102 protein-coding genes and 1 pseudogene (2 of these 103 cut by a window edge) are annotated in these 114,901 nt (G+C 70.8%); 54 read left to right on the top strand and 49 right to left on the bottom strand.

From position 1 onward, the window contains the following. Together fdhD and ACFO6S_RS05895 are read right to left on the bottom strand one after the other, a co-directional pair. Positions 1-332: the 5' end (the start) of a formate dehydrogenase accessory sulfurtransferase FdhD gene (gene fdhD, locus ACFO6S_RS05900; RefSeq protein ID WP_378414990.1), read on the bottom strand. Its footprint begins 493 nt before the window's first position; 332 of the gene's 825 nt are visible here — the first part of the coding sequence; it begins with the start codon at positions 330-332; the stop codon falls past the left edge of the window. After that, complete coding sequence (locus tag ACFO6S_RS05895; RefSeq protein WP_378414988.1) at positions 332-2,644, bottom strand: FdhF/YdeP family oxidoreductase; 2,313 nt, start codon at positions 2,642-2,644, stop codon at positions 332-334. The genes fdhD and ACFO6S_RS05895 overlap by 1 nt, the downstream gene beginning before the upstream one ends. A gap of 170 nt (positions 2,645-2,814) precedes the next feature. On the opposite strand from ACFO6S_RS05895, the gene ACFO6S_RS05890 reads away from it, so the two are divergent. After that, complete coding sequence (locus ACFO6S_RS05890) at positions 2,815-3,822, top strand: iron-siderophore ABC transporter substrate-binding protein (protein ID WP_378414986.1); 1,008 nt, start codon at positions 2,815-2,817, stop codon at positions 3,820-3,822. Positions 3,823-3,867: 45 nt separating this feature from the next. Here ACFO6S_RS05890 and ACFO6S_RS05885 read toward each other — a convergent pair whose 3' ends face one another. From ACFO6S_RS05885 to ACFO6S_RS05870, 4 genes are read right to left on the bottom strand one after another with little or no spacing between them, the layout of a single operon-like run. Beyond that, a complete protein-coding gene (locus ACFO6S_RS05885) occupies positions 3,868-4,623 on the bottom strand; it encodes a methyltransferase domain-containing protein (RefSeq protein ID WP_378414984.1) in 756 nt (251 codons plus the stop codon). Next, positions 4,620-5,621: a synaptic vesicle VAT-1 family membrane protein gene (locus ACFO6S_RS05880; RefSeq protein ID WP_378414983.1), complete on the bottom strand. Its 1,002-nt coding sequence runs from the start codon at positions 5,619-5,621 to the stop codon at positions 4,620-4,622. The genes ACFO6S_RS05885 and ACFO6S_RS05880 overlap by 4 nt, the downstream gene beginning before the upstream one ends. 25 nt (positions 5,622-5,646) lie before the next feature. Further along, positions 5,647-6,585, bottom strand: a complete 939-nt coding sequence (locus ACFO6S_RS05875; protein WP_378414982.1) for an amidase — start codon at positions 6,583-6,585, stop codon at positions 5,647-5,649. Next, on the bottom strand, positions 6,510-7,061 hold the full coding sequence (locus ACFO6S_RS05870) for an amidase family protein (RefSeq protein WP_378414980.1): 552 nt from the start codon (positions 7,059-7,061) through the stop codon (positions 6,510-6,512). Before ACFO6S_RS05870 ends, ACFO6S_RS05875 begins: the two co-directional genes overlap by 76 nt. 304 nt (positions 7,062-7,365) lie before the next feature. Here ACFO6S_RS05870 and ACFO6S_RS05865 point away from each other — a divergent pair, with 304 nt between their 5' ends. The 9 genes from ACFO6S_RS05865 to proB all read left to right on the top strand — a co-directional run bounded on the left by ACFO6S_RS05865 (position 7,366) and on the right by proB (position 19,570). Beyond that, on the top strand, positions 7,366-10,041 hold the full coding sequence (locus tag ACFO6S_RS05865) for a valine--tRNA ligase (protein ID WP_378414978.1): 2,676 nt from the start codon (positions 7,366-7,368) through the stop codon (positions 10,039-10,041). Beyond that, a complete protein-coding gene (folC, locus tag ACFO6S_RS05860; protein WP_378414976.1) occupies positions 10,038-11,459 on the top strand; it encodes a bifunctional tetrahydrofolate synthase/dihydrofolate synthase in 1,422 nt (473 codons plus the stop codon). Before ACFO6S_RS05865 ends, folC begins: the two co-directional genes overlap by 4 nt. After that, the gene (locus ACFO6S_RS05855) at positions 11,456-11,884 is read left to right on the top strand and encodes a DUF4233 domain-containing protein (RefSeq protein WP_378414974.1); all 429 of its coding nucleotides are present in this window, start codon (positions 11,456-11,458) and stop codon (positions 11,882-11,884) included. The genes folC and ACFO6S_RS05855 overlap by 4 nt, the downstream gene beginning before the upstream one ends. 18 nt (positions 11,885-11,902) lie before the next feature. Further along, entirely contained in the window at positions 11,903-12,322 is a 420-nt protein-coding gene (gene ndk, locus ACFO6S_RS05850; RefSeq protein WP_378414973.1) for a nucleoside-diphosphate kinase, read from the top strand. Between the two features lie 453 nt (positions 12,323-12,775). Further along, on the top strand, positions 12,776-16,027 hold the full coding sequence (locus ACFO6S_RS05845) for a translation initiation factor IF-2 N-terminal domain-containing protein (protein WP_378414971.1): 3,252 nt from the start codon (positions 12,776-12,778) through the stop codon (positions 16,025-16,027). Between the two features lie 200 nt (positions 16,028-16,227). After that, complete coding sequence (rplU, locus tag ACFO6S_RS05840) at positions 16,228-16,542, top strand: 50S ribosomal protein L21 (protein WP_378414970.1); 315 nt, start codon at positions 16,228-16,230, stop codon at positions 16,540-16,542. Between the two features lie 40 nt (positions 16,543-16,582). Further along, positions 16,583-16,846, top strand: a complete 264-nt coding sequence (rpmA, locus tag ACFO6S_RS05835; RefSeq protein WP_378414968.1) for a 50S ribosomal protein L27 — start codon at positions 16,583-16,585, stop codon at positions 16,844-16,846. 148 nt (positions 16,847-16,994) lie between these two features. After that, entirely contained in the window at positions 16,995-18,455 is a 1,461-nt protein-coding gene (gene obgE, locus ACFO6S_RS05830; protein ID WP_378414967.1) for a GTPase ObgE, read from the top strand. Next, positions 18,452-19,570: a glutamate 5-kinase gene (gene proB / locus ACFO6S_RS05825; protein WP_378414965.1), complete on the top strand. Its 1,119-nt coding sequence runs from the start codon at positions 18,452-18,454 to the stop codon at positions 19,568-19,570. Before obgE ends, proB begins: the two co-directional genes overlap by 4 nt. Before the next feature lie 4 nt (positions 19,571-19,574). Here the strand turns inward: proB and ACFO6S_RS05820 are convergent, their stop codons facing one another. Continuing rightward, on the bottom strand, positions 19,575-19,742 hold the full coding sequence (locus ACFO6S_RS05820; protein ID WP_378414964.1) for a hypothetical protein: 168 nt from the start codon (positions 19,740-19,742) through the stop codon (positions 19,575-19,577). An 86-nt stretch (positions 19,743-19,828) separates the two neighbouring features. Here ACFO6S_RS05820 and ACFO6S_RS05815 point away from each other — a divergent pair, with 86 nt between their 5' ends. Next, positions 19,829-19,999, top strand: coding sequence for a hypothetical protein (locus ACFO6S_RS05815; protein ID WP_378414962.1), 171 nt, complete (start codon positions 19,829-19,831; stop codon positions 19,997-19,999). 36 nt (positions 20,000-20,035) lie between these two features. Here ACFO6S_RS05815 and ACFO6S_RS05810 read toward each other — a convergent pair whose 3' ends face one another. From ACFO6S_RS05810 to ACFO6S_RS05790, 5 genes are all read right to left on the bottom strand, one after another. After that, complete coding sequence (locus tag ACFO6S_RS05810) at positions 20,036-20,881, bottom strand: NAD-dependent protein deacetylase (protein ID WP_378414960.1); 846 nt, start codon at positions 20,879-20,881, stop codon at positions 20,036-20,038. A 61-nt stretch (positions 20,882-20,942) separates the two neighbouring features. Next, positions 20,943-21,347, bottom strand: coding sequence for an ectoine synthase (locus ACFO6S_RS05805; RefSeq protein ID WP_378414958.1), 405 nt, complete (start codon positions 21,345-21,347; stop codon positions 20,943-20,945). Between the two features lie 18 nt (positions 21,348-21,365). Next, positions 21,366-22,628, bottom strand: a complete 1,263-nt coding sequence (gene ectB / locus ACFO6S_RS05800; RefSeq protein WP_378414956.1) for a diaminobutyrate--2-oxoglutarate transaminase — start codon at positions 22,626-22,628, stop codon at positions 21,366-21,368. Then, positions 22,625-23,116 carry a diaminobutyrate acetyltransferase gene (gene ectA / locus ACFO6S_RS05795; protein WP_378415250.1) on the bottom strand — a complete coding sequence of 164 codons (492 nt, stop codon included), beginning with the start codon at positions 23,114-23,116 and terminating at the stop codon, positions 22,625-22,627. The genes ectB and ectA overlap by 4 nt, the downstream gene beginning before the upstream one ends. Positions 23,117-23,441: 325 nt before the next feature. Next, on the bottom strand, positions 23,442-25,562 hold the full coding sequence (locus ACFO6S_RS05790; protein WP_378414954.1) for a RecQ family ATP-dependent DNA helicase: 2,121 nt from the start codon (positions 25,560-25,562) through the stop codon (positions 23,442-23,444). 100 nt (positions 25,563-25,662) lie between these two features. Between ACFO6S_RS05790 and ACFO6S_RS05785 the strand changes: the two genes are divergently transcribed. After that, on the top strand, positions 25,663-26,916 hold the full coding sequence (locus tag ACFO6S_RS05785; protein WP_378414952.1) for an amidohydrolase: 1,254 nt from the start codon (positions 25,663-25,665) through the stop codon (positions 26,914-26,916). Between the two features lie 213 nt (positions 26,917-27,129). On the opposite strand, the pseudogene ACFO6S_RS05780 reads toward ACFO6S_RS05785, so the two are convergent. The 5 genes and pseudogenes from ACFO6S_RS05780 to ACFO6S_RS05760 all read right to left on the bottom strand — a co-directional run. Then, a pseudogene (locus ACFO6S_RS05780) lies at positions 27,130-28,194 on the bottom strand (HNH endonuclease signature motif containing protein); the annotation flags it as partial. After that, entirely contained in the window at positions 28,083-28,514 is a 432-nt protein-coding gene (locus ACFO6S_RS05775; RefSeq protein ID WP_378415249.1) for a DUF222 domain-containing protein, read from the bottom strand. The pseudogene ACFO6S_RS05780 and the gene ACFO6S_RS05775, both read right to left, overlap by 112 nt. A 554-nt stretch (positions 28,515-29,068) precedes the next feature. Beyond that, positions 29,069-30,862: an AMP-dependent synthetase/ligase gene (locus tag ACFO6S_RS05770; RefSeq protein WP_378414949.1), complete on the bottom strand. Its 1,794-nt coding sequence runs from the start codon at positions 30,860-30,862 to the stop codon at positions 29,069-29,071. A gap of 113 nt (positions 30,863-30,975) precedes the next feature. Next, the gene (locus ACFO6S_RS05765; RefSeq protein ID WP_378414947.1) at positions 30,976-31,884 is read right to left on the bottom strand and encodes a ribokinase; all 909 of its coding nucleotides are present in this window, start codon (positions 31,882-31,884) and stop codon (positions 30,976-30,978) included. Positions 31,885-31,956: 72 nt separating this feature from the next. Next, positions 31,957-33,357 carry an amino acid permease gene (locus tag ACFO6S_RS05760; protein ID WP_378414945.1) on the bottom strand — a complete coding sequence of 467 codons (1,401 nt, stop codon included), beginning with the start codon at positions 33,355-33,357 and terminating at the stop codon, positions 31,957-31,959. Between the two features lie 218 nt (positions 33,358-33,575). Between ACFO6S_RS05760 and ACFO6S_RS05755 the strand changes: the two genes are divergently transcribed. From ACFO6S_RS05755 to ACFO6S_RS05700, 12 genes are all read left to right on the top strand, one after another. Next, entirely contained in the window at positions 33,576-34,868 is a 1,293-nt protein-coding gene (locus tag ACFO6S_RS05755; protein WP_378414943.1) for a glutamate-5-semialdehyde dehydrogenase, read from the top strand. Between the two features lie 45 nt (positions 34,869-34,913). Further along, entirely contained in the window at positions 34,914-35,798 is an 885-nt protein-coding gene (locus tag ACFO6S_RS05750) for an AAA family ATPase (RefSeq protein ID WP_378414941.1), read from the top strand. Positions 35,799-35,813: 15 nt separating this feature from the next. Beyond that, positions 35,814-37,253 (top strand): vWA domain-containing protein, encoded by a 1,440-nt coding sequence (locus tag ACFO6S_RS05745; protein ID WP_378414939.1) that lies wholly within the window; start codon positions 35,814-35,816, stop codon positions 37,251-37,253. Positions 37,254-37,381: 128 nt separating this feature from the next. Then, the gene (nadD, locus tag ACFO6S_RS05740) at positions 37,382-38,056 is read left to right on the top strand and encodes a nicotinate-nucleotide adenylyltransferase (protein WP_378414938.1); all 675 of its coding nucleotides are present in this window, start codon (positions 37,382-37,384) and stop codon (positions 38,054-38,056) included. 2 nt (positions 38,057-38,058) lie between these two features. Beyond that, positions 38,059-38,502, top strand: coding sequence for a ribosome silencing factor (gene rsfS / locus ACFO6S_RS05735; protein ID WP_378414936.1), 444 nt, complete (start codon positions 38,059-38,061; stop codon positions 38,500-38,502). Next, a complete protein-coding gene (locus tag ACFO6S_RS05730) occupies positions 38,499-39,167 on the top strand; it encodes a histidine phosphatase family protein (RefSeq protein WP_378414934.1) in 669 nt (222 codons plus the stop codon). The genes rsfS and ACFO6S_RS05730 overlap by 4 nt, the downstream gene beginning before the upstream one ends. After that, positions 39,157-39,978: a diglucosylglycerate octanoyltransferase gene (octT, locus tag ACFO6S_RS05725; RefSeq protein WP_378414932.1), complete on the top strand. Its 822-nt coding sequence runs from the start codon at positions 39,157-39,159 to the stop codon at positions 39,976-39,978. The genes ACFO6S_RS05730 and octT overlap by 11 nt, the downstream gene beginning before the upstream one ends. A 5-nt stretch (positions 39,979-39,983) precedes the next feature. Beyond that, positions 39,984-40,862: a DegV family protein gene (locus ACFO6S_RS05720; RefSeq protein ID WP_378414931.1), complete on the top strand. Its 879-nt coding sequence runs from the start codon at positions 39,984-39,986 to the stop codon at positions 40,860-40,862. 147 nt (positions 40,863-41,009) lie between these two features. Next, positions 41,010-41,969 (top strand): ComEA family DNA-binding protein, encoded by a 960-nt coding sequence (locus ACFO6S_RS05715; protein WP_378414929.1) that lies wholly within the window; start codon positions 41,010-41,012, stop codon positions 41,967-41,969. A gap of 2 nt (positions 41,970-41,971) precedes the next feature. After that, positions 41,972-44,335 (top strand): ComEC/Rec2 family competence protein, encoded by a 2,364-nt coding sequence (locus tag ACFO6S_RS05710; RefSeq protein ID WP_378414928.1) that lies wholly within the window; start codon positions 41,972-41,974, stop codon positions 44,333-44,335. After that, a complete protein-coding gene (gene holA / locus ACFO6S_RS05705; RefSeq protein ID WP_378414926.1) occupies positions 44,332-45,315 on the top strand; it encodes a DNA polymerase III subunit delta in 984 nt (327 codons plus the stop codon). The genes ACFO6S_RS05710 and holA overlap by 4 nt, the downstream gene beginning before the upstream one ends. Positions 45,316-45,363: 48 nt before the next feature. Next, positions 45,364-46,149, top strand: a complete 786-nt coding sequence (locus ACFO6S_RS05700) for a class I SAM-dependent methyltransferase (RefSeq protein ID WP_378414925.1) — start codon at positions 45,364-45,366, stop codon at positions 46,147-46,149. Between the two features lie 102 nt (positions 46,150-46,251). Here the strand turns inward: ACFO6S_RS05700 and rpsT are convergent, their stop codons facing one another. Next, a complete protein-coding gene (gene rpsT, locus ACFO6S_RS05695) occupies positions 46,252-46,512 on the bottom strand; it encodes a 30S ribosomal protein S20 (RefSeq protein ID WP_378414924.1) in 261 nt (86 codons plus the stop codon). A 386-nt stretch (positions 46,513-46,898) separates the two neighbouring features. Here rpsT and ACFO6S_RS05690 point away from each other — a divergent pair, with 386 nt between their 5' ends. Further along, positions 46,899-47,672, top strand: coding sequence for an aquaporin (locus tag ACFO6S_RS05690; RefSeq protein ID WP_378414923.1), 774 nt, complete (start codon positions 46,899-46,901; stop codon positions 47,670-47,672). A gap of 87 nt (positions 47,673-47,759) precedes the next feature. On the opposite strand, the gene ACFO6S_RS05685 is transcribed toward ACFO6S_RS05690, so the two are convergent. Next, positions 47,760-48,326: a type II toxin-antitoxin system PemK/MazF family toxin gene (locus tag ACFO6S_RS05685; protein ID WP_378414921.1), complete on the bottom strand. Its 567-nt coding sequence runs from the start codon at positions 48,324-48,326 to the stop codon at positions 47,760-47,762. A gap of 246 nt (positions 48,327-48,572) precedes the next feature. On the opposite strand from ACFO6S_RS05685, the gene ACFO6S_RS05680 reads away from it, so the two are divergent. The 3 genes from ACFO6S_RS05680 (at position 48,573) to ACFO6S_RS05670 (ending at position 52,290) form a co-directional block, all read left to right on the top strand. After that, positions 48,573-49,103 carry a DUF1269 domain-containing protein gene (locus ACFO6S_RS05680; protein WP_378414919.1) on the top strand — a complete coding sequence of 177 codons (531 nt, stop codon included), beginning with the start codon at positions 48,573-48,575 and terminating at the stop codon, positions 49,101-49,103. A 366-nt stretch (positions 49,104-49,469) separates the two neighbouring features. Beyond that, the gene (gene lepA / locus ACFO6S_RS05675; protein WP_378415247.1) at positions 49,470-51,311 is read left to right on the top strand and encodes a translation elongation factor 4; all 1,842 of its coding nucleotides are present in this window, start codon (positions 49,470-49,472) and stop codon (positions 51,309-51,311) included. Between the two features lie 46 nt (positions 51,312-51,357). Then, positions 51,358-52,290, top strand: coding sequence for an NAD(P)H-dependent flavin oxidoreductase (locus ACFO6S_RS05670; RefSeq protein WP_378414918.1), 933 nt, complete (start codon positions 51,358-51,360; stop codon positions 52,288-52,290). Positions 52,291-52,355: 65 nt separating this feature from the next. On the opposite strand, the gene ACFO6S_RS05665 is transcribed toward ACFO6S_RS05670, so the two are convergent. Beyond that, positions 52,356-54,287 carry a glycoside hydrolase family 15 protein gene (locus ACFO6S_RS05665; protein ID WP_378415246.1) on the bottom strand — a complete coding sequence of 644 codons (1,932 nt, stop codon included), beginning with the start codon at positions 54,285-54,287 and terminating at the stop codon, positions 52,356-52,358. A 100-nt stretch (positions 54,288-54,387) separates the two neighbouring features. On the opposite strand from ACFO6S_RS05665, the gene ACFO6S_RS05660 reads away from it, so the two are divergent. The 6 genes from ACFO6S_RS05660 (at position 54,388) to ACFO6S_RS05635 (ending at position 58,768) form a co-directional block, all read left to right on the top strand. Then, a complete protein-coding gene (locus ACFO6S_RS05660; RefSeq protein WP_378414916.1) occupies positions 54,388-54,603 on the top strand; it encodes a hypothetical protein in 216 nt (71 codons plus the stop codon). Between the two features lie 134 nt (positions 54,604-54,737). Further along, the gene (locus tag ACFO6S_RS05655; protein WP_378414915.1) at positions 54,738-54,827 is read left to right on the top strand and encodes an Ms4533A family Cys-rich leader peptide; all 90 of its coding nucleotides are present in this window, start codon (positions 54,738-54,740) and stop codon (positions 54,825-54,827) included. A 171-nt stretch (positions 54,828-54,998) separates the two neighbouring features. Continuing rightward, positions 54,999-56,045: a sulfate ABC transporter substrate-binding protein gene (locus ACFO6S_RS05650; RefSeq protein ID WP_378414913.1), complete on the top strand. Its 1,047-nt coding sequence runs from the start codon at positions 54,999-55,001 to the stop codon at positions 56,043-56,045. A 7-nt stretch (positions 56,046-56,052) separates the two neighbouring features. After that, entirely contained in the window at positions 56,053-56,976 is a 924-nt protein-coding gene (gene cysT / locus ACFO6S_RS05645) for a sulfate ABC transporter permease subunit CysT (protein ID WP_378414911.1), read from the top strand. A gap of 26 nt (positions 56,977-57,002) precedes the next feature. Then, positions 57,003-57,779: a sulfate ABC transporter permease subunit CysW gene (gene cysW, locus ACFO6S_RS05640; protein ID WP_378415244.1), complete on the top strand. Its 777-nt coding sequence runs from the start codon at positions 57,003-57,005 to the stop codon at positions 57,777-57,779. Further along, a complete protein-coding gene (locus ACFO6S_RS05635; RefSeq protein WP_378414909.1) occupies positions 57,776-58,768 on the top strand; it encodes a sulfate/molybdate ABC transporter ATP-binding protein in 993 nt (330 codons plus the stop codon). Before cysW ends, ACFO6S_RS05635 begins: the two co-directional genes overlap by 4 nt. A gap of 167 nt (positions 58,769-58,935) precedes the next feature. Here the strand turns inward: ACFO6S_RS05635 and ACFO6S_RS05630 are convergent, their stop codons facing one another. The 7 genes from ACFO6S_RS05630 to ACFO6S_RS05600 all read right to left on the bottom strand — a co-directional run bounded on the left by ACFO6S_RS05630 (position 58,936) and on the right by ACFO6S_RS05600 (position 65,632). After that, the gene (locus ACFO6S_RS05630) at positions 58,936-59,817 is read right to left on the bottom strand and encodes an esterase/lipase family protein (RefSeq protein WP_378414907.1); all 882 of its coding nucleotides are present in this window, start codon (positions 59,815-59,817) and stop codon (positions 58,936-58,938) included. Between the two features lie 154 nt (positions 59,818-59,971). Further along, positions 59,972-60,742, bottom strand: coding sequence for a sirohydrochlorin chelatase (locus ACFO6S_RS05625; RefSeq protein ID WP_378414906.1), 771 nt, complete (start codon positions 60,740-60,742; stop codon positions 59,972-59,974). Positions 60,743-60,744: 2 nt separating this feature from the next. After that, positions 60,745-62,031, bottom strand: coding sequence for a sulfate adenylyltransferase subunit 1 (locus ACFO6S_RS05620; RefSeq protein WP_378414905.1), 1,287 nt, complete (start codon positions 62,029-62,031; stop codon positions 60,745-60,747). After that, on the bottom strand, positions 62,031-62,966 hold the full coding sequence (gene cysD / locus ACFO6S_RS05615) for a sulfate adenylyltransferase subunit CysD (RefSeq protein WP_378414903.1): 936 nt from the start codon (positions 62,964-62,966) through the stop codon (positions 62,031-62,033). Before cysD ends, ACFO6S_RS05620 begins: the two co-directional genes overlap by 1 nt. Then, entirely contained in the window at positions 62,963-63,697 is a 735-nt protein-coding gene (locus ACFO6S_RS05610; protein WP_378414902.1) for a phosphoadenylyl-sulfate reductase, read from the bottom strand. Before ACFO6S_RS05610 ends, cysD begins: the two co-directional genes overlap by 4 nt. Next, the gene (locus ACFO6S_RS05605; protein WP_378414900.1) at positions 63,694-65,421 is read right to left on the bottom strand and encodes a nitrite/sulfite reductase; all 1,728 of its coding nucleotides are present in this window, start codon (positions 65,419-65,421) and stop codon (positions 63,694-63,696) included. Before ACFO6S_RS05605 ends, ACFO6S_RS05610 begins: the two co-directional genes overlap by 4 nt. Before the next feature lie 115 nt (positions 65,422-65,536). After that, positions 65,537-65,632 (bottom strand): putative leader peptide, encoded by a 96-nt coding sequence (locus ACFO6S_RS05600; RefSeq protein WP_378414898.1) that lies wholly within the window; start codon positions 65,630-65,632, stop codon positions 65,537-65,539. Positions 65,633-65,840: 208 nt separating this feature from the next. Here ACFO6S_RS05600 and hemW point away from each other — a divergent pair, with 208 nt between their 5' ends. Next, the gene (gene hemW / locus ACFO6S_RS05595) at positions 65,841-67,076 is read left to right on the top strand and encodes a radical SAM family heme chaperone HemW (protein ID WP_378414896.1); all 1,236 of its coding nucleotides are present in this window, start codon (positions 65,841-65,843) and stop codon (positions 67,074-67,076) included. 85 nt (positions 67,077-67,161) lie between these two features. On the opposite strand, the gene ACFO6S_RS05590 is transcribed toward hemW, so the two are convergent. Continuing rightward, complete coding sequence (locus ACFO6S_RS05590; RefSeq protein ID WP_378414895.1) at positions 67,162-67,464, bottom strand: type II toxin-antitoxin system VapB family antitoxin; 303 nt, start codon at positions 67,462-67,464, stop codon at positions 67,162-67,164. Positions 67,465-67,671: 207 nt separating this feature from the next. On the opposite strand from ACFO6S_RS05590, the gene hrcA reads away from it, so the two are divergent. From hrcA to ACFO6S_RS05570, 4 genes are all read left to right on the top strand, one after another. Further along, on the top strand, positions 67,672-68,706 hold the full coding sequence (gene hrcA, locus ACFO6S_RS05585; protein WP_378414893.1) for a heat-inducible transcriptional repressor HrcA: 1,035 nt from the start codon (positions 67,672-67,674) through the stop codon (positions 68,704-68,706). 96 nt (positions 68,707-68,802) lie between these two features. Beyond that, positions 68,803-69,957, top strand: coding sequence for a molecular chaperone DnaJ (gene dnaJ / locus ACFO6S_RS05580; protein WP_378414891.1), 1,155 nt, complete (start codon positions 68,803-68,805; stop codon positions 69,955-69,957). 19 nt (positions 69,958-69,976) lie between these two features. Then, on the top strand, positions 69,977-70,738 hold the full coding sequence (locus ACFO6S_RS05575) for a 16S rRNA (uracil(1498)-N(3))-methyltransferase (protein ID WP_378414889.1): 762 nt from the start codon (positions 69,977-69,979) through the stop codon (positions 70,736-70,738). A 5-nt stretch (positions 70,739-70,743) separates the two neighbouring features. After that, a complete protein-coding gene (locus ACFO6S_RS05570; RefSeq protein ID WP_378414887.1) occupies positions 70,744-71,508 on the top strand; it encodes an alpha/beta hydrolase family protein in 765 nt (254 codons plus the stop codon). Here the strand turns inward: ACFO6S_RS05570 and ACFO6S_RS05565 are convergent. Genes ACFO6S_RS05565 through ACFO6S_RS05555 form a run of 3 tightly spaced genes read right to left on the bottom strand, consistent with a single transcriptional unit; the run spans position 71,505 to position 73,541 of the window. After that, positions 71,505-72,131: a DUF2510 domain-containing protein gene (locus ACFO6S_RS05565; protein ID WP_378414885.1), complete on the bottom strand. Its 627-nt coding sequence runs from the start codon at positions 72,129-72,131 to the stop codon at positions 71,505-71,507. The genes ACFO6S_RS05570 and ACFO6S_RS05565 overlap by 4 nt on opposite strands. 26 nt (positions 72,132-72,157) lie before the next feature. Further along, positions 72,158-72,640, bottom strand: coding sequence for a hypothetical protein (locus ACFO6S_RS05560; protein ID WP_378414883.1), 483 nt, complete (start codon positions 72,638-72,640; stop codon positions 72,158-72,160). A 55-nt stretch (positions 72,641-72,695) separates the two neighbouring features. Continuing rightward, positions 72,696-73,541, bottom strand: a complete 846-nt coding sequence (locus ACFO6S_RS05555; RefSeq protein WP_378414881.1) for a ribonuclease H family protein — start codon at positions 73,539-73,541, stop codon at positions 72,696-72,698. A 183-nt stretch (positions 73,542-73,724) separates the two neighbouring features. Here ACFO6S_RS05555 and ACFO6S_RS05550 point away from each other — a divergent pair, with 183 nt between their 5' ends. From ACFO6S_RS05550 to ACFO6S_RS05540, 3 genes are read left to right on the top strand one after another with little or no spacing between them, the layout of a single operon-like run. Then, complete coding sequence (locus tag ACFO6S_RS05550; protein ID WP_378414879.1) at positions 73,725-75,809, top strand: hypothetical protein; 2,085 nt, start codon at positions 73,725-73,727, stop codon at positions 75,807-75,809. A 2-nt stretch (positions 75,810-75,811) separates the two neighbouring features. Next, positions 75,812-77,428 carry a class I SAM-dependent DNA methyltransferase gene (locus tag ACFO6S_RS05545; protein WP_378414877.1) on the top strand — a complete coding sequence of 539 codons (1,617 nt, stop codon included), beginning with the start codon at positions 75,812-75,814 and terminating at the stop codon, positions 77,426-77,428. Next, the gene (locus tag ACFO6S_RS05540; RefSeq protein WP_378414875.1) at positions 77,358-78,686 is read left to right on the top strand and encodes a restriction endonuclease subunit S; all 1,329 of its coding nucleotides are present in this window, start codon (positions 77,358-77,360) and stop codon (positions 78,684-78,686) included. The genes ACFO6S_RS05545 and ACFO6S_RS05540 overlap by 71 nt, the downstream gene beginning before the upstream one ends. Before the next feature lie 510 nt (positions 78,687-79,196). Here the strand turns inward: ACFO6S_RS05540 and ACFO6S_RS05535 are convergent. From ACFO6S_RS05535 to ACFO6S_RS05520, 4 genes are all read right to left on the bottom strand, one after another. Continuing rightward, positions 79,197-79,409 carry a hypothetical protein gene (locus ACFO6S_RS05535; RefSeq protein ID WP_378414873.1) on the bottom strand — a complete coding sequence of 71 codons (213 nt, stop codon included), beginning with the start codon at positions 79,407-79,409 and terminating at the stop codon, positions 79,197-79,199. Positions 79,410-79,573: 164 nt separating this feature from the next. Beyond that, positions 79,574-80,767 carry a TRAFAC clade GTPase domain-containing protein gene (locus ACFO6S_RS05530; RefSeq protein ID WP_378414871.1) on the bottom strand — a complete coding sequence of 398 codons (1,194 nt, stop codon included), beginning with the start codon at positions 80,765-80,767 and terminating at the stop codon, positions 79,574-79,576. A gap of 364 nt (positions 80,768-81,131) precedes the next feature. Continuing rightward, entirely contained in the window at positions 81,132-81,803 is a 672-nt protein-coding gene (locus tag ACFO6S_RS05525) for a DUF4352 domain-containing protein (protein WP_378414869.1), read from the bottom strand. A gap of 43 nt (positions 81,804-81,846) precedes the next feature. Then, the gene (locus tag ACFO6S_RS05520; RefSeq protein ID WP_378414867.1) at positions 81,847-82,320 is read right to left on the bottom strand and encodes a hypothetical protein; all 474 of its coding nucleotides are present in this window, start codon (positions 82,318-82,320) and stop codon (positions 81,847-81,849) included. 212 nt (positions 82,321-82,532) lie between these two features. Between ACFO6S_RS05520 and ACFO6S_RS05515 the strand changes: the two genes are divergently transcribed. Both ACFO6S_RS05515 and ACFO6S_RS05510 read left to right on the top strand, forming a co-directional pair. After that, positions 82,533-85,709 (top strand): type I restriction endonuclease subunit R, encoded by a 3,177-nt coding sequence (locus ACFO6S_RS05515; protein ID WP_417714999.1) that lies wholly within the window; start codon positions 82,533-82,535, stop codon positions 85,707-85,709. A gap of 68 nt (positions 85,710-85,777) precedes the next feature. Next, on the top strand, positions 85,778-87,289 hold the full coding sequence (locus ACFO6S_RS05510; RefSeq protein WP_378414863.1) for a flavin-containing monooxygenase: 1,512 nt from the start codon (positions 85,778-85,780) through the stop codon (positions 87,287-87,289). Positions 87,290-87,316: 27 nt separating this feature from the next. On the opposite strand, the gene ACFO6S_RS05505 is transcribed toward ACFO6S_RS05510, so the two are convergent. Then, positions 87,317-87,592 carry a putative quinol monooxygenase gene (locus ACFO6S_RS05505; protein WP_378415243.1) on the bottom strand — a complete coding sequence of 92 codons (276 nt, stop codon included), beginning with the start codon at positions 87,590-87,592 and terminating at the stop codon, positions 87,317-87,319. Positions 87,593-87,661: 69 nt separating this feature from the next. Continuing rightward, entirely contained in the window at positions 87,662-89,242 is a 1,581-nt protein-coding gene (locus tag ACFO6S_RS05500) for an MFS transporter (RefSeq protein ID WP_378414861.1), read from the bottom strand. A gap of 138 nt (positions 89,243-89,380) precedes the next feature. Here ACFO6S_RS05500 and ACFO6S_RS05495 point away from each other — a divergent pair, with 138 nt between their 5' ends. From ACFO6S_RS05495 to ACFO6S_RS05470, 6 genes are all read left to right on the top strand, one after another. Next, a complete protein-coding gene (locus tag ACFO6S_RS05495) occupies positions 89,381-90,067 on the top strand; it encodes a TetR/AcrR family transcriptional regulator (RefSeq protein ID WP_378414859.1) in 687 nt (228 codons plus the stop codon). 204 nt (positions 90,068-90,271) lie between these two features. After that, on the top strand, positions 90,272-91,273 hold the full coding sequence (locus ACFO6S_RS05490) for a PhoH family protein (protein ID WP_378414857.1): 1,002 nt from the start codon (positions 90,272-90,274) through the stop codon (positions 91,271-91,273). An 82-nt stretch (positions 91,274-91,355) separates the two neighbouring features. Further along, complete coding sequence (gene ybeY / locus ACFO6S_RS05485; protein ID WP_378414855.1) at positions 91,356-91,898, top strand: rRNA maturation RNase YbeY; 543 nt, start codon at positions 91,356-91,358, stop codon at positions 91,896-91,898. A 13-nt stretch (positions 91,899-91,911) separates the two neighbouring features. Continuing rightward, positions 91,912-93,231 (top strand): hemolysin family protein, encoded by a 1,320-nt coding sequence (locus ACFO6S_RS05480; RefSeq protein ID WP_378414853.1) that lies wholly within the window; start codon positions 91,912-91,914, stop codon positions 93,229-93,231. Positions 93,232-93,324: 93 nt separating this feature from the next. Continuing rightward, the gene (gene era, locus ACFO6S_RS05475; RefSeq protein WP_378414851.1) at positions 93,325-94,245 is read left to right on the top strand and encodes a GTPase Era; all 921 of its coding nucleotides are present in this window, start codon (positions 93,325-93,327) and stop codon (positions 94,243-94,245) included. A 278-nt stretch (positions 94,246-94,523) separates the two neighbouring features. Further along, a complete protein-coding gene (locus ACFO6S_RS05470) occupies positions 94,524-96,110 on the top strand; it encodes an alpha/beta hydrolase (RefSeq protein WP_378415241.1) in 1,587 nt (528 codons plus the stop codon). Between the two features lie 47 nt (positions 96,111-96,157). Here ACFO6S_RS05470 and ACFO6S_RS05465 read toward each other — a convergent pair whose 3' ends face one another. The 4 genes from ACFO6S_RS05465 to ACFO6S_RS05450 form a co-directional block, all read right to left on the bottom strand. After that, the gene (locus ACFO6S_RS05465) at positions 96,158-96,805 is read right to left on the bottom strand and encodes a CatB-related O-acetyltransferase (RefSeq protein WP_378414849.1); all 648 of its coding nucleotides are present in this window, start codon (positions 96,803-96,805) and stop codon (positions 96,158-96,160) included. Beyond that, complete coding sequence (locus ACFO6S_RS05460) at positions 96,802-97,359, bottom strand: TetR/AcrR family transcriptional regulator (protein ID WP_378414847.1); 558 nt, start codon at positions 97,357-97,359, stop codon at positions 96,802-96,804. The genes ACFO6S_RS05465 and ACFO6S_RS05460 overlap by 4 nt, the downstream gene beginning before the upstream one ends. A gap of 1 nt (position 97,360) precedes the next feature. Continuing rightward, on the bottom strand, positions 97,361-98,776 hold the full coding sequence (locus ACFO6S_RS05455; protein ID WP_378414846.1) for an amidase: 1,416 nt from the start codon (positions 98,774-98,776) through the stop codon (positions 97,361-97,363). A 121-nt stretch (positions 98,777-98,897) separates the two neighbouring features. Further along, a complete protein-coding gene (locus ACFO6S_RS05450) occupies positions 98,898-100,157 on the bottom strand; it encodes a serine hydrolase domain-containing protein (RefSeq protein WP_378414844.1) in 1,260 nt (419 codons plus the stop codon). Positions 100,158-100,336: 179 nt separating this feature from the next. Between ACFO6S_RS05450 and recO the strand changes: the two genes are divergently transcribed. From recO to ACFO6S_RS05435, 3 genes are read left to right on the top strand one after another with little or no spacing between them, the layout of a single operon-like run. Then, positions 100,337-101,224, top strand: a complete 888-nt coding sequence (gene recO, locus ACFO6S_RS05445) for a DNA repair protein RecO (protein WP_378415239.1) — start codon at positions 100,337-100,339, stop codon at positions 101,222-101,224. After that, the gene (locus ACFO6S_RS05440; protein WP_378414842.1) at positions 101,175-101,981 is read left to right on the top strand and encodes an isoprenyl transferase; all 807 of its coding nucleotides are present in this window, start codon (positions 101,175-101,177) and stop codon (positions 101,979-101,981) included. The genes recO and ACFO6S_RS05440 overlap by 50 nt, the downstream gene beginning before the upstream one ends. Further along, on the top strand, positions 101,978-102,370 hold the full coding sequence (locus ACFO6S_RS05435; RefSeq protein WP_378414840.1) for a hypothetical protein: 393 nt from the start codon (positions 101,978-101,980) through the stop codon (positions 102,368-102,370). Before ACFO6S_RS05440 ends, ACFO6S_RS05435 begins: the two co-directional genes overlap by 4 nt. 16 nt (positions 102,371-102,386) lie before the next feature. On the opposite strand, the gene ACFO6S_RS05430 is transcribed toward ACFO6S_RS05435, so the two are convergent. The 3 genes from ACFO6S_RS05430 to ACFO6S_RS05420 all read right to left on the bottom strand — a co-directional run bounded on the left by ACFO6S_RS05430 (position 102,387) and on the right by ACFO6S_RS05420 (position 105,978). Continuing rightward, positions 102,387-104,999 (bottom strand): hypothetical protein, encoded by a 2,613-nt coding sequence (locus tag ACFO6S_RS05430; protein WP_378414839.1) that lies wholly within the window; start codon positions 104,997-104,999, stop codon positions 102,387-102,389. A 188-nt stretch (positions 105,000-105,187) separates the two neighbouring features. Then, positions 105,188-105,607: a Fur family transcriptional regulator gene (locus ACFO6S_RS05425; protein ID WP_378414837.1), complete on the bottom strand. Its 420-nt coding sequence runs from the start codon at positions 105,605-105,607 to the stop codon at positions 105,188-105,190. Further along, positions 105,604-105,978: an ArsR/SmtB family transcription factor gene (locus tag ACFO6S_RS05420; protein ID WP_465269188.1), complete on the bottom strand. Its 375-nt coding sequence runs from the start codon at positions 105,976-105,978 to the stop codon at positions 105,604-105,606. Before ACFO6S_RS05420 ends, ACFO6S_RS05425 begins: the two co-directional genes overlap by 4 nt. 190 nt (positions 105,979-106,168) lie before the next feature. On the opposite strand from ACFO6S_RS05420, the gene ACFO6S_RS05415 reads away from it, so the two are divergent. Beyond that, entirely contained in the window at positions 106,169-107,560 is a 1,392-nt protein-coding gene (locus ACFO6S_RS05415) for a glycine--tRNA ligase (protein ID WP_378414836.1), read from the top strand. A gap of 88 nt (positions 107,561-107,648) precedes the next feature. Here the strand turns inward: ACFO6S_RS05415 and ACFO6S_RS05410 are convergent, their stop codons facing one another. The 5 genes from ACFO6S_RS05410 to ACFO6S_RS05390 form a co-directional block, all read right to left on the bottom strand. Continuing rightward, positions 107,649-109,061, bottom strand: coding sequence for an FAD-binding oxidoreductase (locus tag ACFO6S_RS05410; protein ID WP_378414834.1), 1,413 nt, complete (start codon positions 109,059-109,061; stop codon positions 107,649-107,651). Between the two features lie 100 nt (positions 109,062-109,161). Next, positions 109,162-112,287 (bottom strand): ATP-binding protein, encoded by a 3,126-nt coding sequence (locus tag ACFO6S_RS05405; protein ID WP_378414832.1) that lies wholly within the window; start codon positions 112,285-112,287, stop codon positions 109,162-109,164. Between the two features lie 74 nt (positions 112,288-112,361). Next, positions 112,362-112,808 (bottom strand): DUF1579 family protein, encoded by a 447-nt coding sequence (locus ACFO6S_RS05400; protein ID WP_378414830.1) that lies wholly within the window; start codon positions 112,806-112,808, stop codon positions 112,362-112,364. Positions 112,809-112,954: 146 nt separating this feature from the next. Then, positions 112,955-113,704, bottom strand: coding sequence for an ABC transporter permease (locus ACFO6S_RS05395; RefSeq protein WP_378414829.1), 750 nt, complete (start codon positions 113,702-113,704; stop codon positions 112,955-112,957). An 86-nt stretch (positions 113,705-113,790) separates the two neighbouring features. Next, a protein-coding gene (locus tag ACFO6S_RS05390; protein ID WP_378414827.1) for a TPM domain-containing protein crosses the window boundary here: on the bottom strand, positions 113,791-114,901 show its 3' portion. The gene runs 920 nt beyond the window's last position; the window shows 1,111 of its 2,031 coding nt (coding positions 921-2,031); the start codon falls outside the window, past its right edge; the stop codon is at positions 113,791-113,793.

Here is a 114,901-nt window from a genome sequence, read left to right as displayed (position 1 = left end):
GTGGTCAGGAAGTTCCGCTCCGCGACAACGGGTTCCGGCGTTCCCGGGGCGAGCGCCACGTCGAGCACGTTGTAGGTGTTGGCGCCGTCGGCGTCCGCCCCGTCGCAGTACCGGATCACCGAGACGTCCTGCGCCGTGGCGATGATGCCCTCGCCGAGCAGGAAACCGTGGACCAGGTCGACGTCGTGGCCCGGGGTGCGCATGGTGACGGCCAGCGACCGACCACCGAGCCGGATCTCCAGCGGTTCCTCGACGGCGAGGCTGTCCGGACGCCGGACGGCTCCGGACTCGGTCACCCGCAGCACCGAACGCCGGGCGGTGACCCGACCCATCATCGACCCCCGGCCGGTTCGAGGCGCACCAGGACGGCCTTGGACACTGGGGTGTTCGACTTGGCCGCAACGTGATCGAGCGGGATCAGCGGATTGGTCTCCGGGTAGTAGGCGGCCGCGTTGCCCTTGGGGGTGCTGTACTGCACCGCCCGGAAGTCGGTGACCCGGCGCTCCTCGAGGCTGCCGTCGGCCGCCGTCCACTCGGAGACGATGTCCACCGCCGCGCCGTCCGCCAGGCCCAGCTCGGCGAGGTCGGCGGCGGACACGAAGACCACCCGGCGGCCGCCCTTGACGCCGCGGTAGCGGTCGTCGAGGCCGTAGATGGTGGTGTTGTACTGGTCGTGGCTGCGCAGGGTCTGCAGGATCAGCTTGCCGGGGGGAGTGGGCACCCACTTCAGCTCGCTGGCGGTGAAGTTGGCCTTGCCGGTGCGGGTGGGGAACTCGCGCCGGTCCCGCGGCGGGTGCGGCAGCTGGAAGCCGTCGGGCAGGCGGACCCGCTCGTTGTAGTTCTCGCAGCCCGGCACCACCCGCGAGATCGAGTCGCGGATCAGGTCGTAGTCGGCGGTGAACGCGGCCCAGGGCGCCGGGTGGCCGGGGCCGAGCAGTTCCTGGGCGAGTCCGCAGACGATCGCGACCTCGCTGCGCAGGTGCTCGCTGACCGGGGTGAGGTTGCCGCGGGAGAGGTGCACCATCGACATCGAGTCCTCGACGGAGACCACCTGCTTCCCGCCGGACTGGATGTCCTTGTCGGTGCGCCCCAGGGTCGGCAGGATCAGCGCGGTGCGTCCGGTGACGACGTGCGAGCGGTTCAGCTTGGTGGAGACCTGGACGGTCAGCGCGCACCGACGCAGCGCGTCCTCGGTGGCCTCGGTGTCCGGCGTCGCGCGCAGGAAGTTGCCGCCCATCGCCATGAACACGCCGGCCTTGCCGTCGCGCATGCCGCGGATGGCCTCGACGGTGTCCCAGCCGTGCGCCCGGGGGCTGGTGATGGCGAACTCGCGGTCGAGGGCGTCGAGGAAGGCGTCGGGCATCCGCTCCCAGATGCCCATGGTGCGGTCGCCCTGGACGTTCGAGTGCCCGCGCACCGGGCAGACCCCGGCTCCCGGCTTGCCTATCATGCCGCGCATCAGCAGCACGTTGGTGATCTCCTGGATGGTCGCCACGCCGTGGGTCTGCTGGGTCAGGCCCATCGCCCAGCACGCGATGGTCCGCTCGGAGCGGGCCAGCGCCGCCGCGGTCTCCCGCAGCTGGGCGAGGGTCAGCCCGGTGGCCTCGAGCACGACGTCGAGATCGACTGCGCGGACCTGCTTCTCGTACTCGTCGAACCCGGCGCAGTGCTCCTCGACGAACTCGCGGTCGACCACGGTGCCGGGTGCGGCGTCGTCCGCCTCGAGCAGCAGCCGGCCCAGTCCCTGGAACAGCGCCATGTCGCCGCCGAGCCGGATCTGCAGGAACTCGTCGGCGATGTCGACGCCGCGGCCGACCACGCCGCCGACCCGCTGCGGGTCCTTGAACCGGATCAGTCCGGCCTCGGGCAGCGGGTTGATCGCAATGATCTTGGCGCCGTTGCGTTTCGCCGCCTCCAGGGTGGAGAGCATCCGCGGGTGGTTGGTGCCCGGGTTCTGCCCGGCGATGACGATCAGGTCGGCGTGCTCGAGGTCCGCAATGGTGACCGAGCCCTTGCCGATCCCGATGGACTCGGTCAGGGCGCTGCCCGAGGACTCGTGGCACATGTTCGAGCAGTCCGGCATGTTGTTGGTGCCGAAGCTGCGGATCATCAACTGGTACAGGAAGGCTGCCTCGTTGCTGGTGCGCCCGGAGGTGTAGAACACCGCCCCGTCGGGGGTGGGCAGCGCGCGCAGCTCGTCCGCGATCATCCGGAACGCGGAGTCCCAGCCGATCGGGGTGTAGTGCGTCGCGCCCTCGCGCAGCACCATCGGTTCGGCCAGCCGGCCCTGCTGGCCGAGCCAGTAGTCGGTCTTGGCGGCGAGCTCGGCGACGGAGTGCTCGGCGAAGAACTCGGGCCCGACGCGGCGCAGGGTGGCCTCCTCGGCGACGGCCTTGGCGCCGTTCTCGCAGAACTCGGCGGGCCTGCGGTGCCCCGGCGTCTCGGGCCACGCGCAGCCGGGGCAGTCGAATCCGTGCCGCTGGTTGAGCCGGGCGAGCGACCTGGCGGTGCGCGTCACGCCCATCTGCTCGACGGCGCGCTGCAGCGAGATGAGCACCGCGGGTACCCCGGCGGCGTGGTCCTTGCGCGGGGTGATCTCCAGGCTGGCTTCGTCGATGTCGCGGTCCGGTCCCGTGCGAGTCATGTGTCCATAGTGGACTCGCGCGCGGCGGGTCGGAAGTCGGCCGGTGCCGATGGCCTATTGTTTCGGCTAGCCTTACCTAGCTTTTGCGCCGGGGAGTCCGGTGCGGCGCGCACGGTGTGCCGAATGACCGGTCGCGGAATGACGGGTGTGGAATGACTGGAGGAGAGTCGATGGCAGACATGGGTCGGTTGACGCGGCGGGGATTTCTGATCGGCACGTCGGGCGCACTGCTCGCGTTCGCGACCGCATGCAGCACCGGTGGGGACGGCGACGGCGGGTCGGCGGCGGCGTCCGGTGCCACCCTGACCGACAAGTACGGCCAGACGCAGGTGCCGGTGGATCCGCAGCGGGTGGTCAGCGTCGGCTACAACGACCAGGACGCCATCCTCGCGCTCGGCACGGTTCCGGTCGGTGTCTTCGACTGGTACGGCAACCAGCCCGACGCGGTGTGGCCGTGGGCCCACGACCTGCTCGCCGGCGCCACCCCCGCGATCATCGGCACCGCCAGCACCGGCATCAACGTCGAGAAGGTCGCGGGCACCAACCCGGACCTGATCCTGGGCACCTACTCGGGCATTACCCAGAGCCAGTACGACAAGCTCAGCGCCCTCGCGCCGACGGTCACCCAGCCCGCGGAGTTCGCCGACTACGGCGTGCCGTGGCAGGACCAGACCCGGATCATCGGCGAGGCGCTGGGCCGCTCCGACAAGGCCGAGGAACTGGTCGCCGGGGTGCAGGACAAGTTCGCCTCGGTCGCCGCCGCGAACCCGGCGTTCAAGGGCAAGACCGTGATCGTCGGCGCGCTCAAGGGGCCCGGACAGTTCGGCGTCTACGGCCCGGAGGATCCGAAGGTCCGCTTCTTCACCGAGCTCGGCTTCGTGAACCCGCCGGTCACCGAGCAGATCACCACCACCAACTTCGCGCCGATCAGCACCGAGCAGCTCACGCTCGCCGACGCCGACCTGCTGGTCTGGTACGCCGGCGGCGGGTTCGGTGACAAGCTGCGTGCCGAGCTGGCGGCGACGCCCGTCTACCAGGAACTGGAGGTCGTCAAGAACGGCCGTGCCATCATCCTCGAGGACGAGGCCGCCGAGGCGATGACGTGGAGCACGGTGCTCTCGCTGCCGTACGCGCTGGACCAGATCCCGCCGCGGATCGCGCCGCTGCTCGCCACGTAGCGATCACCCGGCCACCTGGCGATCGCTTCGCCCGTGCCGCCGCCGTCACCGGCGGCGGCACACCAGCATCTCGGTGCCGCCGCGCTGGAACTCGTAGTCGACCTCGGTGACGGTGGTGTCGACGCCGCGCGCGCCGAGCAGCTCGCGCAGCTCGCCGAGCTGCGGGTAGCGCGCGGAGCTGCCCGTCGGCACCAGCGGGAAGATCCGGATCTGGTCCCGGGCGACCCGGAGCAGTTCGGTCAGGTACACCAGGTGGGTCTCGACGTCGAGGCGGTCCGCGTAGCTGAAGAGCAGGTGCGAGGACAGCACCAGGTCGAACGACCGGTCGTCGAAGGGCAGTTCGGGCAGTGCGGCGTGGACGTACGACTCGGGCCGGGCGAGGAAGTCGTGGGTGAACAGCTCGGCCGCTGCCAACCGGTGGGCGAGGTGCTCCGCCGGTCCGCCGAAGAACCGGTCGGAGTAGCCGTCGGGATGCGCCGCGATGTACCGGTTTCCCCGCTCGACCTCGGGTCGCAGCGAGTCCAGCACGGCCCGTGGGTTCCCGTAGGCGATGTCGCAGGCGGTCGCGCGCGTGCCCACCCGGTGGGCGCCGGCGGTGAACGACGAGGCTCCGGCGGGACAGTCGAGCACCGTGCCGGACAGGTCGGCGGTGCCCAGCGCGAACATCGCCACGTACTCCTCGAACGAGCGGGACGTGACCAGCATGGCGCCGATGCCCGCAGCGCTGTCGGCGCGTGTGCCCGCAGTGCCGTCGGCGCCGGTGCCTGCCGCGCTGTCGGCGCCGATACGCACGGCGCTCACGGCACCAGCACCACCTTCCCGACGTTGCGGCGCTCGGTGAGGATGCGGTGCGCCTCGGCCGCCCGGTCGAAGGGCACCACGTCGGAGACCACCGGCGCGACGGTGCCGTCGTCGATCAGGGCCCGCAGCGGGGTGATCCACGGTTCGAGGGTGCCGCGGTCGTCCCACAGTCGCAGCATGTTCAGCCCGATCACCGCCTTGGACTCGGTCATCTGGTCCATGGCGTTGAACCCGCGGATCATGCTCAGCGCCTGGGGCAGGGCCTTGAACAGGTTGCGCTTGTCGCCGGAGACCACCGAACTGGCGCCGAACGCGACCAGCCGCCCGCCCGGCCGCAGCAGCGAGTAGCTGCGCCGCAGCGACGCCCCGCCGAGGGCGTCCATCACGATGTCCATCGGCGGAAGATTCCTGGCCCAGCCGCGCTTGCGGTAGTCGAGGGCCACCTCGACGCCGAAACCCCGGATGGCGTCGTGCTTTCCGGGTGATGCGGTGCCGTAGACCTGCGCGCCGTACCGGGCGGCGATCTGCGTGGACGCGATGCCGACGCCGCCCGCCGCCGCATGGATCAGCACCCGTTCGCCGGCCCGCAGGTTTCCGTAGCCGACCAGGCCCGCCCAGGCGGTCGCGTAGTTGACGGGGATCGCCGCGCCCTGCTCGAAGCTCAGCGAGGCAGGCAGCGGCACCGCGTCCTGCTGCCGAACGCAGACCTCCTCGGCGTAGCCGCCGAACCGGGTACCTGCGAAGACGCGGTCGCCGACGGCGAAAGCGGTGACGTCCGAGGCGATCTCGGTGACCACTCCCGACACCTCGTAGCCGACCACGCTGGGCAGGGGAGGGGCGTCGGCGTACAGCCCGAGCCGCGCCATCACGTCGGCGAAGTTGACCCCGGCCGCGCGGACCGCGATGCGCAGGCCACCGGGGGACAGTGTCGGGGAAGGCCTCTCGCGGACCTGCAGGACGTCGGCCTCGCCGTGCCGGGTGATCACCACTGCGCGCATGGCTGGAGGGTAGTCGGATTTCTCTTCAGGCATGGATCGACGGCTGTCGCCCGGACCACGGCACGGCCTGCTCGAACTGGGCCGCCACCTGAAGCAGCAGGTCCTCCCGGCCGTGCGCGGCCACCAGTTGCACACCGATCGGCAGGCCCTCACGGCTCTGCCCGAGCGGCAGGCTGACCGCCGGGTTCCCGGACACGTTGAACGGCGCGGTGAACGGACCCACCTCGAAGATCCGCCGGAGCCACGAGCGCGCCGACTGCCCCGGGGTGTCGTCGTCGTAGTCGAGCGTGCCGTGCGGCGGCGGCAGTTGCCCGATGGTCGGCGTCACCAGCAGGTCGTAGCCGGTGAGGAACAGGCCGACGGCCCGGGTCACCCGGTGCTGGGCGTCGAGTGCGGCCGCCACGTCGAGCGCGGTGAAACCCTGTGTCTCCGACAGCACCCGCCGGGAGGTGGCCTCGATCAGCGTCGGGTCCGGCCGGCGCGGCGCCCGCAGGATCGCGGCCCCGGTCGAGACCACCACCAGCATCCCCGCCTCCACCACGTCCTCGGCGGCCAGGTCCGGGCTCGCCGACGTCACGGTGTGCCCGATCCACTCCAGCACCTGCGCCGCGGCGACGGTGGCGCCCTGCACCTGCGGGTCCACCGGCACCCCGGACCAGGCGTCGGTGGTCACGGCCACCCGCAGCCGGCCCGGGTCCGCGGTGATCGACTCCGCGTACGGACGGTCGGGCGGGGCGGCCGCGTACTTCTCGCCGACGATCGGCCCCGCGACGGCGTCGAGCAGGTGGGCGGCGTCCCGGACCGTCCGGGTGAGCGCGAACTCGGCGATCATCCCGAACCCGGCCTCCCCGACGAGCGGACCGGACGGGGTGCGCCCGCGCCCCGGCTTCAGGCCGACCAGCCCGCAGCACGACGCCGGCACCCGGATCGAGCCGCCCGCGTCGTTCGCGTGCGCGAGCGGCACCGCCCCGGCCGCGACCAGCGCGGCCGCCCGCCGCTGGACCCGCCCACCCCGCGGCGCAGGTCCCACGGGTTGCGGGTCGGCCCGTACCGCCGGGACTCGGTCGCGAAGTTCAGCCCGAACTCCGGGGCGGTGCTCTGGCCCAGCGTCACCAGTCCCGGGGCCCGGAACCGGGCCGTCAACTCGTGGTCGACGCCCGCGACCGCGCCGCGCAGGGCCCGGCTGCCGAGGGTGAACGGCACCCCGCGGGCCATCGGTCCGCTGTCCTTGACCACCGTCGGCACGCCCGCCAACGGGCCGTCGGGGTCGGCGGTCAGGGCCGGCTCGAACGGTGGCAGCGTCAGCGCGTTCAGGTCGGGGTTCACCGACTCCAGCGCCCGCCGGGCCGCCGACTCCACCTCGGCGACGCTCACCTCGCCGGCGACGATGAGGGCGCGCAGCCCGACTGCGTCGTACTCCGCGTACTCGGCAGGCTCCATGGCCGGTCAGTCTGGCCGCCGCGGCCCGTCGACGCCACCGGTTTTCTCCCGGGGGGGCACCTGTCTTCGCGGGGCGCCCCGACGCTTCGGGGGCGACGGCCGCGCGGTGCGCCGGTGATCTGCGCCGTCCGGGCGCTGTGACCGCGAGCACGTCCACGCCCGGAGTCGGGCAAACCGGAGAATGTGCCCCGTCACCAGCGCTTCGGCCCCGCGGTGGCCGACGAGATCGGGCCCCCGACCGGCGGTCCGCGGCTGTGGACCATGTGGCGGGCGGCGCGGTAGCCGCGTTCTCTAGAATCACTGGGTGACCAGTGCCGCGCCGCAAGACCCCAAGACCGCCGCCGACGCCCTCCCCAAGAGCTGGGACCCCAGCACCGTGGAGCAGGAGCTGTACGAGGGCTGGGTGGCCGCCGGCTACTTCACGCCGGACCCGGCCAGTGACAAGCCCGGCTACTCCATCGTGCTGCCGCCGCCGAACGTCACCGGCAGCCTGCACATGGGGCACGCGCTCGACCACACCCTGATGGACGTCCTGTCCCGCCGCAAGCGGATGCAGGGCTTCGAGGTGCTGTGGCTGCCGGGCATGGACCACGCGGGCATCGCCACCCAGAACCTGGTGGAGAAGCAGCTCGCGGCGTCCGGCCAGAAGAAGGAGGACCTCGGTCGCGAGGCCTTCATCGAGAAGGTCTGGGAGTGGAAGCGCGAGTCGGGCGGCACCATCGGCACCCAGATGCGCAGCCTCGGCGACGGCGTCGACTGGTCCCGTGACCGGTTCACCATGGACGAGGGCCTCTCCCGTGCGGTGCAGACCATCTTCAAGCGGATGTACGACGAGGGCCTGATCTACCGCGCCGAGCGGCTGGTCAACTGGTCGCCGGTGCTGCAGACCGCCATCTCCGACATCGAGGTCAAGTTCGAGGACGTCGAGGGCGAGCTGGTCTCGCTGCGCTACGGCTCCTTGAAGGACGACGAGCCGCACGTCATCGTCGCCACCACCCGCGTCGAGACCATGCTCGGCGACACCGCCGTGGCCGTGCACCCCGAGGACGAGCGGTACAAGCACCTGCTCGGCACCACCCTCGAGCACCCGATCACCGGCCGGCAGATCCCGATCATCGCCGACGACTACGTCGACCCCGAGTTCGGCACCGGCGCCGTGAAGATCACCCCCGCACACGATCCCAACGACTTCGAGATGGGCATGCGGCACAACCTGCCGATGCCGACCATCATGGACAAGACCGGCAAGATCGCCGACACCGGAACGCAGTTCGACGGCATGGACCGGTTCGAGGCGCGGGTCAAGGTCCGCGAGGCGCTCGCCGAGCAGGGTCGCGTCGTCGCCGAGAAGCGTCCGTACCTGCACAGCGTCGGGCACTCCGAGCGCAGCGGCGAGTCCATCGAGCCGCGCCTGTCGCTGCAGTGGTGGGTCAAGGTCGACACCCTCGCCAAGGCCGCCGGTGACGCGGTTCGCAACGGCGACACCAAGATCCACCCCGCCAGCCTGGAGCCGCGCTGGTTCGGCTGGGTCGACAACATGCACGACTGGTGCATCTCGCGTCAGCTGTGGTGGGGGCACCGGATCCCGATCTGGTACGGCCCGGACGGCGAGGTCACCTGCCTCGGACCGGACGAGACCGCGCCCGAGGGCTGGACCCAGGACCCCGACGTCCTGGACACCTGGTTCTCCTCCGGCCTGTGGCCGTTCTCCACGATGGGCTGGCCGGACAAGACCGCCGAGCTCGACAAGTTCTATCCCACCTCCGTTCTCGTCACCGGCTACGACATCCTGTTCTTCTGGGTGGCGCGGATGATGATGTTCGGCACCTTCGTCTCGCAGGACGAGGCGATCACCGCCGGCGAGGGCAAGTCCGGACCGCAGATGCCGTTCAAGGACGTCTTCCTGCACGGCCTGGTTCGTGACGAGTTCGGCAAGAAGATGTCGAAGTCCAAGGGCAACGGCATCGACCCGCTGGACTGGGTGCGCGAGTTCGGCGCCGACGCACTGCGATTCACGCTGGCCCGCGGCGCCAACCCGGGCAGCGACCTGTCCGTCGGCGAGGACCACGCGAAGTCCTCGCGCAGCTTCGCCACCAAGCTGTTCAATGCCACCAAGTTCGCGCTGATGAATGGCGCCGCACCGGCCCCGATGCCGGCCCGCGACGCGCTCACCGACGCGGACCGCTGGATCCTGGACCGGCTGGACCAGGTTCGCGCCGAGGTCGACGGCGCCTTCGACCGGTACGAGTTCGGCAAGGCCTGCGAGGCGCTGTACCACTTCGCCTGGGACGAGGTCTGCGACTGGTACCTCGAGCTGGCCAAGGTGCAGTTCGCGGGGGAGCAGGCCGAGGCCACCCGCGCGGTGCTCGGCAACGTGCTCGACGCGCTGCTGCGGATGCTGCACCCGGTCATGCCGTTCGTCACCGAGACGCTGTGGAAGGTGCTCGCCGGCGGCGAGTCCGTCGTCGTCGCGAGCTGGCCGGAGGCGTCCGGTGAGCCCGTGGACGTCGTTGCCGCGCAGCGGATCGCGGACGTGCAGCGACTCGTCACCGAGATCCGGCGCTTCCGCAGCGACCAGGGTCTGAATCCGGGCCAGAAGGTCGCGGCCCGGCTGACCGGCATCGCCGAGGCGGACCTGGACGGGCAGCAGCCGTCGGTGGCGTCGCTGGGCAAGCTCACCGAGCCCGGCGACGACTTCGCCGCGACCGCCTCCGTCGAGGTCCGGCTGAGCGCGGGCACCGTCACCGTCGAGCTCGACACCTCCGGCACCGTCGACCTGGTCGCCGAGCGCAAGCGGCTCGAGAAGGACCTGGCCGCCGCGGAGAAGGAGCTGGCCGGCACCGCCGCGAAGCTCGGCAACGAGGCGTTCCTGGCGAAGGCGCCGGACGCCGTCGTCGACAAGATCCGGGGCCGCCAGAGCTTCGCCACCGAGGAAGTCGCGCGGATCACCGCGCGGCTCGCGGATCTGGGGCAGGCATGACCTTCCCCGGATCGAACTCCGAGTCGGCCGCCGTCGACCTCGCCGAGCTCGCACTCGTCGAGGCCGAACTCGACAAGCGCTGGCCCGAGACGAAGATCGAGCCGTCGCTGACCCGGATCGCCGCACTGATGGACCTGCTGGGGTCCCCGCAGCACGGCTACCCGGCCATCCACGTCGCCGGCACCAACGGCAAGACGTCGGTGACCCGGATGATCGACGCGCTGCTCACCCGGATGCACCGCCGGGTGGGCCGGACCACCAGCCCGCACCTGCAGATCGCCACCGAGCGGATCAGCATCGACGGCAAGCCGATCTCGCCGCGGCTCTACGTGGACACCTACCGCGAGCTCGAGCCGTACATCGGCATGATCGACGCCCAGTCGGAGGCGGCGGGCGGGCCGGCGATGAGCAAGTTCGAGGTGCTCACCGCGATGGCCTTCGCCGCCTTCGCCGAGGCGCCGGTCGACGTCGCCGTCATCGAGGTCGGGCTCGGCGGGAAGTGGGACGCCACCAACGTGATCGACGGGCAGGTCGCGGTGATCACGCCGATCAGCCTCGACCACGTCGAGTTCCTGGGCAGCGACCTCGCCGGCATCGCCGCCGAGAAGGCCGGGATCATCAAGAAGGCGCCGGAGTCGCTGGTGCCCCGCGACACCGTCGCGATCCTCGCGGAGCAGACCCCCGAGGTTGCGGAGGTGCTGCTGCGGCGCGCGGTCGAGGCGGACGCCGCAGTGGCGCGGGAGAACTCGGAGTTCCGGGTGCTCGCCCGCCGGATCGCGGTCGGGGGACAGCAGCTCGAACTGCAGGGCCTCGGCGGCGTCTACACCGACATCTTCCTGCCCATGCACGGCGAACACCAGGCCCGCAACGCCGCGCTGGCGCTGGCCGCGGTGGAGGCGTTCCTCGGCGCAGGCGCGGACCGTCAGCTCGACGTCGACGCGGTCCGGGAAGGCTTTGCCTCCCTGACCAATCCGGGCCGACTGGAGCGGGTCCGCAACGCGCCGACGGTGTTCCTCGACGCCGCGCACAACCCCGACGGCGCCCGCGCGCTGGCCTCCGCGCTGGCCGACGAGTTCGACTTCCGCAAGCTGGTCGGCGTGGTCGCAGTGATGGGCGACAAGGACGCCGAGGGCCTCCTCACCGCCCTCGAGCCGGTCTTCGACGAGATCGTGGTCACCCACAACGGCTCTCCGCGCGGCATGGACATCGAGGAACTGGCGAACCTCGCCGTGGCCCGGTTCGGTGACGAACGAGTCGTGGTGGCGCAGACGCTGCCCGATGCGATCGAGACCGCCATCGGGATCGCCGAGGACGTCGCCGAGCCCGGCGAGGCCGTCTCCGGCGCCGGCGTCGTGATCACCGGATCCGTCGTTACCGCGGGCATGGCCCGCACCCTGTTCGGAAAGGACCCGGCGTGAGCAACGACTCGACCGCAGACGAGGGCACCGCAGACGAGAGACCGGGCGGCTTCAAGCCGCCGACGAAGGACCCGTGGAAGAGCTTCCGCGGGGTCTGCGCGGGACTGCTGATCCTCGAGGCCATCGTGGTGCTGCTGGCACTGCCGGGCATCGGGGCGCTCAGCGTCGGCCTGAGCGCGGCCGGCGTGACCTACCTGGTGGTGTTGGCGCTCCTGATGATCCTCGGCGCAGGCGTGCAGGGCCGGTCCTGGGCGATGGGATACAACCTCGCGCTGCAGGTGGCCCTGATCGCCGGCTTTGCCGTGCACATCGCGATCGGGGCGCTCGGGCTGCTGTTCGCCGCGCTCTGGGTGTACCTGCTGTACCTGCGTCGGGACATCCTGGACCGGATGGAACAGGGTCTGCTTCCGGGGCAACGGGACTGACGTTCTAGGCTGAGTGCCGTGACTGAGCGGACGCTGGTACTGATCAAGCCCGATGGCGTGGCCCGACGACTCGTCGGCGAGATTCTCGGCCGTGTTGAGCGCAAGGGGCTGTCCATCACCGCCCTCGAACTCAAGACCGCGGACCGGGAACTGGCCGGCAAGCACTACGCCGAACACGAGGGCCGCCCGTTCTACCCGGGGTTGCTCGAGTTCATCACCTCCGGTCCGCTGGTCGCGGCGGTGCTCGAGGGCCCCCGCGCGATCGCGGCGTTCCGCCAGATCGCCGGCGGCACGGACCCGGTGGAGAAGGCGGTGCCCGGCACCGTTCGCGGCGACCTGGCGCTCGACGGCCAGCAGAATCTCGTGCACGGTTCCGACTCGGTCGAGTCCGCCGAGCGTGAGATCGCGCTGTGGTTCCCGCACCTGGCCCGTAGCTGAACTACTTGCAGGATCGCTCGCCCCGTCGGTGAATGCCGGCGGGGCGAAGCGCTGTCTGCACCCCGGTCGGGGGTGGGACAGTCCCGATGGGTGCGCCGTTGGCGCGGCCCGTCGCAACTGTGTGGGATACTGGCATCGGTCGGGCTCACACTTTTGTTTCACGCGGGTCCGACCGGATGACACCACGGTTCGATGCCCTCATCGCTGCCACGATGCGCGGACACCCCGCGCCTCACGGCATGCTGGATGATCGGGCGCACGGATCACGGAGCACCGCCATCCAGCCAGGCGTCGCACAAGCTGGCAGTGATTAACGGATCACTGCCAACCGCGCGGGGCGAGACCAGACAATCCCACGGCTACCGTCGTGGGTACACACAGCAGCGCCCTCGCGTGGCCGCGTCACACCCGGAAAGTCAAGGTGGACGCGCCCGGGGGCTCGAGGAGACTTACGTGGCCGACAAAGCGCCGCTCGATTCGCAGACTTCCGCCGCAGCCGCGGTGGCACCGACTTTCCCGGACAAGATCCGGGTACACGCACTGGCAAAGCTGCTGGGCGTGACCAGCAAGCAGGTACTCGCGCAGGTAGCCGAGCTCGGCTCCGAGCTGCGCAGCGCGCAGTCGAGCGTCGACCGTGAGCTCGCCGAGCGGGTGCACGCGGCGTTCGCCCCCGCCGAGGCCGCCCCGGTCGAGGTTCCGGTCGCCGAGGAGCCCGCGGTCGAGGCCCCGGCCGCCGACGAGGCCCCGGTGAAGGCGCCCAGGAGCCGGTCGCGGTCCAGGTCGAAGGCCAAGGCGCCGAAGACCGAGGAGCCGGCCGTCGAGGTGCCGAAGACCGAGGAGCCGGTCGCCGAGGCCCCCGTGGTCGAGGCCCAGCAGGGCCTGTTCACCAACGTGGACGCCCCGCACGCACACGTTCCCGCCGCCGGTGACGCCGCCCCCGTGTTCCAGGCCCCGCTGTTCATCCAGCCCGACGCCGAGCCCGCGCCGCGTCGTCGTCGCGCACGTCGCGAGGCCGCGGCACCGGACGAGAACGCACCCATCGAGGTGACCACCGGGTTCACCGCGCCTGCGGTCGCCGAGGTCGAGCACGTGCAGACGCCCGACGTCGCCCCGGAGGTCGAGACCTCCGACGCCGGCAGCCAGGCCGTCGTCGAGTCCGCCGAGTCCGACGAGGACGACGCGCAGAGTCGTCGTCGCCGCCGTGGCCGTCGGGGTCGCGGACGCGGCCGCGGCGAGCAGTCCGGTGACGAGCAGTCGACGACCACCGAGCCCGACGAGACGGCGGTTGCCGAGGACGCTCACCCCGAGGCCGGCGAGTCCGAGTCCGAGCGCACCGACCACGAGCCCGCCGAGTCCGGCGACGAGACGGCCGAGGGCGCCGACGACTCCGAGTCCGACGAGTCCGACGAGGCCGGGGCCGACGGCGCGAGCCGTCGCCGTCGCCGTCGTCGTCGTCGCAAGGGCAGTGGCGACGCCGCCGAGGCCGGCTCCGAGGACGACGGTGTCGCCACGGTCGTGCACGAGCGCGAGCCGCGCGCCAAGGCCCGCGTCAAGGACGAGGTCCAGGGCATCTCCGGTTCCACCCGTCTCGAGGCGAAGCGTCAGCGTCGCCGCGACGGGCGCGACGCCGGTCGCCGTCGTCCGCCGATCCTGACCGAGTCGGAGTTCCTCGCCCGCCGCGAGGCCGTGGACCGGGTGATGGTGGTCCGGGAGAAGACGGCCGGACCGAACCAGGGCCTGACCCAGGTCGCGGTGCTCGAGGACGGTGTCCTCGTGGAGCACTTCGTCACCAGCTCGGCGTCCGCGTCGATGGTCGGCAACGTCTACCTCGGGCGCGTCCAGAACGTGCTGCCGTCGATGGAGGCGGCCTTCATCGACATTGGCCGCGGCCGCAACGGCGTGCTCTACGCCGGTGAGGTCAACTGGGAGGCCGCCGGTCTCGGTGGCAACAGCCGCAAGATCGAGCAGGCCCTGCGGCCCGGCGACCAGGTGCTCGTCCAGGTCAGCAAGGACCCGGTCGGACACAAGGGTGCCCGACTGACCACCCAGATCTCGCTGGCCGGCCGGTTCCTGGTCTACGTGCCCGGTGGCAGCTCCACCGGGATCAGCCGCAAGCTGCCCGACACCGAGCGCAAGCGGCTCAAGGAGATCCTGCGGGAGATCGTGCCGCCCGAGGCCGGCGTCATCATCCGCACCGCGTCCGAGGGCGTCAGCGCCGAGGAGCTCGCGCGCGACGTCACCCGGCTGCAGAGCCAGTGGGCGGAGATCGAGAAGCAGGCCGCCGAGGCGGACAAGGGCAAGGGCAGCGGCCCGAAGGCCCTGTACGAGGAGCCCGACATGTTGGTCAAGGTCGTCCGCGACCTGTTCAACGAGGACTTCGCCAAGATCGTCATCGAGGGCGAGAAGTCCTGGTCGACGGTGGAGAACTACATCAAGACCGTCGCACCCGACCTGCTGCCGCGGGTCGAGAAGTACGAGGGCAACGGCGGCCCCGACGTGTTCGAGGCCAAGCGGATCGACGAGCAGCTGGCCAAGGCGCTCGACCGCAAGGTGTGGCTGCCCTCGGGCGGCACCCTGGTGATCGACCGTACCGAGGCGATGACCGTCGTCGACGTCAACACCGGCAAGTTCACCGGTGCCGGCGGAAACCTCGAGGAGACCGTCACCCGGAACAACCTCGAGGCGGCCGAGGAGGTCGTGCGGCAGATGCGCCTGCGCGACATCGGCGGCATGATCGTCGTCGACTTCATCGACATGGTGCTCGAGTCCAACCGGGACCTGGTGCTGCGCCGTCTCACCGAGGCGCTCGGCCGGGACCGCACCCGGCACCAGGTCTCCGAGGTCACCTCGCTGGGCCTGGTCCAGATGACCCGCAAGAAGCTCGGCACGGGCCTGGTCGAGGCGTTCTCCACCACCTGTGAGCACTGCCACGGTCGCGGCATCATCGTGCACGCCGACCCGGTCGAGGAGAAGTCGTCGGGCGACGACGGCTCGCGGTCCGGTGCGGCCAAGTCCGGCGAGTCCGGCGGCCGCAAGCGTCGTGGACGTGGCGACAAGGCGACGCAGTCCGACGCGCCGGCGGCCAGGAACGGCCAGGACGCGCACGACGGCACGGAGTCGCACGACGCGCACGACGTGGATGCCACGGTCAAGCGGGCGCATCCCGTCGCGCTCGCGATGGCCGCGCACCACGACGACCACACGCACGAGCAGGACCAGGCAGCCGCCCAGGCCGTCGAGGCCGAGGTCGTCGTGGCCGACGCCCCCGTCGTCGAGGTCGAGACCGTCGAGGTCGCGGCTCCCGAGGTCGAGACCCCTGCGGTCGAGGCTCCCGTGGTCGAGGTCCCTGCCGTCGAGGTTGTGGTCGAGACCGCCGAGGCGGACAAGGCCGAGGCCGCCGAGGCACCCACCCGGGGCCGGCGTCGTTCGCGGCGTTCCTCCCGGTCGGCTGCGGGACGGTCGGCGGAGTCGACGCCCGAGGCCGAGGCGGCCCCCGTCGAGCGGGCTCCCGAGCCCGTCGTCGAGCCGGTGGTCGTCGAGCAGATCGTCGTCGAGCCGGTGGTGACCGCACCGGTGGTCGTCGAGCCCGTGGCAGAGCCCGTGGCCGCTGCTCCGGTGGCGTCCGAGGCCGACGCCAAGGCGCCCACGCGTCGTCCGCGTCGTCGGGCATCGGCCCGTCCGGCGGGCCCGCCGACGGACGCCTAGGCCGGACAAGTTCGGGGTGGCGGAGCCGGTTTGACCCTGGCCACCGCCATCCCGTAATCTTGACCGGTCGCTACTCGGCGATACCGCTCGGCTGCGCCCACTAGGCAGCAGCGGGCGCGCCTGAGGTAGCAAGTACACCAGACCAGTCGCTCGGCTCAAGCCGCGCGAGCACGTTCGAAGAAGCAAGGGGTAGCCCTCCGATGGCAACGTACGCGATCGTCAAGACCGGCGGAAAGCAGTACAAGGTCGCTGTTGGTGACCTCGTCAAGGTCGAGAAGATCGAGGGTGAGCCCGGCACTTCTGTCTCGCTGGCCCCGGTCCTCGTCGTCGACGGATCCGAGCTGACCACCGACGCCGCCAAGCTGGCCAAGGTCGAGGTCACCGGCGAGGTCGTCGAGCACACCAAGGGCCCGAAGATCCGCATCCACAAGTTCAAGAACAAGACCGGATACCACAAGCGCCAGGGCCACCGTCAGAAGCTGACGGTCCTCAAGGTCACCGGTATCAACAACTAGTTCTTTTCTAGACTGAGTTTGCCCGAGGAGGGTCAACAACATGGCACATAAGAAGGGTGCATCCAGCTCCCGTAACGGCCGCGATTCAAACGCTCAGCGCCTCGGCGTGAAGCGCTTCGGCGGCCAGTCGGTCAGCGCCGGCGAGATCCTGGTTCGCCAGCGCGGAACCCACTTCCACCCCGGCGTGAACGTCGGACGTGGCGGCGACGACACGCTGTTCGCGCTCTCCGCGGGTGCGGTCGAGTTCGGCACCAAGCGTGGCCGCAAGACCGTCAACATCGTTCCGGCGCTGGCAGAGGCCTGATTCTGCCGCGACTTTCGCCCCGTGACTGACGTCCTCGTGACAGATGCCGCGGAGCGACGCGTTACAAGCTCCCAGTAGGGGCGGGCCAGGGTGTCACACCCAGCCCGCCCCTATTGCTATTTACAGACTGAGGAAGGATCCGGCAGTCATGTCCCGATTCATTGACCGCGTAGTGCTGCACGTCAGCGCCGGAAATGGCGGCAATGGCTGCGCCTCCGTTCACCGCGAGAAGTTCAAGCCGCTCGGCGGACCCGACGGCGGCAACGGTGGCCGTGGTGGAGCGGTGGTGCTCGAGGTCGATCCCAACGTGCACACGCTGCTGGACTTCCACTTCCACCCGCACGCCAAGGCAGGCAACGGCAAGCAGGGTGCAGGCAGCAACCGTGAGGGCGCCAACGGCGAGGACCTGATCCTGCGGGTGCCCGAGGGCACCGTCGTGCTCGACGGTGACGGCCAGGTGCTCGCCGACATGATGGGCGCTGGCACCCGCTTCGACGCCGCCCCCGGCGGCCGCGGCGGACTCGGCAACGCGGCCCTGTCCTCGAAGGCGCGCAAGGCCCCCGGCTTCGCGCTGCTCGGCGAGGACGGCGTGCAACGCGACCTCGTGCTGGAGCTGAAGTCGGTGGCCGACGTCGGCCTGGTCGGCTTCCCCTCCGCGGGCAAGTCGTCGCTGGTGTCCGTGCTCTCGGCGGCCAAGCCGAAGATCGCCGACTACCCGTTCACCACGCTGCGACCGAACCTGGGCGTGGTGTCCAGCGGCGACACCACCCTCACCGTCGCGGACGTGCCCGGTCTGATCCCCGGCGCCAGCCAGGGCCGCGGCCTGGGGCTGGACTTCCTCCGTCACATCGAACGCTGCGCGGTGCTCGCCCACGTCGTGGACTGCGCGACCATGGATCCCGGCCGCGACCCGGTCTCCGACGTCGACGCGCTCGAGGCGGAGCTCGCCGCGTACACGCCGGCCCTGTCGGCGGACGTGAGCCTCGGTGACCTGGCCGACCGACCCCGCATCGTGATCCTCAACAAGGCCGACGTGCCCGAGGCCGCGGAGCTGGCCGAGATGGTCACCCCGGACTTCGAGAAGCGCGGCTGGCCCGTCTTCACCATCTCGGCGGTGACCAGGGATGGGCTGCGTCCGTTGACCTTCGCCCTGGCGAAGATGGTCGCGGACTACCGCGAGGCCAACCCGAAGCCGGAGCCGGCGCGTCCGGTGCTGCGCCCGGTGGCGTCGAACCAGCCCGACTTCCGCGTGATCCCCGACCCGGACACCCGCGGCGGGTTCATCGTCCGCGGCGAGCGCCCCGAGCGGTGGATCAAGCAGACCGCGTTCGACAACGACGAGGCGGTCGGCTACCTCGGAGACCGGCTGGCCCGGCTCGGCGTGGAGGCGGCACTGGTCAAGGCGGGTGCGCAGCCCGGTTGCTCGGTGACCATCGGCGACGTCAGCTTCGACTGGGAGCCGCAGACCCCGGCGGGAATCGACATGATGCGCACCGGTCGCGGCACCGACATGCGGCTGGACCAGGACGAGCGCATCGGTGCGGCGGAGCGCAAGCACGCGCACCGGATCCGTCGCGGGCTCGAGGGCCTGGACCCCGAAGAACAGTGACGGCGACCGCGGCCGCCTCGGACACCCGGACCACGATCACCGCGGCGCGCAGCGTCGTGGTGAAGATCGGTTCCTCGGCGCTGACCAGCCTCGAGGAGGGTCTCGACCGGGCGGCACTCGACACCCTCGTCGACGCGATCGAGGCTCGGATGCGGGCCGGCTCCGACGTCGTGGTCGTCTCCTCCGGGGCGGTCGGCGCGGGCATCGCGCCGCTCGGCCTGTCCAAGCGGCCGCGGGACCTGGCGACCAAGCAGGCGGCCGCGAGCGTCGGTCAGCTGGCGCTCGCGCACGCCTGGGGCACCTCGTTCGCGAGGTACGGGCGCACCGTCGGTCAGGTCCTGCTCACCGCGGACGACCTGGCCCGCCGGACGCAGCACCGCAACGCCCAGCGGACCCTGGACCGGCTGCGGGCGCTGCACGCGGTGGCGATCGTCAACGAGAACGACACCGTCGCCACCGCCGAGCTGCGGTTCGGCGACAACGACCGGCTGGCCGCGATGGTCTCGCACCTGGTGCAGGCCGACGCGCTGGTGCTGCTCTCGGACGTCGACGGCCTCTACGACGGCGACCCCCGTCGCGGCGGCGCCACGCTGATCCCGGAGGTGACCAGCCCCGAGGACCTCGACGGGGTGGTCGCCGGGTCCGGGGGAGCGCTCGGGACCGGCGGCATGGCGTCGAAGCTGTCGGCAGCCCGGCTGGCTGCGGATTCGGGGGTGCCGGTGCTGCTGGCCGCCGCCGCCGACGCGGCCGAGGCGCTGAGCACCGCAGGTGTCGGCACGGCCTTCGCCGCGCGGCCGACGCGGATGTCGGCCCGCAAGTTCTGGGTGCGGCACGCGGCGGACACCCAGGGCGTCCTGCACGTGGACGCGGGGGCGGTCCGGGCGGTGGTGGACCAGCGACGGTCGCTGCTGCCCGCCGGCATCACCGCCGTCGACGGACGGTTCTACGGCGGCGACGTGGTCTCGCTTGCCGGTCCGGACGGTGCGCCGGTGGCGCGCGGGGTGGTGGCCTACGACGCCGCCGAACTCCACGAGATGCTCGGCCGCTCCACCCTCGAGTTGCCGTCGGAGTTGCAGCGCCCGGTGGTGCACGCCGACGACCTGGTCCGGCTGTAGGAGGTCAGGGGGCCGTCGGCTTGTCCTTCGGGTCGCCGATGACCTTGGGTGGTCCGTCGGGATGCAGTGCGCCGCCCTCGCTGACCCAGTCGGAGATCTCGGCGGCGTCCTCGGGAGTGACGGGCTTGCGCCTGCTGAAGAGCGATTTCACCTTGTCGCTGAATTTCGCCATGCCCGCAGCCTACCGAGGTATCCCCAGGGCGGCGAGCAGCCGGCGTCGAATGCGAGCGTGGTCGGATCGCGGGTACGGTCGATCCCATGGGTGTTTTCGGTCAGTTGTTCCCGGGGAAGGAACTCGAGGACGGCGGTGGCGAGGACGGCGACGGGCAGACGCATCGGCCGCGCGTCGCCGTCGACCTGGACGCGGGCGTGATCCGGCTGTCGCCGGCCAGGCCCGCCGTCACTGCGCAGGAGCCGCCGGATCAGTGATCGGTGCCGGCTTCGATCGACCGGGTGCGGGCTCGCTCAGCGGCACCCGTCGGCGAGAGTCGTCAGTACCTGCGAGCATCCGGCGTCGAGCTTGAGCGTGGCGTATTCGTCGCCTCGGGTGGTGCCCCGGTTCACGATGGCGACCGGGGTGCCGTGCTTGGCCGCATGCCGGACGAAGCGCAACCCGGACATCACGGTCAGCGAGGAGCCGAGTACCAGCACCAGGTCGGCGGCGTCGACCATCGCGTAGGCCGCCGCCACCCGCGGCTTGGGCACGCTCTCGCCGAAGTACACGATGTCGGGCTTGAGGATGCCGCCGCAGCGGTCGCAGTCCACCACCCGGAAGTGCGCGGTCTCATCGATCACCGCGTCCGCGTCCGGGGCGATCTCGACTCCTGTTGCCGCGGAGACGGATTCGGCGAAGCCGGGGTTCGCGGCGGCGAGCCGCTCGGCGAGCGAGATGCGCGAGAGCCGGTGCCCGCAGCCCATGCAGCGGACCTGGGCGTAGCTGCCGTGCAGGTCGATGACCGCGCGGCTGCCTGCCTTGGTGTGCAGCAGGTCGACGTTCTGGGTGAGCACGCCGGTCACGGTGCCGGACCGTTCGAGGGCGGCCAGTGTCCGGTGTCCCGCGTTGGGCACGGTGGCGTCCATGTACCGCCAACCCAGGTGGTTGCGCGCCCAGTAGTGGCGCCGGAACGCGGCGTCGCCCATGAACTGCTGGTACGTCATCGGGTTACGCGGCGGCGAGTCCGGGCCGCGGTAGTCCGGGATCCCGGAATCCGTGGACATCCCGGCGCCGGTCAACGCCAGCACCCGCCTGCCGTTCACGAGTGCGGCGAGCCGGGCAGCCCCGGCTTCGGGTTCGAGGACCGGCACGGACATGCCCACCAGGTTAGTCGCGTACCCCGGTGGGCAGGTCCGTGCGGTGGTCCGGCTCCCGGGGTCAGCCCCGGGTCGGCGCCGCGACCAGGGGGTAGACCCCGTTCACGTCGTGCACCTCGCGGCCGGTGACCGGAGGGTTGAACACGCACAGCATCCGCATCTCGGTGACCGGTTCGACGCGGTGCCGCTCGTGGCCGTCGAGCAGGTACATGGTGCCCGGCCGCAGCTGGTGGACCTCGCCGTTGTCGAGGTCGGTGAGGATGCCGTCGCCGTCGATCAGCCAGACCGCCTCGACGTGATGGGCGTAGTGGAACTCGTTGACGGTTCCGGCGGCGATGGTGGTCTCGTGGAAGGAGAAGCCGACGGCGTCGCCCGCGAGGACGATGCGCTTGGAACGCCAGTTGCCGTCGGCGCTGGTGACGTCACGGTCGGTGTCGGTGATCTCGTCGGTGGTGCGCACGATCATGGAGCGGTTCCTTCCTGTTCAGGCGCAGACCTTCGCGGTGGCCTCGGCCAGGATGCTCAGCCCGTGGTCGAGCTCGGCGTCGGTGACGGTCAGCGGCGGCAGCAACTTGACCACCTCGTCGGACGGCCCGGAGGTCTCGGCGAGCAGGCCCTCGTCGTAGGCGAGCCCGCAGACCTTGAGCGCGCGACCGGGGTCGTCGAAGACCAGGCCCTGCACCATGCCACGGCCGCGGGCGGAGACCCCGGCGAAGCGGTCGGACAGGTTCGCAAAGATCTCCTCGATGCGCCTGCCCTTGGCCGCGGTCGAGCGGCTGAGCGCGTCGTCGGACCAGTAGTGGTCGAGCGCGGCGGTGGCGGTGACGAATGCCGGGTTGTTGCCGCGGAAGGTGCCGTTGTGCTCGCCGGGGGCCCACACGTCGAGTTCGGGCCGCATCAGGGTCAGGGCCATCGGCAGGCCGTAGCCGCCGATCGACTTGGACAGGGTGACGATGTCGGGGGTGATGCCGGCAACCTCGAACGAGAAGAACGGGCCGGTGCGGCCGCAGCCCATCTGCACGTCGTCGACGATCAGCAGGATCCCGCGGCTCGAGCAGAGGTCGGCGAGGGCTCGCAGCCACTCGGGCCGGGCGACGTTGACGCCGCCCTCGCCCTGGACGGTCTCGACGATCACGGCGGCGGGACGGTTGAGTCCGCTGCCGGTGTCGTCGAGGACGCGTTCGAACCAGTGGAAGTCGGGCATCTCGCCGTCGAAGTAGCCGTCGAACGGCATCGGGGTGGCGTGCACGAGCGGCACGCCGGCACCGGCACGCTTCATCGAGTTTCCGGTGACCGAGAGTGAGCCGAGGGTCATTCCGTGAAAAGCGTTGGTGAAGTTGACGATCGAGGAGCGGCCGGTCACCTTGCGGGCGAGTTTGAGTGCGGCCTCCACGGCATTGGTGCCGGTGGGTCCGGGGAACTGGACCTTGTAGTCCAGGCCACGGGGCGCGAGGATGTTGCGCTGGAAGGTCTCGAGGAACCGGCGCTTGGCGACGGTGTTCATGTCGAGTCCGTGGGTGATGCCGTCGCGGGTCAGGTAGTCGAGCAGGGCCTCCTTCAGCACCGGGTTGTTGTGCCCGTAGTTCAGGGCCCCGGCGCCGGCGAAGAAGTCCAGGTAGTCGCGGCCGTCCTCGGAACGGATCCAGGATCCGGAGGCGGAGCCGAAGACTGCCGGCCACGACCGGCTGTAGCTGCGGACCTCGGACTCGAGGCTGGTGAAGATGTCGGTCTCTACGAGGGTGTTCACTGCTCTCCTCTGCTGCTGTCGTCGCCGATGACGTAAAGGTCCTCGGGTTCGTGCTGGTCGGGAAAGTTGTTGGAGCCGAACAATTTACGGGTTGAGATGCTGGTGTACCGACTCCGCGCGACCGAGGCGAAGAGTGCCTGCGATCCGGTGTTGTCGGGACTGATCGTCGTCTCCAGCATTGAGACACCTTGATGCGCAAGGTGATCGAGAAGGAAGTTCAACATCGCGGAGGCGACGCCGCGGCCGCGCAGGGCGTCGTCGACGGCAACCTGCCACACGAAGACGGTCGTCGGGTCCGTCGGCCGGACGAATCCGGTGACGTAGCCCCCGACCCGTCCGTCGTGCTCGGCCACTACGGAGGTCTCCGCGAAGTCCCTGCACCACAGCAGGTACGAGTAGCTCGAGTTCAGGTCGAGAACGGCGGTGTCGCGGGCGATCTCCCACAGCCGGGCCGCGTCGGCCAGGGTGGGCTGACGAAGGGTCGGCATGTCGTTCGGGTGCAGCGCGCTGTGGTGCTCGCCGGGGGTGGTTCCGGGTCGGTCGGGCCGTGCGCCGGCTTGGTCGGGATGCGCCGCGCCGGGTGGGGCGGAGCGCTCCGCGCCGGGTGGTTCCGGCTGCATCGCGCCGGGTCGTGGTCGGGTCCCCTTGCGGGGAAATAAAATTGGGGTCGCACTTTCTGTAACGGGAGTCATTGGTCAAACGAACGTAACAATGGGCCCAAAGGATTTCAGCAACTTCCCGCCTGGTCCAGCCCGAGAAGCCGGCGTCGGCACTGGTGAGCGCACCAGTGTGATACCGGTCACATCGTCGTGCTCAGCTGACGCTTGCCAGGGCAAACGGCAGGACGGCCGGTGCGCCCGCCGCACGCAGTTCACGGGCCGCCATCGTCAGCGTCCAGCCGGTGTCGGTGAGGTCGTCGAGCAGCAGGACCGGGCCGTCCAGGTGGCTCAGATCCGGCGCCGTCCACGCGCCCACCAGCCCGGCGACGCGGTAGGCGGAATTGGCCGCCGAGACCGGGGGATGGCCGGGGGTCCGGGCCAGCGTGCCCAGGTCGGTGAGCCGGCCGACCTCGGCCAGCCGGCGTGCCAGGGAACCCACCAGTTGCGGCCGGGTCTGCGACTCCATCGCCAGCAGCGAGGTGGGTCGGGTGTCCCAGTCCCAGGCCGCCAGGACCTTGATGCAGGCGTCGACGACCGCCTCGGGCACCGGGCCGTCGGGCCCGTCGAACAGGGTGCGCAGTCGCTGACCCCAGCCCAGGTCGGTGAGCCGGCCGAGCACCCGGCCAGGCTGATGGTTGTCGGTGATCTTGCCGGACAACGACACTCCGAGCTTGGCGAGTCCGGTCGGCCACTGCTTGCGGGGCAGCAGGTCGACGCCCGGGCGGTCCAGCCGGGTGCGGGCCTGGGCGAGGGCCTGTTCGTCGACGTCCGCGGTGAGGGTGGGGCCGGCGCAGTTGTCGCAGCGGCCGCACGGCTGCGGATCGGCGGTCAGGCCCGGATCGTCGAGCTGTCGGCGCAGGAACTCCATCCGGCACATGGTGGTGCGCTGGTAGTCGACCATGGCCTGCTGCTCGGACTCGCGGGCCTGGGCGAGCCGCTCGTACCGCGGCGCGTCGTACTCCCACGGCTCTCCGGTGCCGACCCAGCCGCCGCGGACCCGGCGCACGGCACCGTCGACGTCGAGGACCTTGAGCACCATCTCGAGCCGGGACCGGTTGAGTTCGACCTGCGGCTCGAGCGCCTGGGTGGACTGGGGTCGCTCGGTGTCGAGGACCTCGATGACCCGGCGCACGATGTGCTCGCGCGGGAACGCGACGGAGGCGAAGTAGCTCCAGATCTGCCGGTCCTCGTGGCCGGGCAGCAGCACCACCTCCGCGCGGTCGGTGGAGCGGCCGGCGCGGCCCACCTGCTGGTAGTAGGAGATGGGCGAGGACGGTGCGCCGAGGTGCACCACGAACCCCAGGTCCGGCTTGTCGAACCCCATCCCGAGCGCGGACGTCGCGACGAGGGCCTTGACCCGGTTGCCGAGCAGGTCGGCCTCGAGCTGCTCGCGCTCGGCCGGATCGGTTTGCCCGGTGTACGCGGCGACCGTGTGGCCCTGCTCGGACAGCAGCCCGGCGAGGTCGCGGGCCGCGGACACGGTGAGGGTGTAGATGATGCCGGAGCCGGGCAGCTTCTCGAGTTGCTGGCCGAGCCAGGCGGCGCGCTTGGTGGCCTCGTCGATGTGCACGACCGACAGGCGCAGCGACTCCCGTTCCAGGCCGCCGCGCAGCACCAGGGTCTCGCCGCCGCCGACCCCGAGCTGGGTCGAGACGTCCTCGACCACCCGGTCGTTGGCCGTCGCGGTGGTGGCCAGCACCGGGATGCCATCGCCGAGCTCGGCGATCAGGGTGCGGATCCGGCGGTAGTCCGGACGGAAGTCGTGGCCCCAGTCGGAGACACAGTGCGCCTCGTCGACCACCACGAGGCCGGCGTCGGCGGCGAGCGAGGGCAGCACCTGGTCACGGAAGTCGGGATTGTTCAGCCGCTCGGGACTGACCAGCAGCACGTCCACGTCGCCGTCGGCGATCTGGCGGTGAATCTCGTCCCACTCGGTGACGTTGCCGGAGTTGATGGTCGCCGCGCGCACGCCTGCCCGCTCGGCCGAGGCCACCTGGTTGCGCATCAGCGCGAGCAGCGGCGAGACGATGACCGTCGGCCCGTGCCCGCGGGCCCGCAGCAGCTTGGCGGAGATGAAGTAGACAGCGGACTTGCCCCAGCCGGTGCGCTGGACCACCAGCGCGCGCCGGCGGTGCACGACCAGCGCCTCGATCGCCGTCCACTGGTCCTCGCGCAGGCGGGCGTCCGGTCCGGCGAGTTCGCGCAGCAGCCCCTCGGCCTCGGCGCGCAGGTCCGCACCGGTGGTGGGGTCGGCGGTCGTGGTGTTCGCGCTCATGGCAGCCATCATGCCCGTACCCACCGACAATGGGCTCGTCACGAGCCTCGGCTGTGGTAGGCCTGACAGCAGTCGCCGTCGCCGTCGAGAGGACCGAGCAATGACCACCGAACCCGATTCCGTCTCCCAGGTGCTCGCCGCGTTCGAGGCCGGCGCCGCGGACCTGGAGCGGCTGTACCGGCACCTGCACTCGCACCCCGAACTCTCCTACGAGGAGTACGAGACCGCGGCGATCGTGGCCGAGCGGCTGGCGGACGCCGGGTACGAGGTGACCGAGGGGATCGGCGGCACCGGGGTGGTGGGGGTGCTGACCAACGGCGACGGCCCCGTGGTGCTGCTGCGCGCGGACATGGACGCGTTGCCGGTGCGCGAGGACACCGGGTTGGACTACGCCTCGACCGCCATCGGGACGACTCCCGACGGCGCGCAGGTGCCGGTGATGCATGCCTGCGGGCACGACATGCACGTCACCTGCCTGCTCGGCGCCGCGGACCTGCTGGCCCGGGGGCGTGGGCACTGGTCGGGAACCCTGGTCGCGTTGTTCCAGCCCGCGGAGGAGGTCGGCAGTGGAGCCCGCGCGATGCTCGAGGACGGCCTGTACGAGAAGGTGCCGGCGCCGGACGTGGTGCTCGGTCAGCATGTGATGCCCGGTCCGGCGGGCACCGCCTTCCTCAGCCCGGGGACCGCGATGGCGGCGGCGCAGAGCCTGCAGGTACGGATGTTCGGCCACGGCGGGCACGGTTCGATGCCGGATCAGTGCGTGGATCCGGTGGTGATGGGCGCGGCGACGGTGATGAGACTGCAGACCCTGGTGTCCCGGGAGATCTCGCCGACCTCGCCCGCGGTGGTCACGGTCGGGTCATTTCAGGCGGGGACCAAGGAGAACGTGATTCCGGAGGAGGCCGTGCTCAAGGTCAACACCCGTTCGTTCGAGACGCACGTCGCTGAGCAGTTGGTCGAGGGCATCACCCGGATCGCGGACGCCGAGTCCGTTGCGTCCCGGGCGCCGCGGCCGCCGGAGATCACCGAGCTGAACAGCTTCCCGCTTACCGTCAACGACGTCTCGGGGTCGCGGCGGACGCTGGCGGCGCTCGGGGCGGTGCTCGGCACCGACAAGGTCTTCGAGATCGGACCGGTCTCGGGCAGCGAGGACGTCGGTGATCTGGCCACCGAGATCGGTGTGCCGTTGGTGTACTGGTTCATCGGCGGGTTCGAGGTGCCCGGGGGTGACGGGGCGGATTCGCAGCAGCCGTTGCCGTCGAACCACTCACCGAAGTTCGCGCCGGTGATCCGGCCGACGCTGGACACGGGTGTCGCGGCGTTGGTGGCGGCGGCGGTGGAGTGGCTCGACTGAGTGGTCGGCCACCCGAACGGCGGCCATGCAGCTGAGTGGTGGTCGCGCACGTGAGTGGTGGTCGCGCACCTGACGAGTGGTCGCGCAGCTGATCGCCAGCCGAGAACCTGAATTTCTATGCGGCGCCCGGTTTTCGAGGGTCGTCACTCCCGGGTCCGCCGTCACCGTCGCTGCAGTCGCCTAGCAGGTGCTCCATCGGGTGGTGGTAGTGGTTCAGCCGCCCGGTGCGGGTGGGGTCGATGTGCGTCGGGGGATGCCACAGGGTCCGTCCCGGGAACCGGTGGTCGGGGCCGGTCCGCGTGTCGCCCACTGCTCCGGCCGGGGTCCGACGAGGGCGTGGTGGGTCTCGCAGCCGAAGGTCAGGTCGTCGGCATTGGTCTCGCCGTCGTCGGCCCAGTCGTTGACGTGGTGCGTCTGCGACCAGTATCCGGGGCTGGCGCAGCCGGGGAACGTGCAGCCGCGGTCCTTGGCGTAGAGCACAATTCGTTGGTCGGTGGTGCCGAGGCGTTTGCTGCGGCCGAGGTAGAGGGGCCGGCCGTCGTCGAAGATCGCGAGGTAGTGCCGGGCGCCGCGGGCCGCCATCCGGATCATCTCGGGCATGGGGATGAGGGTGCCTCCGCCGGTGACGGCGTGGCCGGAAGCTTCCTCGAGTTCGCGGGCGGTCATGGTGGCGACGACGGTGACGGGGACGCCGCGGTGCCGGCCGAGTTCGCCGGAGGTGAGGACCGAGCGGAGGACGGACTTGAGGGCGTCGTGTTGGCGTTGGCCCTGGGTGCGGTGGTCGCGGGTGGCGGCGCCGGGGGAGGGCTGAGTGTCAGCGGGTTCTGTTGCAGTGGAGCTCTTCTGGGGTGCGGGCGTGGAGTGGGGCTCGGCGTTCGACTGTGCCGTGCCGCCACTGGGGTCCGCGTCGCCCGGCTGCGTCTCCCGGCCCTCGTCCTCGGGATTGCACATCCCGGGCTTGGCGAGCTTGGCCATGATCGCCTCGAGATAGGCGCGACCCTCCGGGTCGGTGCAGAACGAACCCTTGGTCATCTTGTCCCGACCCTGCGGCCCGATCCGGAAGAACCTCTTGCGGGCCCGGTCGGTTTCGTCGTCGAGGGTCCCGTCCGGATCGAGGACAGCCGCGAGCCGGCGGGCCACCGCACGCAGTTCGTCGGGCCGCAGGATCAGGGCCTGCTCGGTGAGCTGGGCCTCGGCCTGGCCGCGGGTGCCTGCGTCGACGGCGGTGGGCAGTTGGTGCAGGAACTCGCGGATCGCGTCCACGTGCGCGGGGTCGAGGTTCCCGTCGTGTTCGGCGGCCGCGGTCGCGGTGAGCGCGGCTCGAGGTGGTCTCCGCCGAGGGTGGTGGTGCGGCCGAGTTCCTTCGCCGCATGGACCCGTTCTGCGGCCTTGGTGGGGCTGATCCGCAGGGTGTTCGCCAACAGCTCCCGCAGCGTGGTGCCGCCGAACTCGTCGGCGGCGCGTTGTTCGAGGAGCTGGTTGACCAGCGTGTGTCCGATTGCGGGGACGGTGCGGGCGACGTGTTCGAGCCGAACCAGCAGGGCGAGGCGGTCCCGGTTGGAGGCGGCGGCGGTGTCGAGCTCGCGCAGGGTCTGCATCCCGGTCTCGACGGTGTGGAGGGCGTCGGCGAGCGGGCCGTTGTCGATGACATGGTCGACGGAACGGTCGTCGGCTGCGGTCATCGTGGTCACCCCCTCGGGACCGATTCGCTCTTCTGTTCGAATTGTAGCGAGGGGGTCCGACAAGTCGTCCGAGCAAAAGGATCCGCTGGTTGTAGCTGGATTTGGATACCCAGCGATCCGCAGGGAAACCGCCGGGACAGCGCCGTCTCATCAATCCGATGGCAATCAGGAGTGAGCGTCGGACCCCTCGAACGGAGTCAGGATCTCCGGCTTGGCCACGTCACCTCGCGGTGTCGACAAGCCTCATCCGGGTGCAGTTGTCCCTGTAGTTCTGTGAGACCTTCCGGCGACCAGGATGTGTCGTGCAGTGAGACGGCCCGGTCGAACCCGCGGGTCAACCAGCGGTGGACGGCGCCGGACCATCGCAGCTGCCACGGTTGATCCGACCGAGGGCTCCGCGCCAACGATCCACTGGGGGAGCCCTCGCCGATGCTGGCTTCGAATGCGCCGGTCTGGTTGAGCCAGAGCCCTCAGTCCGCCTCGTACAACGCGTCGAAGTGAGCGGCGAAGTTCTCGCCCACCACCTTCCGCTTGATCTTGAGCGTCGGTGTCAGCTCCCCGGATTCCTGCGAGAGGTCGCGGTCGGCGATCACGAACTTCTTCACCTGCTCCGGCGGCGCGAGCCTGGAGTTGGCCGCGTCGACGGCCTGCTGGACCATCCCGACCACCTCCGGGTGCCGGGACAGCTCGGCGATCGAGTCCGGCATGCCCTGCGCCTGCGCCCACGGCAGCACCGTCTCCGGGTCCAGCGTCACCAGCACGACGGGGTAGGGCCTGCGGTCGCCGTGCATCACGGCCTGGCTGATCCACGGCGAGCGCTTGAGGTCGTTCTCCAGGTTCGCGGGCGTGAGGTTCTTGCCGCCCGAGGTGACGATGATGTCCTTCTTGCGGCCGATGATCGAGACGTACCCGTCCTCGTCGATGGTGGCCAGGTCCCCGGTCCGCAGCCAGCCGTCCTCCACCGCGCCGAACGAGGCGTCGTCCATCTTGTAGTAGCCCTGAAAGATGTTGCCGCCGCGCAACAGCAGCTCGCCGTCCTCGTCGACGCGGGCCTCGAGCCCAGGCACCGGCCGTCCGACGGTGCCGAACCGGTGGTGGCGCACGGTGTTGACGGTCGCGCCGGTGGACGTCTCGGTCATCCCGAACCCCTCCATCACCGGGACCCCGCAGCCGTAGAAGAACTCGAGGATCTCCTTGGCGATCGGCGCGGCGCCGGTGGTGGCCAGCCGCAGGTTGCCGCCGAACAGTGCGCGCACCCCCTGGAACAGGGCGGCGTCGGCGGCGTCGAACGGCTGCTGCAGTTCCGCCGGGACGGGCTCGCCGCGGGCCTGCAGGTCGCGCACCCGGACCCCGACCGCCGCCGCGGCCAGCATCCGCTCGCGCTCGTCCGCCGGCTTGGACCCCACCGCCAGGGTGTAGATCTTCTCGAACACCCGCGGCACCGACGGCAGGTGGGTCGGCCGCGTCGCCATCACCTCCGGGACGATCCGCGCGGTGTCGCCGCCCCAGTACACGATGACGCCACCGCGGTCGAAGGTGAGCAGCTGGAACAGCAGGGCGAACGCGTGCGCCAACGGCAGGAACAGGTACGCGACCATGTCGGTCTCGGGGCCCGGATTCTCCGCGGCGTCGAGCGCGGTGTTGGCCTCCATGATCGCGCGGTAGTTGCCGTGCGAGAGGACGCAGCCCTTCGGCGGTCCGGTGGTCCCGGAGGTGTACATGAACACGTACGGATCGGCGGGGGTCACCGCGGCGGCCCGCCGTCGTAGCTCCTCGGCGCCGATTTCCCGGCCCCGACGACGGATGTCGGACGCGGGGACGGCGCCGTCGGCCTCGCCGTCGAGGACCACCACCCACTCCAGTGCGGGCAGCTGGTCGCGGACGGCGGCGATCTTCGCGACCTGTGAGGCGTCCTCGCAGACGATGGCCCGGGCCTCCGAGTTGCCCACCACCCAGGCGCACTCCTCCGGCGAGTTGGTCGGGTAGACCGAGACGTGGACGGCGCCGGTGGCGACGACGGCGAGGTGCGCGACCGACCAGTCCGGGCGGGTGGTCCCGAGCACGGCCACCCGGTCGCCGACGGTCAGTCCGAGGTCGATCAGGCCGGCGCCGAACTCCTCGACCCGCGTGGCCAGCTCGCGGTAGCTGATCTCGTCCCACTGGTTCGGCTCGCTCTGGAACCGGGCCGCGGGCCGGTCGCCGTAGGCCTCCGCGGCGCGAAAGGCAAGGTCTGCGAGCGTCTTTCCTGCGATCGTCTGGTACATCGGCCGGTGCTCCCGTCGTCCCGGTGCGACCGCCTGCTGCCGGTGGGCCGCGTTGTGGGGATGCTACGTCCGGGGTGCCGCCGGTGTCCGGATTCGGTGGCCGCGCGGCCGCGTCACGGCCGGTCGAGCGCCGCATCCACCTGGGCGCGGGTCGGCGCCGTGTCCGCGCCGCGTCGGGTGGTGGCCAGCGCGCCCGCGGTGACGGCGCGCCGCAGCGCGACCTCCGGGCCCCGGTGCCAGGACGCAGCCAGCTCGCCGGTCAACGCGTCGCCCGCGCCGGTGCTGTCGAGCACCCGCACCGTCGGCGGCGACTCCTGCACGGCGGCGCCGTCGGGACCGCGGTACGACGCGCCGCGCGCGCCGACGGTCGTGACCAGGTGCGGCACCCGCCGCAGCGTCGCCGCACCGAGCTGACCGGCCTCCGTCTCGTTGACCACCAGCACGTCGACGCAGTCCAGCAGCGGGTCCGGCAGCGGCCGCGCCGGGGACGGGTTGAGGACGACGGTGACCGCGTTGTCGTGGGCGTGCCGGGCGCCGGCGAGCACCGTCGACAGCGGCAGCTCCAGTTGGCACAGCAGCAGGTCTGCCGCCGCGACCGCGTCGAGCTCGCCTGCGTCGAGCTCGGTCATGGTGGCGTTCGCGCCGGGCGTCGCGACGATGCTGTTCTCCCCGTCGGCGGCGACGGTGATCAGGGCGACGCCGCTTGGCCCGGAGGTCTCCCGCAGGAGCCGGGCGTCGACCTCCGCGTCGACGAGGTGCTGACGCAGCTGCAGGGCGAAGACGTCGTCGCCGACCGCGCCGAGAAACGTCACCGTCGCGCCGGCCCGGGCCGCCGCGACCGCCTGGTTCGCGCCCTTGCCGCCGGGCCCGGTGTGCAGGGAGTGGCCGAGCACGGTCTCGCCGGGCCGGGGGAGCCGGTCGGTGGCGGCGGCGAGGTCCATGTTGATACTGCCGAGCACGGCGATGCGCGCGGCGCGGGTATCGGTGGCGAGACCGGGTGCAGAGGCAACGTCCGCGGCCATGGCCTCGACGTTAGTCCGCCGTCGGCGCTATCGGCACGCGTCGGGACCGCGATCCCCACAGCGGCGGCCGGCTCAAACGGTCGCCTTCGCCTTCGCCTCGCGGGACCGGAGCAGGAGATAGCCGCCGCACACGATCATCGCGAACACCGCGCCGACGCCCAGTGCGGTGCGACCGGCCGAACTGAAGAACAGCAGCACCAGGACCCCCGCGAGGAACGCGAGCGCCAACCAGTTCGTCACCGGCGCGCCCGGCAGTCGGTAGTCCACGGCCGGGAGCAGGCCGGCCCGCACCTGCGAGCGGTACCGCAGGTGGCAGACCAGGATGGTGCCCCAGACGAAGATGATTCCGACCGTGGAGACCGACGTGATGTAGAGGAAGGCCCGGTCCGGGGAGATCACGTTGACCACCACGCCGATCAGCATCACGCCCGCGGACAGGGCGATGCCGGGCAGCGGCACCGACCGGCCGCTGAGCCCGGCCAGCGCCGCGGGGGCCTCCTGGCGCAGGGACAGGCTGCGCAGCATCCGGCCGGTGGAGTAGATGCCCGAGTTGCACGACGACAGCGCCGCGGTGAGCAGCACGAAGTTCATGATTCCGGCGGCGGCCGGGATGCCGATCTGCTGGAGTACCTCCACGAACGGGCTGAACCCGGCGTGGAAGTCGCGCCAGCTGGCCACCGACATGATCACCACCAGCGACCCGATGTAGAACAGCCCGATCCGCAGCGGCAGCGAGTTGATCGCCTTGCGCAGCGTCGGCTTGGGGTCGCGGGCCTCGCCCGCGGTCACGCCGATCAGCTCCACGCCGACGTAGGCGAACATCACGATCTGCAGGCTCATCAGCGCGGCCCCGAACCCGTTGGGGAACACGCCGCCGTCCGCCCACAGGTTCGTCACGGTCGGATTGGTGGCCTGGCCGAAGCCCAGGGTGAGTACGCCGATGCCGATCAGGATCATGCCGATTATCGCGGTGATCTTGACCGCCGCGAACCAGAACTCGGCCTCGCCGAACAGTTTCACCGAGATCAGGTTGGCGCCGAACAGCAGCGCCAGCACCACCAGTGCCGTCAGCCAGGTGGGCACCGCCGGGAACCAGAACTCCACGTACTTGCCGGCGACCGTGATCTCGGCCATGCAGGTGGCCGTCCACACCGCCCAGTACGTCCAGCCGGTGACGAAGCCGAAGAACCGGCCGAGGAACTCCTCCGCGTACTCGCCGAAGCTGCCCGAGACCGCGCGGTAGGTGAGCAGTTCGCCCAGCGCGCGCATGATCACGAACACCGCCAGACCGGCCGCGAGGTACGCGAGGATCAGGGACGGGCCTGCCGACTCGATGGCGGCGCCGGAGCCGTAGAACAGGCCGGTGCCGATGGCGCCGCCGATGGCGATCATCTGGATGGTGCGCGAGTTCAACCCGCGGCTGTAGCCCTCGGACTCGTCGACGCCGAGTGCCTCGTCGCTTGTCTGTCTCAATGGAACGCTTTCGTCGGTGCACGGAGTTTCGGGCCGGTCGATTATGCGCCAGTCCGGTCGTTACCGGTACTCACGACCGGGGTGCACGAGCATCCGTCGGTGACCAGGGACGCTGTCCGCGACCTCCCATGGGCTCGAAACCCAATGGAGCGCTTTTGTCGGCGACGGGAGCGTCGGGCCGGTCGATTGTGCGTCGGTCGGGTCGATACCCTGTATTCATGACCGCGGTGAATGAAGGTGCCCAGGTAGTCAGCGCTGTGCAGGGCGAGGACCAGACTCGCGAGGCGGTGCACTCCGCGGCGCGGCGTGCCCGAGTCGCCTCCCGGGCTCTCGCCCTGCTCACGACCGCGCAGAAGGACCGGGCGCTGCACGCGGCCGCCGACGCGCTGCTCGCGGCGACGGACACCGTGCTCGCCGCCAATGCCCGCGACATCGACGCGGCGCGGGCCGCGGGTACCGAGGAGAGCCTGCTCGACCGGCTGCGGCTGACCGCGGACCGGGTCGAGGGCATCGCATCGGGGCTGCGTCAGGTCGCCGGCCTGGCCGACCCGGTCGGCGGGGTGGTCCGCGGCTCGACGCTGCCGAACGGCCTGGAGATCCGTCAGGTCCGGGTGCCGCTCGGTGTGGTCGGCATGGTCTACGAGGCCCGCCCCAACGTCACCGTCGACGCGTTCGGCCTGGCCCTCAAGTCCGGCAACGCGGCGCTGCTGCGCGGGTCGAGTTCCGCGGCGCACTCGAACGCCGCCCTGGTCGAGGTGCTCCGCGCCGCGTTGACGGAGCAGTCCCTGCCCGCCGACGCCGTCCAGCTGCTGCCCAGCGCGGACCGCTCGTCCGTCACCCACCTGATCCAGGCGCGTGGCCTGGTGGACGTGGTGATCCCGCGCGGCGGCGCCGGGCTGATCGCCGCCGTGGTCCGCGACGCCACCGTGCCGACCATCGAGACCGGTGTCGGCAACTGCCACGTCTACGTGCACTCCGCCGCGGACCTCGCGATGGCCGAGAAGATCGTGATCAACGCCAAGACCCGTCGGCCGAGCGTGTGCAACACCGCCGAGACCATCCTTGTCGACGCCGCGATCGCGGACGTCGCGGTGCCCGCGCTGACTCAGGTGCTGCAGGCGCACGACGTCGTGATCCACGGTGACCTGCCCGGTCAGGTGCCGGCCACCGAGGACGACTGGTCGCAGGAGTACCTGACCCTCGACGTCGCGCTCAAGGTGGTCGCCGACCTGGACGCGGCGGTCGCGCACATCGACCGGTACGGCACCGGCCACACCGAGGCCATCGTCACCGCCGACCTGGCCGCGGCCCGCGAGTTCACCGCCCGCGTCGACGCCGCCGCCGTGATGGTCAACGCCTCGACGGCGTTCACCGACGGCGAGCAGTTCGGCTTCGGCGCCGAGATCGGCATCTCCACCCAGAAGCTGCACGCCCGTGGTCCGATGGGCCTGGACGAGCTCACCTCCACCAAGTGGATCGTGTGGGGCGACGGGCACGTCCGCCCCGTCTGAGCCGACCGTCACCCGATCCCGATCGACCGAACCCGAGGAGCCCGTGTGGACCGCGCCCTGCCGCTGACGCCGCCGACATTCGCCAGCGTCGACGAGGTGATCACCCGGCTCGCCGAGACCGGCTACCTGGCCGACAAGGCCACCGCGACCGCGGTGTACCTGGCCGACCGGCTGGGCAAGCCGCTGCTCATCGAGGGCCCCGCGGGCGTGGGCAAGACCGAGCTGTCCCGGGCCGTCGCGCAGACGGCGGGCGCCGAACTGGTGCGGCTGCAGTGCTACGAGGGCGTCGACGAGTCCCGGGCACTGTACGAGTGGAACCACGCCAAGCAGATCCTGCGGATTCAGGCGGGCGGCGACGGCGCCAGCTGGGGCGACACCAAGCTCGACGTGTTCTCCGAGGAGTTCCTGCTGCCGCGGCCGCTGCTCACCGCGATCCGCCGGGCGGACCCGACCGTCCTGCTGATCGACGAGGTGGACAAGGCGGACGTGGAGATCGAGGGACTGCTGCTCGAGGTGCTCAGCGACTTCGCCGTCACGGTGCCGGAGCTCGGCACCATCGTCGCCACCCGCAAGCCGTTCACGGTGCTCACCTCCAACGCGACGCGGGAGCTGTCAGAGGCGCTCAAGCGGCGCTGCCTGTTCCTGCACCTGGACTTCCCGGACGCCGATCTCGAGCGCCGGATCCTGGCCAGCCGGGTGCCCGAGCTGCCGGAGGCGATGGCCGAACAGCTCGTCAACACCGTCCGGGTGCTGCGGGGCATGCAGCTCAAGAAGCTGCCCTCGGTCGCGGAGACCATCGACTGGGGCCGCACCCTGCTGGCGCTGGGGATGGACACCCTGGACGACGACGCGGTCCGTGCCACCATGGGAGTGATCCTCAAGCACCGGTCCGACCAGCAGCACGCCGCCGCCGAACTGCGACTGAACTGACGTCAGGAGCCATCCATGGCCGTCACCGCCACCTCGGGTGGACCCGGCGCCCCCTACGGGCTGCCCGGTCACCTGGTGGACTTCGTCGAGGCACTGCGCAAGCGCGGCATCCCGGTCGGCCCGTCGGAGACGGTGGACGCAGGCCAGGTGATGTCGGTGCTGGACCTGCTCGACCGCGAGGCGCTGCGGGAGGGCCTGGCCTGCTCGCTGCTGCGGCGGCCGACGCACCGCGCCACCTTCGACGCGCTGTTCGACCTGTGGTTCCCGGCAGCGGTCGGGTTGCGCGACGGCGGCTCCGCGGACCTGCAGATTCCGCGCCGACCCGACGGCAGCGTGGACTTCGAGGCACTGCGGGAGCTGATCGCCGGGCTGCTGGCCGACGGTTCCCCGGAGTCGCTCGAGCTGACCGAGAAGCTGACCGCGCAGATGGTCGAGCAGCTGGGCCAGTACCAGTCGTCGAAGGGCCCGTCGTTCTCCGCCTACCAGGCGTTGCGGGACGTCGCACCGGAGTCGCTGGTCGAGCGGATCCTCAACGGGCTGCTCGGCGACCGCGTCGAGGGCGAGCACGCGGCAGGCGACTACGCCACCGAGGTGGCCCGGCGCACCGCCGCGCAGCGGGTCGCGGACTTCCGGAAGCTGGTCGAACAGGAGACCCGGCGCCGTTCCGCCGAGGAGCTCGGCAGGGACCGGGTGGCGGTCTACGGGGTGCCGCGCCTCGCCGAGGAGGTCGACTTCCTGCGGGCGTCGGACTCCGAGCTGGTCGCGTTGCGACGCACCGTCACCCCGCTGGCCCGCAAGCTCGCCAGCCGGCTGGCGGCCCGCCGCAAGCGCAGCCGCTCCGGCGCGATCGACCTGCGCAAGACGCTGCGCCGGTCGATGTCCACCGGCGGGGTGCCGATCGACCTGGTCCTCCGCAAGCCCCGGCCCGCCCGGCCCGAGCTGGTGGTGCTGTGCGACGTGTCCGGCTCGGTGGCGGGGTTCAGCAACTTCACCCTGCTGCTGGTGCACGCGCTGCGCGAACAGTTCTCCCGGGTGCGGGTGTTCGCGTTCATCGACACCACCGACGAGGTCACCCGGTTCTTCGACGCAGGCGCCGACCTCGGCTCGGCGATGTCCCGGATGATCCGCGAGGCGGACCTGATCAGCTACGACGGGCACTCCGACTACGGCAACGCGATCGGGGTGTTCGCCGAACGGTTCGCACACAGCCTGACCAGCAAGTCGTCGCTGCTGATCCTGGGCGACGCGCGCAACAACTACCGCGAGCCGAACGTCGCGGCGCTGACCCACCTGGCGGCCGTCGCCAAGCACACCCACTGGCTGAACCCGGAGCCGACGGGGCAGTGGGGCAGCGGCGACTCGGCGGCGCTGGTGTACGCGGACGTGGTGACGATGCACGAATGCCGCTCCGCCAAGCAGCTCGCCGCGGTGGTCGAGACGCTGCTGCCGGTCTGAGCGCGGGCGCGGGCGGTGGGCGTCGACCAGTAGGCTGGTCACTCGTGCAGTACGAAGCGGATACGACGAGGACCGGGACGGCGACGCCGCCGGTTCCCGGGGCGGCGAAGCCGAGGCGACTCGGTGTGATGGGCGGTACCTTCGACCCGATCCACCACGGCCACCTCGTGGCGGCCAGCGAGGTCTCGGACCGGTTCGGCCTCGACGAGGTGATCTTCGTCCCCACCGGTCAGCCGTGGCAGAAGGACGGGAAGAACGTCAGCCCGGCCGAGGACCGCTACCTCATGACGGTCATCGCCACCGCCTCCAACCCGGGGTTTTCGGTCAGTCGCGTCGACGTCGACCGGGAGAAGGCGACCTACACCGTCGACACCCTGCGGGACCTGCGGGCGCAGCATCCGGACGCCGAGTTGTACTTCATCACCGGTGCGGATGCGCTGGAAAACATCCTTTCCTGGCAGAATTGGGAGGAGCTGTTCCAACTGGCGAAGTTCGTCGGTGTTTCCCGGCCCGGTTTCGAGCTCGGGATCGAGCATCTCGCGGATCATCTGGCGGACCTGCCGAAGGGTGCGCTGACGCTCGTCGAGGTGCCCGCGTTGGCGATCTCTTCGACCGAGTGCCGGTTACGGGCCAGCGAGAATCGACCCGTCTGGTACCTGGTGCCGGACGGGGTGGTCCAGTACATCTCCAAACGCAACCTCTACCGGCCGCTCGACGCAGAGCGGCTCGACGGGGCCGTCACGGTGTCGCAACCGGCACCGCACAAGATCCACCCCCAACCGCAGAACCTGGAGAACACGTAAAAGTGAGCGCAACCGCCGAAGCCACCGAAATGTCGCGCATTGCCGCGCTGGCAGCCGACGAGAAGCTGGCCACCGATGTGGTCGTCCTCGACGTCTCCGATCACCTGGTCATCACCGACTGCTTCGTCATCGCCTCCGCGGCGACCGAGCGCCAGGTCAACGCGATCGTCGACAACGTCGAGGAGAAGCTCCGCGAGGCCGGTCACAAGCCGGTCCGCAAGGAGGGCACCCGCGAGGGTCGCTGGGCGCTGCTCGACTACGTCGACATGGTCGTCCACATCCTGCACAGCGACGAGCGCGAGTTCTACGGCCTGGAGCGGCTGTGGAAGGATTGCCCGGTCGTCCCGGTCGAGGGCATCGCGGCCGTCGAGCGTCCGGCCGACGTCGACGTGGACGACGACGAGAACCAGAACCGCGTCGACGACGACGGCACCGAGTCTCGGTGACTGCTCGCCCCGTCCAGGGCGTCCCCGTGCGGCGGCTGATCCTGCTGCGTCACGGGCAGACCGAGTACAACGCGGGCAACCGCATGCAGGGCCAGCTCGACACCGACCTGTCCGAGCTGGGTCGGCTGCAGGCCAAGTCCGCGGCGCGGGCGCTGGCCGAACGGCGGCCGGCCACGTTGGTGTCGTCCGACCTGCGTCGGGCCTTCGACACGGCGAGCGAGCTCGGTGAGCTGGCCGGCCTGGCGGTGGCCACCGACGAGCGGCTGCGCGAGACGCACCTCGGTCAGTGGCAGGGCCTGACCCACACCCAGGTCGACGAGCGTGACCCCGGTGCCCGGGCGGCCTGGCGGGCCGACGCCTGCTGGGCCCCGCCGGGTGGCGAGAGCCGGGTCGACGTGGCGCGGCGGGCCACCCCGGTGGTCACCGAGCTGGTGGCCGGGCGGCCCGAGTGGGCCGAGGAACCGGTGGTGCTGGTCGCGCACGGGGGACTGATCGCCGCGCTGACGGCCGCACTGCTGGACCTCCCGGAGGACCGCTGGACCGTGTTCGGCGGGCTGGGCAACACCAGTTGGGTGCAGCTCAGTGGGCACGGCGAACCCGACTCGCTGAGCTGGCGGCTGGACGTGTGGAACGCGTCGGCTACGGTAGCCAGCGATGTCCTCTGAACTCGATACCCCGTCGGCGTCTGACGCCGCCCGCCCGGTGCTGCTGGTGCTGGCCGACTCGTTGTCGTACTTCGGCCCGAAGGGTGGGCTGGCCGCCGACCATCCGCGGATCTGGCCGAACCTGGTCGCGGCCGAACTGGGCTGGGACGTCGAGCTCGTCGCTCGGATCGGCTGGACCAGCCGGGACGCCTACTGGGCGTTGATCCAGGACCCGCGGGTGTGGGCGACGGTGCCGCGCGCGGCCGCCGTGGTGTTCGCCGTCGGCGGCATGGACTCGCTGCCGTCGCCGATGCCGACCGCGCTGCGCGAGCAGATCAGGTACATCCGGCCGCCGGCGCTGCGCCGGGTGGTCCGGTCGAGCTACCAGTGGCTGCAGCCGCGGCTCGCACCGCTGGGCTGGCCGGTGGCACTGCCGCCGAAGCTGAGCGTGGAATACCTGGAGAGCGCGCGGGCCGCGCTCGAGTACATGCGTCCCGAGCTGCCGGTGATCGGCACCCTGCCGTCCGTGCACGACTGCGAGGCCTACGGCAAGGTGCACTCGGGCCGGCCCGCCGCGGTCCGTGCCCTCGAGTCCTGGGGCGCCGACAAGGGCGTGCCGCTGGTCGACCTGGCCGAGGCGGTCCGGGACAACGTCTTCTCCGACCGCGGGAACCCGGACGGCATCCACTGGGGCTGGGACGGTCACGAGCGGGTCGCCGAGGCGATGGTCGCCGCTATCCGCGGGGCGATGCCCGCCGGGGCGGCGTCTGCCGGTGTAGAGCCCGTCGACGAGGCGCCCGCCGCGGCGCCGGTCACCGACGGCGCCAGGTAGTCCGCGTGCCCGTCGTCGTCGTCACCGACTCCTCGGCGTGCCTGTCACCGGAGTTGGTGCGGCAGTACGACATCCGGGTGGTGCCGTTGCACCTGCTGGTCGACGGCGCCGACCTGCGTGAGGGCATCGATTCGCTGCCGGCGGACCTGCCGCGCGGCGCCGTGATGACCACCTCCGGGGCCTCGCCGGGCGAACTCGCCGCGACGTACGGCCGCGCGCTGGACGACAGCGGCGGCGACGGCGTGCTGGCCGTGCACCTGTCCCGGCAGCTGTCGGGGACCTGGGAAGCGGGCCGACAGGCCGCGCAGGAGTTCGGCGGCAAGGTGCGGATCGTCGACTCCCAGTCCACCGCAATGGGAACCGGCTACCCGGCGCTGGCCGCCGCCCGCGTCGCACAGGCCGGTGGCGGACTCAAGGCCGCGTACCAGCGGGCCGTCGACGTGGCCAGCCGCGGCAAGGCCCTGATCATGGTGGACCGCCTCGAACAGCTCCACCGGGGCGGACGCATCGGCACCGCCGCCGCGCTGCTGGGGACCGCGCTGGCGGTCAAGCCGGTGCTGCACCTGGTCGACGGCAAGCTGGTGCTCAAGGAGAAGACCCGCACCATGACCAAGGCGCTGGCCCGACTCGTCGACAGCGCGGTGGACCTGGCGGCGGGAGGTGAGGCCGCGATCGCGGTGCACCACCTGAAGGCCCCCGAGCGGGCCGAGCAGGTCGCCGAGGAGCTGCGGGCACGGGTCGGCGGCGACTGCGAGATGGTGGTCGCGGAGTTCGGGCTGGTACTCGGGGCGCATGTCGGACCGGGTGCGGTCGGGGTGCTGGTGATCCCGGGCGGTGCCGGCCCGGGGGACTGGGCCGAGAGCGTCGCTACCACCTCCGACTGACATCGACGCGTCGCCGGTCGGCGATACGCGCAGGTGGGCCGTCGCCGTCTCTGCCGCTGTCCACACCCCGCTGATCAATCCACAGGGCAGCTGTTTCCCCAGTTCGTGAGGCGGGCCACCGGTTCGGTCGGTCCTAACGTCGGCGGCATGCGCAGCACCGACGACGCCCGCGACCGGATCCGGCGACGACTCGACGCGCTCACCGGCGCCGGTCCCGGATACCACGATCCACCCGGCACCGACCCGGGCGCTGACCCGCCGGGCCTGGACGGCGACGGGATCCGGGCGCCGGACTGGCTGCGTCCGTCCGAGGAGCCCGACGGGATGCCGCGGTCGCGGGCCCGGCTCGCCCCGGGCCGGCGCGGCGTTGTCGCGCTGGTGATGGTGGGGGTGGTCGCGGCCGGGGTCGGGGTGTTCGGTGCCTGGCGGGACCGGCCGTCCGCGCAGGCCGTCGAGCCGCTGTCACAGGCGCAGTCCGACGGTGCGCAGTTCGGCGGTTCGCCGCCCGTCGGGGATCCGGGCACGGGTTCGGTCGCAGGCGAACCCGCCGTGCCCGGCGGAGATCGGCCAGCCGGGCCTGCCGTGCCACCGTCGACGCCTCCGGCCCCCGCCGACCTCGTGGTCAGCGTGGTCGGGCTGGTGCACGCCTCGGGGCTGGTCCACCTGCCCGACGGGGCCCGGATCGCGGACGCCGTCGCGGCGGCAGGCGGGGCCCGCGAGGGGGCGGACCTGCTGGGTCTGAACATGGCGCAGCGGGTTGCCGACGGCGACCAGATCCTGGTCGGCGTCGCGCCCGAGGGCGGTGCCCCCGTGACAGTTGGGAGCGGCACGGTCGGTGCCGGTGCCGGTGCTGGTGCTGGCGCGGCGGGTGGCGGTGGCCCCGGGCCGTCCGGCACCGGGGGACCGGCGGCGGGCGGGAAGGTGAACCTCAACACCGCGACCGCGGAGGAACTGGACGCCCTCCCTGGGGTGGGCCCGGTGACCGCCGCCTCGATCCTGGCCTGGCGCACGGCCAACGGCAGGTTCACCGACGTCGAGCAGCTCGGCGAGGTGGACGGCATCGGCCCGGCCCGGCTGGGCAAGCTCCGTGACCTCGTCGCCGTGTAGAGATGACCTCGGCCGAGGTGCGGGTGCTGGACCTGCGGCTGCTGCCGTCCGCGCTGACCTGCTGGGCGGTGACCCTGTTCGGGATCGAATGCGGCTGGCGGGCGGCGCTGTGGCTGGCCGCGGCGGCGGGCGTCGCCGCGGCGGTGGTGGCGGGGTTCGGCCGTCGCGCGGGCGCGGGCGCGCGGGGCACGGTCTCGGCGGGCCTGCTCGCGGTGCTGCTGATCGGCGCGGGCTTCGCCGCCGCGGTCGCGGCCCGCGAGCACGCGGTGGCGGTGCACCCGCTGGCGGCGGCCGCCGCGCGCGGCGACCACGCGAGCGTGACCCTCACCCCGGTCGACGACCCACGCCCGGTGCGGTCGCCGACCGGGGACACGGTGCTGATCCGCGCCGCGCTGGACTCGATGGAGATCGGCGGCGCCGAGGTGGCGGCGGGCGGTGCGGTGCTGCTGTTCGCGCCCGCGGACGGGTGGGGCGAGCTGCTGCCCGGTCAGCGGGTGCGGCTGCGCGCCGAGGTCGGTGTGCCGCTGCGCCGAGACCTCACCGTCGCTGTCCTTCGCGCCGACGCCCCACCCCGGGCGGTAGCCAGGCCGCCGTGGCCCCAGCGGGCGGCGGGTCAGATCCGGCACCGGTTCGCCGCCGCGTCCGCCGCGGCGCTGCCGCCCGAACCGGCGGGCCTGTTGCCGGGGCTGGTGGTCGGCGACGTCTCGGCACTGCCTGCGGGCGTCCGCGACGACTTCACCACTGCCGGGCTGACGCACTTGACGGCGGTGTCCGGCGCCAACGTCTCGATCCTGATCGGGGCGGTGCTGCTGGTGCTGCGGGCGGCGACGCTGGGCCCGCGTACCTGCGTGCTCGTCGCGGCACTTGCGTTGGCGGCCTTCGTGATCGTGGCCAGACCGTCGCCGAGCGTGCTGCGCGCCGCGGTGATGGGCGTGGTGGGGCTGCTGGCGATGGTCACCGGCCGGCGCAAGCAGGCGATGCCCGCGTTGGGCGCCGCGGTGATCGTGTTGCTGGCGTGGCAGCCGGCGCTGGCGGTGAACTTCGGGTTCGCGCTGTCGGTGGCGGCGACCGCGGCGCTGGTGCTGGTCGCGCCGAGCTGGGCGCTGCGCCTGCGGGCCCGCGGCTGGCCCCGGTACCTGGCCGAGGCGGTGGCCGTGGCGGCCGCCGCGCACGTGGTGACGGTCCCGATCGTGGCCGCGATGTCGGGCACGGTGAGCACCGTGGCGATCGCCGCGAACCTGGCGGCCGCGCCGGTGGTCGCGGTGGTGACGGTGGTCGGGGCCCTGGCGGCCGTCGGGGCCGCGGTGTGGCCGCCGCTCGGGGAGCTGCTCGCCCACGCCGCCGCCCCGCCACTGTGGTGGCTGCTGTGGGTGGCCCGGCACGCGGCCTCGGTTCCGGGGGCGAGCGTGACGGTGCCTGCGGGTCTGGCCGGGTCCGTGCTCACGGCGGCGGCCCTGCTGATGCTGGGGGTGGCCGTGCGAGTGCGCCGGGTCCGTCACCTCGCGGCGGCCGTCGTGCTGGGACTGGCCGCGGTGTGGGTGCCGGTGCGGGTGGTCTGGCCGGGGTGGCCGGTCCAGGGCTGGGTGCTGGTGGCGTGTGACGTGGGCCAGGGGGACGCGCTGGTGCTGGCGGCCGGTGACGGCGCCGCGGTGGTGGTCGACGCCGGCCCCGACCCGCAGCTCGTCGACGGCTGCCTGGACCGGCTCGGGGTGCGGCGGGTGACGGCGGTGGTGCTCACCCACCTGCACGCCGACCACGTCGTCGGGCTGCCCGGGGTGCTGCGGGGTCGTTGGGTCGGGGAGGTGGTGATCGGGCCGATGCGCGAGCCGGCGTACCGCTTCCGTCAGGTCCGCGACCAGGCCGCGGCGGCCGGGGTTCCGTTGCGCTCGACGGCGGCAGGCTCGGAGCTGCGGACGGGACGGCTGACGATGCGGGTGCTGGGGCCGACGCTGCCCGTACCCCGGGACCCCGCCGAGGGCGCGGACCGCGCGAACGACCAGTCGCTGGTGCTCGCCGTGGACACCGCGGCGGGCCGGATCCTGCTCACCGGGGACGTGGAAGCCGACGGTCAACGGGACCTGCTGCGCGACCGGGTGCCGGTGGTGGCCGACATCCTCAAGCTGCCGCACCACGGCTCCCGGACCACCACGCCGGAGTTCCTGCGGGCTGTCGGGGCCAGGCTGGTGGTGGTCTCGGTGGGGGCGGGTAACACCTTCGGGCACCCCAACCCCGGGGTGTTGGCGGAGATCGAGCGGATCGGGGCGCGGGTGGCGCGGACGGATCGGGGCGGGGACATCGCGGTCAGCCGCGCCGGCGGCGGGGCCACTGCCGTCAGTCACCGTCGGCGTGGGACCATCGTCCGGTGAGTCAGCCCACCCCTCCCGCGCCGCTGCACCTGGTCCTCGGGGACGAGGAACTGCTGGTCGAACGCGCCGTCTCGGCGATCGTCTCCAGTGTGCGGGCGGCGTCCGCCAACGCCGACGAACTACCGGTGACCCGGCTGCGCGCCGGCGACACCAACGCCCCGGAACTGGCGGAGCTGCTCAGCCCGTCGCTGTTCGCCGAAGACCGGGTGATCGTCCTGGAGGCCGCGGCCGAGGCAGGCAAGGACGCGGTGGCCCTGGTGCTCGACGCGGCCGCCGCCCCGCCCGAGGGGTTCGTGCTGGTGATCCTGCATTCCGGTGGCGGCCGGGCCAAGGCGATGGTCAGTGCGCTGCAGAAGTGCGGGGCGGTGACGCACGAGTGCACCAAGCTCCCGACGGGTAAGGGCGGCGACCCTCAGCGTGTCCAGTTCGTTCGGGGCGAGTTCCGGGCGGCCGGGGTGCGGGCCTCGACGGAGGTGGTCCAGACGGTGCTCGACGCGGTCGGGTCGGACCTGCGGGAGCTGGCCGCGGCGTGCTCGCAGCTGGTCTCGGACACCGGCGGCGTGCTGAGCGTGGCCGCGGTGCAGCGGTACCACTCCGGCAAGGCCGAGGTCTCCGGCTTCGACGTCGCGGAACTGGCCGTCGCGGGGGATCGCGGCGCGGCGATGGAGTCGCTGCGCTGGGCGATGCTGCGCGGGGTCCCGCACGTGCTGCTCGCCGATGCCCTCGCGGACGCGGTGCACACGGTGGCCCGGGTGGCCTCGGCCGGCCGTGGCGACCCGTTCCGGATGGCGTCCGAGCTGGGCATGCCGCCGTGGAAGATCAAGAAGGCGCAGGCGCAGGCACGCGGCTGGCGACCGGAGACCATCGGCATGGCGCTCGGGGTGGTCGCGCAGCTGAACGCCGACGTCAAGGGCGGGGCGGCCGACCCGGACTACGCCGTGGAGTACGCGGTCGGCCGGATCGTGGAGCTGCACGGCTAGATCGTCCGATCGGATCGGTGCCTTCGACCCACTCAGAATCGAGCAGACATGACCGGTGCCGCCCGTGATGCCGCGCTGGACCGGGCCCGGTCCCTGATCCGGCCCGCCGACCTGCCCGCCGACGCGCGTACCGACGAGGGCTTCCTCGACCTGCTCGGGAACCGTGACGCGCCGCGTCCGACAGCGGCGCAGCATGCCATGAACAGCCGGTTCGTCGCCGCGATCTACGAGCGCGCCTGGCGGCCGGTGGCGACGGCCGCACTGGGTGTCGGTGGGCTGTCGGGTACACGGGAACGCGCGCGGGCGGCCGACGACCTGGCTCTGGGCGGGGAGCAGCGGGTGCTCGACGTCGCGTGCGGACCCGGCAACTTCACGCGCTACTTCGGCAGCCGGCTCACGGGCGACGGCATCGCGGTCGGGTTCGACATCTCCCGGCCGATGCTCGGCCAGGCCGCGCGGCGCAATCGCAGTGGTCACGCGGCGTACGTGCGCGGCGACGCCCGGCGGCTGCCGTTCGAGGACGGAACGTTCGATGCGGTGTGCTGCTACGCCGCGCTGTACCTGGTGCCGGAACCGCTGACCGTCGTCGACGAGTTGATCCGGGTGCTGGCACCGGGCGGGCGGATCGCGGTGATGACGAGCGTCGACCGCGGGTGTGAGCCGGTGGCTTCGGTGCTGTCGACGGTCGCCGGGACCCTCGGGGTCCGGATGTTCGACCGCGATACCCTGCCTGCGATCTTCGCCGCCGCCGGGCTGACCGAGGTGCGGCAGCAGTTCCACGGACTCGCCCAGTTCCTCAGCGCCACCAGGCCCCCGCTCGACGGGCCGTCGTGAAAGTCCCCACGTCGCCCTGACCGCCACGACAGACGGGCCGGAGACACCGAAAAGCCGCCCGGTCCAGTGGACCGGGCGGCTTTCGCCGTAACGAGGGTTACGTCAGAGCTTGTTGGCGGCCAGCGCGAGCGCCGACTTCTTGTTGGCGGCCTGGTTGGCGTGGATGACGCCCTTGCCGGCAGCCTTGTCGAGCTTGCGGCTCGTGGCGACGAGCAGCTCGCTGGCCTTGTCCTTGTCGCCCGAGGCGACAGCCTCACGGAAGGAGCGGATCGCGGTGCGCAGCGAGGACTTCACCGACTGGTTGCGCAGTCGCTGACGCTCGTTGGTGCGGATTCGCTTCACCTGGGACTTGATGTTGGCCACGCGTAAAATCCTGTCGTCTTTGCTGGTTTCTGTCAGAGAAGCTTCGGGCGCACATGGGCGCCGAACTTCGAGAATACCAGTCGTCGGTGTCCGATCCCAAACCGGCGCGCGAACGCTATTCCGCGCAGCGGCGGTCCGGATCGTGGATTCGGGTCTGGGTGTGCCGCACGGTGATCTGCCACCTGCAGCACTGGACAAGTGTACCCACAGCCGCCCGTGGGCCCGCACCTGACGTCGCTCGCGGTGCCCGTTCGGGGCCCGTCCGGGGGTTGTCCGGGGATTTGCCGACACGCCTGTCGGCCTCCGTGTGAGGGCCTCCAGCCTGCAGTAACGTCCGCCCGGAAAGCGTTCTGGCAAGCATGACCTCTACTCGAGCAAGGTGGCACATGTCTCCTACCGCACAGGAGTTGGCCGAGATCGAACCGATCTCGGACCTGAAGAAGTACGTCGCAGAGTGCCTCGGCACCTTTGTCCTGGTGTTCGCATCGGTGGGCACGGCGGTGATCGCAGGATCGAAGGTCGGCAATCTCGGGGTGGCGCTCGCGTTCGGTTTCACCCTGCTGTTCCTCGTCTACTCGATCGGCCCGATCTCGGGCTGCCACGTCAACCCGGCCGTGACCTTCGGTCACTTCCTGCTGGGCCGGCTGAGCGCGGCGAAGGCCGGTCTCTACGTGGTGGCGCAGGTGATCGGCGGCCTCGTTGCCGGCGTGGTGCTGTTCGCGGTTGCCAAGAGCCTGCCGTCCTACGATCGGGCGGCCGACGGGCTCGGCGGCAACGGCTGGGGTGCGCACAGCCCCTCGGCGATCTCGGGCCCGCTCGGGACGGTGCTCGAGAACGGCTACGGCATCGGCGCGATGATGATCGCCGAGGTGGTGCTCACCGCGATCCTGGTGTTCGTGGTGCTGGCCTCGACCGACCAGATCTCGGACGTGCCGCTGGCAGGCGTCTCCATCGGCCTCACCCTCGCGGTGATCCACCTGGTGCTGATCCCGATCGACAACGCCTCCGTCAACCCGGCGCGGAGCCTCGCAGTGGCGCCGTTCCAGGACGGGGCATTCGGTCAGCTGTGGGCGTTCATCGTCTTCCCGCTCATCGGCGGCGCACTCGGTGCGTTCACCTACCGGAGCCTGTTCGGTCGATTCGATCGCATGCAGTCCTGAGCTGAGTTCGACGCCGACGGGCGCCGGTTCGCGGTTTCCACCGCGCACCGGCGCCCGTCCTCCGTTTCGGCACCGACGCGCCGACCCTCAGCTCCAGCTGTAGTCGGACCGCAACCGGGCGGCCACCTTCTCGAACCGCTTCTTCTCCAGCACCGCGCCCTCGCGACGGATGCCGGACTCGGGGACGTCGAGCACCCGGTCCAGGCGCACCCAGCTGGGCCGCCCGTCCGCGTCCCACGGTCCGGCGCCCAGGCCCAGCCAGTTCCGCTCGTCGTCGCGGCCCGCGTTCGAGGACAGCATCAACCCCAGCAGGGTGTCGCCGTCGCGCCCGACCACCAGCACCGGACGGTCCTTGCCCTGGCTGGCGTCCTCCTCGTAGGCGACCCACGTCCACACCACCTCGCCCGGGTCGGCCCGGCCGTCGAGGTCGGGGGAGTACTCGACGCGTCGGGCCCGGTGCGCGGTCGGGACCGTCGTCGAGGCCACCGGCCGGCCGGGTGTCACCGGTCGGGTCGGGTTGGTGCCCTTGGGCTTCCCGGCCTCACCGCGTCCGCCCAGCAGACCCGACTTCTGCAGCTCGGTGAGCAGCCGGGGGCCGTGCTGTCTCGCGAGGTTGCCGAGTTGTGTGCCGATTGCCTTCCAGCTCTGTGCCATGGGGTTCAACCTAACCGGGCGCACGGACGCCGCCCGGTGCGGCCACGGAGTGCACGAACCCGGCCCCCGACCTGCCGGCCGGCGTTCGCGCACGTCGTGGTGGCCGAGGCCCGGGAACGCTTCCGTGACGGCATCGGTGTGGTTGGCAGGTGTTCACCCGTTCCGGGGGATGCGCCCGGCCCCGCGGGTGCCGACGCTGGAGGCCGGACATCGAATGCACAGCGACCGCATCATTCGGAGGAAATCATGGCCCTCGACACATTCGCCCTGCTGGCGGCTGCCTACGACTCGCAGGACGCCGCAATCGCCGACTACGACGCGGTGCACGCTCTCTACGTCGAGGCGGGCCTGATCGACACCTACGACGCGGCCGTGATCACCAGGACCGACAAGGGCAAGGTCAAGATCGTCAAGAAGCACGAGCAGCCGACCCGGCAGGGCGCGTGGGGTGGGCTCGGCATCGGCCTGGTCGGGGGCGCACTGGTAGCGCTGTTCCCGGCCGTCGGCCTCGGGGCCGGGCTGTTGCTGGGCGGTGCTGGCGGCGCCGGCCTCGGGGCGCTCGGCGGCCATGTCGCGGCCGGGATGAGCCGCTCCGACCTCAAGGAGCTGGGCGAGTTGCTCGACGAGGGCGAGAGCGGGCTGATCGTCGTCGCTGCGACGGATCTCGAGGCGCGGGTCGAGAAGGCGCTCGCACGCGCGGCCAAGGTGACCAAGAAGCAGCTCGAGGCGGACACCGAGCAGGTCAGCAAGGAGATCGACGACGCGTCCAAGTCCTGACAGTTGCGCCCGTACGCGCACCGGTTCCACCTGACGGCGAATCCGGCGGGTGGAAGCCGGTGCGTGACTGGCTCACGGGAGCGTTCGGCAGCGCCGTCGAGGATCTCGCCGCCGATGCCCGGGACACTCGCGGCACGCTGGGCGATTGCGGTCGGTGGCGCAGGGCGTGCTGCTCGCCGGGGACCTCGCGCCGAACCCGTTCGTGGACCGATCGATGTCGATCCTCCCGACCGCGCGCAGACTCGATCGCGGCAGGCCTGCGGCGCCGACACACACCGCGGCGTTCACGGCCGCGCGATACCGATATCCTGCTAGGGAGACAGTGGCCCGGAACCGGGCCGGTGCCGTCCAGTTAAGGGGTTCGCCATCAGCAGCTTCGCCGACAAGACGTTCACGGATCCCGCCCGGATCCGGAACTTCTGCATCATCGCGCACATCGACCACGGCAAGTCGACGCTGGCGGACCGGATGTTGCAGCTCACCGGTGTGGTCGAGGAGCGGGCGATGCGTGCCCAGTACCTGGACCGGATGGACATCGAGCGCGAGCGCGGCATCACCATCAAGGCCCAGAACGTGCGGCTGCCGTGGACGATGGACGACGAGGAATACGTCATCCACCTGATCGACACCCCCGGCCACGTCGACTTCACCTACGAGGTCTCGCGCGCACTCGAGGCCTGCGAGGGCGCGGTGCTGCTGGTCGACGCCGCACAGGGCATCGAGGCGCAGACCCTGGCCAACCTCTATCTCGCGATGGAGAAGGACCTGAAGATCATTCCGGTCCTGAACAAGATCGACCTGCCCGCGGCCGATCCCGACCGCTACGCCGAGGAGATCGCGCACATCACCGGCTGCGAGCCCGGCGACGTGCTGCGGGTCTCCGGCAAGACCGGGATGGGCGTCAAGGAACTCCTCGACGAGGTGATCCGTCAGGTGCCCGCGCCGGTGGGCGACGCCGACGGCCCGGCCCGCGCGATGATCTTCGACTCGGTCTACGACGCCTACCGCGGCGTGGTCACCTACGTGCGTGTCGTCGACGGCAAGATCCGGCCGCGCGAGAAGGTCACGATGATGTCGACCGGCACCACCCACGAACTGCTCGAGGTGGGCATCATCTCGCCCGAGCCCAAGGCCACCGACGGCCTCGGTGTCGGCGAGGTGGGCTACCTGATCACCGGCGTGAAGGACGTGCGCCAGTCCCGGGTCGGCGACACCGTCACCACCTTCCGCAACGGCGCGACCGAGCCGCTGGTGGGCTACCGCGACCCCAAGCCGATGGTCTACTCCGGCCTGTACCCGATGGACGGCTCCGACTACCCGGTGCTGCGCGACGCGCTGGACAAGCTGCGGCTCAACGACGCCGCGCTGGCCTACGAGCCGGAGACGTCGGTGGCCCTCGGCTTCGGCTTCCGCTGCGGCTTCCTCGGCCTGCTGCACATGGAGATCACCCGCGACCGTCTCGAGCGGGAGTTCGGGCTGGACCTGATCTCCACCGCGCCCAACGTGGTCTACCGGGTGCAGCTCGAGGACGGCACCATGCAGACGGTCACCAACCCGTCGTACTGGCCCGAGGGCAAGGTCGGCGACGTCTACGAGCCGATCGCCAAGTGCACCGTGATCGCGCCCAGCGACTACATCGGCGCGATCATGGAGCTGTGCCAGAGCCGCCGCGGCGAGCTCGGCGGCATGGACTACCTCTCGGAGACCCGCGTCGAGCTGCGCTACGAGATGCCCATGGGCGAGATCATGTTCGACTTCTTCGACGCGCTCAAGTCCCGGACCAAGGGCTACGCCAGCCTCGACTACGAGGAGGCAGGCGAGCAGGTGGCCGACCTGGTCAAGGTGGACATCCTGCTGCAGGGCGAGGCCGTCGACGCGTTCTCCTCGATCGTGCACCGCACCAACGCCTCCGCCTACGGCGGCCGGATGACCGCGAAGCTGCGCGAGCTGATCCCGCGCCAGAACTTCGAGGTCCCGATCCAGGCGGCGATCGGCTCCAAGATCATCTCCCGCGAGACCATCCGCGCCATCCGCAAGGACGTGCTCGCCAAGTGCTACGGCGGCGACATCAGCCGCAAGCGCAAGCTGCTCGAGAAGCAGAAGGAGGGCAAGAAGCGGATGAAGACCATCGGCCGCGTCGAGGTCCCCCAGGAGGCGTTCGTCGCCGCGCTCTCGTCCGAGTCCGTCGGCGAGAAGCCCAAGAAGTAGCCCGACGGCCCGCGGCCTGGCCGTCCCGAAGCCGAAGGAGCGCACCGTGATCGACACCTGGCTGACCCGTAAACTGGGACTGGAGGTGCCGATCCTCGGTGCGCCGATGGGCGGCCGGGCCGGCGGCAGGCTTGCCGGCGAGGTCACCCGGGCCGGCGGGCTGGGGTTGCTCGGCGCCGCGCGGTACGCCACCCCGGAGTGGATTGCCGCCGAGTCCGCGGTGGTGCGCGAGATCGGTGGCGGTGCGTTGGGCATCGGGCTGATGACCTGGGCGCTCGACGACGACGACACGCTGCTGGGGGCGGCGCTCGCCGAGAAGCCCCGGGTGGTCTCCCTCTCGTTCGGCGACCCGGCGCCCTACGTCGAGCGGGTGCACGCGGCGGGCGCGCTGGCGGTCTCGCAGGTGAACACCGTCGAGGACCTGCGCGTCGTCGAACGCGCGGGTGTCGACTTCGTCATCGCGCAGGGCGGCGAGGCGGGCGGGCACACCGGCCGGATCGGGACGCTGCCGCTCCTGCAGGAGGTGCTCGAGGCGACCAGCCTGCCGGTGCTCGCGGCCGGCGGTATCGGCACCGGGCGCGGCCTGGCCGCGGTCGTCGCCGCGGGCGCGGAGGGCGCGCTGATCGGCACCGCGCTGCTCGCGAGCCCCGAGACCATCGGCCCGGACTACGCGCGGCGGCGACTGGTCGAGGCCGGCAGCGCCGACACGGTGTACACCTCCGTCTTCGACCAGGCGCGCGATCAGCCGTGGCCGGCCCGCTGGGGCGGCCGGGCGCTGGCGAACGACTACACCGACAGGTGGGACGGCCGCGGCGCCGACAACGAGACCCTGTCGGCCGCATACGATCCGGCCGACCCCCGGCAGGGCGTCGTGTACGCGGGCGAGGCCGCGGGCCTGGTGACCGCGGAACGTCCGGCCGGCGAGGTGGTGCGGGCGATCGCGGCCGACGCCGAGCGGTTGCTGCGCCGGTTCGGCTGAACGCGGGCCCCGAGTCCCGAACACGGGCCTGGCCGACCGTCACGTTCGGTCGGCGGCGAGCGGGCCTAGGTGGGGGAGTGCGCCGGCTGGAAGGTGCCGGAGTCGGCGGCCTCCTCGGCACGGATCACGTGGACGACGGCGTTGATCAGGGCCAGGTGCGTGAACGCCTGCGGGAAGTTGCCGAGATGCCTGCCGTTGCGGGCGTCGATCTCCTCCGCGTACAGCTTGAGCGGGCTGGCGTACCCGAGCAGTCGCTCGCACAGCCGCTTGGCCCGCGGCAGCTCGCCGATCTCGACCAGCGCCGAGACCAGCCAGAACGAGCAGATGGTGAAGGTGCCCTCCTCGCCGGTCAGGCCGTCGTCGGTGGACTCCACCCGGTACCGCAGCACCAGTCCGCCCTCGGTCAGCTCGTCGGCGATGGACAGCACGGTCGCGCGCACCCGGTGGTCGTCCGCGGGCAGGAACCGCACCAGCGGCACCAGCAGCAGCGAGGCGTCCAGCGACGGGTCCCCGTAGCGCTGGGTGAACACCCCGCGCTCGTCGACGCCGTGCGCCAGGACGTCGGCCTTGATCTCGTCGGCGATCGCCGCCCACTGCGTCGCGTAGGACTTCTCGCCGTGCAGGGTGGCGAGCTTGGCGCCGCGGTCCAGCGCCACCCAGCACATCACCTTCGAGGCGGTGAAGTGCTGCGGTTCGCCCCGCACCTCCCAGATGCCGCGGTCCGGCTTGCGCCAGTGCTTGATCGCCTCCTCGACCTGCCGCTTGAGCAGCGGCCACAGCGCGTCGGGCACCTGGTCACGGGAGCGGACGTGCAGGTACACCGAGTCCAGCATGGTGCCCCAGATGTCGTGCTGCTCCTGGTCGTAGGCGCCGTTGCCGATCCGTACCGGGCGGGCGCCGTCGTAGCCGGACAGGTGCGGCAGTTCGACCTCCTCGAGCGAGTGCTCGCCGCCGATTCCGTACATCACCTGCAGCGGGTCCGGGTGCCCGTTCTCGGACTGCGACGCGTCGGAGATGAAGGAGAAGAAGTCGTTGGCCTCCCGGTCCAGGCCCAGCGTGTACAGGCCCCACAGCGCGAAGGTGGAGTCGCGGACCCAGGCGTAGCGGTAGTCCCAGTTCCGTTCGCCGCCGGGGGTTTCCGGCAGCGACGTGGTCGACGCGGCGAGCAGGGCGCCGGTGGGGGCGTAGGTCAGACCCTTGAGCGTGAGGGCGCTGCGCTGGAGGTAGCCGCGCCAGGGGTGGTCGGGGAAGCGGCCGACGTTGATCCACTGTCGCCAGCACTCGGCCGTCTTCCACATCTTGTCCGCGGCGTCCTCGAAGGTCTGTGGCATCGGCTGGTCGGCCCAGCTCAGCGCCACGAAGACGTTGTCGCCCTGCGACATCCGGGTGCGGGCGCGCGCCTCGCGGCCCTCGAGGCCGAGCTTGAGGTTGGTCGTCAGCCGCAGTGTGGGCTGCTCACCGAGCGCGCTGGCCTCGCAGGTCGCGGTCGCCTCCTCGTACACCTTGCCCGTGTACTCCCAGCGCGCGGTGGCGCGGTGGTAGTCGAAGGCCGGCTCGCAGCTCATCTCCAGCTCCACCGTGCCGCTGACGCACTTGATCGTGCGCAGCAGGATGTGCTCGGCGTCCCAGTCGGTGGGGGTGCGGCGGTGGGTGCGCGAGCGGGCGCTGTTGTTGTGCCAGGGCCCCATCACCAGGGCGTCGCGGACGATCAGCCAGCCGGTCGGGGTCTGCCAGGTGGTCTCGACGATCAGCCCGCCCGGCAGGTAGCGCCGGGCGGCAGGCACGTTCTGCCCGTACGGGCCGATCCGGAAATGGCCTGCGCTGCGGTCGAGGATGGCGCCGAACACGCTGGGGGAGTCCGGCCGCGGCAGGCACATCCACTCGACGGCGCCGTTGCGGGCGATCAGGCAGGTGCTCTCGCAGTCGGAGAGGAACGCGTAGTCGTCGATCGGCGGGAAGGAGCTGCGGCGTGTCGAGTCCTCGACGAGCGCGGGCAGGTTGGCGGGGAGCTCGGCATCCTCGGACGTTCCCATCAGCCCATCATCGGCCCGCCGGGCGCGGGCGTCCACCCGGGCGGGCGAACGATAAGCTGGGCCCGTGAATCAGATTGCCAGCTGGTGGGACGGCCTCGAGCTGTGGCTCATCGGCCTGCCGTACGTCCCCCAGCTGCTGCTGGTGATGGTCGTGGTGCTGCCTGCGGCCTTCGGGATCGCCCTCGGGGCCGATCTGCTTCTCGCCCGGACCTTCGCGTTGCTCGGTCGTGACCGTGCGCCCGCGCCGCCCCCGTCCACCGCGGTCGGGGGTGAGCACTGATGCCCCGTTCCAAGGTCACCCTCGCGTTGATCGCGCTGATCATCTTCGTCCTGGTCGGCTGGTTGCTGACCCGCTAGTCCCCGCGGTCCGCGGCTCGGTTAGTTCCGAGCCGCGGGCTCTGATAGATTCCACGCGTGTCCGCAACTCTGTCGCATCAGGTCCGCCATGAACTGGCGTTGATCGGTGTCGGCATGCTCGCGGTCGCCGACATCGACTGTTGTTGATCTCTCCGCCGCTCGGCTCTCGCCGCGGTCGGTTCGCCCCACGTAGCGGGCACCACCCTCTTTTTCCTCGGTAACCCCGACACCACGCCCCCCAGGGGCGTGGCGTTCGTGCGGTCCGATGGTCGACAAACCTCTCGCCCGTGTGGCGCAGTAGTGAAAGGCACACCGAAAATGAGCATTCGCTCACGAGTTACCCGTTCCGGCCTCCTCCTCACCGCGGCGGTCACCGCCGGAGCGCTGGCGCTCACCGGGTGCAGCGGAGGCTCCTCCGACGCCACGGGTGGCGAGGCCGGGTCGGGTAGCGGCGACGGCGCCACCGTCAACCTGTTCGCCTACGCGGTGCCCAAGGTCGGGTTCGACGCGGTGATTCCCGCCTTCGGCGAGACCGAGGCCGGCCAGGACGTGCACATCCAGCCGTCCTTCGGTGCCTCCGGTGACCAGTCTCGGAAGGTCAAGGACGGGGCGCCCGCGGACATCGTCAACTTCTCCGTCGAGCCGGACATCACCCGGCTCGTCGACGCCGGCCTGGTCGCCGAGGACTGGAATGCCGATGCCTACCACGGCATTCCGTTCGGCTCGGTGGTGACCATCGTGGTGCGCGAGGGGAACCCGAAGGGCATCAAGGACTGGGACGACCTGCTCGCCCCCGGCCTCGAGGTGATCACGCCGAACCCGTTCAGCTCCGGGTCCGCGAAGTGGAACCTGCTCGCGCCGTACGCGGCCAAGAGCGACGGCGGCGCGAACCCGCAGGCGGGACTCGACTACGTCAGCGCGCTCGTCAACGACCACGTCAAGGTGCAGCCGAAGTCCGGTCGCGAGGCGACGGAGACCTTCCTGCAGGGCCGCGGCGACGTGCTGCTGAGCTACGAGAACGAGGCCCTCTTCGCCGAGCGCAACGGCGACCCCGTCGAGCACGTCACCCCGCCGACCACCTTCAAGATCGAGAACCCGGTCGCCGTGCTCGAGAACAGCCGGAACCGCGAGCAGGCCACCGCGTTCAAGGACTTCCTGTTCACCACCGAGGGCCAGCGGCTGTGGGCCAAGTCCGGGTTCCGTCCCGTCGACCCCGCCGTGGCCGCGGAGTACGCCGCCGACTTCCCGGCGCCGACGAAGCTGTGGACCATCGCCGACCTGGGCGGCTGGAAGAGCGTGGACGCCGCGCTCTTCGCGAAGGACAGCGGCACCATCGCGGCGATCTACGACAACGCGAGCAAGTAACCTGACGATGACCAACGCAACTGACACAGCGACGGGGGTACCGGTGCTCGAGCTCGGCGATCCCTCGGGGACCGGCACGACGCCGGATCCGGGATCCCCGCGCAAGGCCCGGCGACGGCGACCGCGCTGGACCTCGGTCACCGGTACGGTCGGCCCGCTCGGCATCGGCGTCGCCATGCTCTGGCTCAGCGTCATCGTGCTGCTGCCGCTCGCGGCACTGACCGTGACCTCCTTCGAGGACGGCGTGGCCGGCTTCTGGGACGCGGTCACCAGCCCCGCGGCGCTGTCCTCGCTGCGGATCACGATCGGCGTCTCTGTCGTGGTGGCGTTGATCAACGTGGTGATGGGTACCCTGATCGCCTGGGTGCTGGTCCGGGACGAGTTCCCGGGCAAGCGAATCGTCAACGCGCTCATCGACCTTCCGTTCGCGCTGCCGACGATCGTGGCATCGATCGTGCTGCTCTCGCTCTACGGTCCGAACAGCCCGATCCACATCGAACTCAACGCCACCCAGCCCGGCCTGGTGGTGGCGCTGGCGTTCGTCACGCTGCCGTTCGTGGTGCGTTCGGTGCAGCCGGTGCTGATCGAGATCGACCGGGACGTCGAGCAGGCCGCCGCCTCCCTCGGCGCCGGGAACCTGACGATCTTCCGGAAGATCGTGCTGCCCACGCTGGCGCCGGCGATGATCGGCGGCGCCGGCCTGGCGTTCGCCCGCGCGATCGGCGAATACGGCTCGGTCGTGCTGATCGGCGGCAACATCCCGCACGAGACGCAGATGGCCTCGCAGCTGATCCAGCAGAAGATCGAGATCGACCGGCCGATCGACGCGGCGGCGATCTCGGTGGCGCTGCTGGCGATCGCGTTCCTCACGCTGCTGGTGCTGCGGGTGCTGGCCGGCCGCAACCAGAGACGACAGGAGCAGGCGCAGTGAACGTCTCCACCACGACCCGGCTGAGCATGCGGGTGCTCGCGCTCGGCTACCTGGTGGCGCTGCTGCTGGTGCCGATCGCGGTGATCCTGTGGCGCACCTTCGAGCGCGGGATCGGCAGCTTCATCGAGGCCATCTCCACCCCCGCGGCGATCTCGGCGCTGAACCTGTCGCTGCTGATCGTGGCGATCGTGGTGCCGATCAACGTGGCCTTCGGCGTGATCACGGCGCTGGCGCTGGTCCGGGGACGGTTCCCCGGCCGCGGCCTGATGCAGGCCATGGTGGACCTGCCGTTCGCGGTCTCGCCCATCGTGGTGGGCGTCTCGCTGATCCTGCTGTGGGGCGTCAACGGCTGGTTCGGTGCCCTCGACTCGTGGGGCTTCCAGGTCATCTTCGGGCTGCCCGGCATGGTGCTGGCCACCATCTTCGTCACGTTGCCGTTCGTGGTGCGTGAGGTGGAGCCGGTGCTGCACGAGATCGGTGACGAGCAGGAGCAGGCGGCCGCGACGCTCGGCGCGTCCAAGTGGCAGACGTTCTGGCGGATCACCTTGCCCGCCATCCGCTGGGGCCTGACCTACGGGGTGGTCCTGACCGTCGCCCGCGCACTCGGTGAGTTCGGTGCGGTGATCATGGTCTCGTCCGGGTTCCCCGGCGTCTCGCAGACCCTGACACTGCTCGTGCACTCGCGCTACATCGACGACCACAACACCTACGGCGCGTACTGCGCGGCGACCCTGCTGATGGGCATCGCCCTGGTGACACTGCTGCTGATGACGCTGCTCGACCGGAAGAGGACCAACGCATGATCTCCGTGATCGGGGCCAACAAGAACTTCGGCGACTTCGCGGCGCTGGACAACCTGAGCCTGGACATCCCGTCCGGCTCGCTGACCGCGCTGCTCGGACCGTCGGGCTCGGGCAAGTCGACGCTGCTGCGCTCGATCGCCGGGCTGGAGAACCCCGACTCGGGGACCATCACCATCGCAGGCAAGGACGTCACCGGGGTGCCGCCGCAGAAGCGGGACATCGGCTTCGTCTTCCAGCACTACGCCGCGTTCAAGCACATGACGGTGCGCGACAACGTCGCCTTCGGCCTCAAGATCCGCAAGCGGCCGAAGAACGAGATCACCAAGAAGGTCAACGACCTGCTCGAGATCGTCGGCCTCGACGGCTTCCAGCACCGCTACCCGGCGCAGCTGTCCGGCGGGCAGCGGCAGCGGATGGCGTTGGCCCGCGCGTTGGCGGTGGACCCGCAGGTGCTGCTGCTCGACGAACCGTTCGGCGCCCTCGACGCGAAGGTCCGCGAGGACCTGCGGACCTGGCTGCGACGGCTGCACGACGAGGTGCACGTGACGACCGTGCTGGTCACCCACGACCAGGCGGAGGCGCTGGACGTCGCCGACCGGATCGCGGTGCTCAACAAGGGACGGATCGAGCAGGTCGGCACCCCGCGGGACCTCTACGACCGGCCGGCGAACAACTTCGTGATGTCGTTCCTCGGCCCGGTGGCCAAGCTCAACGGTCAGCTGGTCCGCCCGCACGACATCCGCGTCGGCCGCGACCCGAGCATGGCGGTCGCACAGAAGGCAGGCACCGCCGAGTCCGCGGGCGTCACCCGCGCCACCGTCGAGCGGGTGGTGCACCTCGGGTTCGAGGTGCGGGTGGACCTGCGCAACGCGGCCACCGGCGACCTGTTCGCGGCCCAGGTGACCCGCGGCGACAGCGAGGCGCTGCAGCTCAAGGAGGGCGAGACTGTCTACGCCCGGGCCACTCTCATCCCGGAGATCCCGGCCTAGCACGCCGCATAGGATCTTCCTGGACGTGTCGATTCGACTGGGTTCCGTTCGTAGTCGGTCTCGGGCGGCCTTGGGTCTGGTCGGCACCGACTCCGAACGGGATCACCTGCAACGCAGGCTCGACGAGGCCGAGCAGTCAAGACGGACGTGTGACAACGGGCGCAGGATTACGAGTAGAGCTGATCCACAACCCAATTCGCGGCGTCCGGGCTCGACCGCAGACTCGAGTGGTCCACCGCGGGACCGCCGGGGAACACGTCTTCGTAGAAATCGTTGGTGACACCGGGCTCGGTGATGAACGAGCAGGGTCCGGCGGGGGTGGCGACCGCGTCGTTCTTGGTCGCCATCACCGCGTAACGCACCCCAGGCTGGGTAACGGGACCGTCCATCACCGCCCGATAGACGTCGGAGGCGGGGGACAACTGCAGTGTGGGACCCATGTCGGGCATCAGCGCCGTCAGCACTGGCAACAACCAGGGGGCCGCCTGCAGTACCTGCACCGGTGTGACTGGCAGATCCTTCAACCCGTACTGGGTGAGGAATCCCGCGCCGTCGCAGCCGCGCGCCTCGGATGCGAGCAGGACCACGTTGTGCACGTCCGGGCCGCCGCCGAGCACCTTGAGGTAGAAGTTCGCCACGAAAGACCCCGCCGAGTGGGCGACGATGTCGACCTTGTCCGCCCCGGTGGTCTTCTTTACCTCGGCGACGAACTGCGCCAGCTGGCGGGCCGAGTCGGGCATGTCACCCGCCCATCGCCGTCCGTCGATGATCCCACCCTGGTACAGCAGCGTGCATGCACCCTGTTGTACCAGGGTGGAGGTCATTGTTGCCCACTGCTTCTCGGTATCGGCCGTGGTGCCGTCGGCGCCGGGCAACACGATCACGGGATACGGTCGGGCACTGCTGGGCCGGCAGTCGACGGGCGGCGCGATCGTCGTGCCGACCGGTACCGGTGGCGCGGACGAGCCGGTGTCGGGAGCCGCGGTGGCGGGGCCCGATGCGATCGCCAGTGCGCCCCCGAGCGCGACCGCCAACACTCCCGCCCGCATGGACACGGATCGTCCGAATCGCCTGATCGTCATGTGCTGCTCGCCCCTTCAGCAACCGGACATCATCGCGTGCCATGGCAACAGACCTAGAGCCCGGTGTCAACACACGAGTCATTCGCCGGTGTTTCGGATCCGGCGCCGTAGCGCGGTCGGGTCAGGCGGAGAGCTCGACCCGGGCGGGCGCGAGGAGATCAACCCCGACGCGGTAGCGGTCGAGCGCCACCTCGGCCAGCAGCGGGTGTGCACCGATCACGTCGGCGCGCAACGCGTCGGGCGCGTGCACATCGGCGGCGGCGTCGATGCGGTCGGTGAGCAGGCCGGGGGCCAGGAACCAGGGTGCGATCACGATCGTGCGGGCGCCCCGGGACCGCAGGCGCGAGAGCGCCTCCGGCAGTGTGGGTCCGGCGGTGGCGAAGCAGGTCGCCGCGCCGGACCAGGAGGTGCCGGCCAGCAGCCGCGGGCCGACGGCCCTCGTGCGGTCGTTGGCGGACTCGGACGACGACCCGACGGCGGCGAGCAGCACCCCCACCTCGGGGTCGTCGAGCGCGGCACCGGCGGTCATCGCGCGGTCCCGGACCGCGGCGACCAGGCGGTCGTCGTCGCCGAGCACGTCCGCCTGGACCAGGTTCAGGCCGGGATGCCTGCGCCGCGCGGCCGCCAGCAGGCCGGGCAGGTCCACCCGGGCGTGGAACGCGCTGCCCAGCAGCAGCGGCACCACCACGGCGGCCGAGTGCCCCTGCGCGGCAAGGGTGTCGAGCGCCTGGTCCACCGACGGTGCGGACAGGTCCAGGAAGCACAGCCGCACGTCCAGGTCCGGCCGTCGGGCACGGATCGCCGCCACGGCGGCCGCGACCGCCCGCGCGGAGCGGGGGTCGCGGCTGCCGTGGGCGACAGCGATCAGCGGGACGGCCGGCGTGGGGGACACGGCTAGACGCGCTCGCCCAGCTCGATGGCCGCGATGGCGTCGCCGACCAGTCCGGCGGCCAGCGTGTTGCCGCCCGCCGGGTCGATCAGCAGGAAGCTGCCGGTGTGCCGGTTGAGGCGGTAGTCGTCCGCCACGATCGGCTCGGCGACGCGCACCGAGATCTTGCCGATCTCGTTGAGCTCCAACGTCTCCGGCAGCTGCTCCGTGGTGAGGTCCTGCTCGTCGAAGCGCTCGACGATGGACCCGACGATCGCCTGCGTGGTGCGGGTGCCGTGCTTGAGCAGCAGCCGGGCGCCGGGGCGCAGCGGCTTCTCGGCGAGCCAGCAGACGGTGGCGTCGAACTCGCCGATCGCCGCCGGCGCGTCCGTGACGGAGGCGATGGTGTCGCCGCGCGAGACGTCCACGTCGTCGGCCAGGATCAGCGTGACGCTGCGGCCGGCGTGCGCGACGTCCAGCTGGCCGTCCGCGGTGTCGACGCGGGCGACCGTCGTCCGGGTCCCGGACGGCAGGATCACCACGTCGTCACCGGGCCGGACGGAACCGGCCGCGACCTGTCCCGCGTAGCCCCGGTAGTCGGGGAACTCGGCGGTGCGCGGGCGGATCACGTACTGCACGGGGAAGCGCAGGCCTACCCGGTGCGGCTCGGCGTCCACCGGGATGGACTCGAGGTGCTCGATCAGGGTCGGACCGTCGTAGTACGGCGTGTTCTCGGACCGGACCGCGACGTTGTCGCCGTGCAGCGCGGAGACGGGGATCTCCTGCACGTCCTCCGCCGCCCAGCCGAGCGAGGAGGTCAGCGCGGTGAACTCCGCGCAGATGTCCGCGTAGACCTGCGCCGGGTCCTCGACGAGGTCGATCTTGTTGACCGCCAGCACCAGTCGCGGCACACCCAGCAGGGCGAGCACGGCCGCGTGCTTGCGGGTCTGCGAGATGACGCCCTTGCGCGCGTCGACCAGCAGGATCACCAGCTGCGCGGTGGACGCGCCGGAGACGGTGTTGCGGGTGTACTGCACGTGGCCCGGGGTGTCCGCGAGCACGAACGTGCGGTTCGGCGTCGCGAAGTAGCGGTACGCGACGTCGATGGTGATGCCCTGCTCGCGCTCGGCGCGCAGGCCGTCCACGAGCAGCGAGAGGTCGGGGGTGTCCAGGCCGCGGTCCACCGACGCGCGGGTCACGGCGTCGATCTGGTCGGCGAGAACGGACTTGGTGTCGTACAGCAGCCGGCCCACCAGGGTGGACTTGCCGTCGTCGACGCTACCGGCGGTAGCCAGTCGAAGGAGGTCGCTCATCAGAAGTAGCCCTCTCGCTTGCGGTCTTCCATGGCCGCCTCGGAAACTCGGTCGTCGCCTCGGGTGGCGCCGCGTTCGGTCAGTCGGGACGCGGCGACCTCGGCGAGGATCGCGTCGTTGTCGGCGGCCTCGGAGAGCACCGCGCCGGTGGTCGAGCCGTCGCCGACGGTGCGGTAGCGCACCGAGAGGGTCTGCAGCTCTTCGTTGTCGGCGGGTCCGCCCCACACGCCCGGGGTCATCCACATGCCGTCGCGCTGGTAGACCGGGCGCTGGTGGGCGTAGTAGATGCTGGCGAGCTCGACGTCGTCGCGGGCGATGTAGCGCCAGATGTCGAGCTCGGTGAAGTTGCTCAGCGGGAACACCCGGACCTGCTCGCCGGGGGAGTGCCGCCCGTTGTACAGGTTCCACAGCTCGGGGCGCTGCTTCTTGGGGTCCCACTGCCCGAACGAGTTGCGCAGCGAGAAGATCCGCTCCTTGGCGCGGGCCCGCTCCTCGTCGCGTCGGGCGCCGCCGAACACGGCGTCGAACCGGTTCTCGGCGATCGCGTCGAGCAGCGGCACCGTCTGCAGCGGGTTCCGGATGCCGTCGGGACGCTCGGTGAGCCGGCCGTCGGAGAGGTAGTCCTCGACCTTGGCCACGTGCAGGCGCAGGTTGTACTTGGCGACGACGTGGTCGCGGAAGTCCAGCACCTCCTGCAGGTTGTGGCCGGTGTCCACGTGCAGCAGTGCGAACGGCACCGGCGCAGGCCAGAAGGCCTTGATCGCCAGGTGCAGCAGCACCGTGGAGTCCTTGCCGCCGGAGAACAGGATCACCGGGCGCTCGAACTCGCCTGCCACCTCCCGGAAGATGTGGATGGCCTCGGACTCGAGGGCATCCAACGTGTCGAAGGAGTTGCCGTCGAGAAGCGGTCGGATGTCGGTCAATTCAGCAGTCATGAGGAGTGCAACCCGCATTCTGTCTTGGACTGGCCGGCCCACCGTCCGCTGCGCGGATCGGAGCCGGGTGCTGGCTTGGCGGTGCAGGGTGCGCACCCGATGGAGGGATAGCCCTCGTCGACGAGCGGATTCACCAGGATCGAGTGCTCGTCGATGTAGGCCTGCATGTCGTCGTCGGACCAGGCGGCGATCGGGTTGATCTTCACCAGGCCGAAGGCGTCGTCGAACGAGATCAGCGGCGCGTTGGCCCGGGTGGGGGCCTCCACCCGCCGGATCCCGGTGACCCAGGCGCGGTAGCTGCCAAGGGTGGACTTGAGCGGCGCGACCTTGCGGAGCGCGCAGCAGCGGCCGGCGTCGCGGGCGAAGAGGTCCTTGCCCTCGGCCGCGTCCTGCTCGGCGACGCTGGCCGCGGCCGCGGCGTTCACGATCCGCGGGCCGTAGACCGCCTCGACGGCGTCGCGGGTGCCGATGGTCTCCGCGAAGTGGTAGCCGGTGTCGAGGAAGAGCACGTCGACGCCGGGGTGCACCTGGGTGGCCAGGTGGACCAGCACGCCGTCCTGCATGTTCGACGCGACGATGAAGCCGGACCGCTCGCCTGCGGTCGGGGCGCCGAAGGTGTCCTCGGTCCACTGCAGCAGTTCGAGCGCCGACGCTCCGTCGAGGTTCGCCGCCCCCTGCGCGGCGAGCTCCTTCAGGTCGTCCGCGGTGGCGGCGGAAAGGTCGATACTCATCGCAGGTGCTCCTCTTCTGCTCGGACAGTCCACTCGGCGAAGCGCTCGCCCTCGGTGCGGTGCGCGACGAACTGACGCACCACGCGCTCGATGTAGTCGCCCAGCTCCTCGCTGGTCACCTTGTGCTGGCGCAGCTTTCGGCCGAAGCCGGCGTCGAGGCCGAGGCTGCCGCCCAGGTGCACCTGGAAGCCCTCGATCTGGTTGCCCTCGCCGTCGTCGACGAGCATGCCCTTGAACCCGATGTCGGCGATCTGGGACCGACCGCACGAGTTGGGGCAGCCGTTGATGTTCACCGTGATCGGCACGTCCAGGCTGGCGTTGATGTCGGCCAGGCGCTCCTCGAGCTCCGGCGCGAGCACCTGCGAACGCTTGCGGGTCTCGGTGAAGGACAGCTTGCAGAACTCGATGCCGCTGCACGCGAGCAGGTTTCGCCGCCAGTGCGACGGTCGCCCGTGCAGGCCGAGGGGCTTGAGCTCCTCGATCAGCCACTCGACCTTGTCGTCGGGCACGTCGAGCACGATCAGCTTCTGGTACGGGGTGAAGCGGACGCGGTCGGAGCCGACCGCGGCGACCGCCTCGGCGACCTTGGTCAGGATGGTGCCCGACACCCGGCCCGCGATGGGGGAGAAGCCGATCGCGTTGAGCCCGTTGCGCAGTCGCTGCACGCCGATGTGGTCGATCGGCCGTTCCGGCTTCGCCGGTGCCGGGCCGTCGATCAGCTTGCGCCCCAGGTACTCGGTCTCGAGCACTTCGCGGAACTTCTCGATGCCCCAGTCCTTGACCAGGAACTTCAGCCGCGCCTTGGAGCGCAGCCGGCGGTAGCCGTAGTCGCGGAAGACCGAGACCACGGCCTCCCACACGTCCGGCACCTCGTCGAGCGGCACCCAGGCGCCGAGCCGCTGCGCGAGCATCGGGTTGGTGGACAGGCCACCGCCGACCCACAGGTCCAGGCCGGGGCCGTGCTCGGGGTGGTTGACGCCGACGAACGCGACGTCGTTGATCTCGTGCACCACGTCCTGCTGGCCGGAGATCGCGGTCTTGAACTTGCGGGGCAGGTTCGAGAACTCGGGCTTGCCGATGTAGCGGCGCACGATCTCGTCGATCGCCGGCGTCGGGTCGAGGACCTCGTCGAGGGACTCGCCGGCCAGCGGGGAGCCGAGCACCACGCGCGGGCAGTCGCCGCAGGCCTCGGTGGTGTGCAGGCCGACGGACTCGAGGCGCTTCCAGATCTCCGGGACGTTCTCGATCTCGATCCAGTGGTACTGGACGTTCTCGCGGTCGGAGAGGTCGGCGGTGTCGCGACCGAACTCGGTGGAGATGCCGCCGAGGGTGCGCAGCTGCGCGACGTTCAGGGCGCCGGCGTCGCAGCGGACCCGCATCATGAAGTACCGGGCCTCGAGCAGGTCGATGTTCTCGTCGCCGGTGAAGGTGCCGTCGTAACCCTGCTCGCGCTGGGTGTAGAGACCCCACCAGCGCATCCGGCCGCGCAGGTCGGACTTGTCGATGCTGTCGAAGCCCTGCTTCGAGTAGATGTTCTCGATGCGGGCGCGGACGTTGAGCGGGTTGTCGTCCTTCTTGGCCTGCTCGTTGGCGTTGAGGGGCTCGCGGTACCCGAGGGCCCACTGGCCCTCGGCGCGGGTCTTGGCGGGACGGGCCGAGCGCGCGCGGGCCGGGGGCGGGGACTCGGCGTTGCTGGGAGGTGAAGTGTCGACAGTCTGCGACATCGGGCGCTCCATGATCTAGGGCGCCGGTCTTACGTGCAGGTATGTGGTCACCGAGAGGGCTGTCCCGAGCCACATCCGAGACCGGCCGGGACAACAGGGGGCTGGCGGAATGCGTCTACGCAGAGAAGGGCAGACAGCTACAGACGCGCTTGAGGTCGACGTGGCGTCGCGCCACGAGCATGGTCTCAAGTCCGGTCACGTGGGAAATCATGCCAGATCACCTCGGTAAAACCGACCCCCCTCCGGCATTTCCCCCAATTTCGGGGGAAATGCGCTGGCAGGGGTCGGTGTGATCTGCGACATAGCGCGGCGCGATCGTCGCTGACCGGGCATTTCGCCGGTGGTGGGGTCGGTCCGCGGCGATGGGAGACTGGAGGGGTGAGTGCAACCGGCGGAGTGGACGCAAGATGAGTGGATCGATGCCCGAGACGACCGCGGACCTGGACTTCGCGCTGCCCGAGAGCGCGCTGGCCGGGGTGGGGACGCGGCCCTTCGGGATCTACGTGCACGTGCCGTTCTGCGCGACCCGCTGCGGCTACTGCGACTTCAACACCTACACCGCCGGCGAGCTGGGCAGCTCAGCATCGCCGCAGTCCTGGCTGGAGGGCCTGCGTCGCGAGCTCGACGCGGCCGCCGTGATGCTCGGCGCCGACGGCCGCGAGGTGCCGGCCGCGCAGACGGTGTTCGTCGGCGGCGGCACCCCGTCGCTGCTCGGCGGCGACGGGCTGGCCGACGTGCTCGGGGCGGTCCGGAGCAGCTTCGGGCTGGCGGCCGGCGCCGAGGTGACCACCGAGTCCAACCCGGAGTCGACCACGCCGGAGTTCTTCGGCCGGATCCGAGACGCGGGGTACACCCGGGTCTCGCTCGGCATGCAGTCCGCCGCGCAGCACGTGCTCAAGGTGCTCGACCGCACCCACACCCCGGGCCGCGCGGTGGCCGCCGCGCTCGAGGCCCGCGCGGCCGGGTTCGGGCACGTCAACCTCGACATGATCTACGGCACGCCGGGCGAGCGCGACGAGGACCTGGACGCCACGCTGGAGGCGGTGCTCTCCGCGGGCGTCGACCACGTCTCGGCGTACGCGCTGATCGTCGAGGACGGCACCGCGCTGGCCCGTCGGGTGCGCCGCGGCGAACTGCCGGCCCCGGACGACGACGTGCTCGCCTCCCGCTACGAGCGGATCGACGCGGCACTCTCGCGGGCCGGTCTGACCTGGTACGAGGTGTCGAACTGGGCGGCGGGCGATGCCGCGGCCACCGACACCGCGGCCTGCCGGCACAACCTCGGCTACTGGGACGGCGGCGACTGGTGGGGCGCCGGCCCCGGTGCGCACAGCCACGTCGGCGGGGTGCGCTGGTGGAACGTCAAGCACCCGGCGCGCTACGCCGACCAGTTGGCGGCGGGTCGGCTGCCGGTGGGCGGCAGCGAGGTGCTCGGTGCCGAGGACCAGCACACCGAGCGGGTGATGCTCACGTTGCGGCTGCGGACCGGGCTGCCGACTGCGGACCTGAGCGCAGGCGAACTCGCCGCCGCCGAACTGGCCGTCGAGGACGGCCGGCTGGTCCGTGACGGCGACAGGTTGGTGCTCACCGACCGGGGTCGGCTGCTGGCCGACGGCGTGGTCCGCGACATCCTGACGGCGCCCGACCTGGCCTGAGCTGCAACCCGTGCGCGAGCCGCGCGCTGTCGCCCTTCACGTCGAGGCGCCCGGATCGACGACCGAGCGCTGGGTCGGCGGCAGGTCAGCGCAGGGCGTCGTAGTCGAAGACCCTGGCGTGCAGGACCACCCGGTTGCGCAGTGCCGAGCGCACCGCCCGGTGCAGGCCGTCCTCGAGGTAGATCACGCCGTCCCACTGCACCGCGTGCGGGAACAGGTCGCCGTAGAACGTGGAGTCCTCGGACAGCAGTCGGTCCAGTTCCAGCACCTTCGTGGTGGTGACGATCTCGTCCAGGCGCACCTGGCGGGGCGGGATCTTGGACCAGTCACTGACCGAGAGACCGTGCTCCGGGTACGGCTTGCCGTCTCTCACGCCCTTGAAAATCATTGCTGCATCCGTCGCGGTAGTCGGTGGTGTGCCGGTGTGGCACTCGAAGGGGGATCGCTTCGCGGCACCACAGTAAGGCCTCGGCGGGGCGGGTGTGCCAGGAGATTAGAGTGGTCACTGACAGCGGGGTGTGTTGCACGCCCCGCACGGAGAGATGCATGCCCGGACGACCGGTCGTGTGACCCGGGGAAACGGAGGTGAGCTGACGTGTCGAGTACCGATGACCGACGTTTCGAGGTGTTGCGGGCGATCGTCGCCGACTACGTGTCCACCCAGGAACCGATCGGCTCGAAGGCGCTCGTCGAGCGGCACAACCTCGGCGTCTCCAGCGCGACCATCCGCAACGACATGGCGGTGCTCGAGGCCGAGGGCTACATCGCGCAGCCGCACACCAGCTCCGGCCGGGTCCCGACGGACAAGGGCTACCGGCAGTTCGTCGACCGGATCGCCGAGGTCAAGCCGCTCTCGCCCGCCGAACGCCGCGCGATCCTCGAGTTCCTCGAGTCCGGGGTGGACCTGGACGACGTGCTGCGTCGTGGGGTGCGCCTGCTGGCGCAGCTGACCCGTCAGGTCGCCGTCGTGCAGTACCCGACGCTGTCCGCGTCGTCGGTGCGGCACCTCGAGGTGGTGGCCCTGACCCCGGCGCGGCTGTTGCTGGTGCTGATCACCGACTCCGGCCGGGTGGACCAGCGGATCGTCGAGCTGGGCGACGCGATCGACGACGAGAACCTGTCCCGGCTGCGGGACCTGCTCGGCGGCGCGCTCGAGGGCAAGCGCCTGGCGGCCGCGTCGATCGCGGTCTCCGAGCTGGCGGCCGAGGCCCCCGACAACCTGCGCAACGCCGTCGTGCGCTCGGCGACCGTGCTGGTCGAGACCCTGGTCGAGCGCCACGAGGAGCGGCTGGTGCTCGGCGGCACCTCCAACCTGACCCGCAACGCCGCGGACTTCACCGGCTTCCCGGGCTCGATGCGCTCGGTGCTCGAGGCGCTCGAGGAGCAGGTGGTGGTGCTCAAGCTGCTCGCCGCGACCGGCGACGCCGGCACCGTCACGGTGCGGATCGGCGAGGAGACACAGGTCGAGGAGATCCGCGGTACCTCCGTGATCACCACCGGCTACGGCACCGCAGGCAACGTGTTCGGCGGCATGGGTGTGCTCGGGCCCACTCGAATGGACTACCCGGGAACAATCGCCTCGGTGGCAGCCGTTGCCAGGTACATCGGTGAGGTGCTCGCCGAGCGTTGAACCGCGCGCGGATCGCCGCGCCGCACGGGCCGTACCGGCCCACTACTGACCGATTTCTTCTGCAAGCTGATCTATCGACGAGGGCGAGAAAAGAACGTGGCACGGGACTACTACGGATTGCTGGGAGTCGGGTCCAAGGCGACCGACCAGGAGATCAAGCGGGCCTACCGCAAGCTGGCCCGGGAGCTGCACCCCGACGTCAACCCGGACGAGTCCGCGCAGGCCAGGTTCAAGGACATCTCGACCGCCTACGAGGTGCTCTCCGACCCGGAGAAGCGCCGCATCGTCGACCTCGGCGGAGACCCGCTGCAGCAGGGCGGCGGCGGGGGCGGCGGCTTCGGCGGGGCCGGCTTCGGCGGCGGGCTCGGCGACGTGTTCGAGGCGTTCTTCGGTGGCGCGGGCGGCGGCGGCTCGCGCGGGCCGCGCGGCAGGGTGCAGCCAGGCGCGGACTCGCTGCTGCGGACCAAGCTGACGCTCGACGAGTGCGCGACCGGCGTCACCAAGCACATCACCGTCGACACCGCGATCCTGTGCGACAGCTGCACCGGATCCGGAACCAACGGCGACTCCAAGCCGGTCACCTGCGAGACCTGCGCCGGCGCCGGCGAGGTGCAGTCGGTGCAGCGTTCGTTCCTCGGTCAGGTGATGACCTCGCGGCCGTGCCCCACCTGCCGCGGCGCCGGCGAGACCATCCCCGATCCCTGCCACAAGTGCGGCGGCGACGGCCGCGTCCGGGCCCGCCGCGACATCGCGGTCAAGGTGCCGGTCGGCGTGAGCACCGGAATGCGCATCCGGCTCACCGCGCAGGGCGAGGTCGGCCCCGGCGGCGGACCGGCAGGCGACCTGTACGTGGAGGTCCAGGAGCAGCCGCACGAGACCTTCGTCCGGGACGGCGAGGACCTGCACTGCACCATCCGGGTGCCGATGGTCGACGCGGCGCTCGGCACCACCGTCACCATCGAGACCATCCTCGACGGGCCGACCGAGATCACCATCCCGGCCGGCACCCAGCCCGGCACGGTCGAGTCGGTGCGCGGGCACGGCATGCCGAAGCTGCGCTCGGGGATCCGCGGCGACCTGCACGCCCATCTCGAGGTGGTGGTGCCCAACCGCCTGGACGGCAAGCAGACCGCCGCCCTGCGTGAGTTCAAGGACCTGCGCGAGAAGGACTTCGCCGAGGTCGTCACCACCGGGTCGCAGCACAACGGCGGACTGTTCTCCCGGCTGCGCGACGCCTTCAGCGGTCGCTGACGGGTCGGGCGGGTACATCATGGCCGCGACGGTCTTCTACCTCGATCCGTTGCCGCCGGTCGGGGCGGTCGCCGTGCTCGACGGCAAGGAGGGCAGGCACGCCGCGACGGTGCGCCGGATCCGGGTCGGTGAGCAGTTGGTGCTCGCCGACGGCCGCGGCGCGATCGCGCGCGCGGTGGTGGTCGAGGTCGGCAAGGACCGGCTGGACCTCGAGATCCGCGAACGCGACGAGCTGCCGGCCGCGACGCCGACGGTGACGCTGGTGCAGGCACTGCCCAAGGCGGAGCGGTCCGAGCTGGCCGTCGAGCTCGCCACCGAGGCGGGGATCGACGCGATCGTCCCGTGGCAGTCGGCGCGTTGCGTGGCCCGGTGGGAGGGCCCGAAGGCGGTCAAGGGCGTCGCCCGCTGGCAGGCCGTCGCGGTCGCCGCCGCGAAACAGTCACGGCGAGCGCACATTCCGGAGGTCGCCGAGCTGCATCGCACCGCGGCCGTGGTCGAGTTGGTGTCCCGGGTGACCGCCGGCGGCGGCGTCGTCGGGGTGCTGCACGAGTCGGCCACCACCGCGCTGGCCGGGCTGTCGCTCGACGGCGTCGCGGAGCTGGTGCTGGTGGTCGGGCCCGAGGGCGGACTGGACGACGCGGAGGTCGAGGCGCTGACGGCCGCCGGCGCGGTCGCGGTGCGCCTGGGCCCGACGGTGCTGCGGACCTCGACGGCGGCCGCGGTGGCGCTGGGCGCGCTCGGCGTGCTCACCGACCGCTGGGCCGCGCGGCCCCTCCAGTAGCGGCCGTGCCACGCCAACGCGTCGACTACGGACCCGAGCCGCAGCAGTTCGGGCACCTGTACCTGCCCGCCACCCCGGTCGCCGAGCCGGTGCCGGTGGTGATGCTGGTCCACGGCGGCTATTGGAGCGCCGACTTCCACCTGAACCTGGCGACCAGCCTGGCCGTCGAACTGTCCCGGCTCGGGGTCGCGGCGTGGAACGTCGAGTACCGCCGGGTCGGCGCGGGCGGCGGCTGGGCGCAGACCAGTGCCGATATGGAGGCCGCGCTGGCCGCCGTCGGCAGCGTCCTGCCCGCGCTGTCGCCGGTCCCGCTCGACCTCGACAACGTCCGGATCGTCGGGCACTCCGCGGGTGCGCAGTTGGCGTTGTGGGTTGCCGGGCAACGGGACTCGCCGATCCGTCCGGAGCGGGTGGTCGCGCAGGCGGGCGCGATGGATCTGGTCGCGCGCGCGGCCGGCCGCACCGCCGGGGCCGCGCTGGCGGCGTTCTTCGGCGCCACGTTCGAGGACGCGCCGCAGCTCTACCGCGACGCCTCACCCGTCCACCGGGTGCCGATCGGTGTTCCGGTCGTCTGCATCCACGGCGCGCAGGACGCGCAGGTGCCGGTGGCGGCCAGCCGCGCCTACGTGGACGCGGCCCGCGCGGCGGGGGACCGGGTCGCGCTGTGGGAGGTTCCGGGGGAGGGGCACAACGCGTTCCTCGACCGCACCACCCGCAGCTGGGACCTGACGCTGCGGGCGGTGCTCGACGAGGATCCCTGGGCCGGTTAGGCCGAACCGGTCACCTCGACGATGTTGACGCTCAGTTTCGGCACGGTGGTACTGCCGCCGGCCTGCGTGTCGTAGGTGTAGGAACCGAGCACCTCCGCGTGCATGGTGACGAGGTCACCCTTGACCACGTCCCGGATCAGTGCGGCGGTGTCTCCCACGACCAGGGTGTTCTGGTCGTAGTCGTACACGCTGTCGGGCACGAGAGGTGCGGTGCGGGCGAGGAACTGGGTCGTTCCGGTGGCGGAGTCGAACTGCGTCACCCGGCCGTACACGACCACCTTGCGTCCGATTGCGGCGTCGGGATTCTTGGCGATGAGCGCGAAGTCGCGCTCGGTGAGCTGCTCGTACGTCGCGGGGTCCTTCTTCGCGGCCTCCGCGGCCTGACGCTTCGCGGCCTCCGCCGCCGCGGCCTCCTCGCGCGCCTTGGTCGCGGCGGCCTGGGTCTGTCGCCGGGCCTCGGCCTGCTCCGCGGACTCCGTCTGGGTGGCGGAGGACGTGGCCGCCGGTTCCGGCGTGGTCGAGGTGCTCGAGCAGCCCGTGAGTGCGGTGAGCACCGTCAGCGTCGCTCCGGCGGACAGCAGGGCGCGGCGCGTCAGCGGGGTGCGGCCGATCAGTGTGGTCATCGGGGGTCTCCTGTCGAGGGTGTGGATCAGGCGGCGGCGGAGCCGGTGAGGAGCAGCGCGCCGACGGCAGGCAGCACGGCGCTGCCGACGACAGCGCTACCGATCAGCGGCACCGTGAGGTCGGGCGCCGCGGGTGCGGGTGCTGCGGGTGCTGCGGGAGCGGGTGCCGCGGAGGGAGAGTCGCCGATCCGGTTCCACGGCAGGCAGTTCCAGCTCTCGAACGCGGCGTCGGTGGGCTTGATGTCCACCACGACCCGGCCGTGGCCGTAGGCGTAGGCGATGACGTCGTCCGTCTCTCCCGAGAAGCCGGCGAGACGGGTGCCCCAGCAGTTGACGTCGCCGTCGATCGGACCGGGTGAGGCGTAGAGGCCGGGCTCGATGTCGACCCCGACGATGTACGTGCTGTCCACGGGGATCGTGGTGGCGGCCGCGTTCGCGGTGCCGGCGGCGCCGACGGTGACTGCGGCGGCGAGGACGGACACGGCGAGGGTGGTGGTGTGGGTACGCATGGTGAAACCTCCAGGGTGATCGGTTGATGGGGTGGTGGGTGATGGGGCGTCGGAGTCAGGCAGCCGCGCGGAGCGGAGCGACGATGTTGTCCGCGACGGCCGCACGGATCTCGTGGGCGATCTGCGCCTCGTGCCCGCGGCGCGCGGCGACGGCGAGTCGGTGGGCCGCCTCGTTGAGAGGGTGGCCGTCGTGTCCCCGGACCCAGGAGAAGCGAACGCGCCCTCCCAGGTTCAGGTGGTGGATGCGGTCCACGGTCCTGGCGACCTCGCCGCGGTTCGGGTGTCCGGAGCCGAGGCAGGCGAGCGCCGCGCGACTGTCGGTGAGGACGTGGAGGGGACGGTCCCGGAAACTGGAGACGGCGAGTTCGATCGCGAGCAGCTCGCCGACCAGGACGGAGCCGACGTCGGGGACCATCTTCTGGCGGCGGACGCCGTCGGCCCGGACGCAGGCCACGCCCACGCCGCGCCGACGGGTGCACTTGGATGCATCCGTCGCGACGACGAGCTCGGGCAGCGGCCCAGCGGCGGCAGCGGCGGCCGCCGCGAGGTCGGCGACGTGCTCAGACATCGCGTTGGCGGCGGCGAGGAGCAGGGCGGGCATCCGGCCCCGCGGCGCCCCGACGAGGTTGATGGCCGTGAACGAGCCGGCCACGGCCAGCAGTTCGGTGCGGAGCCCGGCGTCGCTGACGTAGACCGGCGTCGGATTCGCGGTTCCGGCTGCGTGCTCGTGGACGTACTCGAAGGCGTCGAGCGCGGTGGCCCGGCGGTGCTCGTCGCCGGTGCCCGCCCTGGTGAAGACGCGGGTCGCGAGCGTGGTGCCGTCGAGGGTCGTCGCCGCGCTGAGCGAGAGTTCGGACTCGGTGCCTGCGGTGTGGCGGGAGTGGATCACTGCGATGGTCATCTGGCTGCTCCTGTCGGTCCCGGGTGTTGGGACCAACAGTCGGGCATTCAAGCGCCCAGAACCACTGTGGCAGTGATAAGTGGGGTTATCGCAGTGACAACAAGTAATGTCGGTGTCTCGCGCTACCGTCGATCGCAATCGGCCGCGCCGGACCGGTTCGACAGTAGGGAAGGGATACGACACATGAGCGGTACGTCGGCGTCACTCCTGCTGTTGTCGAAGCCGGCCATCGCCGCGCTCGCGAAGGTGCAGCGGCCGGTGGTGACGATGTGGATCACCCGGTACCGGGAGACGACGCACCCGTTTCCGAGTCCCGTCACCACGCAGTCCCGGGTTGATCACTACGCGGCGGACGAGGTGGTGCAGTGGATTCGGTCGCGGGGCCTGGGCAACAGCGACACCCTCGTCGAGGATCTCGCCCTGCATGCCGTGCTCGGTCACGAGTCGACGCTGCCGGCCGACGCGGTCCTGGAGGGGGTGACGGCGCTGCTGTGCGTGAAGGTCTTGCTCGGGGTGCAGCTCGCCGAACTCGATGCCGACGACCTGCTGGACGAGGTCGACGGCCTGGACCCGGACGATCGGTTCCTGTACCGGGAGGTGGAGCGGCTCGGCGGCGAGGTCGAGTTGCTCGCCGCGTACGTCGACACGATGGTCGACGCCGCCTACACGCCGGCCGAGGCGTTCGAAACGCTGATGCGGCAACGCTTCCGGCTCGGGATGCGGGAGCTGAGCGAGTCCGCACTCCGCCCCGCCGCCCTCGGGTTGGCGGCACGGATCGCGGCGGCGTTGACCGCCGAGGAGGGCGCGGTGTTCGTCGATCCGTCGGTCGACGGCAGCGACCTGCTGGTGACGCTGCGGTCGCTGCTGCCCGAGTTCACGGACGCGGTCGCGATGTCCGGCTGGTCGGACACCGCGGCATCGCGCCTCGCGCGCCGTCGGCTTGTCGTCCACCAGTGGCGGATGCGCCCGGACAGCATCGACGGCGACGGCATCGCCGGCCCGGCGACCTTCCTGATGCAGTTCCCCGCGCCGGGCGCACCGATCCTCTCGGATGCGCAGATCCTGTCCGCGATCGACGATCTCGCGCTGCAGATGAGGGACGGACAGGTCGCGGTGATCGCCGGTCCGGCGAGCGCCCTGGTCGACCCGCTCGCGGACCGGGACGCCGAGTCGATCCGGTCGGCGCTGCTCCGCACGGATCGGGTGCGTGCGGTGTTGCGACTGCCGGAGGGGCAGCGGGTGTCGCGGCCCGGACTGTCGACCGCGCTGTGGGTGCTCGGCTCCGCCGATGTGTCGGTGCCGCCCGCGGACCGGTGGACGGTGCTGGCGGATCTCGGCGGCGCCGAGATCGACGAGTACGTCACCGAGGCGGCGCTGTCCGATGTGCTGGCCGCGATGGGTACGCAGGAGTCGAGGAAGGCGCATGCCTTCCGGGTCGGCGGGACGTACCCGACGGCCGTGCCGCTGGCGTCCGGGTCGCTGTTGCCGCCGCGACCGCACCGCAAACCCAGGCCCCGCACCGCGGGGGCCGAGCTTGCGGGCCGGGTGGTCCACCTCGTCGGCGATTACCGCGAGGGCGCAGCGAGGATCGATCCGCGGCTGACGGTGCCCGTCGAGTACCGCTCCGCCGATCCGAAGCCGACGGAGTCAGCGGGCCTGCTGGCCCGATCGCAGATGCTCGCCGTGGTTCCGGGCAATCGCATCGACGCCGCCGACCTGGTGGACGCCGACGCGGACACCGCCGCCGGTGTGGTGCGGGTGATCGGGACCGACGAGGTCCTCGGACACCGGGCACTGGGCACGCGGGGAATCGACCGGCTGGAGCTGACCACGCGGTATCCGAACGGCCGCTACACCGAACCCGGCGACATCGTGTTCTGCACCAGCCCGGCGTTCGGGGTGCTCGTCGACGTCGAGGGGTCGTCGGTCGTGCTCGCCCCGGCCCGGATCCTGCGGGTGACGGATCCGCTCGCGTCCGGTCTGGTGCCCGAACTGATCGCCGGGCACCTGCGCGCCACCGGCATCGGTGACCGTGCGCCGGGTGCGATTCGACGAGGAAAACCGTGGCGGTCGTGGGAGATTCCCCGCATCGACCCGGAGCGGGTGCCTGCCGTGACCGCGGCATTGGCAGACCTGCGACACCGCCGGAAGGCGGCCGAGGACTTACTTGCGACGATCGAGCGCCTGACCGACACCGTCGTCGACGGGGTGGGCAGGGGCGCGTTGGTCATCGCCGAGGACACTGTGTTGGAACCCGAGAAAGGCTGAGGATGCCCCCCAAGAAGAAAGTCGCCGTGGCTGCGCCGTCGACGATGAAGGAACTGAAGGACACGCTGTGGAAGGCCGCGGACAAGCTGCGCGGATCCATGGACGCGTCCCAGTACAAGGACGTGATCCTCGGGCTGGTGTTCCTCAAGTACGTCTCGGACGCGTTCACCGAGCGGCGCGAGCAGATCCACGCCGAACTCGCGGCGGACGGGATGGATGAGAACCAGATCGCGCAGTTGATCGACGACGAGGACGAGTACCGCGCGGGCGGGGTGTTCTGGGTTCCGGGTAAGGCCCGCTGGGAGTTCCTCGCAGACCACGCGATGGGCATCCAGGAGACGCCGGGCGTCGAGGGTAGGACCGTCGGTCAGCTCGTCGACTCTGCGATGAATGACCTGATGGCCGCCAACGAGAGCCTGCGCGGCACGCTGCCGGCGACCTTCAACAAGGACGGCGTGGACCAGCGCCGCCTCGGTGAGCTGGTCAACCTGCTCGGCGACACCCGGTTCACCGGTCAGGGCGCGACGAAGGCGCGCGACCTGCTCGGCGAGGTGTACGAGTACTTCCTGGAGAAGTTCGCCCGCGCGGAGGGCAAGCGTGGTGGCGAGTTCTATACGCCCGCCGGTGTGGTGCGGGTGCTGGTGGAGGTGCTCGAGCCGTTCGGCGGCCGCGTGTACGACCCGTGCTGCGGTTCGGGTGGCATGTTCGTGCAGACGGAGAAGTTCATCGAGCACCACGGCGGCAACGCGACCGACGCCGCCGTGTACGGCCAGGAGCTCAACCAGCGCACCTGGCAGATGGCGAAGATGAACCTCGCGATCCACGGCGTCACCGGCAATCTCGGGGACCGCTGGGAGGACACGTTCGCCCAGGACAAGCATCCGGACCTGCTCGCCGACTACGTCCTGGCGAACCCGCCGTTCAACATCAAGGACTGGACCCGCAAGGAGGACGACAAGCGCTGGCGCTACGGCGTCCCGCCGTCCGGCAACGCGAACTACGCGTGGATCCAGCACATCATCTCCAAGCTCGCCGAGCGCGGCAGCGCGGGCATCGTGATGGCCAACGGCTCGATGTCGTCGAATTCCGGTGGGGAGGGCGAGATCCGGGCTCAACTCGTCGAGGCCGACCTGGTGTCCTGCATGATCGCCCTGCCGACGCAGCTGTTCCGCAGCACCGGCATCCCGGTCTGCGTGTGGTTCCTCGCGAAGGACAAGGGCGTCGGGCCGAAGGGGTCCATCGACCGCCAGGGTCAGGTGCTGTTCATCGACGCCCGCAACCTCGGTTACATGGTGGACCGTGCCGAGCGGGCGCTGTCCGACGAGGACATCGCCAAGATCGCCGGCACCGTGCACGCCTGGCGCGGAACGGAATCCGCCGCCGGTGCCCTGTATGAGGACGAGCCCGGCTTCTGCTATTCGGCCGAGCTGGCGGAGATCAAGGAAGCCGACTACGCGCTGACGCCGGGCCGGTACGTCGGGGCGGCGCCGATCGAGGACGACGGTGAGCCGATCGAGGAGAAGATTGCCAGGCTCACCGGGGAGCTGTATGCGCAGTTCGACGAGAGTGACCGGTTGCAGGCGGTTGTGCGGGAGCAGTTGGGGAGGGTCAATGGCTAGGTCTGTGACGGTAACTGGAGGACGCGATGCTGCCTCCGGTGTCATACCGGGGCGATACGCACTGAGTGTTGGGATGCCGGAACTTCAAGCAGCGGAAGGCTTCCATTGGCGTCTGCTTACAGATTTGGCACGGCTTGAGAGCGGGCATACCCCTCGGCGAGCTGAGTCCAGCTACTGGGATGGTGATGTGCCGTGGATCGGAGTTCGAGACGCTACTGCAAACCATGGACTGACTATCTCGACGACGAATCAGTACATCACTGAGGCAGGTCTTGCGAATTCATCAGCGCGGCTCTTACCCGCAGGAACTGTTTGCTTGTCGCGGACTGCATCGGTCGGCTACGTAGTCACGATGGGCGTACCGATGGCGACGAGTCAGGATTTTGTGAATTGGGTTTGTGGTCCAGAACTCTCCGGCCGGTATCTCCACTACCTCTTGATGGTTGAGCAGGAGAGTATTCGTCGGTTTGCTTACGGTACGACACATCAGACGATGTACTACCCGGAAGCGAAAGCACTACACGTGTGTGTCCCTTCCCGGCGTGAGCAGGACGCCATCGCCGAAGTCCTCGGCGCCCTCGACGACAAGATTGCCGCGAACCGAAAGTTGACAGACGCGGCCTTACATCTGGCAGACCTATTGGTTCGACTAAGCGATTCGTGGGTTCCGATCGGCGAGGTCGTTGAGTATCGGAAGGTCAGCCGTAGTCCGGAGAGGATGGGCGCTGATGTAATCGCGCACTACAGCCTGCCGGCATTCGACAGCGGGCAGCTCCCGGAAACCACGCTGTCACAGGACATCAAGAGCGCAAAGTTCCGTATCGAGAACCCAAGCGTGTTGATTTCGAAGCTAAACCCACGGTTCCCGCGTATCTGGGACGTGGCAGAGCTGCCGGTGCACCCGGCATTTGCGTCAACTGAGTTTCTGGTCTTGGAAAGTCTGCACTCTTCGACCTCGGTGCTTGCGGCGGTGCTGAGACACCCGGATGTGTCGGCCCAACTCGAGATGAAGGTCGCGGGTACATCTGGCAGTCATCAGCGTGTGAAGCCGGATGATCTTCTGGCAACGCGGATTCCGGACCCAAGGGCGATCGGCGTTCAGACGAGGGAATCCATAACTTCGATGGGCCGGTTGGTGAGCCGGGTGCGGAACGAGTCCGTCGAGTTGGCGGTGCTCCGCGACACCCTCCTCCCACGCCTGATGTCGGGCGAGCTTCGCGTCCGCGATGCGGAGCGTGCGGTGGAGGTGGCACTGTGAGCGCCGGCGGTAGCCCGGACCTGTCCGCGGTTCCCGGCGCCGAAACCTAGTCGCCGACCGTCAATTCAGGGGAGTGCCTGGATCAGGATCTGCGGGACCGTCTGCAGGAGATGGAGACCGGCGAGGTGTTCGAGGTGATGTCGCAGACCTCGACAGGGTGGGGTACTCGCTGCAGGCGGCTCGCGCCGATCACGTGGGCAGCATGGCGGGCGCATGGATCGAGGCCCAACTCGGCGCTCTGAATGAGTTTCGGGGACCAGGTGCTGTTCGAGACACGTCGATAGGGGCGGGCACGACCGTCTCGGTGATGATTCAAGTTCCGACACAATCGTCACAACCAGGAACGAGTCGTGCCCGCAGTCCCGTCCTCGCCCGTGCATGCCCGAGTGCCCGACACCGGGATCCTCGACGCACTCGCCGAGGAGGTTACGAGGCGCCGTCGGGGTAGCTTCCCGGCGGCGCCTCACCATGCCCTCTTGACAGCCTTTCCTACCTATCAGCTGAGGCGGCTCATTCGAAGCGCAGGTCGGCGCCGGACGGCGTCGTATCGGCGTCCCACACGTGTTCGTAGGATTGTTCGACCAGTGGCCACAGGTGCTGTTCCCCGTCGTGCACCGAGTTCACGACGTCGGCCCCGTTGCCGAAGACCACGAACTCGTGGGGGATGACTCGTCCCGCTGCGTCTCGTCGCCCCTCCGGGTCCGGGAATCGCACTGCGACCACGTGTCCGTTTCGGCACCAGGCCGCGGGTTCGTCCGCGAGTTCGGCGAATGCGCGCTCGTACTCGGGAAGCGGATCGCGTAGTCCTGCATCGAGCAGGAATCGAAATCCCCAGTTCCGGCCCCGAGTCGCCCAGATCAGGTGTGATCGGGACACTTCGTCCGCAGTCACTTCTGCTTCTTGAGCACGTTGTCGGTCACCGCTTGGTCGAGGTCGATCTTGAACTGCGTGAGCATGGCCCGCAGGTACTGGTGCTTCGCGCGCGCGTCCTCGTTCATGTCCCTGAGTTTCGGGCCGACCATCTTGATCGCTTCACCGAGCATCGGGAGAGCCTTGACCAAGATCGCGGCCTTCGGGTTCTTCTTGGCGAACGCCCACAGGAGCTTCTCGATCACTGCGAAGTTCTCACCAATCAAGGCCGCTGCGATCACGTCCGCCCCGTCAGCGAGCTTGTCAGCCACCTTCAGTGGAAGCTCCATCTTCTTCTCCCACAGGACCCGGCGCTCCAGTGGCAGAAGTGAGGCGATGGGGAGTACCAGGTCGAGGCCGATGCGCTGTTTCAGATCGATCTCGACGGGCTCGGCGCTGTCTGCCTTGAGTTTGAACTTGGCGGACGAGAGGAGCATGAAGTCCTCGCCGATGGACAGTGCGTCCGGCGTGTCGATCATGTCCGCGATTGTCGAGTGCAGCTTCTCGATTTCGCCAGCAGCCTTCAGGATGACGAGATCACGGAACGTGTTCACGTCCCAGTCGGGCAGCAGATCGGCCTTCGACAGCGACAGGATCCAGATCCGGGGGAACTCGACCAGCGGGCCGTCACCGCCGAGGAGAGGGACCTTGAGCAGAGCCAAGCCGTGGCGAATGTTGTGGAAGAGGGACATGAGGTACCTCTCTTCCTCTCCGCGGTGGTCGAGAAGCTTCTGTGCGTCCACGAGGAGAAGAGCGACATCAGAACTGAGCAGGGTCCTGAAGGTGTCGATCCGGCGCTGGGCCTCTTCCTCGCTTCTCGGATCGTCTTCGAACCACTCACCCGGGTAGTCGTGCCATGCCAGGCGCAACTCGTCGAATGGACGCTTCTCTTCCTCATCGCACTCGCCGGCCTTGAGCTTGACCGAGAAGTCGTATGTGGTGTTGGCAAAGCGGGTTTGCATGGGCGTCTGTGCGTTTTTTTTCATGCCGAGGTAGTTCTGGTACAGGCGAACTCCCTGCCCGAGCTTGTTGGCAACGAGGTCCCAGAGATCGTTCTTGAAGTTGCCCTCCTGGGTGCGGCCGTAGAACGATGACACCAGCACGGTCTTGCCCGACCCGGACTCGCCGAAGACCGCGATGTTCTGCTGCTGAACCTTGGGAAACTTTGCCATGGCCGGAAACCTATCCCAGCCGTCCGACGCTGTCGGTAGGGACGGGTGCATTTTGTCCGGACGCCCAGGACCCAGGCAAAGTCGCACAGCCCCACGTCAAGTCGCATGAAGCAGGTCAACCGGCCGCCGTGGGTGACGGTGCGACGGACCTGCAACACCTGCACCGCATGCGGAAGGTCGAGGCCGCCGGCGGCTTCGTGGCCTTGATCGTGCGCGGTTCCCGCCGCCGTGATCACGCCGCCGATCGACGACGAGACGGGAATGTCATTTCAGGGCAATACCTTCGAATTTCGGGGTGACAGTGCCACGGTGCGGTGCGCTCACCCCCCAGCGAGCGCACCGCACCGTGGCGGGATCCGAACGGCTACTGCAGGTTGACCTTTGCGCCGCCGGAGAACATCGAGTCGTGCAGCTCCATCGATGCGGGCGCCGCATCGGCGGGCATGTCGTAGACGATCTTCATCGTCACCGAGTTGCCGGGATTGATCTCGTCCCAGATCGCGACATCGGTGTCGAGGTTCAGCGCCGCCGTGGGGTCCGCGGTGAACGTGCGGCCCTGCGCGTCGAACAGCTTCTGGCTGCCGGGGCTGATGGACTTCGGCTTGTCCGAGGTGTTGAGCACCGTCATCGTGACCACCACGAACTGTCCCTGCGCCTTCTCGACGAGGTACGGGTTGTCACCGAGTTCGGACAGTCCCGACTCGACGTTCGTGACGGTGAACTCGAACTTGCCGTCCCGCACCGGGTTTCCGATGCCGGCCGCCGACGTGTCCGCCGCCGCGGGCTCAGCGGCAGCCGGCGCCGCTGCGGGTGCCACGGGCTGGCCGTCGGCCTGCGCCGGTGCCGCTGCGGTCGGGGCCGGCGTCGCCTCGTCCTTGTCGCCGCCGGTGGCGATGCCGATCACGAACAGCGCGGCGAGCACGCCGACAATCCACGGCCACTTCCGGGACTTCTTGGGTGCCGGCGGCGGAACCGGCGCGGCGGACCACTGCTGCGGATAGGGCTGGTTGGGGCCGGGCCCCTGGGGTGTGGACATGACGTGCCCTTTCTGTGGGTGGATGGGGATTCGGTGACCCGGATCAGGTCATGACCAGCAGGACCAGGCCGCACTCGGCCTGTTTCGCGGACACGGTGAATCCCCCGAGTCGGTCGATCGTCACCCGGTAGCCGTCGTGGCTGCGGGGGACGTCGGCCATCGAGAAGCCGAACGTGCAGTTGTCGCCGGTCGCGGTGCCGGAGTCGAGTCGCCCGGTGGCGAGCACATTCCCGGAAGCGGTCTGCACGGTGACACCGGCGCCGGACACCACTCGGCCGAAGCCGGGCCCGGTGCAGTCGACGCCCGCGGGTTGGGTGGGGCTTGTCGCCGACACCTGCCCGGTCAGGTCGAAGGCCCGACCGACCTGCCGATCCGCGTGATCGACAGCGAACGCGAACCCGGACAACGCGACGCAGGCGACGAGGCCGGCCCCGATCCGCGCGGCCAGTGCGGTGCGCGAGAGCGGTGCGGGAAGGTCCCCGGTGTCCGCGTCCGGTGCGTTCGGATGGTCGTTCACGGCAACTCCTGACTGGGCGAGTGGTGTGCCGCAATCGTGTCCGCCATGAGCAGTTGAGCAAAGTGATTGATCGATAAGGGGGGTTATCGTGAGTCTCGGATAACCGTTTCGCTGCGAAACTTACGATCGTGGCGTCGGTGGTCGTGTCCGCCGGCTCGCCCACCTACCCGACACGTCCATCTACATTGATGACCATGAGTGAGGGAGCCGTAATGGCGGACCATGGCCTGACCGAGGCCGACTGGGAGCAGCTCGCCCTGGACACGCTCGGTGAACTCGGCTGGAAGCCGATGCAGGGCAACGAGATCGCGCCCGACACCGGCCAGCGGTCCGGCTGGGACGACCTCCTGCTCGTCCCCCGACTGCGGGCGGCGATCGCGGGCCTCAACCCGGCGCTGCCGCCGCACGCCGTCGACGAGGCGACGGCGATCGTCGCGACCGCAGGCTCGCTGGATGCGCTCGCCGAGAACCACACCGTCCACGGGTATCTCACCGAAGGACTGCGCAAGGTCACCTACACCGACGAGACCGGCGCCGAGGTCACTCCGACGATCAGGCTGGTGTCCGCGGAACCCGACGACAACGACTGGCTCGCCGTCAGTCAGGTCACCGTCATCCGCGGCGACCACCACCGCCGGTTCGACCTCGTGCTGTACCTCAACGGGATGCCGGTCAGCATCGTCGAACTCAAACGGGCCGGCAGCGAACACGCCGGCCTGGTCGAGGCGCACGCGCAACTGTGCACCTACGTCGCCGAGTTCCCGCTCGCGTTCCGGTACGCCGTGTTCAGCCTGGTGTCGGACGGGATCACCGCCAGGTACGGCACCCCGTTCACCGCCTACAACCACTTCTCGCCGTGGAACGTCGACGACGACGGCACGCCCGTCTCGGCCACCTCGGCGGCGGCGCTGGAAGTCGCGCTGGACGGGCTCTACAACCAGGAACGCTTCCTGCAGTTGCTCCGCAACTTCACCGCGTTCGACAAGGGCGACAGCGGCCTGCTCAAGCGGATCGCCAAGCCGCATCAGTACTTCGCGGTCACCAAGGCGGTTGGCTCCACCGTGCACGCCGTCGAATCCGACGGCAGGGCCGGGGTGGTCTGGCACACCCAGGGTTCCGGCAAGTCGATGGAAATGGAACTCTATGCCGCACAGGTGATCCGACATCCGAAGCTGGCCAATCCGACGATCGTGGTGATCACCGACCGCACCGAACTCGACGGGCAGCTGTACGAGACGTTCCTCCGCTCGCAGCTGCTCCCGGAGCAGCCGCGGCAGGTCCGGCGCCGCGAGGAACTGCGCTCCGAACTGTCCGGCCGCACCACCGGCGGCATCTACTTCACCACCCTGCAGAAGTTCGGGCGGACCAGGGAGGAGCGGGACTCCGGCGCCAGGCACCCGCTGCTGTCGAGCCGGCGGAACATCGTCGTCGTGGTCGACGAGGCGCACCGCAGCCACTACGACAACCTCGACGGCTACGCCCGGCACCTACGTGACGCCCTGCCGCACGCCGCGCTGATCGCGTTCACCGGCACCCCGGTGTCCTTCGACGACCGCAACACCCAGGACGTGTTCGGTGACTACATCGACATCTACGACCTGACCCGCGCCGTCGATGACGGCGCCACGGTTCCCGTCTACTTCGAGAGCAGGCTCGTCAAGGTCGCCTTCGCCGACGGGGTCACCGAAGCCGACCTCGACGACACCGCCGACGAGGTCACCGTCGGACTCGACGACACCGAACGGGAGCGGATCGAACGCAGCGTCGCCGTCGTCAACGCGGTCTACGGTGCGCCCGCGCGGCTCGATCAGCTTGCGCAGGACCTGGTGGCGCACTGGGAGACCCGGCGCGCGGCGATGAGCGAGTTCGTCGGCTCGGCCGACAACCCGACCGCGCCCGGCAAGGCGATGATCGTCGGCGGCACCCGGGAGATCTGCGCGAATCTCTACTCCCGGATCGTGGCGCTGCGCCCCGACTGGCACTCCGACGAGATCGACCGGGGCCGGATCAAGGTCGTCTACTCCGGTACCGCATCCGACCAGCCGCCGGTCAGCGACCACGTACGCCGTGACTCGGCGAACGCGGTGATCAAGAAGCGGCTCAAGGACATCGACGACGAACTCGAACTGGTCATCGTCAAGGACATGATGCTCACGGGGTTCGACGCCCCGCCCCTGCACACGATGTACCTGGACCGGCCGCTCAAGGGTGCCCTGCTGATGCAGGCGCTCGCGCGGGTCAACCGCACGTTCCGTGGCAAGCAGGACGGACTCCTCGTCGCGTACGCGCCCGTCGCCGACCACCTGGCGGCGGCGCTCGCGGAGTACACGGACTCGGACCGGCAGTCCAAGCCGCTCGGCCGCGACATCGACACGGCCGTCGACACCGCGAAGAATCTGCTCACGAAACTCGGGAACATCCTGCACGGGTACGACTGGCGGGCCAAGCGCGACGAACCCGACGCCAAGGCGTACGTCCGGGCGGCGCTCGGCGCCGTCGACCACCTGCGGGATCCGCGGCACCCCGAGAACCAGGTCGGCGAGGGTGAACAGACGCTCGCCGCCCGGTACCGGACGTTCTCCTCGCAGCTCTCGCGCGTGTGGGCGATCTGCGGGAGCCACGAGGAACTGCGCGAGCAGGTACGGGACGCGCAGTTCTTCGAAGAGGTCCGGGTCTACATGGCCAAGTTCGACGCCGAGGACCGGGCGGCCCGCGGGCAGGTGATCCCCGAGGACGTCGAACGTGCCCTGCGCACGCTGATGGCGGCGTCCGTCGAATCCGGTGAGGTCCTCGACATCTACGACGCGGCGGGCATCCCGAAGCCGTCGCTGTCGGACATCAACGTCGAGTTCATCACGAAGACCCGGCAGGCCCGCAACCCCAACCTCGCGATCGAGGCACTGCGCACCCTCATCAACGAGGAGTCGCGAAAGGCGGCCAAGCACAACGTCGTCCGCCAGCGCGCCTTCTCCGAGCGGCTGCAGGAACTGATGCGCAAGTACACCAACAGTCAGCTCACCTCGGCGGAGGTCATCGCGGCCATGGTCGAGATGGCGCAGGAGCTGGCCCTCGAGGCCGAGCGCGGCAAGCGATTCGATCCGCCGCTCGACCAGGACGAACTTGCCTTCTACGACGCGGTCAGCCAGAACCCGTCCGCCGTCGAGGAGCAGGGGGAGGGCAAGCTCGCCGACATCGCCCGCGACCTCGTCGCCGTGATGCGCCGCGACATCAAGACCGACTGGACCCAGCGCGACGACGTCAAGGCCAAGCTGCGCTCCCAGATCAAGAGGCTGCTCGTGCGGCACGGCTACCCGCCGGACCAGCAGCCGGCCGCGATCAAACTCGTCCTCGAGCAGATGGAGACGATCGCCCCGGACATGGCGGCGTGAGCGGCCCGGGGATCTCGTCCTGACTAGACTGGGAGCTGTCCGAGAAGCCGGGGCGGAGGAACCACGCGATGCGAACAGAGCCGACAGCTGAGCACGTCGACGTCGTGATCATCGGGGCCGGGCTCTCCGGAATCGGCGCCGCGCACCACCTGCAGGCGAGCCTCCCGGACCGGACCTACGCCGTCCTGGAGTCGCGCGAGAACATCGGTGGCACCTGGGACCTGTTCCGCTACCCGGGGATCCGGTCCGACTCCGACATGTACACCCTCGGCTACCGGTTCCGGCCCTGGACGGGCGGCAAGGCGATCGCCGACGGCGAGTCGATCCTGCAGTACATCCGGGACACCGCCGCGGACGCGGGCATCGACCGGCATATCCGATTCCGGCACCGGGTCACCCGGATCTCCTGGTCGAGCGCGGACAGTCGGTGGACCGTCGAGGCCCGGCGTCGCGACACCGGGGAACCGGTCACGCTCACCGCCGGCTTCGTCATGGGCTGCAGCGGCTACTACCGCTACGACGAGGGGTACACGCCGGACTTCGAGGGTGTCGAACGGTTCACCGGCCGGGTCGTGCACCCTCAGCACTGGCCAGGGGACCTCGACGTCGCAGGCAAGCGGGTGGTCGTCGTCGGCAGCGGCGCCACCGCCGTCACGCTGGGCCCGGCGTTGGCGGAACTGGGTGCCCGGGTGACGATGCTGCAGCGCTCACCCACCTACATCGTGTCCGCACCCGGGAGGGACACCATGGCCTCGGCGCTGCGCCGGGTGCTGCCGGCCCGGGCCGCCTACGCGGTGGCCCGGTTCAAGAACATCGTCCGGGCGATGGCGGTCTACGAGCTGTGCCAACGGTTCCCGCGGGCCGCGCGGTCGGTGATCCGGCGGGCCCAGGTCGGCCGGGTCGGTGCGGGTTTCGACATCGACACCCACCTCGCGCCGCGGTACGACCCGTGGGACCAGCGGCTGTGCCTGATTCCCGACGGGGACCTCTATCGTGCACTCCGGCACGGCGACGTCACGATCGAGACCGACCACATCGACACCTTCACCGAGTCCGGCATCACGCTGCGGTCGGGCAAGCGGCTGCCGGCGGACGTCGTGGTGACCGCGACGGGTCTGAACCTTGTCGCGTTCGGCGGCATCGAGATCGTCGTCGACGGCGCGGTGGCGTCACTCCCGGAGACCATGGCATACAAGGGCATGATGCTCAGCGGGGTACCGAATTTCGCGTTCGTGATCGGGTACACCAACGCGTCGTGGACCCTCAAGGCGGACCTGGTGTGCGAGTACGTCGTTCGCCTGCTCGGCCACATGGACGCCGCCGGCTACGCGTCCTGCGTGCCGCGCCGTGACCCCGCGGTGGGGGAGGCGCCGTTCCTCGACTTCGCCGCCGGGTACGTGCTGCGCACGGTCGACAGCTTCCCCAGGCAGGGCGACGCGGCGCCGTGGCGGCTACGGATGAACTACTTCCGCGACCTGATCACCCTGCGTCACGGTTCGGTCGTGGATTCGATGAGCTTTGCGCCGGCAGGGGACTCGGCGGGGCGAACCCCCAGGGGTACGTCTCCCAACCAGCCGTAACCGGCCCCGGTCCTGCGCCCGGCCGGTCTAGAGGACCCGGTTGTAGATGAGTGCCGGTGCGGCCCGCTCGAGCCGGTCCAGTTCCCCGACGACGGTCACGAAGTGTGGCGTCCGGGTGTGCGCGTCGAGGTGCTCCTGGGACTCCCACTCCTCGACCAGCATCAGTTCCCTCGGATCGTCCCGGCGTTGCAGGAGTTCGTATCTCACGCACCCCGGTTCCTTCCGCGTCTCCGTCACCAGCCGGCCGTACAGCTCGAGAACCCTGTCGAGGTGTTCGGCCGGCACGGTGCTGCCCACCATCACTGAGATCAACGCGTCTGCTCCATCTGCTCGGCTCCTGCCCTCCGGTACCGAGTGTGGACCGGCCGGCCGTCAGTCCCGCGACCGCCCCGGCAGGATTGCCGCCACCGCCGCCGCGCCGACGGCGAGCGCGAGCCCGCCCGCCAGGCTCGCGCTCGCGATCGCGTCCGCGAACGAGGTGGAGGCGGCCTCGAGCAGCGGCTGCGCGTAGGACGCCGAGAACGGATTGCCTGCCAGCTCCTGGGCGACGAGCGCGGCGCCGCCGACCGACTCGCGGGACACCTCCATCGCGTAGTCGGCCTGGGCGGCGAGGTCGCCGCCGAGCTGGGGGAGCGGCGCACCGTCGATGAAGCCGGCGATCGAGTCCTTGTAGCCGGCGGCCAGGACGGATCCGAGCACGGCGATGCCCAGCGACCCGCCCAGTTCGATCGCGGTGTCGTTGAGACCGCCCGCGGCGCCGAGGTCGTCGTCGGGGAAGGCGCCCATGATCGCGTCGGTCGCGGGGGGCTGGCTCAGGCCGACGCCGAGACCGAGCAGCACCAGCGGCACGAGGAAGTCGACGTAGCCCGAGCCGCCGTCGACCCGCGTCAGCAGCAGCACCCCGGCCGCGGCGAGGACCATGCCGCCCACGAGGGCGCCGCGGACGCCGATGCGCGGTGCGAGCCGGCCGCTGGCCAGCGCGCCCGCCGACACCGCCGCGGCGAGGGGCAGCAGCCGGACCCCGGTCTCGAGCGGGCCGTAGCCGAGCACGAACTGGAACTCCTGGGCGATGAAGTAGATGGCGCCGAACGCGGACAGGAACAGCAGCAGCACCGCGAGGGTGGAGCCGCCGACGGTGCGGTCGCCGAGCTTGCGCACGTCGAGCAGCGGCTGCGGGTGCCGCAACTCCCAGGCGACGAACGCCGCGAGCCCGACCAGTGCGGTGGCGGCGCCGACGAGGGGGCCTGCGCCCCAGCCGAAGTGGAAGCCGTTGATGATCGCGAAGACGAGCGCGCCGATCGCGACCACCGACAGCAGCCCGCCGATCCAGTCGATCCGGCCCAGGCCCTCCGCGCGGGACGGCGGCACCAGGACCAGTGCGGCGACGGCCGCAATCGCGGCGATGGGGACGTTGATCAGGAAGGTCGCGTTCCAGGAGTGGCTCTCGAGGATCCAGCCCGCCAGCAGCGGCCCGAACGCGATGGCCAGTCCGGATGTAGCCGCCCACGCGGCGATCGCGCGGGAGCGCTCCGACTTGGGGAAGGTCGCGACGAGCAGCGACAGCGTCGCGGGCATGATGATCGCCGCGCCGACGCCCATGACCATCCGGGCGGCGATCACCGCGGTCGTGGTGTCCGCGAGGCTGCCGAACACCGCGCCGCCGCCGAACACCAGCAGGCCGGTCAGCAGCGCGCCGCGGCGGCTGTACTTGTCGCCGATCACGCCGGCCAGCAGCATCAGCGCCGCGTAGGGGACGGTGTAGCCGTCGATGACCCACTGCAGCTGTGCGCTGGTCAGGTGGAGGTCCCGGGTCATGTCCGGAGCCGCGACGATGAGGGCGGTGTTCGCCATCACCACGATCAACAGGCTCAGGCACAGCACGCCCAGCGCGGCCCAGCGCCAGCGGTAGGGCGCCGGTGAATCGGTGGCGGGCCTCGTGGTGAGGAGGGTCATGGGTCGGGCTCCGTTCCGGGATTCTGCAACCGCATTGCACAACGATGTGCAAGTTAATCTAGGTCCTGCGGACGGTAGTTTGTTGCACATCGATGTGCAATCGGGTTGTGGTGCGGATCACCGTGGAACACTGCGGGGGTGGACGAGACTGCGGGGGTGGACAAGGACGGGCGCACGGCGGCAGCGAAGCCGGTCAGGGCTCGGCGCAGCCAGGCGAGTGCCAACCGGGAGCGGATCATCGAGGCCGCGATCGGTGCGTTCGCCGCGAACCCCGACGCGAGCATGGACGACGTAGCCCGCGCCGCCGGGGTGGTGCGGCGGACCGTGTACGGGCACTTCCCGAACCGCGACGCCCTGGTCGAGGGGATCGTCGACGAGGCGTCCACCACGCTGGCCGCCGCGCTCGGCGGGGTGCCGGCCATGCCCGGCCGTCCCGACCTCGGCACCGCGATGCTCGCCCTGTTCACCTGGCCGATCGGCGACCGGTTCCGGATGCTGCTCACCTTCGCGCGCCGTGAACTCGGGGAGGAACGGATCCGGGAGCTCATCCAGTTGGTGCGCGGGCCCGCGCGGGAGATCATCGAACGAGGCCAGGCCGACGGGACCTTCTCTACCTACCTGCCCGCGTCCGTGCTGGTCGGACTGACCGAGTCGATCACCTTCGGGCTGATCGAGGAGGCGAACGCCGGTGCCGTCGACGACCCGGGCAAGGCGCTCGGGGTGGTCGCGCTGGTGATCCTGGGGTTGTCGCCGGAGCGGGCCGCCGAGGTCGTCGACGAGGCTCGTCGCTGGCTCGGTGCGCACGCCGCCACGCCCGGGCCGTGACCGGCGCTTACCCGGTGGGAAGCCCGCCGCGACCGCGATAGACTGCGTACGTCACCGACGTCGGAGCAGGGAAGCAGGCCTAAGCAGTACGTGAGTGCAGACAGCGAAACGGGTGAGACCACGGTTACCTCGGTGTCGAACGCCTCGGTGTCGTCACCTGGCAGAGATCGGAACGGTCCCGCGCAGACCACGGTCCGCGCCCGCATGGACATCGCCCCCGAACTCGCGCTCCCGCTGCTCGGCTCCACCGACGAGAATCTGAAGGTGCTCGAGGCCCTGCTCGACGCCGACATCCACGTGCGGGGCACCACGATCACCCTGACCGGCACCAGTGCGGACATCGCCCTGGCGGAGCGGGTGCTCGCCGAACTGGTCGCCATCGTCGGCCGGGGCAAGTCCCTGAGCCCCGACGCGGTGCGCCGGACGGTGGGGATGCTCACCGACGGCTCCGGCGAGTCGCCCGCCGAGGTGCTCAGCCTCGACATCCTGTCCCGGCGCGGCAAGACGATCCGGCCCAAGACCGTCAACCAGAAGCGGTACGTGGACGCGATCGACGCGAACACCATCGTGTTCGGCATCGGCCCCGCCGGCACCGGCAAGACCTACCTGGCGATGGCGAAGGCCGTGCAGGCCCTGCAGTCCAAGAACGTCAGCCGGATCATCCTGACCCGGCCCGCTGTCGAGGCGGGCGAGCGGTTGGGCTTCCTGCCGGGCACCCTGCACGAGAAGATCGACCCGTACCTGCGGCCGCTGCACGACGCGCTGCACGACATGATGGACCCCGAGGCCATCCCGAAGCTGATGGCGGCCGGGGTGATCGAGGTGGCGCCGCTGGCGTACATGCGCGGCCGCACCCTCAACGACGCGTTCATCATCCTCGACGAGGCGCAGAACACCACCGCCGAGCAGATGAAGATGTTCCTGACCCGGCTCGGCTTCGGCTCGAAGATCGTCGTCACCGGCGACGTCACCCAGGTGGACCTGCCCGGCGGCGCCCGCTCCGGCCTGCGCGCGGCCAGTGAAATCCTCACCGACATCGACGACATCCACTTCGCGGAGCTGACCAGCGCCGACGTGGTCCGGCACCGGCTGGTCGGCGACATCGTCGACGCCTACGAACGCTTCGAGACCGAGCGCGAGGACGCGGTGCCGCTCGGCAACCGCGCCCACCGCCGGTCGCAGTCCGTTCGCGCGCAGCGCCGCTAGAGTTGGACCGCCCGTTGTCGGACCGCCCGTCGGACCCCGCCATCCTTCCCGCCCGCACGGCAGCCCGAGGAGAACGCCAGTCATGAGTATCGAGGTTTCCAACGAATCCGGGATGGACGTCTCCGAGGCAGAGTTGGTCAGCGTCGCCCGGTTCGTCATTGCCCAGATGGACGTGCACCCGGCGGCCGAGCTGTCGATGGTGCTCGTCGACCTCGACACGATGGCCGACCTGCACATGCGGTGGATGGACCTGCCCGGCCCCACCGACGTGATGTCGTTCCCGATGGACGAGCTCGAGCCGGGCGGCCGCCCCGACGCGCCCGAGCCCGGCCCGGCCATGCTCGGGGACATCGTGCTGTGCCCGGCGTTCGCCGCCGACCAGGCCGCCCAGGCCGGTCACGCAACCGCGCACGAACTGGCCCTGCTCACCGTGCACGGCGTCCTGCACCTCCTCGGCTACGACCACGCCGAACCGGAGGAGGAGAAGGAGATGTTCGCGCTGCAGAACAGCCTCCTCGAGGACTGGTACGAGGACCTGCGCCGCATCGAGCGGGAGGCCGTGCTGGCCGACCGTGACCAGCGGCTACTCGGCAAGACCGGGTTTGTCGACGGCCCGGCCCAGTGATTCGTGACCGCCCGTGACCGGTGACTTCGTCCTGATCCTGCTGGCCGCCCTGCTGGTGCTGGTCGGTGGCCTGTTCGCGGCCGTCGACTCCGCACTCAACACCCTCTCCCGGGCTCGGGTGGAGGAGATGGCCAAGGAGGGCCGGCCGGGCGCGCAACGACTGCTGGCCGTCGTCTCGGACCGGCCCCGGTACGTCAACCTGGTGGTGCTGCTGCGGATCGCCGCGGAGATCTGCGCGACCGTGCTGCTGGCCGCCGGGCTGCTCGACCTGCTCAGCCGCGGGTGGGCGCTGGTGATCTCCGCGGTGGCGATGATCCTGGTCAACTACGTGGCGATCGGCGTCGGCCCGCGGACCGTCGGCCGCCAGCACGCGTACTCGATCGCGCTGTTCGGGGCGCTGCCCCTGCAGGCGCTGGCGGTGCTGCTCAGTCCGGTCAGCCGGCTGCTGATCCTGCTCGGCAACGCGCTGACCCCGGGCAAGGGCTTCCGCAACGGCCCGTTCGCCTCCGAGATCGAGCTGCTCGAACTCGTCGACCTGGCGCAGGAACGCGGCGTGGTCGCCGACGAGGAGCGCCGGATGATCCAGTCCGTCTTCGAACTCGGCGACACCCCGGCCCGCGAGGTGATGGTGCCGCGCACCGAGATGGTCTGGATCGAGGCGGACAAGTCGGCCGGCCAGGCCACCTCGCTGGCGGTGCGCAGCGGCCACTCCCGGATCCCGGTGATCGGCGAGAACGTCGACGACGTGCTCGGCGTGGTGTACCTCAAGGACCTGGTGGCCCGGACCTACCACTCCACCGACGGCGGCGGCGGCGTCACCGTGGCGGAGGTGATGCGGGCACCGGTGTTCGTGCCGGACTCCAAGCCGCTCGACAGCCTGCTCGCCGAGATGCAGCGCGACCGCAACCACATGGCGCTGCTGGTCGACGAGTACGGCGGCATCGCCGGACTGGTGACGATCGAGGACGTGATCGAGGAGATCGTCGGCGAGATCGCCGACGAGTACGACACCGACGAGACGCCGCCGGTCGAGCCGTTGGACGACGGACGCTTCCGGGTGTCCGCGCGACTGCCCGTCGAGGACCTCGGCGAACTGTTCGACATCGAGATCGACGACGACGAGGTCGAGACCGTCGGCGGCCTGCTCGGCTACGAGCTCGGCCGGGTGCCGTTGCCCGGATCCGAGGTGCGCACCCACGGCCTGGCGCTGCGCGCCGAGGGCGGCGGCGACCCGCGCGGCCGGGTGCGGATCAGCACCGTGCTGGCCTGGCGGCTGCCGGTGCCGGACGACGACGCCGGCAGGCCGGAGACCGGCCGGGGCCGCCATGACTGAGAGCCTCCGCACGCCCGCCCGGCCGACCGCCCCGGAACCTGTTTCGCAGCACGTCCCATCACCGCAACCCACCCCCGACACTGGAGTCGAAACGTGAGCAAAGAGACCGAATTCCGTTCCGGCTTCGTCTGTTTCGTCGGCCGGCCGAACACCGGCAAGTCGACCCTGACCAACGCACTGGTCGGAACCAAGATCGCGATCACCTCGTCGCGGCCGCAGACCACCCGGCACACCATCCGTGGCATCGTGCACCGCCCGCACGCGCAGCTGATCCTGGTCGACACCCCCGGCCTGCACCGGCCGCGGACCCTGCTCGGTCAGCGCCTCAACGACCTGGTGCGCGACACCTACTCGGAGGTCGACGCGATCGGCCTGTGCATCCCCGCGGACGAGAAGATCGGCCCCGGCGACCGCTGGATCCTCGAGCAGGTCCGGCAGATGGCGCCGAAGACCACGCTGATCGGCATCGTCACCAAGATCGACAAGGTCAGCCGGGAGAAGGTCGCCGAGCAGCTGGTGGCGCTGTCGAAGCTGCTCGGCCCGGACTGCGAGGTGGTGCCGGTCTCCGCCGCGTCGGGCGAGCAGGTCGAGGTCGTGGTGGACCTGCTGGCGTCGAAGATGGATCCCGGTCCGGCGTTCTACCCGGACGGCGAGCTCACCGACGAGCCCGAGGAAACCCTGATGGCGGAGCTGATCCGCGAGGCCGCGCTCGAGGGCCTTGGCGACGAGCTGCCGCACTCGCTCGCCGTCGTCATCGAGGAGGTCATCCCGCGGGAGGGTCGCACCGAGAAGCAGGGCGAACTGCTCGACGTGCACGCGCTGCTGTACGTCGAGCGGCCCAGCCAGAAGGGCATCGTGATCGGCAAGGGCGGCGTCCGGTTGCGCGAGGTCGGCACCAAGGCGCGCACCCAGATCGAGAAGCTGCTCGGCACCCGGGTGTTCCTGGAGCTGCACGTGAAGGTCGCCAAGGACTGGCAGCGGGACCCGAAGCAGCTCGGCAAGCTCGGCTTCTAGGCGGCTGCGCCGCTCGTGCGTGGTTGACGGGTCCGTCGGCCCGTCAACGACGCACGAGCGTGAGGCGGCCACCCGGGCCGGCTCGATCGCCGGGTGTGGCGTGCCGGTCCGACCACCCCGTGCCGTCTATGTTGGCGAGTATGACTGCAGCTCCCGAGACGGTCCGCGCGGACGCGAGCGCCGCGGCCACGGCCGCGGCGGGCCCCGCGCCCCGGACCCAGCGACTTCGAAACCGGTTGCGGCGATACGGCGGCCGCCTGCATCCCGTCGGGTTGGCGATGGCGCTGGTGTTCTTCATCTGGTCGATGAGCCCGTCACTGCTGCCGCGGGCCTGGTACCTCCAGGGCCTCGCGACCGGTATCTCGGTCGCGCTGGGCTACGGTCTCGGCTGCACGGCGGCCTGGCTGGTGCGATCCTGTGGCGTCACGGCGACCTGGTCCCCGCGCACCCGCCGGATCGGCTGGTGGGTGCTCGGTCTCGCAGCGGTGGTCCTGGTCCCGGTGTTCCTGGTACTCGGCGCGCGCTGGCAGAACTACGTACGTGAACTCGTCGCCGTCGAACCGACCCACGGGGCGAACGTACTGCTGGTGTTCCTGATCGCGGCGGCGGTCTGGTTCGTCCTGCTCGCGGCCGCGCGGGGCATCCGGGCCGGCACCCGGAGGCTGAGCGCGGTCGCGCGACGATTCGTTCCGCGTCCGGCGGCGAACGTCGCGGGCCTGGTGGTGGCGGTGACTCTCGGAGTACTGATCGTCAACGGCGCGCTGTACAACGGCCTCATCGCGTTCGCCAACTGGAGTTTCTCCGGTGCGGACACCGCCACCGCGCCAGGCGTGGTGGAGCCGACGGCGCCGGAACGGAGCGGGTCGTCCGCGTCCGCGCAGGCCTGGGACACGCTGGGGCAGGAGGGCCGCACCTTCGTCGGACGCGGGCCCGATGCCGCGCGGATCGAGGAGGTGACCGGCCGACCGGCGCTCGAGCCCATCCGCGTCTATGCCGGCCGCGAGTCCGCCGGCTCGGTGGCGGCGGTGGCGGATCTCGTGGTCGCGGAACTCGACCGCACCAAGGCGTGGGAGCGAAAGGTATTGGCGGTCAACACCACCACGGGTCGCGGATGGGTGAACCCGAGCGTTGCCTCCTCGTTGGAGTACCTCGAGGGCGGTGACACGGCGATCGCGTCCATGCAGTACTCGTTCCTGCCGAGCCCGCTGGCGTTCATCGCCGATCGGGAGACCCCCCAGGTCGCGGGCCGGGCGTTGTTCAACGCGGTCTTCGCGCGCTGGATCGACCTGCCCGTCGAGTCGAGGCCGAAACTCGTCGTGTTCGGTGAGAGCCTCGGCGCCTACGGTGGCCAGAACGCGTTCGCCGGGTACCAGGACATGGCCACCCGGGTGGACGGCGCGTTGTGGTCGGGGACCCCGAACTTCACCCCGCAATGGCGGGAGGCGACGGCCGACCGGGACACCGACTCCACCGAGATCCTGCCGGTGATCGACGGCGGCAGGTCCGTCCGGTTCGCCGCCGATCCCGCGGACCTCGACCTGGACGCCGAGTGGGGTCCGCGTCGGATCGTGTACTGGCAGCACGCCAGCGATCCGATCGTGTGGTGGTCGTCGTCGCTGCTGTTCAACAAGCCGGACTGGCTCGCGGAGCCGCGCGGTCGCGACGTGGACCCGAACATGGAGTGGCTGCCGCTGGTCACGTTCTGGCAGGTCACTCTCGACATGGTCTTCTCGGCCGACGCACCCGCCGGGCACGGTCACTCCTACGGCCCGGAGGCCGCGGACATGTGGGCGCGGATCCTGCCCGATCCGGGGCGGTCGCAGGCGGACACCGACCGGGTGCGAGCGGCGCTGACCGGCGAGTGAACCGCCCGCGCTGATCGGGGGACGGGCCGCCCGCAGCCGTCAACCACTCACGAGCGCGAGGCGGCCACCCGGGCCAGCTCGGCCACCGTGCCCGAGGCGATGGTCCGCAGGTGTTCGGTGACGGTCTCGATCGGCCAGTCCCACCAGGCGAGGGAGAGCAGTTCCCGAACCTCGGCGGGGGTGAAGCGATCCTTGATGTGGACGGCGGGGTTGCCGCCGACGACGGCGTAGTCGGGAACGTCGCGGGTGACGACGGATCCCGTGGAGACGATCGCTCCGTGGCCGATGCGGACCCCGGGCATGACGGTGACGTTGCCGCCCATCCAGACGTCGTGCCCGACGACGGTGTCGCCGCGTGAGGGCAGGTCGGTCACCAGGTCGAGGTGTTCGGCCCACGCGCCGCCCATGATCGGGAAGGGAAAGGTCGAGACCCCGTCCATCCGGTGGTTCGCGCCGTTCATGATGAAGGTCGTTCCCGTCGCGAGGGCGCAGAACTTTCCGATCACCAGACGGTCGGGACCGTAGTGGTGCAGCACGTTTCGCGTCTCGAACTGCTCGGCGAACTCAGGGTCGTCGTAGTAGGTGTACTCCCCGATCTCGATCAGGGGGTTGTCGATCAGCGGTTTGAGCAGGACGACCCGGGGCTGTCCCGCGACCGGGTGCAGGGTCGTGGGGTCGGGTGCGTGGTGGGTCACCGCTGCGCCCCGCCGACCAGCAACAGGATCGCGGTCGAGACGTCGGTGCCCGCGCCGCCGGTCGCCAGCCGGCGCAGCTGCAGCCCGGCGATCGTCGCGACCAGCGTCGGGGCGATCACCGCGGCGTTCGGCACACCCAGCGCCTCGAGAATGGTGACGGTCAGGGTGTCGTAGGCGGCGAAGCACTCGGCGGCGGCGCCCTGCAGCGCCGGGTCGCGTCCGGCCTGGATGTACAGGTCGAACGGCGCCACCCGCTCGGCGGCCCAGCCGAGGTCGCGGACCACCTGCTCGGTGAGCGAGGCCGCGTCCTGCACGCTCAGTCCGTGGTCGCGGTACTGCTCCGCCAACTCGGTCAGCCGCGCGGTCTCCTCGGTGACGAACCCGAGCAGGGCGTCGCGCAGCATGTCCGTCTGGCTGGGGAAGTGGTAGGTGATCGAGCCCAGCGACACCTGCGCCTGCGCCGCGATCCGCCGGTTGGTGACCGCGCCGATCCCGTCGGTGCCGACGACCTGGAGCACCGCCGCCAGGATCTTCTCGCGCACCGTGGTGCTCACGTCACCACCACTTCGCAGGCCGCGCCAGGTCCCAGCGCACCTCGCGTTCGAGCTGGGCGGCGAGCGAGACCAGCATCGGTTCGGTGTCGTGGTGGCCCATCAGCTGCACGCCGACGGGCAGCCCGGTCGAGGTGAACCCGCCCGGCACGTTGACGCTCGGCCAGCCGAGGAGGTTCCAGGGCCAGGTGTACGGGCAGGCCGCGGTGATCACCTTGTCGGTCTCGAAGTGCCCGATCCCGTCGATGGCGTCGACCCGCGGCGGCGGGGTGGCGGTGGTGGGCGCGAGGATCACGTCGAAGTCGTTGAAGACGGCGCCGATCCGCCGGCGCATTCGGGGCTCGGCGGCCCGCGACGCGCGCAGCGGCAGCCCGCCGAGCAGCCGACCGGTGCGGCCGTTGGCCTGGGTGCGCGGGTCGACCAGCGAGGGGTCCGGCAGTCCCGCGCGCCACTGCTCGATCCCGGCCATCGAGCGGGGCAGGAAGTTCAGCCCCATCAGGATGCTGTAGGCGGGGTCCGCGATGACCACCTCGTGACCGAGCTTGCGGAGCGCGTGTGCGGTCGCGCCGACGGCGTCCTTGATCTCCGGGTCCAGGGTGCGGGGGGTGGCGGTGTAGGGGATCTTCAGCGACAGCGCGATCCGCAGCCTGCCGGGCTCGCGGTCGACGGCGTCGCGCACGGTCACCGGCGCCGGCCGGTGCAGGTCGCCCTCGTGGCTGCCGGAGACTAGGTCCAGCAGCAGCGCCGCGTCCGCGACGGTGCGGGCCAGCGGGCCGATCACGGTGAGGCCGTAGAAGGCCTCGGGCTCCGGCCAGGTGGAGATCCGGCCGCGCTGCGGCTTGATCCCGACCAGGTTGGTCCAGGATGCGGGGATGCGCACCGACCCGGCGCCGTCGGAGCCGAGCGCGGCGGGCACCAGGCCGGCGGCGACGGCCGCGGCGCTGCCACCCGAGGATCCGCCCGGGGTCCGGTCGGCCGCCCACGGGTTGCGGGTGTGTCCGAAGCTGCCGCCGGTCAACGGGAACTGGCCCAGTTCGGGGCTGTTGGTCTTGCCGACGATGACGGCCCCGGCCGCGCGCAGGCGGCGCACCGACTCGCAGTCGGCGGTCTTGGCGGGGAACTCGCCGGGGCAGCCGAACGCGGTGGGTTCCCCGGTGACGTCGACGTCGTCCTTGACCGCGATCGGCACGCCGAGCAGCGGGGCGCGTTCCCCGGCGGCGAGTCGACGGTCGGCCTCGGCGGCCTCGGCCAGGGCCGCCTCGCGGCGCAGGATCCGGAAGGCGTTGAGGCTCGGCTGGCTGGCCTCGGCGGCGTCGAGGCTGCGGCGGACCAGCTCGACGGAGGTGGTGGCGCCGCCGGCCAGGGCCGCGGCGGTGTCCTCGAGGCCCAGCTCGCGGGTGTCTTCGGCGTGTGTGGTCACCGTCGGTGCTCCGTCCTGTTCGTTCGAACGAACAGTAGCGGTGGTGGGGGTAGCCGTCCCGGTTTTCGCGCACGGAGACGTCGCGGCACGAAGGGCGCGGGGTGCGCTACGGGTGACGGGGCTACTTGGCGGGCGGCATGGGCGGGGCGTCGTCCGGCGCGAGCTGGGCGCCGATCTTGCGGAACAGCAGGTCGGCCTCGTTGGTGTAGGCGCCGTTGTCGTCGAAGGCGGCCTGGTCGTAGGTGGTGGCGACGGCGATGGCGATCTTCTTCGACGGCAGGTAGGCCTCGGATGCGGAGTAGCCGCTGAACAGGGGGTTCTGCATCAGCCAGTCGCCGGTGATGACGAGACCGAGCCCGTAGGTGTAGCCGAGGTCCTGCACGAAGCAGGTGGTGCACCCCGGCAGGGCGGTGGTCTTGCCGCGCAGCGCCGTCGACGTCATCGCCCGGTACGACTCGGGGGAGAGGAGCTTGCCGGTGCCGATCGCGATCGCGGTGGCGTGCAGGTCGTAGATGTTGCTGGTCTGGATGGCGCCGTGGGTGATGGTCCACGACGGGTTCCAGAAGGTTGACTCCTCGTAGAACGGTGCGCCCGACGGGACCTGCAGGGCCTCGCGGCGTTCGGAGCTGAACGCGTGCAGGACGGGCTCGGGGATCGCCGCCGTCCCCGGATCGGTGGTGTTCGCCAGCCGCAGCGGCCCGAGCACCTTCTCCTGCATCAGCTGCGTCATCGGCTGACCGGTGATCTTCTCGAGGGCCAGGCCGAGGATCACGTAGTTGGTGTGCGCGTAGTTCCAGTTGGTGCCGGGCTCGTAGAGCAGCGGCTTGTTCACCCCGTAGGAGATCAGCTCCTCGGGCGTCCAGGTGCGGAACGGGTCCGCGTAGATGGCGGCGTCGAACTCGGTGTTGCCGATGACGTAGTCGACGTAGCCCGAGGTCATCTGGGCGAGCTGGCCGAGCGTCACCCGGTCCGAGTTCGGGATGTCGGGCAGCCACGTCGACACCTTGTCGTCGAGGCTGACCTTCTTCTCGTCGACGAGTTGGAGCAGCAGCGTCGAGACATACGAGATGGCCACCGCGCCGTTGCGGAAGTGCATGTCGGTGGTGGCGGGGACGCCGGTCATCGACTCGCCGAGCGCGGCGGTGACGATTTCCTTGCCGTCCATCGTCACACGCACGATCGCCGACTTCAGGTGGCCCTGCGACATGGCCTCGCGGACGATCCGCAGCACCGCGTCGGCCTGGGCCGGGTCGTCGGAGGCCGGGGTGGTCCGGACGGTGGTCGTCGGGGAGGCGACGTCGGGGGCGGACGGATCATTCGCCCCGCACGCGGACAGCAGTGCCAGGACGCTTGCCAACACGAGAATCCGCCTCGAGGCCATGGCCAAGCTTGGCAGACCGGGGCGTCCGCCGCGCGGTGAGCGACGCCGCGATTCCGGCCGCGGCGCGCGACCCGGCCGCCTCGCGGGCCGGGAGCCGTCACCGCGCCGTGGGAGACTGGACGGGCGAGCGTAGCGACGGGAATCGTGCCGCGCGAGCGAAGCGACGGGAGATCGTGTCTGTGAGGTTGTACCGGGACCATGCGGTGGTGCTGCGCCAGCACAAGCTGGGCGAGGCCGACCGCATCGTCACCCTGCTCACCCGCCAGCACGGCCTCGTGCGCGCGGTCGCCAAGGGCGTGCGGCGCACCAAGTCCAAGTTCGGCGCGCGGCTCGAACCGTTCGCGTACATCGACGTCCAGCTCTACCCCGGCCGCAGCCTCGACATCGTCACCCAGGTGCAGACACTCGAGGCGTTCGCCGGTGACATCGTCGACGACTACGGCCGCTACACCACCGCCTGCGCGGTGCTCGAGACCGCCGAACGGCTGGCCGGCGAGGAGCGGGCGCCGGCTCCGCGGCTGCACCAGCTCACCGTCGGGGCGTTGCGTGCGGTGGGGGAGCAGGCCCGGCCCGCCGAGCTGATCCTCGACGCGTTCCTGTTGCGGGCCATGGGTTTTGCCGGTTGGGCGCCGGCGCTCGAGGAGTGCGCGCGGTGCGCCGCGCCCGGACCGCACCGGGCCTTCCACGTGGCGGCAGGCGGCGCGGTGTGTGTGCACTGCCGCCCGCCCGGCGCGGCCACCCCGTCGCCCGGGGTGCTGGACCTGATGGACGCCCTCGCGCGGGGCGACTGGGCCCACGCCGAGACCGCGACCGGCGCGGTGCGGGCCCAGGCAAGCGGGCTGGTGGCCGCGCACCTGCAGTGGCACCTGGAGCGGCAGCTGCGCACCCTGCCGCTGATCGAGCGGCACCGTCCGCACGCGGCGGTCGAGTCGGACGCGGTGTCGGCGCCGCACGGGCCCGGCGTCGAGCCGGCGGAAACGCGACCGGTGGCGGTGGCCGCGGGCCCGGTCGGGCAGGATGGGGACCGTGATTCGACGACGCGAACCGCAAGCCCCTCCCAGGCGTGAGATCCGGCCGCCGAGCCCGCACCCGTCGGGTGCGCGGGCGCCGATCCTGCAGCCCGAACTGATCCCGCGGCACGTCGCGCTGGTGATGGACGGCAACGGCCGCTGGGCGCAGGAACGCGGGCTGCCGCGCACCGCCGGACACGAGCGCGGCGAGGCCGTGCTGATGGACACCCTCGAGGGCTGTATCGAGATCGGCGTGCAGTGGCTCTCGGCGTACGCGTTCTCCACCGAGAACTGGAAGCGCAGTCCCGAGGAGGTGAAGTTCCTGATGGGCTTCAACCGGGACGTGATCCGCCGTCGCCGCGACGAGATGCACGAGATGGGGGTGCGGGTGCGCTGGGCCGGGCGCCGGCCGCGGCTGTGGGCGAGCGTCATCAAGGAGCTCGAGGTCGCCGAGGAACTCACCAAGGACAACAAGGTGATGACCCTGACGATGTGCGTGAACTACGGCGGCCGGGCCGAGATCGCCGACGCGGCACGGGAGATCGCGCGTCGGGTGGCGGCGGGCGAGCTGAACCCCGAGAAGGTCACCGAGGCGACGGTCGCCAAGTACCTCGACGAGCCGGACATGCCGGACGTCGACCTGTTCCTGCGGCCCTCGGGCGAGATGCGGACCTCGAACTTCCTGATCTGGCAGTCGGCGTATGCCGAGATGGTGTTCCAGGAGAAGCTCTTCCCCGACTTCGACCGCCGCGACCTGTGGGCCGCGTGCGTCGAGTATGCCTCGCGTGACCGTCGCTTCGGGGGGGTCAAGTGAGCGCCGAGCAGCTGCAGTCCCGGGCGCGTGAGGCCCTGTCGCACTTCGTGGAGGTACGCGAGTCCGACGACGGCTCACTGGGATTCGAGTACGCGGGGGCGCTGTGCTCGCTGCGCGCGGTGACCCTCTCGCCCGGCCTCGACGTGCTCTCGGTGACGGCTGTGTTGGCCTGGGACCGTCCGGTCAAGCCCGCGCTGCACAAGAAGGTCGCCGAGAAGAACTCGATGATGCAGTTCGGGTCGATCACGGTGATCACCCGCGGCAAGCTGGCCGACGTGATCCTGCGCTACACCTTCCCGGCGGCGGGGCTCGAGGACGAGGCGCTCACCACGATGCTGCTGCTGGTGCTCTCGGGCGCGGATCAGGGTCGGCAGGGGTTACTGCCGTAGTCGCCGCGCTCAGGCGTTACCGATGCGTGCGTTTGGATTCGCGGGCTGCTTTCTTCGCGGAGCGTGTGGCGCTCTTGAGTTCGTCGCGGGTGAATCCGAGGTGATGGGCGGATCGCATCCAGGTGTAGAGGTCCGATGCTGCACGGTGCTGGCCGAGTTGCGTGTAGCAGGCCGCCAGGTCGAAGGCGGACTTGCGACCTCGTTCGGCGATGTCGGAGTCGGGGCAGGCGCCGGCGATGGCCAGGATCATTCGGTGGGCGCTGGTCGCCTCGGGCAGGCGGCCGAGACCGGTCAGCAGTAGCGCCTTGTTGCGCAGTGCCTTGATGCGGCGGAGCCGGCGCTCGGCGGAGTCGACGGACTGGTCGTGGATTCTGAGGACGTGGTCGTAGGCGGCGATCGCGGCGAGGGGGTCGTCCAGGTCGTCGGTCAGGACGGCGCGGTTGTAGGCGGCCACTTCGCGGGCGTTCACGATGTCGCCGTCGGTCGATCCGTCGGCGAGCCGCTCGAGCGCCTCGTAGGCCTCGATCGCGGCACGCTCCTCGCCGAGCCGGCCAAGCGCAATGCCGAGCCTCAGGTGACCACGTGCGTGCACCCGGCGTGCCCGGGTGTCGAGACCGGGGCGGCGCAAGGCGGCGCTGCGTGCGGCGGCGACGAGTTCCTCCCACCGCCCGGCGTCGACCAACAAGCCGCCGAGCACGTCCAACGCCGCGAGCCCGAGCATGACGATGTTCGGATCGGGGTCTGTGCTGGTGTCGGCCACAATCGCCGTGAGGATTTCTTCGGCGTCCGCGCGGCGTCCCTCCTCGACCGCCCGGTCGGCCTGGTGCACTCGTTCACGAAAATCACGGTAGTGGGCCTCTCCCGTCGAGGCGGGGGCCGCATCCGTGGGGGAGGAGATCGCGAGGATCCGTTGATTCTCGGTCGCGAGTTCGACGGTGTCGCGAATATCAGGGTCGTCGCTGTCCGCATGTCTGGTCACCAGGCCATGCAGCACCGTCGCCGCCACCTGGTGTTCGCCTCGTTCCGCCACGCGTGTCGCCTGAACGAGGCGTCGCCGGGCATCCAGGCGGCGGATGCGCACGTCCTCGTCGTCGGCGAACAGGTCTGCGAAGCGCAACAGGGCACCGTCGATCTCGGCGGGATCGAGCCCAGGTGACTGCCACGTCGAGAAGAGCGCGTTGGCCGCCCACAGGCGCACGTCGGCGTCGGTGTCGGGGGCCGAGCGATCCACGGTGTCGCCGATGACGCGGCGAGATTCGGCCAGCTCGCCTGCTTCCCGCAGTAGGCGTCCTCGCCAGTACATCGCCTGGGCGATCGCGGCCGTCACGCCGGGCACACCGGCGGCAGCGGCGTAGCGGTGCGGCACCTGCGCCAGCGCATCGAGGGCATCTCCGCGTCGTCCGATGTCGGCGAGTCGGAGTGCCCGGTCGACCATCGCCAGGGCGAGCGGCACGACGAGGCGCTCGTCGTGTTCGTGCCCAGGGAACCGAGCATCGAGCCGCTCGTAGAGTCGCACGGCACCCTCTGGGTCGCCGAGGTGCGCGGTCATCTCGGCGAGACGTGCCGCCACCCGCACCCGTGCTGCGGCGGTGAGCGGGCTCGGGTCGGCGCCGAACGCGTGGTCTGCGTGCGCGAGGATCTGCCGCCCGGCCTCCGTCACCGCGCCCGGGTCCCCTGGAACACCCCTGAGCACCCACCACAGGATCGCCTCGCGCGCGTCCTCGGGTGCACAGGTGGCATAGCGGTCCACCAGTGCGGCAGCGTGTTCCACGGTGGCGAGGTCGCGCTCGGTGTCGGGAAGCCGCTCCAGTATCTGGTCGAGGTGCCGGGCCTGTTCGGTGGCCGCCTCGGAGCCGAGATCGGTGACGGGCACGTCCAGGGCGCGGAGGCCGTGGGCAATCGCCACCGCCGCAGGCGCTCCCCGGCTGATCTCGTCGTCGACCAGACAGAGCGATGCGGCGTGCAGGAGCGTCCGCGCCGACGGGACGGGCTCGGCCTCGGCGATCACACGGTGCATCAGGCCGATCGCGGACTCCGGGTCATCTCCGATGTCGTAGCGGATCTGCGCCGCCTGATAGAGCGCAGCAATGCGCAGGTGGCGCAGTCGGTCATCGGATTCCGCGGTGAGCGTGAGCGCCAGCGTCTCGAGTCCGACCGCGACTCGATGGCGATCCCGTCCCAGGTGCCGCCGCAGGATCTCGGCGGTGAACATTGCTTCCGCTCGTGCCTGTCGCACACCGAGTGGTTGACGGTCCCCGATGTGACGGGTCGCGAACGACTCCGCCGCTCGCATCACATCGACCAGCACAACCGCATCGTCGGGCTCGTGCCTGTGGATCCACTCGATCGCCTCGAGCTCGGCGAGTGCGCGGGCCTCACGGACGGCGTCGCCGTCGAAGCCGTCCGTGAGTTCGGTCATTCTCGCGATACGCCGCTCGACGACAGCGGGCGGTTCGGACGGAGCTTCCATCCGGACGAGCATCCCGGTCGCCTCGGCCACGGCTACTGCTTCCACGTCCTGGGCTGCAAACCTCTGCGCATCCAGTGCCAGTGTCAGGATCGCGTGTGCCTGCTCCTGATCGCCTTTCTCAAGCAGCTCGCGCGCACGGCGCACGACGTCACGAACCATCTTCGATCCTTCCCGGACAGGTCGCCGAGAGCGTCGAGCTCGCAGGTGACGAGCATCGACCGAATGAGAACTGGAGCATGTCTGCAAAACCCGTCGACCTCGAGGCGCACAGCGGATTTGTCCGTCGCACATGTCAGCTGAGACCGGGGCGGCGATCGCGTCCGTAGGTCGACGGACGCGCGCCGAGGCTACGCCGAGCAGTTGCGGCAGGTGCCGAAGATCTCCACGGTGTGGCTGACTTCGGTGAAGCCGTTGTCCTCGGCGATCGTCTGCGACCACTGCTCGACCATCGGCCCGTCCACCTCGACGGTGAAGCCGCAGCTGCGGCACACCAGGTGGTGGTGGTGCCCGGACGAGCAGCGCCGGTAGACGGACTCGCCGGTGTCGGTGCGCAGCACGTCGACCGTGCCCGCGTCCGCGAGGGTCTGCAGGGTGCGGTAGACGGTGGTCAGGCCGATGGCGTCGCCCCGTCGTCGGAGCTCGTCGTGCAGTTCCTGGGCGGAGCGGAACTCGTCGATGTCGTCGAGCAGCGCGGAGATCGCGCTGCGCTGCTTGGTAGCGCGCACGCCGACGACGACGGGGTTGCGCGGGCCGGGCTTCTCGGTCACGGTCTCGGTCCTTCTTCGGCGTGGGCGACGGCATCGATCACGATGTGCGCCAGATGGTCGTCGACGAGACGGTAGAACACCTCTCGGCCGTTGCGCTCACCGCGGACCACCCCCGCCGCCTTGAGGATGCGCAGGTGCTGGCTGATCAGCGGTTGGGTGACGTCGAGCGCCTCGACCAGTTCGTGCACGCAGCGTTGGGTGTGGCGCAGCTGCAGCACGATCGCGATCCGGACCGGCGCGGCGAGGGCGCGCAGCAGGTCGCCGGCGGCACTCATCGCGTCCTTGCTCGGCAGCGCGGCCGGGGGAGTGGACGCGGCCCGCTCGTGCGGTCCCGCCTCGCCGTGCAGGTCGTCGGCGTCGGTCAGGCTCACTCGGCTGCCCTCCTCTCGGATGTGGGTCGTCGGCGTCGCTCAGACGCCTTATTGCAAAGCGATTCCATTTTGATATGCACAAGTATGCATGTCAAACATCGGAATTGGGTGCGCCACCGCGGCCGGATAGGCTGGTCCGCAGCAAACCCCCCTGACGCAGCATCTATTACCCAGATGGAGAGCTCCCCAAGTGGCACCCAAGTCCAAGGTCGAAACCGTTGCCAACCTCGCCAAGCGTCGAGGACTCGTCTTCCCCTGCGGTGAGATCTACGGCGGGACGAGATCCGCGTGGGACTACGGTCCGCTCGGCGTCGAGCTCAAGGAGAACATCAAGAAGCAGTGGTGGCGCAGCATGGTCACCAGCCGCGACGACGTCGTGGGCCTCGACTCGTCGGTGATCCTGCCGCGCGAGGTGTGGGTGGCCTCCGGCCACGTCGGCGTCTTCAACGACCCGCTCGTCGAGTGCCTGAACTGCCACAAGCGGCACCGTCAGGACCACCTGCAGGAGGCGTACGCGGAGAAGAAGAAGCTCGACAACCCGGACGACGTCACGATGGACGTCGTGGTGTGCCCGGACTGCGGCACCGTCGGCCAGTGGACCGAGCCGCGCGACTTCAACATGATGCTCAAGACCCACCTCGGCCCGGTCGAGACCGAGGAGGGCATGCACTACCTGCGGCCCGAGACCGCGCAGGGCATCTTCGTGAACTTCGCGAACGTGCTCACCACCTCGCGCAAGAAGCCGCCGTTCGGCATCGCCCAGATCGGCAAGAGCTTCCGCAACGAGATCACCCCCGGCAACTTCATCTTCCGCACCCGCGAGTTCGAGCAGATGGAGATGGAGTTCTTCGTCAAGCCGGACGAGGTCAAGGAGTGGCACCAGTACTGGATCGACACCCGGCTGGCCTGGTACACCGACCTGGGCATCGACCCGGAGAACCTGCGCCTGTTCGAGCACCCGGCGGACAAGCTCTCGCACTACTCGGACCGCACCGTCGACATCGAGTACCGCTTCGGGTTCCAGGGCAGCGAGTGGGGCGAGCTCGAGGGCGTCGCCAACCGCGGCGACTTCGACCTCACGACGCACTCGAAGCACTCCGGCACCGACCTGAACTACTTCGACCAGGCCTCCGGCGAGCGGTACACGCCGTACGTCGTCGAGCCCGCGGCCGGCCTGACCCGCTCGCTGATGGCGTTCCTGGTCGACGCCTACTCCGAGGACGAGGCGCCCAACGCCAAGGGCGGCGTCGACAAGCGCACCGTCCTGCGCCTGGACCGCCGGCTCGCGCCGATCAAGGCCGCGGTGCTGCCGCTGAGCCGTAACGCGGACCTCACGCCCAAGGCGAAGGACCTCGCGGCGGCGCTGCGCAAGAACTGGAACATCGAGTTCGACGACGCAGGCGCGATCGGCCGCCGCTACCGTCGCCAGGACGAGATCGGCACCCCGTTCTGCATCACCGTCGACTTCGACACGCTCGAGGACCAGGCCGTCACCGTGCGTGAGCGCGACTCGATGGCGCAGGAGCGGGTCTCGCTCGACCAGGTCGAGGGCTACCTCGCCCAGCGCCTGATCGGCTCCTAGAGCCTCTCGGTTCTACGCCGGCAGCGCCGGACGCCCTCGACCGCCTCGCGGATCGAAGGGCGTCCGGCGCTTTGCTTTTCGCGGTCAGTCAGCGCGCCGCCACCGCGGCGGGCCGGATGTTCTGGTTGATGTGGAACACGTTGTCCGGGTCGTACCGCTCCTTGACCTCGGCGAGCCGGTCGTAGTTGCCCAGGTACGACGCCCGGACGCGGTCCTGGCCCTCGTCCATCAGGAAGTTGACGTAGGCGCCGCCCGCCGAGGTGGGATGCAGCTCGGTCCAGTAGTCCTTCGCCCAGCCGGTGATCGTGTCCGCATTCGCCGGGTCCGGGTCCACCCCGACGATGACGCCCGCCCAGCCGCCGCCCCGGTAGGCGAAGGCGGTCGCGTCGTCGGCCACCCGGCCGGCGGCGCCGTCGATGGGATAGAGGTGCATGGTGGAGTGCCCGGTGGGCAGCCGCGCCCCGAACTTGCAGTGCACGTCGATCGCGTCGTCGGAGATCTCGTTGAAGAAGTCCGCCCGCCAGTACCACTGCAGCCCGGCCGGGTAGAGCCCGTCGAACGCGCTCTGCAGCACGTTGAACGGCATCGGATGCAGGCCGTCCAGCAGCGGTGACCCGAACGACCGGATCGGTTCGAGTACCTCGTCCGCCCGATCGTGCGACCCGGAGTAGCACCACACGATGCCGCAGACCTTGCGGCCCCAGAGCTCCTCCGGGAACGGCGGCGCGGGCGGGACCGTCATCAGTCCGAGCCAGCCGCTGAGCTCCTCGGGCAGCGACGGCAGCAGCTCGCGGTACCAGCGCATCACCGCCGGGGTGTCGGCAAGGTCGTAGAGCACGGGGCCGCCGATGACAGTGCCGTGCTCGCCGATGTCGTGGCAGCGGAAGCGGAAGGACGTGACGACCCCGAAGTTCCCGCCGCCGCCGCGCAGGGCCCAGAACAGGTCGCTGTGCTCGCTCTCGCTGGCCGTGACGAAGGTGCCGTCGGCGAGCACCACGTCCGCGGCGAGCAGGTTGTCGACGGTGAGGCCGAAGCGCCGGGACAGGTAGCCGATGCCGCCGCCGAGCGTCAGGCCGCCGACGCCGGTGGAGGCGAGGAAGCCGGACGGCGTGGCCATGCCGAACGCGACGGTCGCATGGTCGACGTCGCCCCAGGTGCACCCGCCGTCCACCCGGACGGTGTGGCCGACCGGGTCGACGGTGGTGCTGCGCAGCAGCGACAGGTCGATGACGAGGGCGTCGTCCCACACCCCGAGGCCGCCGGCGTTGTGCCCGCCGCCGCGGACCGCGATCTCGACGTCGTGCTCGCGGGCGAACCGTACGCAGTCCATGACGTCGGCGACGTCCCGGCAGCGGGCGACGGCGGCGGGCCGCCGGTCGATCATGGCGTTGTAGACCGCCCGCGCCGCGTCGTACCCGGCGTCGGACGGGGTGATCAGGTCGCCGCGCAGCGTCGCGGCCAGGTCTTCGTACGCCGAGTTCTTGTACGCGTTGGTGGACATGACGCTCCCCTTCCGGTGGTGTGGCTCCCGCTCGTCGGGTGCCCGCATCACCAAAGCTACGAAGCGGGCGTTCGCGCAGCGTTCGTCCGCAGGCGCCCGGTCATCGGGCCGGGCGAACGCCTCGTGCGGCGAGGTCGCGTTCGCAGCGCCGCAGCAGCGCGGCGCTGCCGTGCTCGGACGCCATCGCGGCGGCGGCGCGCAGGCGGGTGCGGGCGCCGTCGGGGTCGTCGTGGGCGGCGCGCAGTCGCATCACCTCGGGCAGCCACCACAGGTCGCTGCGGGCCTGCCCGGCGACGACGGCGGCGTCCAGGCTCGCGCGCGCGGCGTCGGGCCGGTCCTCGCGCATGGAGAGGTCCGCGAGCAGCGAGAGCCAGTACGGCATCCGGGCGAACGATCCTGCCGCCCTGAGGTTTTCGATTCCCCGCCGGGTCAACCGGATCCCGGACGCCCCGGGCTCGGACCAGCCGTCGAGGATCAGCGCCCACTCGCGGTAGTAGGCGAAGTCGAACCTGTCACACAGGGCGCGCAGCTCGCCGACGGTGTCCCGCAGTTCCTCGCGGTCGCCGAGCATCTGCAGGGTGACGGCGCCGTAGGCCAGCGCCACGGCCAGGCTGTACGGGTGCCGGGCGCCCCGGGCGAGAGCGACGGCGCCGCGACAGCTCGACCGGGCGGCCTCGTCGTGGCCGAGCAGCCAGTGCGGGTGCGCGGACCAGGCGAGGGAGTGCACGTCCGGCCGGGTGCCGACGGTCAGCGAGTGGGCACCCCGGGTCAGCTCGGCGGCGAGCTCGAAGTGACGCAGCGCCTCCGCGGGCCTGCCGAGGCTGACGGCGGACCCGGCGAACGCGAAGTGCGCGCTGCCGCTCAGCTGGGCGTCGGCGTCGGCGTCGACCAGGGTGAGCGCGCGGGAGACCGCCCGGTGCGCGCCCGCGGTGTCGCCCTGGACGAACCGGGACGTCCACAGTCCCACCAGCGCGACGACGGTCGAGTCCCGGCGGCCGAGCACCTCGGCCAGCTCGATCGAGCGCTCGAGGGTCTGCTGCAGCTGGGGCGAGGAGTAGCCGTACCGGGCGTTGAGCGGTGCCGCCATCGACTCGAGGATGTCGAGTTCCCGGGCGAGCGTGCCCCGACCGCCGGGTTGCGAGCGGACGATCGCGAGGGCCGCCCGGTGCAGGCGGATCGCCTCCGCGTGGGCGAACGTGCCGGAGGCGACCTCGGCCGCCCGCTGGTAGTAGTCCACCGCCCGCTTGGCCCGGCCGCCCCGCGCGTACTGCTCCGCGAGCTGTGCCGAGACGGCGTCCGTGTCGCCGGGGTGGAGCAGTTCGAGGCCCTGGGCCAGGCGCCGGTGTAGCAGCCACCGCCCGGGCGGGCCGACCTGTGCGTACGCGGCGTCCCGGAGCAGGTCGTGGGAGAAGTCGTAGCCGTCCCGGAACTCGTGCAGGATCCGTCGCCGCCACAGCTCGTCGACGGCCTGGACCACGGTGTCGGCGTCGAGGTCGCTGGCCTCGGTGAGCAGGTCGAGGGTGAAGTTCCGCCCGACGGCCGCGGCGAGCCCGGCGACCTCGCGGGCCGGCGGGCTCGCGTGTGCGAGCCGGGTGCGCAGCACCGCGGTGAGATCGCCGACCGGCAGGGGAGTCTCGCCGGCCTCGATCTCGATCTCGGTCTCGGCCGCGGTGCGCATCGCCTCGACGATGTACAGCGGGAAGCCGCCCGTCGCGGCCTGCAGCAGTTCCAGGTCGTCCGCGCGCAGCGACCGCCCCGCGGTGGCCTCGGCGAGCCGGGCGGTCTCGCCGACCTCGAGCGGGCTCAGGTCCAACTCCGTGAGCAGTCCGGTGGCCCGCATCCGCGCGGTCCACGCCCCGACGTCGGGGCCGGTGTCGTGGTCCTCGTCGCGCAGGGCCGCGGCCACCAGCAGCGGCGAGTCCGCGGTGAGCCCCAGCACGAACTCGACGAACGTCAGCGTCTCCTGGTCACACCACTGCAGGTTGTCCACCACCAGCAGCAGCGGGCGGCCGTCGCCGATCAGCGCCCTGGCCAGTCCCTCGAAGAAGCGGTGGCGCTGCCAGGCGTCGACCATGGCACGGGCACCGGCGTCGGGACCGCGGGGCCGGCCACCGGCAGCTCCGGACACATCGGACGGCACCAGCCGGTCCACCTCGGTGCGCCAGAGCGGGTCGAGCGTGGCCGTCGCGTCGCGGATCGCCGGGGTTCGCAGCCAGTCCGCCACCGGGGCGAGCGGCAGCCGCCCGGAGGCCCCGAAGCACCGGGTGGCCGCCACCACCGCGCCCTGCGACCGGGCCAGCGCGGCGACCTCGTGCAGCAGCCGGGTCTTGCCCACCCCGGCGCCGCCGCCGACCAGCGCGATGCCCGGGTGGCCCGCCGCGGCGGCCCGCCACCGGTCCGTCAGCACGCCGAACTCGCGGACACGACCGACGAACTCGGTGGCGGCCGGACCGGAGCGGCCGGCGGGACCGACGGGCCGCATCGCGGCGGACGGCGTCGCCAGCAGGGCGTCCGCCGCCCGTCTGGTGGCGGGTTCGGGGGCGACGCCGAGTTCGCGCTCGAGGACGGACGCGCAGCGGTGGTAGGTGCTCAGCGCGCCGGCCCGGTCACCAGCGTCGACCTGCAGCTTCATCAGCGTGCGGTAGCCGACCTCTTCCAGCGGCTGCAGCCGGATCCGCCGACGGGCGGCCTCGGTCGCCGCCGCTGGGTCGCCGCCGCGCGTGCTCGCCGCGCAGACCAGGTCGCACAGGTCCACGCACTGGCGCTCGAGTTCCGCCCGGGCCTCGAGCAGCCAGTCGTCGTATCCGCCGGGCAGGAACTCGCCGCGGTAGGCGGCGATGGCCGCGTGGGCGTGGGCGAGGGCCTCGTGGTCGTCGCCGGCCGCCGCCGCGGCCAGGGCGGCCCGGCGTTCGAGGTCGAAGGTCCGGACGTCGACGCGGCAGGTGTCGCGGTCGCGCCAGCCGAGGTCCGTCGAGGTCACGACCAGGGAGTCCGCGTCGCCCAGCGCGCGGCGCAGATGGTGCAGTTCGCGGCGCAGGTTGGTCAGCGCCTGGCCGTCCGTCGAGTCCGGCCAGAAGAGTTCGGCGATACGCTGCCGGGGCTGCGGCGTGCCGGCGTGCACCGCCAGGAAGGCCACCAGGGCAACAGCGCGCGGCGACCGGGTCGCGGCGGTCCCGGTCGCGGTGTCGGTGATTGCCTGCTCCCCGAAGAGGGAGACATGCAGCATGGCGGCGGCCTCCTACTGACTCAGGCTAGCCCGCGCCGCCGGCGACCACTGGTGACGAGTTCTGCCGGTGACGGCTACGTCACGGCGTCGAAGCGCATGTCCATCCAGTGGATCCAGGCGCCGGAGTCGATCTGCCGCTCCCACCGCGCCGTCATCGAGGACCGGTCCTCGGCCGGCCGGAGGGTGCTGCGCATGCCGTCGCCGAGGAACGTCCACGATCCGTCCGCATTCGGGCGCGCGGTCATCTCCCCGTACTCGCCGGAGCCGTCGAACGCGCGCATGGCGTACGTGCCGGCCGCGGCGTCGTACTCGCCGATGAGCTCGAGGGCATGCACGCGGTCTTCGCCCATCGTGACGTCGACGCGATGGACGATCCAGTTGCCGCCGGGCATCCACTCGTACTCGTCGGTGCCGTCGATCCGCGCGGCGGGCTCTCCGTGCTCGTCGAGCACGGTGCCCGACGTCCGCCACCGCCCGATGATGCTGTCGAACGGGCGCATGGTCTCTGCCGTGACTGTCATGTGGTCCTCTCGTGAAGATCGGCGGGTTCTCATGGGCAGACCGTCGGGAGCTCGAATTCTCATCGGTCCGGGCGCGCCGTCCCTCGTCGGGCAGGTGTCCGATTCACCTCTCGCGGTGAGGTGGGTGGGTGACCGACTGACACCGGCTACCGTGCCGACCGCGTCACCATCGCGCGGGCGACCAGTTCCATCGTCACCGCGACCGCGCAGGTCTGCGCCAGCAGCACCCCGACCAGGACCAGGATCTGCACCGCCCCGGCCTGCACGGCGGACCCGCTGGCGAGCAGCACGCCCACGAACGCGCCGGGCAGGGTGACCAGTCCGACCGTGCGGGTCTGGTCCAGGCCCGGCAGCAGCGCGTCGGACGCGGCGGCCCGGATCACCTCCATCCGCGAGTCCCGCAGGCTCAGCCCGAGGCTCAGCGCCGCCTCGACCTCGCCGTACCGCTGGGCGATGGCGTCGAGCGCCCGTTTGGCGGCCAACGAGGTGGCGGTCATCGCGTTGCCAAGCACGATGCCGCCGATCGGGATGACCGCGACACCCTCGAGCGGAACCACGCCGCTGAGCAGCAGCAACGGCAGCACGGCCGCGACGCCGGTCGCCAGCGACGTGCTCAACCAGGCCCCGGACCGTCCGGCGTCGGCTCGTCGCGCCGCGGTCACCGCGGCCGCCACGAACATCGCCACCAGGATCGCCGCGGACGACCACAGGTGCTGCAGTGCGGCGGCCAGCACCACCGAGACGACGGCCAGTTGGAGGGCGCCGCGCAGCGCCGCCTTCGGTGCCGCCAGCGGGTGCTCGAGGTCGGCGATCCGATAGACCAGCGCCGCGGCCAGGACCATCACCGCGCACACCACGGCCAGGGCGAGGCCGGGATGCGCCAGTGAGGTGCCCACCCCTCCTCCTCTCCAGGCGGCTCCGCCGCTCGTGAGTGGCTTGCAGGTCCCCAGGACCCGTCAACCGCGCACGAGCCGGAGCCGCCTCAGAACCGTCCGCTGCGGGTGATCCGGCCGGAGCTGCTGGGCCCGCCGAACGAACCCGGGGAACGACCGCCGCCGCTCATGCCGCCGCCACCGCGGTTGCCCCAGCCCCCGCTCATGCCGCCGCGCATCATGGACTCGATCAGGATGCCTCCGAGGATGGCCCCGGTGTTGCTGCCTGCGCTCTGCTGCGGCCGCCGGGCGGCCTCCCACTTCTCGACGTCGGACTGGGCCCGGCGCAGGGCGCGGGTGCCGAGGTCGCCCGCGGCCTGGGCGTGCTGGAGGGCCTTCGCCGGATCGGAGGCCGTCAACTGCCGGGCCGCGTCGTAGTGCCGCTGCGCCTCGGAGAGCCGGGTCCGGGCCTCCGCGCCGACCGCCCCGCGCCGGGTGTTGACGAAGTCGGTCGCGGTGGTGATCTGCGCCTGCGCCGCGGTCAGGTCCTGAGCGAGCCGCGCCGCGGCCCGCTCCGACTGCTCCTGGGCGTCCGCGGCGGTGGCCAGGACCGTGTCCAGTTCCGCGTCCGCCCTCGAGAGCTCGGTGAACGCGCCGAGCGGGTCGGTGTCCTGGCCTGCCTCGGCGCGGGCCAGCGCGGCCACGGCCGCCGCCTGTGCCTGCGCGAGCGCTTCGCCGCCGAAGGCCGTCAGCTCGCTCGCGGCGGCGATGTCCTTGCGGGTCTCGGCGATCGCCGCGGGCAGGGTGGCGATCGCGTGGTGAATGTTGTCGGCGGCGTGTTCGACGCCGTCGAGCAGCTCGCCGACCTGAGTGAGCGCGCCCTCGGCCGCCCGGATCGCGACGACGGCCGGTCCCTGCTTGCCTGCCGGCCGCGCCGCGGCCTCGCGGCCGGCGGCGATGTTCTGCTCGGCGAAGGCCAGCTGCTGCTGCGCCAGCGTCACGTTCTCGGCGACCGAGGCCAGCGCAGGCGCCGGGAACTCGGCGCGCAGCCCGGCGAGCACGGTGTCGGCGGCCGGCACCCGCACGGTCATTTCCACCAGCCGCTGGGTGAGCGCGTCGAGGCGGCCCGGGGCGTCGATCAGCAGGTCACGCATCCCGTCGAACTCGGTGACCTGGGCGTTGAGTTCCCGATCCGCGCGGCTGCAGGTCGAGATCAGCTCG

The organism is Rhodococcus kronopolitis (genome assembly GCF_042654025.1).
Taxonomy (GTDB): Bacteria; Actinomycetota; Actinomycetes; order Mycobacteriales; family Mycobacteriaceae; genus Rhodococcus_G; species Rhodococcus_G kronopolitis.
Note: the sequence above shows the minus strand (reverse complement) of the source record. Positions and strands in the feature narration are given on the sequence as shown.

Bases quoted from the DNA above. Each gene is read 5' to 3' on its own strand.
- ACFO6S_RS05785 (WP_378414952.1), top strand. From the start codon at position 25,663: ATGACCACCGAACCCGATTCCGTCTCCCAGGTGCTCGCCGCGTTCGAG.
- ACFO6S_RS05555 (WP_378414881.1), bottom strand. From the start codon at position 73,541: ATGACCATCGCAGTGATCCACTCCCGCCACACCGCAGGCACCGAGTCC.
- ACFO6S_RS05600 (WP_378414898.1), bottom strand. From the start codon at position 65,632: ATGATTTCCCACGTGACCGGACTTGAGACCATGCTCGTGGCGCGACGC.
- ACFO6S_RS05775 (WP_378415249.1), bottom strand. From the start codon at position 28,514: ATGCAGACCCTGCGCGAGCTCGACACCGCCGCCGCCTCCAACCGGGAC.
- ACFO6S_RS05715 (WP_378414929.1), top strand. From the start codon at position 41,010: ATGCGCAGCACCGACGACGCCCGCGACCGGATCCGGCGACGACTCGAC.
- obgE (WP_378414967.1), top strand. From the start codon at position 16,995: ATGTCCCGATTCATTGACCGCGTAGTGCTGCACGTCAGCGCCGGAAAT.
- ACFO6S_RS05470 (WP_378415241.1), top strand. From the start codon at position 94,524: ATGGCGCTGGTGTTCTTCATCTGGTCGATGAGCCCGTCACTGCTGCCG.
- ACFO6S_RS05880 (WP_378414983.1), bottom strand. From the start codon at position 5,621: ATGCGCGCAGTGGTGATCACCCGGCACGGCGAGGCCGACGTCCTGCAG.
- ACFO6S_RS05590 (WP_378414895.1), bottom strand. From the start codon at position 67,464: ATGATTTTCAAGGGCGTGAGAGACGGCAAGCCGTACCCGGAGCACGGT.
- ACFO6S_RS05635 (WP_378414909.1), top strand. From the start codon at position 57,776: ATGATCTCCGTGATCGGGGCCAACAAGAACTTCGGCGACTTCGCGGCG.
- ACFO6S_RS05650 (WP_378414913.1), top strand. From the start codon at position 54,999: ATGAGCATTCGCTCACGAGTTACCCGTTCCGGCCTCCTCCTCACCGCG.
- ACFO6S_RS05565 (WP_378414885.1), bottom strand. From the start codon at position 72,131: ATGACCACACTGATCGGCCGCACCCCGCTGACGCGCCGCGCCCTGCTG.
- ACFO6S_RS05620 (WP_378414905.1), bottom strand. From the start codon at position 62,031: ATGAGCGACCTCCTTCGACTGGCTACCGCCGGTAGCGTCGACGACGGC.
- nadD (WP_378414938.1), top strand. From the start codon at position 37,382: ATGGGCGGTACCTTCGACCCGATCCACCACGGCCACCTCGTGGCGGCC.
- ACFO6S_RS05790 (WP_378414954.1), bottom strand. From the start codon at position 25,562: ATGAGCGCGAACACCACGACCGCCGACCCCACCACCGGTGCGGACCTG.
- ACFO6S_RS05815 (WP_378414962.1), top strand. From the start codon at position 19,829: ATGGGTGTTTTCGGTCAGTTGTTCCCGGGGAAGGAACTCGAGGACGGC.
- ACFO6S_RS05680 (WP_378414919.1), top strand. From the start codon at position 48,573: ATGGCCCTCGACACATTCGCCCTGCTGGCGGCTGCCTACGACTCGCAG.
- ACFO6S_RS05690 (WP_378414923.1), top strand. From the start codon at position 46,899: ATGTCTCCTACCGCACAGGAGTTGGCCGAGATCGAACCGATCTCGGAC.
- ACFO6S_RS05410 (WP_378414834.1), bottom strand. From the start codon at position 109,061: ATGTCCACCAACGCGTACAAGAACTCGGCGTACGAAGACCTGGCCGCG.
- rplU (WP_378414970.1), top strand. From the start codon at position 16,228: ATGGCAACGTACGCGATCGTCAAGACCGGCGGAAAGCAGTACAAGGTC.
- ACFO6S_RS05515 (WP_417714999.1), top strand. From the start codon at position 82,533: ATGGCGGACCATGGCCTGACCGAGGCCGACTGGGAGCAGCTCGCCCTG.
- ACFO6S_RS05575 (WP_378414889.1), top strand. From the start codon at position 69,977: ATGGCCGCGACGGTCTTCTACCTCGATCCGTTGCCGCCGGTCGGGGCG.
- hemW (WP_378414896.1), top strand. From the start codon at position 65,841: ATGCCCGAGACGACCGCGGACCTGGACTTCGCGCTGCCCGAGAGCGCG.
- cysW (WP_378415244.1), top strand. From the start codon at position 57,003: ATGCGGGTGCTCGCGCTCGGCTACCTGGTGGCGCTGCTGCTGGTGCCG.
- ACFO6S_RS05805 (WP_378414958.1), bottom strand. From the start codon at position 21,347: ATGATCGTGCGCACCACCGACGAGATCACCGACACCGACCGTGACGTC.
- ACFO6S_RS05400 (WP_378414830.1), bottom strand. From the start codon at position 112,808: ATGACAGTCACGGCAGAGACCATGCGCCCGTTCGACAGCATCATCGGG.
- ACFO6S_RS05525 (WP_378414869.1), bottom strand. From the start codon at position 81,803: ATGTCCACACCCCAGGGGCCCGGCCCCAACCAGCCCTATCCGCAGCAG.
- rpmA (WP_378414968.1), top strand. From the start codon at position 16,583: ATGGCACATAAGAAGGGTGCATCCAGCTCCCGTAACGGCCGCGATTCA.
- ACFO6S_RS05810 (WP_378414960.1), bottom strand. From the start codon at position 20,881: ATGTCCGTGCCGGTCCTCGAACCCGAAGCCGGGGCTGCCCGGCTCGCC.
- ACFO6S_RS05430 (WP_378414839.1), bottom strand. From the start codon at position 104,999: ATGGTTCGTGACGTCGTGCGCCGTGCGCGCGAGCTGCTTGAGAAAGGC.
- ACFO6S_RS05560 (WP_378414883.1), bottom strand. From the start codon at position 72,640: ATGCGTACCCACACCACCACCCTCGCCGTGTCCGTCCTCGCCGCCGCA.
- ACFO6S_RS05765 (WP_378414947.1), bottom strand. From the start codon at position 31,884: ATGGCCGCGGACGTTGCCTCTGCACCCGGTCTCGCCACCGATACCCGC.
- ACFO6S_RS05545 (WP_378414877.1), top strand. From the start codon at position 75,812: ATGCCCCCCAAGAAGAAAGTCGCCGTGGCTGCGCCGTCGACGATGAAG.
- ectA (WP_378415250.1), bottom strand. From the start codon at position 23,116: ATGCCGACCCTTCGTCAGCCCACCCTGGCCGACGCGGCCCGGCTGTGG.
- ACFO6S_RS05820 (WP_378414964.1), bottom strand. From the start codon at position 19,742: ATGGCGAAATTCAGCGACAAGGTGAAATCGCTCTTCAGCAGGCGCAAG.
- ACFO6S_RS05550 (WP_378414879.1), top strand. From the start codon at position 73,725: ATGAGCGGTACGTCGGCGTCACTCCTGCTGTTGTCGAAGCCGGCCATC.
- ACFO6S_RS05610 (WP_378414902.1), bottom strand. From the start codon at position 63,697: ATGAGTATCGACCTTTCCGCCGCCACCGCGGACGACCTGAAGGAGCTC.
- folC (WP_378414976.1), top strand. From the start codon at position 10,038: ATGACCTTCCCCGGATCGAACTCCGAGTCGGCCGCCGTCGACCTCGCC.
- ACFO6S_RS05605 (WP_378414900.1), bottom strand. From the start codon at position 65,421: ATGTCGCAGACTGTCGACACTTCACCTCCCAGCAACGCCGAGTCCCCG.
- cysT (WP_378414911.1), top strand. From the start codon at position 56,053: ATGACCAACGCAACTGACACAGCGACGGGGGTACCGGTGCTCGAGCTC.
- ACFO6S_RS05890 (WP_378414986.1), top strand. From the start codon at position 2,815: ATGGCAGACATGGGTCGGTTGACGCGGCGGGGATTTCTGATCGGCACG.
- ACFO6S_RS05745 (WP_378414939.1), top strand. From the start codon at position 35,814: ATGGCCGTCACCGCCACCTCGGGTGGACCCGGCGCCCCCTACGGGCTG.
- ACFO6S_RS05510 (WP_378414863.1), top strand. From the start codon at position 85,778: ATGCGAACAGAGCCGACAGCTGAGCACGTCGACGTCGTGATCATCGGG.
- ACFO6S_RS05500 (WP_378414861.1), bottom strand. From the start codon at position 89,242: ATGACCCTCCTCACCACGAGGCCCGCCACCGATTCACCGGCGCCCTAC.
- ACFO6S_RS05700 (WP_378414925.1), top strand. From the start codon at position 45,364: ATGACCGGTGCCGCCCGTGATGCCGCGCTGGACCGGGCCCGGTCCCTG.
- ACFO6S_RS05770 (WP_378414949.1), bottom strand. From the start codon at position 30,862: ATGTACCAGACGATCGCAGGAAAGACGCTCGCAGACCTTGCCTTTCGC.
- ACFO6S_RS05685 (WP_378414921.1), bottom strand. From the start codon at position 48,326: ATGGCACAGAGCTGGAAGGCAATCGGCACACAACTCGGCAACCTCGCG.
- ACFO6S_RS05630 (WP_378414907.1), bottom strand. From the start codon at position 59,817: ATGCGGGCGGGAGTGTTGGCGGTCGCGCTCGGGGGCGCACTGGCGATC.
- ACFO6S_RS05490 (WP_378414857.1), top strand. From the start codon at position 90,272: ATGGACATCGCCCCCGAACTCGCGCTCCCGCTGCTCGGCTCCACCGAC.
- ACFO6S_RS05530 (WP_378414871.1), bottom strand. From the start codon at position 80,767: ATGGCAAAGTTTCCCAAGGTTCAGCAGCAGAACATCGCGGTCTTCGGC.
- cysD (WP_378414903.1), bottom strand. From the start codon at position 62,966: ATGACTGCTGAATTGACCGACATCCGACCGCTTCTCGACGGCAACTCC.
- ACFO6S_RS05870 (WP_378414980.1), bottom strand. From the start codon at position 7,061: ATGGAGCCTGCCGAGTACGCGGAGTACGACGCAGTCGGGCTGCGCGCC.
- ACFO6S_RS05450 (WP_378414844.1), bottom strand. From the start codon at position 100,157: ATGGCCTCGAGGCGGATTCTCGTGTTGGCAAGCGTCCTGGCACTGCTG.
- ACFO6S_RS05405 (WP_378414832.1), bottom strand. From the start codon at position 112,287: ATGCTGCATGTCTCCCTCTTCGGGGAGCAGGCAATCACCGACACCGCG.
- ACFO6S_RS05755 (WP_378414943.1), top strand. From the start codon at position 33,576: ATGACCGCGGTGAATGAAGGTGCCCAGGTAGTCAGCGCTGTGCAGGGC.
- octT (WP_378414932.1), top strand. From the start codon at position 39,157: ATGTCCTCTGAACTCGATACCCCGTCGGCGTCTGACGCCGCCCGCCCG.
- ACFO6S_RS05540 (WP_378414875.1), top strand. From the start codon at position 77,358: ATGCGCAGTTCGACGAGAGTGACCGGTTGCAGGCGGTTGTGCGGGAGC.
- ACFO6S_RS05895 (WP_378414988.1), bottom strand. From the start codon at position 2,644: ATGACTCGCACGGGACCGGACCGCGACATCGACGAAGCCAGCCTGGAG.
- ACFO6S_RS05440 (WP_378414842.1), top strand. From the start codon at position 101,175: ATGGGGACCGTGATTCGACGACGCGAACCGCAAGCCCCTCCCAGGCGT.
- ACFO6S_RS05710 (WP_378414928.1), top strand. From the start codon at position 41,972: ATGACCTCGGCCGAGGTGCGGGTGCTGGACCTGCGGCTGCTGCCGTCC.
- ybeY (WP_378414855.1), top strand. From the start codon at position 91,356: ATGAGTATCGAGGTTTCCAACGAATCCGGGATGGACGTCTCCGAGGCA.